This is a genomic window from Rhizobium sp. rho-13.1 (assembly GCF_007000305.1).
Classification (GTDB): domain Bacteria; phylum Pseudomonadota; class Alphaproteobacteria; order Rhizobiales; family Rhizobiaceae; genus Rhizobium; species Rhizobium rhododendri.
Map to the genome: position 1 here is coordinate 841,687 of NZ_SCFL01000001.1, position 114,293 is coordinate 955,979.

The 114,293-nt window shown below is 60.8% G+C and carries 104 protein-coding genes, 1 tRNA gene, 1 other RNA gene, 2 pseudogenes and 1 riboswitch (2 of these 109 only partly in view); of the genes and pseudogenes, 39 read left to right on the top strand and 69 right to left on the bottom strand.

Going from position 1 to position 114,293, the window contains the following annotated elements:
* On the bottom strand, positions 1–582 hold the 5' portion of the coding sequence (locus tag EQW76_RS04270) for a D-alanine--D-alanine ligase (RefSeq protein WP_111222854.1). The gene continues 345 nt to the left of window position 1, outside the view; 582 of the gene's 927 nt are visible here — the first part of the coding sequence; the start codon lies at positions 580–582; the stop codon falls past the left edge of the window.
* Positions 583–1,085: 503 nt separating this feature from the next.
* Between EQW76_RS04270 and EQW76_RS04275 the strand changes: the two genes are divergently transcribed.
* On the top strand, positions 1,086–2,390 hold the full coding sequence (locus EQW76_RS04275; RefSeq protein ID WP_142823191.1) for an MFS transporter: 1,305 nt from the start codon (positions 1,086–1,088) through the stop codon (positions 2,388–2,390).
* 95 nt (positions 2,391–2,485) lie between these two features.
* On the opposite strand, the gene murB is transcribed toward EQW76_RS04275, so the two are convergent.
* The 17 genes from murB to EQW76_RS04360 form a co-directional block, all read right to left on the bottom strand.
* The gene (gene murB / locus EQW76_RS04280) at positions 2,486–3,460 is read right to left on the bottom strand and encodes a UDP-N-acetylmuramate dehydrogenase (protein WP_142823192.1); all 975 of its coding nucleotides are present in this window, start codon (positions 3,458–3,460) and stop codon (positions 2,486–2,488) included.
* The gene (gene murC / locus EQW76_RS04285) at positions 3,457–4,872 is read right to left on the bottom strand and encodes a UDP-N-acetylmuramate--L-alanine ligase (protein WP_142823193.1); all 1,416 of its coding nucleotides are present in this window, start codon (positions 4,870–4,872) and stop codon (positions 3,457–3,459) included. The genes murB and murC overlap by 4 nt, the downstream gene beginning before the upstream one ends.
* Positions 4,869–5,993, bottom strand: a complete 1,125-nt coding sequence (gene murG, locus EQW76_RS04290) for an undecaprenyldiphospho-muramoylpentapeptide beta-N-acetylglucosaminyltransferase (protein WP_142823194.1) — start codon at positions 5,991–5,993, stop codon at positions 4,869–4,871. Before murG ends, murC begins: the two co-directional genes overlap by 4 nt.
* Before the next feature lie 4 nt (positions 5,994–5,997).
* Positions 5,998–7,152, bottom strand: a complete 1,155-nt coding sequence (ftsW, locus tag EQW76_RS04295) for a putative lipid II flippase FtsW (protein ID WP_142823195.1) — start codon at positions 7,150–7,152, stop codon at positions 5,998–6,000.
* A gap of 1 nt (position 7,153) precedes the next feature.
* Entirely contained in the window at positions 7,154–8,566 is a 1,413-nt protein-coding gene (gene murD, locus EQW76_RS04300; RefSeq protein WP_142823196.1) for a UDP-N-acetylmuramoyl-L-alanine--D-glutamate ligase, read from the bottom strand.
* A 5-nt stretch (positions 8,567–8,571) separates the two neighbouring features.
* Positions 8,572–9,672 (bottom strand): phospho-N-acetylmuramoyl-pentapeptide-transferase, encoded by a 1,101-nt coding sequence (gene mraY, locus EQW76_RS04305; protein WP_142823197.1) that lies wholly within the window; start codon positions 9,670–9,672, stop codon positions 8,572–8,574.
* 29 nt (positions 9,673–9,701) lie between these two features.
* Positions 9,702–11,135, bottom strand: coding sequence for a UDP-N-acetylmuramoylalanyl-D-glutamyl-2,6-diaminopimelate--D-alanyl-D-alanine ligase (locus EQW76_RS04310; protein ID WP_142823198.1), 1,434 nt, complete (start codon positions 11,133–11,135; stop codon positions 9,702–9,704).
* Positions 11,132–12,595: a UDP-N-acetylmuramoyl-L-alanyl-D-glutamate--2,6-diaminopimelate ligase gene (locus EQW76_RS04315; protein ID WP_142823199.1), complete on the bottom strand. Its 1,464-nt coding sequence runs from the start codon at positions 12,593–12,595 to the stop codon at positions 11,132–11,134. Before EQW76_RS04315 ends, EQW76_RS04310 begins: the two co-directional genes overlap by 4 nt.
* 65 nt (positions 12,596–12,660) lie before the next feature.
* Positions 12,661–14,412 carry a penicillin-binding protein 2 gene (locus EQW76_RS04320; protein WP_142823200.1) on the bottom strand — a complete coding sequence of 584 codons (1,752 nt, stop codon included), beginning with the start codon at positions 14,410–14,412 and terminating at the stop codon, positions 12,661–12,663.
* Positions 14,412–14,906 carry a hypothetical protein gene (locus tag EQW76_RS04325; RefSeq protein WP_142823201.1) on the bottom strand — a complete coding sequence of 165 codons (495 nt, stop codon included), beginning with the start codon at positions 14,904–14,906 and terminating at the stop codon, positions 14,412–14,414. The genes EQW76_RS04320 and EQW76_RS04325 overlap by 1 nt, the downstream gene beginning before the upstream one ends.
* A gap of 1 nt (position 14,907) precedes the next feature.
* A complete protein-coding gene (gene rsmH, locus EQW76_RS04330) occupies positions 14,908–15,933 on the bottom strand; it encodes a 16S rRNA (cytosine(1402)-N(4))-methyltransferase RsmH (RefSeq protein ID WP_142823202.1) in 1,026 nt (341 codons plus the stop codon).
* Between the two features lie 17 nt (positions 15,934–15,950).
* The gene (mraZ, locus tag EQW76_RS04335) at positions 15,951–16,388 is read right to left on the bottom strand and encodes a division/cell wall cluster transcriptional repressor MraZ (RefSeq protein WP_111222841.1); all 438 of its coding nucleotides are present in this window, start codon (positions 16,386–16,388) and stop codon (positions 15,951–15,953) included.
* Between the two features lie 405 nt (positions 16,389–16,793).
* Positions 16,794–17,190, bottom strand: an RNA gene (gene rnpB / locus EQW76_RS04340) — RNase P RNA component class A.
* 67 nt (positions 17,191–17,257) lie between these two features.
* Complete coding sequence (locus EQW76_RS04345; protein ID WP_142823203.1) at positions 17,258–18,451, bottom strand: FAD-dependent oxidoreductase; 1,194 nt, start codon at positions 18,449–18,451, stop codon at positions 17,258–17,260.
* 100 nt (positions 18,452–18,551) lie between these two features.
* Complete coding sequence (locus EQW76_RS04350) at positions 18,552–19,109, bottom strand: lytic transglycosylase domain-containing protein (RefSeq protein WP_142823204.1); 558 nt, start codon at positions 19,107–19,109, stop codon at positions 18,552–18,554.
* Between the two features lie 282 nt (positions 19,110–19,391).
* Positions 19,392–20,153 carry an N-acetylmuramoyl-L-alanine amidase gene (locus EQW76_RS04355; RefSeq protein WP_142823205.1) on the bottom strand — a complete coding sequence of 254 codons (762 nt, stop codon included), beginning with the start codon at positions 20,151–20,153 and terminating at the stop codon, positions 19,392–19,394.
* A complete protein-coding gene (locus EQW76_RS04360; protein WP_142823206.1) occupies positions 20,150–20,857 on the bottom strand; it encodes a DnaJ family molecular chaperone in 708 nt (235 codons plus the stop codon). Before EQW76_RS04360 ends, EQW76_RS04355 begins: the two co-directional genes overlap by 4 nt.
* A gap of 226 nt (positions 20,858–21,083) precedes the next feature.
* On the opposite strand from EQW76_RS04360, the gene EQW76_RS04365 reads away from it, so the two are divergent.
* The 4 genes from EQW76_RS04365 to EQW76_RS04380 all read left to right on the top strand — a co-directional run bounded on the left by EQW76_RS04365 (position 21,084) and on the right by EQW76_RS04380 (position 25,199).
* Entirely contained in the window at positions 21,084–21,959 is an 876-nt protein-coding gene (locus EQW76_RS04365; RefSeq protein ID WP_142823207.1) for a DMT family transporter, read from the top strand.
* Positions 21,960–22,042: 83 nt separating this feature from the next.
* Positions 22,043–23,254, top strand: a complete 1,212-nt coding sequence (locus tag EQW76_RS04370) for a pyrophosphate--fructose-6-phosphate 1-phosphotransferase (protein ID WP_142823208.1) — start codon at positions 22,043–22,045, stop codon at positions 23,252–23,254.
* Between the two features lie 57 nt (positions 23,255–23,311).
* Positions 23,312–23,947 carry a LysE family translocator gene (locus EQW76_RS04375; protein WP_142823209.1) on the top strand — a complete coding sequence of 212 codons (636 nt, stop codon included), beginning with the start codon at positions 23,312–23,314 and terminating at the stop codon, positions 23,945–23,947.
* Positions 23,948–24,059: 112 nt separating this feature from the next.
* The gene (locus EQW76_RS04380) at positions 24,060–25,199 is read left to right on the top strand and encodes a lytic transglycosylase domain-containing protein (RefSeq protein WP_142823210.1); all 1,140 of its coding nucleotides are present in this window, start codon (positions 24,060–24,062) and stop codon (positions 25,197–25,199) included.
* Positions 25,200–25,207: 8 nt separating this feature from the next.
* Here the strand turns inward: EQW76_RS04380 and EQW76_RS04385 are convergent, their stop codons facing one another.
* Complete coding sequence (locus EQW76_RS04385; RefSeq protein WP_224127802.1) at positions 25,208–26,542, bottom strand: serine hydrolase; 1,335 nt, start codon at positions 26,540–26,542, stop codon at positions 25,208–25,210.
* 219 nt (positions 26,543–26,761) lie between these two features.
* Here EQW76_RS04385 and EQW76_RS04390 point away from each other — a divergent pair, with 219 nt between their 5' ends.
* The 6 genes from EQW76_RS04390 to EQW76_RS04415 all read left to right on the top strand — a co-directional run bounded on the left by EQW76_RS04390 (position 26,762) and on the right by EQW76_RS04415 (position 32,816).
* The gene (locus EQW76_RS04390; protein WP_142823212.1) at positions 26,762–28,009 is read left to right on the top strand and encodes a DUF3419 family protein; all 1,248 of its coding nucleotides are present in this window, start codon (positions 26,762–26,764) and stop codon (positions 28,007–28,009) included.
* Positions 28,006–28,680 (top strand): class I SAM-dependent methyltransferase, encoded by a 675-nt coding sequence (locus tag EQW76_RS04395; RefSeq protein ID WP_142823213.1) that lies wholly within the window; start codon positions 28,006–28,008, stop codon positions 28,678–28,680. The genes EQW76_RS04390 and EQW76_RS04395 overlap by 4 nt, the downstream gene beginning before the upstream one ends.
* A 135-nt stretch (positions 28,681–28,815) precedes the next feature.
* Positions 28,816–29,607 carry a GH25 family lysozyme gene (locus EQW76_RS04400; protein ID WP_142823214.1) on the top strand — a complete coding sequence of 264 codons (792 nt, stop codon included), beginning with the start codon at positions 28,816–28,818 and terminating at the stop codon, positions 29,605–29,607.
* Between the two features lie 78 nt (positions 29,608–29,685).
* Complete coding sequence (locus tag EQW76_RS04405) at positions 29,686–30,915, top strand: lytic murein transglycosylase (protein ID WP_142823215.1); 1,230 nt, start codon at positions 29,686–29,688, stop codon at positions 30,913–30,915.
* 231 nt (positions 30,916–31,146) lie between these two features.
* Positions 31,147–31,737 carry an AAA family ATPase gene (locus tag EQW76_RS04410; protein ID WP_142823216.1) on the top strand — a complete coding sequence of 197 codons (591 nt, stop codon included), beginning with the start codon at positions 31,147–31,149 and terminating at the stop codon, positions 31,735–31,737.
* A 158-nt stretch (positions 31,738–31,895) separates the two neighbouring features.
* Positions 31,896–32,816 carry a DMT family transporter gene (locus tag EQW76_RS04415; RefSeq protein ID WP_142823217.1) on the top strand — a complete coding sequence of 307 codons (921 nt, stop codon included), beginning with the start codon at positions 31,896–31,898 and terminating at the stop codon, positions 32,814–32,816.
* A 373-nt stretch (positions 32,817–33,189) separates the two neighbouring features.
* Here the strand turns inward: EQW76_RS04415 and metF are convergent, their stop codons facing one another.
* The 4 genes from metF to EQW76_RS04435 form a co-directional block, all read right to left on the bottom strand.
* Positions 33,190–34,095: a methylenetetrahydrofolate reductase [NAD(P)H] gene (gene metF / locus EQW76_RS04420; protein ID WP_142823218.1), complete on the bottom strand. Its 906-nt coding sequence runs from the start codon at positions 34,093–34,095 to the stop codon at positions 33,190–33,192.
* A gap of 1 nt (position 34,096) precedes the next feature.
* Positions 34,097–35,122, bottom strand: a complete 1,026-nt coding sequence (locus EQW76_RS04425) for a metalloregulator ArsR/SmtB family transcription factor (RefSeq protein ID WP_142823219.1) — start codon at positions 35,120–35,122, stop codon at positions 34,097–34,099.
* A 178-nt stretch (positions 35,123–35,300) separates the two neighbouring features.
* Positions 35,301–36,950 carry an energy-dependent translational throttle protein EttA gene (ettA, locus tag EQW76_RS04430; protein ID WP_142823220.1) on the bottom strand — a complete coding sequence of 550 codons (1,650 nt, stop codon included), beginning with the start codon at positions 36,948–36,950 and terminating at the stop codon, positions 35,301–35,303.
* 200 nt (positions 36,951–37,150) lie between these two features.
* Positions 37,151–37,900, bottom strand: a complete 750-nt coding sequence (locus EQW76_RS04435) for a ribonuclease (protein WP_142823221.1) — start codon at positions 37,898–37,900, stop codon at positions 37,151–37,153.
* Positions 37,901–38,066: 166 nt separating this feature from the next.
* Here EQW76_RS04435 and EQW76_RS04440 point away from each other — a divergent pair, with 166 nt between their 5' ends.
* Genes EQW76_RS04440 through EQW76_RS04455 form a run of 4 tightly spaced genes read left to right on the top strand, consistent with a single transcriptional unit; the run spans position 38,067 to position 42,844 of the window.
* A complete protein-coding gene (locus EQW76_RS04440; RefSeq protein ID WP_142823222.1) occupies positions 38,067–38,999 on the top strand; it encodes an alpha/beta hydrolase in 933 nt (310 codons plus the stop codon).
* A 16-nt stretch (positions 39,000–39,015) separates the two neighbouring features.
* Complete coding sequence (locus tag EQW76_RS04445) at positions 39,016–39,975, top strand: DMT family transporter (RefSeq protein ID WP_142823223.1); 960 nt, start codon at positions 39,016–39,018, stop codon at positions 39,973–39,975.
* Positions 39,976–39,992: 17 nt separating this feature from the next.
* The gene (locus tag EQW76_RS04450) at positions 39,993–41,195 is read left to right on the top strand and encodes a CaiB/BaiF CoA-transferase family protein (protein ID WP_142823224.1); all 1,203 of its coding nucleotides are present in this window, start codon (positions 39,993–39,995) and stop codon (positions 41,193–41,195) included.
* The gene (locus EQW76_RS04455) at positions 41,192–42,844 is read left to right on the top strand and encodes a thiamine pyrophosphate-binding protein (protein WP_142823225.1); all 1,653 of its coding nucleotides are present in this window, start codon (positions 41,192–41,194) and stop codon (positions 42,842–42,844) included. Before EQW76_RS04450 ends, EQW76_RS04455 begins: the two co-directional genes overlap by 4 nt.
* A 47-nt stretch (positions 42,845–42,891) precedes the next feature.
* Here EQW76_RS04455 and EQW76_RS04460 read toward each other — a convergent pair whose 3' ends face one another.
* The 4 genes from EQW76_RS04460 to EQW76_RS04475 form a co-directional block, all read right to left on the bottom strand.
* Positions 42,892–44,616, bottom strand: coding sequence for a penicillin-binding protein 2 (locus EQW76_RS04460; RefSeq protein ID WP_142823226.1), 1,725 nt, complete (start codon positions 44,614–44,616; stop codon positions 42,892–42,894).
* 194 nt (positions 44,617–44,810) lie between these two features.
* Positions 44,811–45,155 (bottom strand): RidA family protein, encoded by a 345-nt coding sequence (locus EQW76_RS04465; RefSeq protein WP_111223016.1) that lies wholly within the window; start codon positions 45,153–45,155, stop codon positions 44,811–44,813.
* An 82-nt stretch (positions 45,156–45,237) separates the two neighbouring features.
* Positions 45,238–45,576: a sulfur transferase domain-containing protein gene (locus EQW76_RS04470; RefSeq protein ID WP_142823227.1), complete on the bottom strand. Its 339-nt coding sequence runs from the start codon at positions 45,574–45,576 to the stop codon at positions 45,238–45,240.
* Between the two features lie 91 nt (positions 45,577–45,667).
* Entirely contained in the window at positions 45,668–46,516 is an 849-nt protein-coding gene (locus EQW76_RS04475; RefSeq protein WP_142823228.1) for a DUF4432 family protein, read from the bottom strand.
* 249 nt (positions 46,517–46,765) lie between these two features.
* Between EQW76_RS04475 and EQW76_RS04480 the strand changes: the two genes are divergently transcribed.
* Together EQW76_RS04480 and EQW76_RS04485 are read left to right on the top strand one after the other, a co-directional pair.
* A complete protein-coding gene (locus tag EQW76_RS04480; RefSeq protein ID WP_142823229.1) occupies positions 46,766–48,187 on the top strand; it encodes a L,D-transpeptidase in 1,422 nt (473 codons plus the stop codon).
* Between the two features lie 645 nt (positions 48,188–48,832).
* The gene (locus EQW76_RS04485; RefSeq protein WP_244616922.1) at positions 48,833–51,262 is read left to right on the top strand and encodes an ATP-binding protein; all 2,430 of its coding nucleotides are present in this window, start codon (positions 48,833–48,835) and stop codon (positions 51,260–51,262) included.
* Positions 51,263–51,653: 391 nt separating this feature from the next.
* Here the strand turns inward: EQW76_RS04485 and EQW76_RS04495 are convergent, their stop codons facing one another.
* The 6 genes from EQW76_RS04495 to EQW76_RS04525 form a co-directional block, all read right to left on the bottom strand.
* The gene (locus EQW76_RS04495) at positions 51,654–52,370 is read right to left on the bottom strand and encodes a ParA family protein (protein ID WP_142823231.1); all 717 of its coding nucleotides are present in this window, start codon (positions 52,368–52,370) and stop codon (positions 51,654–51,656) included.
* Positions 52,371–52,590: 220 nt separating this feature from the next.
* On the bottom strand, positions 52,591–53,739 hold the full coding sequence (locus EQW76_RS04500; protein WP_142823232.1) for an iron-containing alcohol dehydrogenase: 1,149 nt from the start codon (positions 53,737–53,739) through the stop codon (positions 52,591–52,593).
* Positions 53,736–55,121, bottom strand: a complete 1,386-nt coding sequence (locus EQW76_RS04505) for an aldehyde dehydrogenase family protein (protein WP_142823233.1) — start codon at positions 55,119–55,121, stop codon at positions 53,736–53,738. Before EQW76_RS04505 ends, EQW76_RS04500 begins: the two co-directional genes overlap by 4 nt.
* Positions 55,122–55,384: 263 nt before the next feature.
* The gene (locus tag EQW76_RS04515; protein ID WP_142823234.1) at positions 55,385–56,755 is read right to left on the bottom strand and encodes a glutamine synthetase family protein; all 1,371 of its coding nucleotides are present in this window, start codon (positions 56,753–56,755) and stop codon (positions 55,385–55,387) included.
* Between the two features lie 115 nt (positions 56,756–56,870).
* Positions 56,871–58,442 carry an amino acid permease gene (locus EQW76_RS04520; RefSeq protein ID WP_142823235.1) on the bottom strand — a complete coding sequence of 524 codons (1,572 nt, stop codon included), beginning with the start codon at positions 58,440–58,442 and terminating at the stop codon, positions 56,871–56,873.
* A 116-nt stretch (positions 58,443–58,558) separates the two neighbouring features.
* Entirely contained in the window at positions 58,559–59,326 is a 768-nt protein-coding gene (locus EQW76_RS04525) for an N-formylglutamate amidohydrolase (protein ID WP_142823236.1), read from the bottom strand.
* Between the two features lie 178 nt (positions 59,327–59,504).
* Here EQW76_RS04525 and EQW76_RS04530 point away from each other — a divergent pair, with 178 nt between their 5' ends.
* The 8 genes from EQW76_RS04530 (at position 59,505) to EQW76_RS04565 (ending at position 67,213) form a co-directional block, all read left to right on the top strand.
* A complete protein-coding gene (locus tag EQW76_RS04530; protein WP_111222809.1) occupies positions 59,505–60,377 on the top strand; it encodes a MurR/RpiR family transcriptional regulator in 873 nt (290 codons plus the stop codon).
* A 187-nt stretch (positions 60,378–60,564) separates the two neighbouring features.
* Entirely contained in the window at positions 60,565–61,662 is a 1,098-nt protein-coding gene (locus tag EQW76_RS04535) for an ABC transporter substrate-binding protein (RefSeq protein WP_142823237.1), read from the top strand.
* Between the two features lie 75 nt (positions 61,663–61,737).
* Complete coding sequence (locus EQW76_RS04540) at positions 61,738–62,655, top strand: ABC transporter permease subunit (protein WP_142823238.1); 918 nt, start codon at positions 61,738–61,740, stop codon at positions 62,653–62,655.
* Positions 62,652–63,479 (top strand): ABC transporter permease subunit, encoded by an 828-nt coding sequence (locus EQW76_RS04545; protein ID WP_111222807.1) that lies wholly within the window; start codon positions 62,652–62,654, stop codon positions 63,477–63,479. The genes EQW76_RS04540 and EQW76_RS04545 overlap by 4 nt, the downstream gene beginning before the upstream one ends.
* Positions 63,476–64,537: an ABC transporter ATP-binding protein gene (locus EQW76_RS04550; protein WP_142823239.1), complete on the top strand. Its 1,062-nt coding sequence runs from the start codon at positions 63,476–63,478 to the stop codon at positions 64,535–64,537. Before EQW76_RS04545 ends, EQW76_RS04550 begins: the two co-directional genes overlap by 4 nt.
* An 87-nt stretch (positions 64,538–64,624) precedes the next feature.
* A riboswitch (FMN riboswitch) is annotated at positions 64,625–64,789 on the top strand.
* Between the two features lie 90 nt (positions 64,790–64,879).
* Positions 64,880–65,359, top strand: coding sequence for a 6,7-dimethyl-8-ribityllumazine synthase (locus EQW76_RS04555; RefSeq protein WP_111222805.1), 480 nt, complete (start codon positions 64,880–64,882; stop codon positions 65,357–65,359).
* A 174-nt stretch (positions 65,360–65,533) separates the two neighbouring features.
* Positions 65,534–66,877: an MFS transporter gene (locus EQW76_RS04560; RefSeq protein ID WP_142823240.1), complete on the top strand. Its 1,344-nt coding sequence runs from the start codon at positions 65,534–65,536 to the stop codon at positions 66,875–66,877.
* A 30-nt stretch (positions 66,878–66,907) separates the two neighbouring features.
* The gene (locus tag EQW76_RS04565; protein WP_142823241.1) at positions 66,908–67,213 is read left to right on the top strand and encodes an NIPSNAP family protein; all 306 of its coding nucleotides are present in this window, start codon (positions 66,908–66,910) and stop codon (positions 67,211–67,213) included.
* Positions 67,214–67,612: 399 nt separating this feature from the next.
* On the opposite strand, the gene ugpC is transcribed toward EQW76_RS04565, so the two are convergent.
* The 5 genes from ugpC to EQW76_RS04590 all read right to left on the bottom strand — a co-directional run bounded on the left by ugpC (position 67,613) and on the right by EQW76_RS04590 (position 72,918).
* On the bottom strand, positions 67,613–68,611 hold the full coding sequence (ugpC, locus tag EQW76_RS04570; protein ID WP_142823242.1) for a sn-glycerol-3-phosphate ABC transporter ATP-binding protein UgpC: 999 nt from the start codon (positions 68,609–68,611) through the stop codon (positions 67,613–67,615).
* A gap of 11 nt (positions 68,612–68,622) precedes the next feature.
* Positions 68,623–69,687 carry a Gfo/Idh/MocA family oxidoreductase gene (locus EQW76_RS04575; RefSeq protein WP_142823243.1) on the bottom strand — a complete coding sequence of 355 codons (1,065 nt, stop codon included), beginning with the start codon at positions 69,685–69,687 and terminating at the stop codon, positions 68,623–68,625.
* Positions 69,684–70,523, bottom strand: a complete 840-nt coding sequence (locus tag EQW76_RS04580) for a carbohydrate ABC transporter permease (protein WP_142823244.1) — start codon at positions 70,521–70,523, stop codon at positions 69,684–69,686. Before EQW76_RS04580 ends, EQW76_RS04575 begins: the two co-directional genes overlap by 4 nt.
* A 10-nt stretch (positions 70,524–70,533) precedes the next feature.
* Positions 70,534–71,487 (bottom strand): sugar ABC transporter permease, encoded by a 954-nt coding sequence (locus tag EQW76_RS04585; protein WP_142823245.1) that lies wholly within the window; start codon positions 71,485–71,487, stop codon positions 70,534–70,536.
* A 171-nt stretch (positions 71,488–71,658) separates the two neighbouring features.
* A complete protein-coding gene (locus EQW76_RS04590) occupies positions 71,659–72,918 on the bottom strand; it encodes an ABC transporter substrate-binding protein (protein WP_142823246.1) in 1,260 nt (419 codons plus the stop codon).
* Between the two features lie 470 nt (positions 72,919–73,388).
* Here EQW76_RS04590 and EQW76_RS04595 point away from each other — a divergent pair, with 470 nt between their 5' ends.
* A complete protein-coding gene (locus tag EQW76_RS04595) occupies positions 73,389–74,273 on the top strand; it encodes an N-acetylglucosamine kinase (protein WP_142823247.1) in 885 nt (294 codons plus the stop codon).
* Entirely contained in the window at positions 74,270–75,034 is a 765-nt protein-coding gene (locus EQW76_RS04600) for a GntR family transcriptional regulator (protein WP_142823248.1), read from the top strand. Before EQW76_RS04595 ends, EQW76_RS04600 begins: the two co-directional genes overlap by 4 nt.
* A gap of 3 nt (positions 75,035–75,037) precedes the next feature.
* Here EQW76_RS04600 and EQW76_RS29605 read toward each other — a convergent pair whose 3' ends face one another.
* From EQW76_RS29605 to metH, 4 genes are all read right to left on the bottom strand, one after another.
* Positions 75,038–75,178: a hypothetical protein gene (locus tag EQW76_RS29605; protein ID WP_224127735.1), complete on the bottom strand. Its 141-nt coding sequence runs from the start codon at positions 75,176–75,178 to the stop codon at positions 75,038–75,040.
* 76 nt (positions 75,179–75,254) lie between these two features.
* The gene (locus EQW76_RS29610) at positions 75,255–75,440 is read right to left on the bottom strand and encodes a hypothetical protein (protein WP_224127738.1); all 186 of its coding nucleotides are present in this window, start codon (positions 75,438–75,440) and stop codon (positions 75,255–75,257) included.
* Positions 75,441–75,451: 11 nt separating this feature from the next.
* Entirely contained in the window at positions 75,452–75,670 is a 219-nt protein-coding gene (locus EQW76_RS04610) for a type II toxin-antitoxin system prevent-host-death family antitoxin (protein ID WP_142823249.1), read from the bottom strand.
* Positions 75,671–75,855: 185 nt separating this feature from the next.
* Complete coding sequence (metH, locus tag EQW76_RS04615) at positions 75,856–79,632, bottom strand: methionine synthase (RefSeq protein ID WP_142823250.1); 3,777 nt, start codon at positions 79,630–79,632, stop codon at positions 75,856–75,858.
* 404 nt (positions 79,633–80,036) lie between these two features.
* On the opposite strand from metH, the gene EQW76_RS04620 reads away from it, so the two are divergent.
* Positions 80,037–81,284, top strand: a complete 1,248-nt coding sequence (locus EQW76_RS04620; protein ID WP_142823251.1) for an AGE family epimerase/isomerase — start codon at positions 80,037–80,039, stop codon at positions 81,282–81,284.
* 55 nt (positions 81,285–81,339) lie between these two features.
* Here EQW76_RS04620 and EQW76_RS04625 read toward each other — a convergent pair whose 3' ends face one another.
* Complete coding sequence (locus EQW76_RS04625; RefSeq protein WP_142823252.1) at positions 81,340–81,834, bottom strand: heme-degrading domain-containing protein; 495 nt, start codon at positions 81,832–81,834, stop codon at positions 81,340–81,342.
* Positions 81,835–81,989: 155 nt separating this feature from the next.
* Between EQW76_RS04625 and EQW76_RS04630 the strand changes: the two genes are divergently transcribed.
* The 4 genes from EQW76_RS04630 to EQW76_RS04645 all read left to right on the top strand — a co-directional run bounded on the left by EQW76_RS04630 (position 81,990) and on the right by EQW76_RS04645 (position 84,687).
* Positions 81,990–82,955: a polysaccharide lyase gene (locus tag EQW76_RS04630; protein ID WP_142823253.1), complete on the top strand. Its 966-nt coding sequence runs from the start codon at positions 81,990–81,992 to the stop codon at positions 82,953–82,955.
* A gap of 87 nt (positions 82,956–83,042) precedes the next feature.
* Positions 83,043–83,339, top strand: coding sequence for a hypothetical protein (locus tag EQW76_RS04635; protein ID WP_142823254.1), 297 nt, complete (start codon positions 83,043–83,045; stop codon positions 83,337–83,339).
* A gap of 289 nt (positions 83,340–83,628) precedes the next feature.
* Positions 83,629–83,826, top strand: a complete 198-nt coding sequence (locus tag EQW76_RS04640) for a hypothetical protein (RefSeq protein ID WP_142823255.1) — start codon at positions 83,629–83,631, stop codon at positions 83,824–83,826.
* Positions 83,827–83,976: 150 nt separating this feature from the next.
* On the top strand, positions 83,977–84,687 hold the full coding sequence (locus EQW76_RS04645; protein WP_142823256.1) for a LuxR C-terminal-related transcriptional regulator: 711 nt from the start codon (positions 83,977–83,979) through the stop codon (positions 84,685–84,687).
* 6 nt (positions 84,688–84,693) lie between these two features.
* Here EQW76_RS04645 and EQW76_RS04650 read toward each other — a convergent pair whose 3' ends face one another.
* The 6 genes from EQW76_RS04650 to EQW76_RS04670 all read right to left on the bottom strand — a co-directional run bounded on the left by EQW76_RS04650 (position 84,694) and on the right by EQW76_RS04670 (position 87,860).
* Positions 84,694–85,398, bottom strand: a complete 705-nt coding sequence (locus EQW76_RS04650; RefSeq protein ID WP_142823257.1) for a hypothetical protein — start codon at positions 85,396–85,398, stop codon at positions 84,694–84,696.
* A 257-nt stretch (positions 85,399–85,655) separates the two neighbouring features.
* On the bottom strand, positions 85,656–86,012 hold the full coding sequence (locus EQW76_RS04655) for a hypothetical protein (protein WP_142823258.1): 357 nt from the start codon (positions 86,010–86,012) through the stop codon (positions 85,656–85,658).
* Positions 86,013–86,146: 134 nt separating this feature from the next.
* Entirely contained in the window at positions 86,147–86,578 is a 432-nt protein-coding gene (locus tag EQW76_RS04660; protein ID WP_142823259.1) for a pyridoxamine 5'-phosphate oxidase family protein, read from the bottom strand.
* 95 nt (positions 86,579–86,673) lie between these two features.
* On the bottom strand, positions 86,674–87,024 hold the full coding sequence (locus tag EQW76_RS04665) for a CAP-Gly domain protein (protein ID WP_142823260.1): 351 nt from the start codon (positions 87,022–87,024) through the stop codon (positions 86,674–86,676).
* Between the two features lie 145 nt (positions 87,025–87,169).
* Complete coding sequence (locus tag EQW76_RS29310) at positions 87,170–87,331, bottom strand: hypothetical protein (RefSeq protein WP_162854782.1); 162 nt, start codon at positions 87,329–87,331, stop codon at positions 87,170–87,172.
* A 112-nt stretch (positions 87,332–87,443) separates the two neighbouring features.
* Positions 87,444–87,860, bottom strand: coding sequence for a hypothetical protein (locus EQW76_RS04670; RefSeq protein ID WP_142823261.1), 417 nt, complete (start codon positions 87,858–87,860; stop codon positions 87,444–87,446).
* Between the two features lie 342 nt (positions 87,861–88,202).
* On the opposite strand from EQW76_RS04670, the gene EQW76_RS29615 reads away from it, so the two are divergent.
* Together EQW76_RS29615 and EQW76_RS04680 are read left to right on the top strand one after the other, a co-directional pair.
* Positions 88,203–89,816 carry a tlde1 domain-containing protein gene (locus EQW76_RS29615; protein WP_224127740.1) on the top strand — a complete coding sequence of 538 codons (1,614 nt, stop codon included), beginning with the start codon at positions 88,203–88,205 and terminating at the stop codon, positions 89,814–89,816.
* 168 nt (positions 89,817–89,984) lie between these two features.
* A complete protein-coding gene (locus EQW76_RS04680) occupies positions 89,985–90,353 on the top strand; it encodes a response regulator (protein ID WP_142823262.1) in 369 nt (122 codons plus the stop codon).
* 187 nt (positions 90,354–90,540) lie between these two features.
* Here the strand turns inward: EQW76_RS04680 and EQW76_RS04685 are convergent, their stop codons facing one another.
* The 3 genes from EQW76_RS04685 to EQW76_RS04695 form a co-directional block, all read right to left on the bottom strand.
* Positions 90,541–92,391, bottom strand: a complete 1,851-nt coding sequence (locus tag EQW76_RS04685) for a HAMP domain-containing methyl-accepting chemotaxis protein (protein WP_142823263.1) — start codon at positions 92,389–92,391, stop codon at positions 90,541–90,543.
* Positions 92,392–92,732: 341 nt separating this feature from the next.
* Positions 92,733–94,661, bottom strand: a complete 1,929-nt coding sequence (locus tag EQW76_RS04690) for a HAMP domain-containing methyl-accepting chemotaxis protein (protein ID WP_142823264.1) — start codon at positions 94,659–94,661, stop codon at positions 92,733–92,735.
* 197 nt (positions 94,662–94,858) lie between these two features.
* Positions 94,859–95,965, bottom strand: a complete 1,107-nt coding sequence (locus EQW76_RS04695; RefSeq protein WP_142823265.1) for an aldo/keto reductase — start codon at positions 95,963–95,965, stop codon at positions 94,859–94,861.
* A gap of 106 nt (positions 95,966–96,071) precedes the next feature.
* On the opposite strand from EQW76_RS04695, the gene EQW76_RS04700 reads away from it, so the two are divergent.
* The gene (locus EQW76_RS04700; RefSeq protein ID WP_142823266.1) at positions 96,072–96,965 is read left to right on the top strand and encodes a LysR family transcriptional regulator; all 894 of its coding nucleotides are present in this window, start codon (positions 96,072–96,074) and stop codon (positions 96,963–96,965) included.
* A 93-nt stretch (positions 96,966–97,058) separates the two neighbouring features.
* On the opposite strand, the gene EQW76_RS04705 is transcribed toward EQW76_RS04700, so the two are convergent.
* The gene (locus EQW76_RS04705) at positions 97,059–97,709 is read right to left on the bottom strand and encodes an NAD(P)H-binding protein (protein WP_142823267.1); all 651 of its coding nucleotides are present in this window, start codon (positions 97,707–97,709) and stop codon (positions 97,059–97,061) included.
* Positions 97,710–97,900: 191 nt separating this feature from the next.
* Here EQW76_RS04705 and EQW76_RS04710 point away from each other — a divergent pair, with 191 nt between their 5' ends.
* The gene (locus tag EQW76_RS04710) at positions 97,901–98,857 is read left to right on the top strand and encodes an AraC family transcriptional regulator (RefSeq protein WP_142823268.1); all 957 of its coding nucleotides are present in this window, start codon (positions 97,901–97,903) and stop codon (positions 98,855–98,857) included.
* A gap of 83 nt (positions 98,858–98,940) precedes the next feature.
* Here EQW76_RS04710 and EQW76_RS04715 read toward each other — a convergent pair whose 3' ends face one another.
* From EQW76_RS04715 to EQW76_RS04730, 4 genes and pseudogenes are all read right to left on the bottom strand, one after another.
* Positions 98,941–99,177 (bottom strand): hypothetical protein, encoded by a 237-nt coding sequence (locus EQW76_RS04715; RefSeq protein ID WP_142823608.1) that lies wholly within the window; start codon positions 99,175–99,177, stop codon positions 98,941–98,943.
* An 859-nt stretch (positions 99,178–100,036) separates the two neighbouring features.
* Positions 100,037–100,412: pseudogene (locus tag EQW76_RS04720) on the bottom strand (transposase); the annotation flags it as partial.
* A 654-nt stretch (positions 100,413–101,066) separates the two neighbouring features.
* Positions 101,067–101,411 (bottom strand): hypothetical protein, encoded by a 345-nt coding sequence (locus EQW76_RS04725; RefSeq protein ID WP_224127743.1) that lies wholly within the window; start codon positions 101,409–101,411, stop codon positions 101,067–101,069.
* 233 nt (positions 101,412–101,644) lie between these two features.
* A tRNA-Ile gene (locus tag EQW76_RS04730) sits at positions 101,645–101,720 on the bottom strand.
* A gap of 149 nt (positions 101,721–101,869) precedes the next feature.
* Here EQW76_RS04730 and EQW76_RS04735 point away from each other — a divergent pair.
* Positions 101,870–102,613, top strand: coding sequence for an SIMPL domain-containing protein (locus EQW76_RS04735; RefSeq protein WP_142823269.1), 744 nt, complete (start codon positions 101,870–101,872; stop codon positions 102,611–102,613).
* 87 nt (positions 102,614–102,700) lie between these two features.
* On the opposite strand, the gene EQW76_RS04740 is transcribed toward EQW76_RS04735, so the two are convergent.
* The 7 genes and pseudogenes from EQW76_RS04740 to EQW76_RS04770 all read right to left on the bottom strand — a co-directional run bounded on the left by EQW76_RS04740 (position 102,701) and on the right by EQW76_RS04770 (position 108,253).
* Positions 102,701–103,051 carry a hypothetical protein gene (locus EQW76_RS04740; RefSeq protein WP_142823270.1) on the bottom strand — a complete coding sequence of 117 codons (351 nt, stop codon included), beginning with the start codon at positions 103,049–103,051 and terminating at the stop codon, positions 102,701–102,703.
* Between the two features lie 180 nt (positions 103,052–103,231).
* Positions 103,232–103,534, bottom strand: a complete 303-nt coding sequence (locus EQW76_RS04745; RefSeq protein WP_142823271.1) for a hypothetical protein — start codon at positions 103,532–103,534, stop codon at positions 103,232–103,234.
* Between the two features lie 125 nt (positions 103,535–103,659).
* The gene (locus EQW76_RS04750; protein ID WP_142823272.1) at positions 103,660–104,082 is read right to left on the bottom strand and encodes a secondary thiamine-phosphate synthase enzyme YjbQ; all 423 of its coding nucleotides are present in this window, start codon (positions 104,080–104,082) and stop codon (positions 103,660–103,662) included.
* 147 nt (positions 104,083–104,229) lie between these two features.
* Positions 104,230–105,042 (bottom strand): siderophore-interacting protein, encoded by an 813-nt coding sequence (locus EQW76_RS04755; protein ID WP_142823273.1) that lies wholly within the window; start codon positions 105,040–105,042, stop codon positions 104,230–104,232.
* Between the two features lie 25 nt (positions 105,043–105,067).
* Positions 105,068–105,658 carry a PadR family transcriptional regulator gene (locus tag EQW76_RS04760; RefSeq protein WP_142823274.1) on the bottom strand — a complete coding sequence of 197 codons (591 nt, stop codon included), beginning with the start codon at positions 105,656–105,658 and terminating at the stop codon, positions 105,068–105,070.
* Positions 105,659–105,907: 249 nt separating this feature from the next.
* Positions 105,908–106,879 (bottom strand): annotated as a pseudogene (ftsZ, locus tag EQW76_RS04765) (cell division protein FtsZ); the annotation flags it as partial.
* Positions 106,880–107,152: 273 nt separating this feature from the next.
* Positions 107,153–108,253, bottom strand: coding sequence for a branched-chain amino acid aminotransferase (locus EQW76_RS04770; RefSeq protein ID WP_142823276.1), 1,101 nt, complete (start codon positions 108,251–108,253; stop codon positions 107,153–107,155).
* A 212-nt stretch (positions 108,254–108,465) separates the two neighbouring features.
* Here EQW76_RS04770 and EQW76_RS04775 point away from each other — a divergent pair, with 212 nt between their 5' ends.
* Positions 108,466–109,236 carry a pyrroline-5-carboxylate reductase gene (locus tag EQW76_RS04775; RefSeq protein ID WP_142823277.1) on the top strand — a complete coding sequence of 257 codons (771 nt, stop codon included), beginning with the start codon at positions 108,466–108,468 and terminating at the stop codon, positions 109,234–109,236.
* A 22-nt stretch (positions 109,237–109,258) separates the two neighbouring features.
* On the opposite strand, the gene EQW76_RS04780 is transcribed toward EQW76_RS04775, so the two are convergent.
* The 3 genes from EQW76_RS04780 to EQW76_RS04790 all read right to left on the bottom strand — a co-directional run bounded on the left by EQW76_RS04780 (position 109,259) and on the right by EQW76_RS04790 (position 111,534).
* A complete protein-coding gene (locus tag EQW76_RS04780) occupies positions 109,259–109,798 on the bottom strand; it encodes a GNAT family protein (protein WP_142823278.1) in 540 nt (179 codons plus the stop codon).
* On the bottom strand, positions 109,791–111,017 hold the full coding sequence (locus tag EQW76_RS04785) for an MFS transporter (protein ID WP_142823279.1): 1,227 nt from the start codon (positions 111,015–111,017) through the stop codon (positions 109,791–109,793). Before EQW76_RS04785 ends, EQW76_RS04780 begins: the two co-directional genes overlap by 8 nt.
* 169 nt (positions 111,018–111,186) lie before the next feature.
* The gene (locus EQW76_RS04790; protein WP_142823280.1) at positions 111,187–111,534 is read right to left on the bottom strand and encodes a winged helix-turn-helix domain-containing protein; all 348 of its coding nucleotides are present in this window, start codon (positions 111,532–111,534) and stop codon (positions 111,187–111,189) included.
* A 298-nt stretch (positions 111,535–111,832) separates the two neighbouring features.
* Here EQW76_RS04790 and EQW76_RS04795 point away from each other — a divergent pair, with 298 nt between their 5' ends.
* A complete protein-coding gene (locus EQW76_RS04795) occupies positions 111,833–113,677 on the top strand; it encodes a methyl-accepting chemotaxis protein (protein WP_142823281.1) in 1,845 nt (614 codons plus the stop codon).
* A gap of 36 nt (positions 113,678–113,713) precedes the next feature.
* Here the strand turns inward: EQW76_RS04795 and EQW76_RS04800 are convergent, their stop codons facing one another.
* Both EQW76_RS04800 and EQW76_RS29235 read right to left on the bottom strand, forming a co-directional pair.
* Positions 113,714–114,229 (bottom strand): GNAT family N-acetyltransferase, encoded by a 516-nt coding sequence (locus EQW76_RS04800; protein WP_142823282.1) that lies wholly within the window; start codon positions 114,227–114,229, stop codon positions 113,714–113,716.
* 22 nt (positions 114,230–114,251) lie between these two features.
* Positions 114,252–114,293 carry the end of a DUF930 domain-containing protein gene (locus EQW76_RS29235; RefSeq protein WP_142823283.1) on the bottom strand. 1,287 nt of this gene lie beyond the right edge of the window, so only the last 42 of its 1,329 coding nucleotides appear in the window; its start codon lies off the right edge, out of view; the stop codon is at positions 114,252–114,254.

Here is a 114,293-nt window from a genome sequence, read left to right on the forward strand (position 1 = left end):
GACTGCCAAAGCCTTGTCGCCCATGACGCCACAGGTGAACTCGCGGCCGGCAATGTAGCGCTCGACCAGCACGTCGTCGCCGTAGCGCCATTCCGACGACGTGATAACCTGCGGCGGGTGCGCCTGGTCTTCCTTGACGATGACGACGCCGAAGCTCGAACCTTCCCGGACCGGCTTGACAACATAGGGTGCCGGCATCGGATGCTCGGACCCGAAGTCGAAACGGCTCATCAGCAATGATTCGGCAACCGGCACGCCGGCATCGGCAGCCACCAGCTTGGCGCGCGACTTGTCCATCGCCAGCGCAGACGCAGCCACGCCGGAATGGGTATAGGGGATCTGCAGGTATTCAAGCACGCCCTGGATCGTGCCGTCTTCACCGAAGGGGCCATGCAGGGCGTTGAAGACGACATCGGGCGCAAGATCGGCGAGCCGCGCCGAGATATCGCGATCGACATCGATCAGCGAGATCCGGTAGCCCTGCCCTTCGAGAGCGTCAGCGCATGCCTTCCCCGACGACAGGCTGACCGGCCGTTCCGAGGAAAAACCGCCAAACAGGACGGCTACATGCTTCTCACTCATCGATACCCCCAAAAATACAGCTCTTTGCGACAGCACGCTTGCGCGAAGCTTTTACCGGGCGATTCCACCGGCTTCTGAATGAGCCTATTAGAGCGTCATTATAGTTAACGAAGCGTTTACTTTGGTTAACCCGATGCATCTTTTGCCGCCACCGACCCAAAAGAATCAAAATCCCGATGGCAATTACCCTCTTGGAATCAGAGCTTTAGATCCGTGGCAAGAGGCGCCTTCGATTTTCTTAATCCTGGACATCACCCCGGCGGGAGCCTCCGATCCGAGATATGCAACCCCTGCGATACCGGAGTGATTGCGAGTAACGGCAGACGCGTCGCCGGTTCGACTTGAGATCCCTGCGGATCAGCCGGAGACACCCGACGATGCGGACATTATTGTGCGACGCATCAACGATTTCGTTCGGGAAATTGCTACTTTGGCGTTTGCGCCGGTCTTAAATTGCGTTAAGGCCCGTGAAGTTGAACTTAGCATTCCGGATTGGTAGGAAAATGAAACAAGCGATATCGCCATTATCGCCGGCTCCCTCGTCGCGAAACAGTGCCTCCCTGAATTCGCCGTCACGCGTTCTGCTGGCAAGCCTGATCGGCACCACCATCGAATTCTTCGACTTTTACGTTTACGCGACGGCTGCAGTCCTCGTTTTCCCGACGCTGTTCTTTCCGACCAGCGATCCGACCACCGGCGTCCTGCAATCATTCGCGACTTTTTCAATCGCCTTCTTCGCCCGTCCTATCGGCGCCATCGTGTTCGGCCATTTTGGTGACCGCATCGGCCGCAAGGTGACGCTCGTTGCAGCCCTCATGACCATGGGCATCTCGACGGTACTGATCGGCTTCCTGCCCTCCTACGCCTCGATCGGCGTGGCCGCGCCTCTGCTGCTGGCGATCTGCCGCTTTGGCCAGGGCTTCGGTCTCGGGGGCGAGTGGGGCGGCGCGGTGCTGCTGGCGACGGAGAATGCGCCGGAGGGCAAGCGCTCCTGGTACGGCATGTTCCCGCAACTCGGTGCACCCGTCGGCCTGTTCCTGTCGTCGGCCGTCTTCTGGCTGCTGCTGCACTTCATCTCCCAGGAAGACTTCATCACCTGGGGCTGGCGCGTGCCGTTCATCGCCTCGATCATCCTGATCGGCATCGGCCTCTGGGTCCGTCTGTCGATCACCGAGACCCCGGAGTTCAGCGAAGCCGTCGCCCGCAAGGAGCGTGTTGCCGTTCCCGTGGTCGAAATCCTGAAGAACCACAAGCGCAGCCTTGTCCTCGGCACCTTCGTGGCGCTGGCAACCTTCGTGCTCTTCTACATCGGCACGGCCTACCTGCTGTCCTACAACGTCAAGGTCCTGAAGATCAGCTTCCTCGACGCGCTTCTCGTGCAGATCGTCGCCTCGGTGTTCTTCGGCATCTTCTGCCCGATCGCCGGCAAGCTGTCGGACCGCTTTGGCCGCCGCACCGTGCTCGTCGCCACGACGGTCGCGATCGGTGTCTTCTCGTTCTTCCTGCAGACCCTGCTGACCGGTGGCCTCACCGAGATCTACATCTTCGCAGCTGTCAGCATGGCATTGATGGGGATGACCTACGGCCCGATCGGAACTGCGCTGGCAGCGCCGTTCCCGGTGGCAGTGCGCTACACCGGCGCCTCCATCACCTTCAACTTTGCCGGCATCTTCGGCGCCTCGCTGGCACCCTTTATCGCCACCTGGCTCGCCAGCAACTACGGCCTTGCCTATGTCGGCTACTATATGGCAATCGCCGCCTTCATCACGCTGATCTGCATCCTGCTCTCAGGCAACGAAGAGATCTGATCCACACAATCGCATCGAAAAAGGCCGCGAAACATCTGTTTCGCGGCCTTTTTTCTAACTAAGTATCGGTTCCCAGCAGGCGCTCTGCTATTTACCTACTCCGTCGTCACACCATGGAACGGACGAACCTCGCGGCCATCCATGAAGGTTCCGAGCCGTTTGATTTCCCATTCCAGCTTGACGCCGGATTTCTCGAACACCTCGCGGCGAACCTGCTCGCCGAGATATTCCAGATCGTAGCCAGTCGCCTGGCCCATGTTGATCATGAAATTGCAATGCAGCGACGACATCTGCGCGCCGCCGATGACGAGACCACGGCAGCCGGCCTCGTCGATGACTTCCCAGGCGGAAAGGCCCGGCGGGTTCTTGAACGTCGAGCCGCCGGTCTTTTCGCGGACCGGCTGAACGGTCTCGCGATGATTGCGCACGGCATCCATGTCGGCACGGATCTTGGCCTTGTCCTCGGTATAACCCTCGAACACCACATCGGTGAAGATCAGGTCGGCCGACGCTGACGAATGGCGGTAGGTGTAGCCCATGTCGGCATTGCTCAGCACATGCTTGTTGCCGCTGCGATCAACAGCATGGACCTCGACCAGCCGGTCGCAGGTCTCGACGCCATTGGCGCCGGCATTCATGCGCGCCGCACCGCCGATCGAGCCCGGGATGCCGTAGTAGAAATGGAAACCGCCGATGCTGTTATCCATGGCCATGGCGGCGACATGCTTGTCGGGGCAGATGGCCCCCGCCTTGATACGGTTTTCCCCGGCCAGTTCGAGCGAGCCAAACCCCTTGGCAGACAGCCGCAGCACGACGCCGGGAATACCGCCGTCACGCACGAGGATGTTCGAGCCGACACCGACGACCATCAGCGGCACTTCCGGAGGCAACAGCTTCAGGAAGGTGACGAGGTCATCCGTATCGTGGGGCTGGAACATAAGCTCCGCCAATCCGCCGGCACGAAACCAGGTGACGCGATCCATCGGTGCATCCGGCGTCAACCGTCCGCGAATATTCTTGACGCCGTCGCCCAAAGACGCGAGCAGCTTTTCTCCATTGACCTGCTTCATGCGGATTTACCCGAAAGGCCTTCCAGTTCCTGTGGCAACGCTGCGGCCCAATAGGTTATGCTGCCAGCCCCTAACAAAACCACAAAATCGCCCGGCTTTGCAATCTCCGCGACCATTCCGGCCAAACGATCCGGCGAAGGCAGGTAACGGGCGTCGCGATGGCCGCCGGCCTTGATGCGCGACACCAGGGCTTCCGAATCGACGCCCTCGATCGGTTCCTCGCCGGCCGAGTAGACCGGCGCGAGGAAGATGCTGTCGGCGTCGTTGAAGCAGGCGGCGAATTCCTCGAACAAGCTCGAAAGCCGCGTAAAACGGTGCGGCTGGTGAACGGCGATGATCCGGCCGGAGCACGATTCGCGCGCCGCCTTCAAAACCGCTTTGATCTCGACCGGATGATGCCCGTAATCGTCGAAGATCTTCACGCCATTCCACTCGCCGGTCAGCGTGAAGCGGCGCTTGACGCCGCCGAACGCCGCAAGGCCACGGGCTATGTCTTCGTTGGAAATGCCGAGCCGGTTGGCAACGGCAATGGCCGCGGTGGCATTGGCGATATTGTGACGGCCTGGCATCGGCAACACGAGATCCTTGATCTCGATAACCTTGCCGGTGCGGCGGCGACGGATTTCGATGTCGAACAGCGACCGCGTCCCGTCGATGCGGACATTCATGAAGCGCACGTCGGCCTGCGGGTTCTCCCCATAGGTGATGACCTTGCGGTCCTCGATACGGCCGACGAGCGTCTGGACTTCCGGATGATCGAGGCACAGCACCCCGAAACCATAGAACGGGACATTTTCGACAAACTGCCGGAAAGCAGCCCGTACGGCATCGAAGGTGCCGTAGTGATCGAGATGCTCGGGATCGATGTTGGTGATAACGGCGACGTCTGCCGGCAGCTTCAGGAAGGTGCCGTCCGATTCGTCGGCCTCGACCACCATCCACTCGCCCTCGCCCATGCGGGCATTGGTGCCGTAGGCGTTGATGATGCCGCCGTTGATGACGGTTGGATCGAGTCCACCTGCTTCGAGCAGCGTCGCCACCATAGAGGTCGTGGTTGTCTTGCCGTGCGTGCCGCCAATGGCAATCGCATTGCGGAAGCGCATCAGCTCGGCCAGCATTTCGGCGCGGCGAACCACTGGCAGCAGCTTTTCGCGCGCGGCGATCAGTTCCGGGTTATCCTTCCTGATGGCGGTCGAGACCACCACCACTTCGGCTTCACCCAAGTTCTCCGCCTTGTGGCCGATGAGAACCTCGATGCCCTTGGCGCGCAGGCGCTGGACATTGGCGCTGTCCGCCTGGTCCGACCCCTGCACCTTGTGGCCGAGATTGTGCAGCACCTCGGCGATGCCGCTCATGCCGATGCCGCCGATGCCGATGAAATGTACGAGGCCGATGGCCTTAGGCAGCTTCATGCGCCTGCCCCCTTGAATTCTGCAATTGAACGTTTGTCGGCAATAGCCTCTACAAGATCCGCGAGCAAGTTTGCTGCCTCCGGCTTCCCCGTCGATTTCGCAGCAGCGGCCATCTTGGCGAGCTTTTCGGGCGAATTCATCGAGCCTCGCAAGATCGCCGACAGTTTTTCCGACGAGAGCTCCGACTGTGCAATGACCTTGGCTCCGCCATTCGCGGCAAGCGCTGCGGCATTGGCCGCCTGGTCGTGGTCGAGAGCATAGGGATAAGGCACGAGGATCGCCGGTCGGCCGATGACCGCAAGCTCGGAGACCGTCGAGGCGCCGGAGCGGCAAATCACGAGGTGGGCAGCCGCAATCCGCTCGGCCATGTCGTTGAAGAACGGCGCGATGTCTGCTCCCATCTGCAGATGGACGACGCAGTTATTGACCGTCTCCATGTCCTCGACCCGCACCTGCTGGGTGATCCGCAGCCGGTTGCGGAGCGGCTCCTCCAGCAGGCTGACTGCGGTCGGAATAGCCTTGGAAAAGAACTGCGCGCCCTGGCTGCCGCCGAAGACGACGAGGTTGAACGGCTCATCCGGACCGGATGGATTATAGGGCGTCTTGGCTGCCTCGATGACGGCCGGCCGCACGGGATTGCCGGTGGTAACCGTCTTTTCCGGGTACGCACCGCCATTGTCCGGCAGGAAGCCGCCGGCAATCGCTTTCACGCGGCCGGCCAGCGCCTTGTTAGCACGGCCCATCACGGCATTCTGCTCGTGGATGACGGTTGGCACGCCCATGCGTGTCGCGGCGAGCAACGGGGGAATCGTTGGATAACCGCCGAAACCGACGACGCAAAGCGGGCCGATGTTGCGGATCAGCTTTCGGGCCGCGCGCATGCCGGTCCAGAGCGTCCAGAGCGAGCGGGCGAGATTGACCGGGTTCTTGGAGCCGATCGTTGCGGAAGGCACCACGTGGATCTCGTCGGCTGGAAAGGAGCCCGCATAGCGCTCGGCGCGGCTGTCGGTGACCAGATGCACGGAGTAACCCCGATCGCGCAGCTTGTAGGCCAGCGCTTCGGCTGGAAATACATGGCCGCCGGTGCCACCGGCGGCGAGAAGAATGATGCCCTTGCTCATCGCATCACTCCGCCGGAACGCCGTGGGTCACGCGAAACAGGCTGCGCTCCTGCATGCGCTTCTCCGGTCGGTGACGGGTCAGCGCCAGGATGAAGCCTGCGGTGACGCAGATCGCGATCATCGACGAACCACCGTAGGAGATCAGTGGCAGGGTCATGCCCTTGGCCGGCAGCAACTGCAGGTTCACGCCGACATTGATGATAGACTGGATGCCGATCTGCAGCACCAGGCCGGCAACGGCGAAGCGGTTGAAGTCGTTCTTCTCACGGTAGGCATGAGATAGTCCGCGCAGGACGAGGACCGCGAAGATGCAGACCAGGAACATGCAGAAGATGATGCCGAACTCTTCCGCAGCCACCGAGAAGATGAAGTCGGTGTGGGCGTCGGGAATGATGCGTTTGACGATACCCTCGCCCGGACCGACGCCGAACCAGTCGCCGCGCACAATTGCCTCGCGGGCTGTATCGACCTGAAAGGTATCGCCTTCGCCGGTCAGGAACTTGTCGATGCGCAGCGCCACGTGCGGGAAGACGTAATAGGCGCTGAAAAGACCACCCACGCCCATGCCGCCAAGCACGAAGATCCACAGCCAGGGCATGCCCGCCATGAAGAACATGCCGGCCCAGACGGCCGATGTCAGGATGGTCTGGCCGAGGTCGGGCTGGGCGACCAGCAACGAGGCCACGATACCGAAGAGGATGATGGCAAAGAGGTTGCCCGGAATTTCAGGCTGGCGCGCATGCTCGGCAAAAAGCCAGGCGCAGACGACGACGAAGGCCGGCTTCATGAATTCCGAAGGCTGGATCGACAGGCTGGCGAGATTGACCCAGCGGCGCGAACCCTTGACTTCGACGCCGAAGAACAACGCAAACAGCATCATAGCCAGCGAGACGACAAGAATGATCACAGCCGTCCGGCGCACCTGACGCGGCGTCAGGAACGAAATGCCGATCATCACGGCGATTGCCGGGATGAGGAAAGCGGCATGGCGCTTGACGAAGTGGAACGGTTCAAGCCCGATGCGGGTCGCCACTGCCGGCGACGCTGCAAAGGACAGCATGAAGCCAATGCCGAGAAGCAGGATGAAAATCCCGAGGAAAAAACGATCGATCGTCCAGAACCAGTCGGCCAGGGCCCCACGGTCTACGCGGCTTACCATCTCATGCGCCTCCTGTTGGCGAACCGATCAGCATGGTGATCCCTTCCAGCGCCGACACGTGTGCGACGAAGGAATCCCCTCTGACCTCGAAGTTCTTGTATTGGTCGAAACTTGCGCAAGCCGGTGATAGCATGACAGCAGCGCTGACGCCCTGATCCATCGCCGCATCGGCAGCCGCGTGCAGAACGGCGCGATCAAGCGTGCCGGAAATCTCGTATGGCACGGCCTCGCCCAGAGTGGCTGCAAACTGCGGTGCCGCCTCGCCAATCAGATATGCCTTGGCGATGCGGGGAAACAGCGGTGCAAGCGAAGCGATGCCTCCCTCTTTCGGCAAGCCGCCGGCAATCCAGTAGATCCGCTCGTAGCTCGACAAGGCCGGAGCCGCTGCCTCGGCGTTGGTCGCCTTCGAATCATTGACGAACACGACAGTGCCGCGACGCGCCACCGGCTGCATGCGATGCTTCAGGCCCGGGAACGACGCAAGGCCGGACTGGATATCCTCGACGGATACGCCCACCGCCAGGCAGGCGGCGATGGCCGCTGCGGCGTTCTGGGCATTGTGGCTGCCGCGCAATGTCTGGATGCCGTCGAGATCGGCGATGGCGGCCGTCTCTCCGGCCGATGCCCGGACAATCCGGCTCCCGTCGGCATATAGACCGTCTGACAACACCTGGCGGCGAGAGATGCGCATCACCGTGCCGCCGGCGCGTTCGATGCGGTCGGCAATGACCGTCGAGAAGCTGTCGTCGACGCCGACGATCGACGTACCGCTGCCGGCCACAAGGCGCTCCTTGATATCGGCGTAATGCTGCATGGTCCCATGCCGGTCGAGATGATCGGGGGTCAGGTTGAGGAGGATACCGGCCGAGGGGTTAAGCGTCGGGGCGAGATCGATCTGGTAGGACGAGCACTCGACGACATAATAGCGCTCGGCCCGCGGCGGATCGAGCGTCAGGATGGCGGTACCGATATTGCCGCCCATCTGTGTGTCGCGACCGCTCGATTTCAGGATATGGGCGATCAGCGCCGTCGTCGTCGATTTGCCGTTGGTGCCGGTAATCGCGATGAACGGGCAATCCGGTGCGTGCACGCGACGCTCGCGAACGAACAATTCGACATCGCCGATGATCTCGACGCCTGCCGACCGGGCGAGGTCAACGGTCCAGTGCGGCTTCGGATGGGTCAGCGGCACGCCGGGCGACAGCACGAAGCTCGACAGCCTTGGCCAGTCGATTGTTCTAAGGTCGGCCGTCGGAACGCCGGCGGCCGTCGCCTTGGCAACGCTGTCGGGATTGTCGTCCCAGGCGGTGACGTCAGCACCGCCAGCCACCAGCGCCAGGGCCGTGGCGAGGCCCGAGCCGCCAAGCCCGAACAGCGCAACCCTTTTCCCCTTGAGCGTGGTGACCGCTATCATCTCTTTTACCGCAGCTTCAGTGTAGACAGGCCGACCATCGCGAGCACGACGGCAATGATCCAGAACCGGACGACGACCTGGCTTTCCGTCCAGCCCTTCTTTTCGAAATGATGGTGGATAGGCGCCATCAGGAAAACGCGCCGCCCGGTCATCTTGAAGAAGCCGACCTGGATGATGACCGACAACGTTTCCATGACGAAAAGCCCACCGATGATTGCCATGACGATCTCATGCTTGGTGGCGACGGCAACCGTGCCGATCATGCCACCCAGCGCCAGCGAGCCTGTATCGCCCATGAAAATAGCGGCCGGCGGCGCGTTGAACCACAGGAAACCGAGCCCCGCCCCGATCATCGCCCCAAGCACGACGGAAAGTTCGCCGGTGCCGGGCACGAAATTGATCTGCAGGTAATTGGCAAACACGACGTTGCCGGCGAGATAGGCGATGACGCCGAACGACGCCGCTGCGATCATCACCGGAACGATGGCGAGACCGTCGAGTCCATCCGTCAGGTTGACCGAGTTGCCGGCCGCAACGATGACGAAGCCGCCGAACAGCACGAAAAACAGACCGAGATTGATCATGAAGTCCTTGAAGAAAGGAAAGGCGATCGACGAGCCGAAAGTCGATCCGGCCGGACCCGATGCCAACGCCGAGCGCATCATGAAATATACGGCGATGCACGCAATGACGAATTCGATCAACAGGCGCTTGCGGCCGGAGAAGCCCTTGTCGCTCTGCTTGGTGACCTTGAGATAGTCGTCGTAGAAGCCGATGGCGCCGAAGCCGAGCGTTACCAGGAGAACCGCAACCACATAGACGCTGGAAAGGTCGGCCCACAACAGGCAGGAGCCGACGACACCGGCGATAATCATCAGCCCGCCCATCGTCGGCGTGCCGGCTTTCTTGAAATGCGTCTGCGGTCCATCGGCACGGATCGGCTGCCCCTTGCCCTGGCGAAGGCGAAGAGATGCAATGATTCTCGGTCCGAACAGGAAGACGATCAGTGCCGAGGTGAACAGGGCGCCGCCGGTGCGAAACGTGATGTATCTGAACAGATTGAAGAATTTCACATGTTCAGAGAGGTCGACGAGCCAGATCAGCATCCAGGGCCCTTTCTAGGGTCAAAATTCAATTAGGTTTGCGGCTTCGTGTCGGAAACTGCAGGAAATTTGTCAAGCAAAGCCGCCACGATCTTGCCGAACCCGATGCCGAGCGACGACTTGATCATCAGCACATCGCCGGGCGCAACCGAGGAAAGAACGAAGGCGGTGAGCTCTTCCGTCGTCTCGCGATATTCGACCTGCACTGTTTCAGGCAGCGCCTCTTTCAGGGCTAGCATCTCCGGTCCGGAGAGCCAGGCGTGTTCGATCCCCGCAGCAATCAGCGGACCCGCCAGATCGGCATGCACCCTACGCGCATGTTCGCCCATCTCGAGCATGTCGCCAAGGACGGCGATGCGGCGTCCGCGATCATCACCGGCACCCGTTGCCAGCAGCGCCATTGCCGCGCGCATGGAGGCGGGGTTGGCATTGTAGCTTTCGTCGATGACGGTGAACGTGCCCGCCCTGATCGCAAGCCTGTGGCGTTTGCCGCGGCCCTTTTCCGGCTGCAGCGTCGCCAGCGCCTCGATAGCCCTGTCGAGGTCGCCGCCGACCAGCGTCACGGCGCCAAGCACGGCGAGAGCATTCTCGGCGATGTGGCGCCCGGGTGCACCGATTGCGATCTCGAACGTCTCGCTGCCGAGCGTCAGCCAAAGGGCAGATTTCTCGTCGGAACCGTTGAATTCTGCCAGCCGGAAGTCGGCCTTGGCATGCTGGCCGAAGCTGTAGATCCGCGTAATGCCGAGCGCCTGCGCCTGGCGCTCGAGGAACGAGAACTGGTCGCTGTCGCGGTTGAGGATGATGTCTCCGTCGGGCTCTAGGCCCTCGAAGATCTCCGACTTGGCGGCCGCAATTTCCTTGATGCTCTTGAAGTTGCCGAGATGGGCGGCGGCCACCGTCGTGATGATCGCCACATGCGGGCGGACCATCTTCACCAGCGGCCTGATTTCGTCCGGATGGTTCATCCCGATCTCGAAGACGCCGAAGTCGGTATCGATTGGCATCCGCGCCAGCGTCAGCGGCACACCCCAGTGATTGTTGTAGGATGCGACCGAGGCATGGACCTTGCCGGAGGGCGACAGCACGTGACGCAGCATCTCCTTGGTCGTGGTCTTGCCGACCGAGCCGGTAACGCCGATGATCTTTGCGCGCGACCGATGCCGGCCGGCGATGCCGAGCGTGGTCAATGCCGCCAGCACATCCTCGACGACGATCATCGGCACGGTAAGGCGCCCGAGTGCCGGCAGTCGCGCTTCGCTGACAACCAGCAACGACGCGCCATTGGCCATCGCCATGCTCGCAAAGTCATGCCCATCGACACGATCGCCCTTGATGGCGAAGAAGGCTTCGCCGGGTCCGATCGAACGGCTGTCGATGGAAATTCCCGTAATACCCGCAGGCAACGAGCCAACAGGCCGGCCATGCATGATGTCGATCAGGTCTTCGCTTGTCCAAAGCCAGCTCAAGATGTCGTCTCCCCTAGTGCCCGGCGCACTTCCGCATGATCCGAGAACGGCAAGGTGACACCGGCGACCGTCTGGCCTTCCTCGTGCCCCTTGCCGGCCACGATCAGCGTATCGCCGGCCTTCAGCATGTCGACTGCGGCGCGGATAGCCTCGGCACGGTCCGCGATTTCCGTGGCTGAGGTGGCCGCAGCCATGATTTCGGCGCGGATGGCAGCCGGTTGTTCAGAGCGCGGATTGTCGTCGGTGACGATGACGACGTCGGCCAGCCGGCAGGCGATCTCGCCCATGATCGGCCGCTTGCCACGATCCCGGTCGCCACCGCAGCCAAAGACGACGATGACACGACCGGTGGTAAAAGGCCGCACAGCCGCAAGCACGTTTTCCAGTGCATCCGGCTTGTGGGCGTAATCGACATAGGCAAGCGCGCCGTCGCGCGTCTGGCCGATCAGCTCAAGCCGTCCGGAAGCACCCTGGAGCTTTTCCAGCGCCTGCATTGCCACGGCCGCTGGAGCACCGGTCGAAATCGCAAGGCCGGCTGCAACCAGCGCATTGGCGATCTGGAAATCGCCGGCCAGCGGAATGTGAACCTCGAAGATCTCGGTGCCGAAATGCACCTCGGCGACCTGCTTGTGGCGCGAATGCTCGACCCGCTTCAACGTCAGGAAATTGCCCTTGCGGCCAACGGTGCGGATATCGTGACCAGCCTGCCGGGCAGCAGCTACGGCCTGATCCGACCAGGCGTCGTCGGCAAAGATGACGGCTGGCGATCCCTGCGGCAGCAGCGTATCGAAAAGCCGCATCTTAGCGGCCATATAGGCCTCTACGGTCGGGTGATAGTCCATGTGATCGCGGCCGAGATTGGTAAAGCCAGCAGCCTTGAGACGCACACCATCGAGACGGAACTGGTCAAGCCCATGGCTGGAGGCTTCCATCGCGGCATGGGTCACGCCCTCGTCGGCAAGTTCGGCCAGCAGTTTGTGCAGCGACACCGGATCCGGCGTCGTCAGCGAGCCATAGTCGTTGCGGCTGGGCGAGATGACGCCAGTCGTGCCGATCATTGCGGCGGTGCTTCCGGCATGCGCCCAGATCTGGCGGGTGAAGGAGGCAACGGAGGTCTTGCCGGCCGTACCCGTGACGGCGACCATCGTCTCCGGCTGGCGCCCGTAGAAGCGCGCGGCTGCCAGCGCCAACAGGCGGCGCGGCTCGGACACGGCTACAACCGGAACCGAACCGGCATCCGCCGCATGCCGGGCGAAAATCACAGCAGCGCCGCGCGCAGCGGCATCGGCCACGAAGGCGGCGCCATCGGCCTTGGTGCCGGCAACCGCGACAAAGGCCATTCCCGGCGTAATCTGCCGGCTGTCGGCGGAAAGACCCGTGATGTCGATGTCGCCCAGCGAGCCGCCGACCGGTCCGTTCAACTCGGGAAAATCAGTCCCGACGAGATCACGCAATTTCATGGCGTCTACTTCTTTGTTCTAGGCCTGCCCGCCCCACGCGAATCGACCGCGTTATCCATTCAATCTCAATAAGACACCAGCAAGGCGGAGCCGCCCTCCCCGAATTTCGGTTTTACACCGAGAATCGCTGCCGAACGGGCGATGATATCGCGCGCGATGGGGGCTGCCGTATAGGCTGAAATCGTGCCCCCGTGCTCGCCGGTCATCGGTTCGTCGCAAAAGCTCATGACCACATAGCGGGGATTGTCGATCGGGAAGGCTGCGAGGAAGGTGTTGAAGTTGGCCGTGTGGGAGTAGCGACCGTTGACGACCTTGTCCGCTGTGCCGGTCTTGCTGCCGACATCGTAGCCGGGAACGCGGGCGGCACGACCGGAACCCTTGGAGCCATTGAAGTCCAGCAGGAAGCGGACGTCGTCGCTGGTGCTCTTCTTGATGACGGTTTTCGCGACCAGGTCGGCCTGCTCTGCGGTGCGTGGCAGAAAGGTCGGCTCGATAAGCTTGCCGCCGTTGACGAGCGCCGCACCGGCCACCGCCGTCTGCAGCGCCGTCGTCGAGACGCCGTGGCCGAAGGAGATGGTGATCGAGTTGATCTTCTTCCAGACTTTCGGCTGGCTTGGCGTCTTCACCTCGGGTAGTTCTGTCGGCATCCGGGTCAGGAGACCGAGGCGCGTCAGGAACTCCTTGTGGGCATCAATGCCGACGAGATCGGCGATCTTCGCCGTCCCGATGTTGGACGAATACTGGAAGATTTCCGGAACGGTCAGCACGCGGCCCTGGCCATGGAAATCGTGGATCACGAAGCCACCGATGCGGATCGGCGCGCTGGCATCGAAAGCGTCCCGAAGCGTCACCTTGCCGCTGTCGAGCGCCATTGCCATCGTGAAGGTCTTGAAGGTCGATCCCATCTCGAAGGTGCCGTTCGACATACGGTTCAGCCAGCCTTCGGCGGCACTCGCGTTCGGCTCGTTCGGATCGAAATCAGGGGCTGACGCCATGGCGATGACTTCGCCGGTCTTAACGTCGAGCACGATGGCACCGCCGCCCTTGGCCTTGAAGTTGACGACCGCCTTGGTCACGACATCGCGGGCAATGGCCTGGACGCGGACGTCGATCGACAGCTTGACCGGCTCAAGCGGCTCATTGCTGGTCATGCCAACGGCGGCGAGATCGGCAAGGCCCTGATCGTCGATATATTTTTCCATACCCATGACGCCGCGGTTGTCGATGTTGACATAGCCGAGGATATGCGAGGCCGTCGGGCCGCCGGGATAGAAGCGGCGCTTTTCCGGCCGGAAACCGATTCCGGGAATACCGAGCGCCAGGATCTGGCTCTGCTGCTTCGGCGTCAACTGGCGCTTCAGCCAGGCGAAGTGCGACGTGTTGGTCGAAAGCTTTTTGTAAGTCCCCTTGAGATCGAGATCCGGCAGCACTGTCGAAAGTTTTTCGACGGCGTCGTCGACATCGACGATCTTGTTCGGCTCGGCAAACAGCGACACCGTACGGATGTCGGTCGCGAGCAGCGCCCCGTTGCGGTCGACGATGTCGGGCCGCGAGGCCATCAGCCTGTCGGCCGGCAGAATGCTCGATACGGTATCGGGCATGGCAGTGCCATACTCGACCAGTCGCGCGCCGATAATGCAGTAGACGACGCCGAAGCTCACGCTCAACAACAGGACGCGGCTCCGCGCCTGCCCCGTCTTGCGCTTTCGCGATCCCTCGACGACCGCGCTTGCAAGCGCGTCGACTGGCTTGCCGTTGGTACCGGCGGAAAAATGTGCCTTGCTCTTCAAGAGCATGATGCGGGATAGAAAAGACATCAGCGCTTCACCGATCCCGTTTTGATATCGTCGACACCGGACTTGCCATGCTTAGCCGGTGCCAGCCTTGCGACTGGCTTCGGCGCAGGCTTGGCTGCCACGTCGGCTATAACCTTGCGGATATCGGCATCGCTGTCGTCGCCCTTTGATGTGCCGGGCTTTGCGGTCGGCTTGCCGTCCATGATACCCGGAGGTGGCGGTAGCTGGCTGCGCAGCATTGGCAGCTCATTCGGCTGCACGAGGGATGTCGAGAGTGTCGGCTGCAGCTGCAGTTCGCTGTTATAGTTGGCGACCAACCGCTCGAGGCGGTTCGGCTGTACGACCAGCGCCCAGTCGGCCTTCAGCAGCTCGATGGTATCCTTCTCGAGCTTGATCTCGGCTTCGAGGTGATGCACCTCCTCGAGCTTGAGCTCGGCGCGGTGCTTGATGGTGTAGGTCACGGCCGCCGCAGTGGTCATGACGCCGATGAGCACGATATCGAAGGTCTTCAGCATCTCAACCTCCAAGCTTTGCAAGGGTGGCAAGGTTCGGCAGCTCGAAAATCGAGACGTCGGCTGCTTCTGCCGGCGCAGCGGTTCGCACAGCAGCACGCAGCTTGGCCGAACGGGCACGTGGATTGAGCTCGGCCTCGACCTCGCCGGCCGAGACGACCTGCTTGCCGATGGCATCGAAAGTCGCCGCCCGCTCGTGGACGACTGGCATATGGCGCGAGCCCGTCGAGCGGCCCGAACGGTCGGTGAGGAACTTCTTGACGATGCGGTCTTCCAGCGAATGGAAGGTGACGACGACCAGGCGGCCGCCGGGCTTCAACGCCCGCTCGGCGGCAAACAGCGCTTCGGCCAGTTCACCGAGCTCGTCGTTGACGAAGATACGCAGCGACTGGAAGACACGGGTCGCCGGATGGATCTTGTCCTTGGCCTTGCGGGGCGTTACCAGCTCGATCAGTCCTGCAAGATCACGCGTCGTCTCGAAAGGCTTTTCGGCACGGCGCTTCTCGATGGCATGGGCAATGCGCGGCGCCTGCTTTTCCTCGCCGAGAAAGACGAAGATTCGGATAAGGTCGGCGAGCTTGGCATTGTTGATGACGTCGGCAGCAGACACGCCCTTTGCCGACATGCGCATGTCGAGCGGACCGTTCCTCTGGAACGAGAAGCCGCGCTCGGCCTCGTCGATCTGCATCGAGGATACGCCGATATCGAGAACGATGCCGTCGAGACCGCCCTCAGGAGCATGCTCTGCCAGCTGCGAGAATTGCGAGTGAATGAGAGTAAGTTTGCCGGGATGAGCTTCGACCAGCGCCTGGCCTGCCGCAATCGCCGTCGGATCGCGGTCGAGCGCAATCACATCGGCACCCGACGCCAACAGCGCCGACGTATAGCCGCCAGCCCCGAACGTGCCGTCGAGAATGACCTTGCCAGGCGCAGGCTCCAGCGCCCTTACGACTTCGGCCAGGAGAACCGGAATATGACGAAGCGGCCCGCCACCGGCTTCAGCACAATCTCCGCCAGGTTGAGCTTCCATTCCGTCCCCTCGTTGTATCAGGAACGCATGCCCGCCAGCCTGCGCTCCTCTCTTGCGGTTGCCTGCAGGGCTTGAAACGCCTGCGGCTCCCAAAGCTGAAAGTAGTCCGCCCGACCCACGAAGGTCACCTCGTCGGTGATTCCGGTGAAATCGCGGATGAAATCCGTGACCATCAACCGTCCCTCGGCATCGAGCTTCATGAAGACCCCGCCCCCATGGATGAGGAGCGACATCTGATTCGCCTGCGACGAAAACGGATCTTCCGCCGCAATCTGTTGCTCGAACCGGTCGAGCAGATCCAGTCCGCCGATGCTGATCGCCGGGAACACGAAATCCTGGAAGCAGTACAGCTCCGGAATGGCGCGCTCCGACAGCACCGATCGAAATACCGAAGGCACGGAAACGCGGCCCTTGGCATCGATCTTGTTCGTCGCATTCGACAGGAAGCGTTTCATGACGCGAAACACCCGTTTCCATTGGTCGCGCGAAAATCCTTCGCCCACATTCACTGCCGCCATCGCACAAAGCTTCGCCCGCCGGAAAAACTATTGTCTTCCCGGTCTCCCCGAGAGGAGCACGACCTTTACTTTGCGATGATTGGGCCTTGATTTGCCCCTGTGCAGTGCGAATTTGGGATACCATGGGACCATATGGGCGTCAATGGGATACGGCCTGCGGAAGCCGGTTGCAGTCCCCCATATTCATAGGCCGTTAAGCTTAACGAAAGGTTAGGAAGTGCGGCATTTGCCCGCCGCGAGCGCCTGAGAGGCGATCGCATTGCTTGAAAAAATTGGACATTTGACTATCGATTAGCGACCGCAAATAAAGGGCGCGAGGCGCCACCGCAGTGCTCGAAAAAAATTACCAGTTGGCCTGTAAGCCGGGTTCTGTAAGGCCCCGACCGAAGTCGGAACGTGGCAGCCATTCATCTGGGACGACACTTGCGTGCCGCCTCGTGCAACCCACCCGGATGACAGGCCCGGAAACAGGCTGGTGCGCTTGCGCGCCCCGCGTCATCCCTATTCGGTTTTGCTCCCGGTGGGGTTTACCATGCCGTCGCTGTCACCAGAGACGCGGTGGGCTCTTACCCCACCCTTTCACCCTTACCCGGTCGGGACCGGGCGGTTTACTTTCTGTGGCACTTTCCCTGAGGTCACCCTCGCCGGACGTTATCCGGCACCGTGTTTCCGTGGAGCCCGGACTTTCCTCACCCCACCGCCTTTCGACATTGTGAAGCGCGGCTGCCCGGCCAACTGGTAGGCGCTCATTAGCCGAGGCCGCAGGCAATTGCCACCTTAAATCCAACGACCGCCGGCAAATCCGCTCACTGGCGAAAATATGGTGCAAAATCCGTGCTGTAGGCGTCGTCGTTGATTCGACCCTCGAGCAGCAATTCGGCACCAAGCCGGCCGATTTCATCCGAACTCTTCGCCGACGTGCCGCTGCAGCCGGTCAGGACGCCAATCCGCGGCGACGCCGTGTAGCCGATCATCGGATAGGTCGACGGTGAATAGGAGGTGACACAGGCGCCCGACGATATCGACAACGGCCGCAAATCGGGAACCAGCCGTCGAACGATCCGCGTCAGGTGATCGCGTACCGAGGCCCGGCCATCGGTGCGAAACCAGGCACGCATCTCGGCGTCGCTGGTGATGTCGTAGTCGTCGGGATCCCCGCCGATCTTGAGGTAATACTTGCCGTCGGGATATCGGATCGGCGGCAGCAAATAAATGCTGTCGACGTCATCAGGGCCCTTGGTGATCAGCGACGGCATGGTTCCGAGCGCCATTGCATCGGCTTCGCTGATCTCAAAATAGGCAATCGTCCGGCCACGGACAATCATCTCGACCGGAGCCGCCAACAGGCTGGCGGCAATGGAAAACCCGCCGGCAGCCAGCAGCGCCTTCTCCGCCCGGTAGACGTTACCCTCGCCCGTCGTCACCACGGCAATGCCGCCCTCGTCGCGGATCGATACTACGGTCTCTTTCAGCACCTTCGCCCCGACCTTTTCGGCAAGCAGCGATTGCGCCTTCACCAGCCGGCGCGGGCTGATATGGCCGGCACCCTGTGGCTCATAGATGCCCTCGCTGCCGCGGTCGAACGCAAAGAATGGAAACCGGGCACGCAGGCCATCGTCATCAAACCGCTCGGTACGCACTTTCAGAGCCTCGGCAGCTTTGGCGACGTGATCGATATAGGCATCTGCGCCACCCTGCCTCGGCCCGACCGCAAGGCAGCCAACCTGGGAGTAGAAGGCAATGCCGCTTTCCCGCTCCAGTTCGCGGTAGCGCGCAATCGACCGGTTTGCCAGCAAGGCCCAGTTCGGATCGGGATCTATCGTCCGGGTGATACGACCCTCGTCATAATGGCTGGCGAAGACGCCGCTGTGGACCTTCCGATCCGCAGGTTCGTCAGGCCCTATCACGGCGACGCCGTTCGTCTGGCGGGCGAGGTGGCGAGCAGCCGCCGCCCCCATCATGCCGCGACCGATGACGATGAACTTGAAATCCGCTGCCATGTCAGGTCTCCATCGATATCGGGAATCGATAGCATGACAATCGGCTGGATTTCCAGACGAAGTTCACCTGATAAACAATTCGTCTTCAAGCACTTGCCGCCTAGTCGAGAAGCGCCAGCACCTTGCCGCAGTACCGCTTGGACACCGGGTTCATGCGCGTCGCGCCATGGCCGGCATTGTATTTGAGGATAGTATTGCAAGTCTCGCCACCGCCGAGCGTCTGCGCCAGGGCCAGATATTTCATGCCGATGCGGATGTTGGTATCGGGATCGGCGAGCCCCTTGACCGAGCCGGAATAACCCATCATCCGTGCCGTTGCCGGCTTCACCTGCATCAGGCCGACCTCGCCATGGCTGCCGCGCATACGCGGGTTGAAGTTGCTTTCGATCTTGATGACTGCCGTTGCCAGCGCGACATCGACGCCGTTCTGCCTGGCATATTTGGTGATGATCTCGGAATAGCGATTGTCGCTCGGACCCGGAACAACGGTGTTGCCGGTGCTAGCCGTTGCATCCTGCCTGGCGTAACCGATGCTGCGGCCGAGTGTCTTGAACGATTTCGTCTCGACCCTGACCCGGTGCTGGCCTGCAAAAGCGCAATCGTATCCCATCAGCAACATGCTTGCGCATGCTGCCGTCGCAACAATCAAATTTTTCATTCAGTCTCTCGTCTCCGGGTGGGATCGCGGCAGCGGCGCATGGCGCTGCCCTGCCGTCGGGATAGCCATCTCGATGGCCAGTTCCCGCAAAAATCCACGTTGTCGTCTACGGCTGCTGTTCCGGATAAGTGAACGGTTCAGCGCCGCTGTTCATCGGCGCCGTTAGACCATCGCAATGCGCAGATAATAGGGAAATGCTGTGGCAGCGTCCGGATCTGCAGCCTTTTGCGATGCCGGAAGCCGTAAGCAGGCATTCAAAAGACAATTGGACAGGTGCAATCTTCAGGCGAAGTGCGGCAACGCCCGCAGCAGGCGATGCAGCGTATCGATGGTCGAGAAATCGGCGATCCCGTCGACCCGTTCCTGGCGGAAATGCCGCTGGAAAGCCTCGACATCGCCGGCCATGGCTGCGGAAAAATCGCCATTGATTTCCGTGCCGTAACCATAGAGTGACAGCATCGACTGCAGCGCCTCGACCGGCTGCCCGCTGTCGCCCATCTGGAAAAAGCGCCCCCCGGATATCGGCGATGGCTCCACCCAGTGACCGACCCCTGCGGCATGCAGCCTTGCCCACGGAAAGCGCTCGCCGGGATCGACCTTGCGAATGGGTGCTATATCGGAGTGACCGAGCACCCTTTCCGGCGCTATGGACCAGCGCTCGCCGCAATCGCGACACAATTCAATGACCGCATCGATCTGCGCATCGGGGAATTGTGGCAAGCCGCCCGGGTGGCCTGCATTGGCGATCTCGATGCCGATGGAGAGCGAGTTGATATCGTTTTCCTTGCGCCAGACACCCTTGCCCGCATGCCAGGCACGACGCGCTTCGGGCACGAGTTGCAGCACCCGGCCGTCTTCATGGATGAAATAGTGGCTGGAGACCTGGCTTTCCGTCCGACAGAGCCAGTCGAGGGCGCCATCGGCCGTGCCCATGCCGGTATAGTGCAACAGGATCATATCCGGCTTGCGCCCACCTGCCCGCTCGCCGTGGTTCGGAGACGGTTGCACCAGGGCACCGCTGTAGTCAGCCGCAAACGATGTCATGCGGCGCGGCGTTCCTTCTCGATTTCCTCGTAGGCAGCGTTCAGTGCCGCCATCCGCTCGTTGGCGATGACGTGGAACTCCTCGGGCACGCCACGCGATACGAGGCGGTCGGGATGGTGTTCGTAAACCAGGCCGTGGTAGCGCTTGCGGATGGTCGGGAAATCGTCGGAAGGCTTGACGCCCAGAACCTTGTAGGGATCGCGCCCGTTACCGGAGACATGCCGCGCCATGATCTGCTCGAAGCGTTCTTCGTCCATCTGGAAGATCTCGGCGATGTGGGCGAGGAACGAGATTTCCTTCTCGTGGATCAATCCGTCGGCCTTGGCAATGTGGAACAGGCCGTCCAGCACGTCCTCGAGCACGGGGCAGTTTTCGCTGCAAGTGACGCACAGCGTTGCCAGCCGTTCGGCATAGGCCTCGTAGCCGGCAACGTCCTGGCGCGCCAGATTGTAGAGGCGCGCGACATTCTTCGCCTGGTCATCCGGAAACTCAAAAATCTCGCGGAAGGCATTGACTTCATTCTCGGTGACGACACCGTCTGCCTTCGCCATCTTGGCAGAAAGCGCGATGATCGCGACCGAGAACGCCACCTTGCGGCGGGTTTCGGGATCGCCTTCGAACAACGTCCGGATGGCTTCGACCACGCCTGACAGGGCATTCCCCGCGGTGCCGACGGCATTCAGCAGCTTTTCCCAGATAGACATGACGATCCCGATTACTCCAAAGAATGAGCAACACGTTGATCAAAGAATGGTGGCGAATGCAAGCTGACCATTGGCCGCAGCGTTGAAAACACCTTTCACGAATAGGTAATGATCTAACCATAAATGCCGCTCCCATCGGTTTCGATGTTGCCCGCATAAGTCAAATGAATTGGACAGGGGCGCTCCGGCCTGTAAGCGCTGGCGTCACCCTTATCCCGGAGCCACCATGCCCTTTGCAGACCGACCGCAGCTTCTTGGCCTCGCCCTCGGGCTGATCGGCGTCCTCATTTTCAGTGCAACGCTGCCTTTCACCCATATTGCACTGGAAGGTTTCTCCCCGGCCTTCATTACCTTCGGCCGCGCGCTGGTCGCCTCCGCTGCCGCCATCGTGACGCTGCTCGTCCTGCGCCGACCGCTGCCGCGCGGTCACTTCGGTCAGTTGTTCGCTGCCGGCCTCTGCGTTGTCTTCGCCTTTCCCGGTTTTTCGTCAATCGCCATGCAGACCATCCCGGCAAGCCACGGCGCCGTCGTCCTCGGCCTGCTGCCGCTGTTGACGGCGATCTTTGCCGCCATCATCGACGGCGAGCGACCCGGGATCCTGTTCTGGATCTGCGGCGTCATCGGCGCCACCCTGGTCGTCAGCTTCTCGGTGACGCAAAACGGTTTCCAGATGCAGCCCGGCGACCTCTGGCTGTTTGCCGCCGCGGTCATCGTGGCGCTCGGCTATGTCCTGCTCGGCAGGCTTTCGCGCAGCCTGTCGGGCTGGGAGGCAATCTGCTGGGCGCTGGTCGTGACCCTGCCGATCTCGCTCATCGGTACCGCCATGACAGCCTCGAACGGTTTTCACGCGCCAACGGTGACAGCGTGGGGCGCCTTTGCCTATCTCGGGTTGATGTCGATGTTTGCCGGCTTTCTCTTCTGGAATGCGGGGCTTGCGATCGGCGGCATCGGCCGCGTGGCCCAGGTCCAGCTGATGCAGACCTTCTTCACGCTCGGCATTTCCGCCCTCCTCCTTGGCGAGCATGTCGGGCTGGAGACCGTGGGCTTCGCGATGCTGGTCGCCTTCGTCGTCTGGCTCGGCCGCAAAGCACGCCATTCGTAAATTCTTTACTTTACAGCCCTCCCCACCTGTCGCATCCATCAGGCAACACCGAGTTGATGCACTGACCTTGCAAGGAGGCAACCATGGCCAGACAGAAAGTCGCAATGCTCACCGCCGGAGGGCTCGCGCCCTGCTTGTCGTCCGCTGTTGGCGGGCTGATAGAGCGCTACACGGACATCGCGCCCGACATCGAGTTGATTGCCTATCGCTCCGGCTACCAAGGTGTCCTGACGGCCGACCGAATCGAAATCACCCCCGCCATGCGTGAAAAGGCGCACCTGCTGCATCGCTATGGCGGATCGCCGATTGGCAACAGCCGCGTCAAGCTCACCAACGCCGCCGACCTCGTCAAGCGTGGGATGGTGAAGGAAGGCGAGAACCCGTTGCGTGTCGCTGCAGAACGGCTGGCATCCGACGGCGTCACCATCCTCCACACCATCGGCGGAGACGATACAAACACGACGGCAGCCGATCTCGCTGCCTACCTCGGCGCCAACGGCTACAACCTCACCGTCGTCGGACTGCCGAAGACGGTCGATAACGACGTCGTGCCGATCCGGCAGTCGCTTGGCGCCTGGACGGCAGCCGAAGTCGGCGCCCACTTCTTCGATAATGTCAGCAACGAGCAAACGGCGGCACCGCGCTCGCTGGTCATCCATGAGGTCATGGGCCGCAGCTGCGGCTGGCTGACGGCAGCAACGGCGCGCGCCTACATCCAGAAGACCAGCGCCAACGAATATGTCGATGGCATGATGACCAACGCCGCGATGAAGAGTATCGACGGTCTCTACCTGCCGGAGATGGCTTTCGACATCCATTCCGAGGCCGCCAGGCTGAAAGAGATGATGGACAAGAACGGCCATGTGACGCTCTTCGTCTCCGAAGGTGCCTGTGTCGATGCCATCATCGCCGAGCGCGAAGCTGCCGGCGAAAACATCAAGCGCGATGCCTTCGGCCACGTGAAGCTCGACAGCATCAATGTCGGCAACTGGTTCCAGAAGCAGTTTGCAGCCCTGCTCGATGCCGATCGGTCCATGGTCCAGAAATCCGGCTATTTCGCCCGCTCGGCGCCGGCCAATATCGACGATCTCAGGCTGATCCAGGGCATGGTCGACCTCGCAGTCGAAAGCGCCCTCAACAAGGTCTCCGGCGTCACCGGCCATGACGAAGGCCAGGGCGGAAAGCTGCGTACAATCGAGTTCCCGCGCATCAAGGGCGGCAAGAAGTTCGACATGTCGGCAAAGTGGTTCGGCGAAGTGATGGACCACATTGGCCAGCAATACCGCGAAGGATGATTGACGAAGCGTGAAGACGGTGTCTTCGCTGGTGGCGGATGGGATGAGGATGATTCGATGTCCGTTGAAACCTGGCTTGCCTTCGCCGCCGCTTCTGCCGTCATGCTGGCTATCCCCGGCCCGACGATCCTGTTGGTGATATCGTATGCGCTTGGCCACGGCCGGCGCACGACGGTCGCAACCGTTGCCGGGGTGACGCTCGGCGACTTCACCGCGATGACCGCCTCGCTTGCCGGCCTCGGTGCCCTGCTGGCAACTTCGGCAGGCCTGTTCACGGTGCTCAAACTGATCGGCGCAGGCTACCTGATGTTTCTCGGCATCAAGCTCTGGCGCGCCCCTGTCGTGACCGGCCCGATGGGCGACAACGATAACCTTCCCGAGGAAAGATCGTCCAAGATTTTCCTGCACGCCTATGTTGTAACGGCACTCAATCCTAAAAGTATCATCTTCTTTATTGCCTTCGTTCCGCAGTTCCTCGACCTCGGCAAGCCGTTCTTGCCGCAAACCCTTATCCTGGAAGCAACTTTCCTCGTCCTCGCAGCCCTCAATGCGTTTCTCTATGGCCTGCTGGCCGACGTTGCGCGCGGCTACATCCGCAAGGCCAGCGTGCAGCGCGCGGTCAACAGGACAGGGGGAACGTTGCTGATTGCGGCCGGCGCCGTCACGGCCGGATACCGGCGAATGGCGGCTTAGTCGCCGTCCCACCTTGCGGGGCTGTCACGAATAGGTTAATTGGCGTTCATAATTTAATTCCCCTGTGACCGAATTGCATCGCAGGTGGAACGCAATTTTCGAAAGAGACAGCATGATAGCCAGCGGATTTACGAGCCTGAAGCGCAGCGTCGCCGTCTCGGCAATCCTTTGCGGTGGCCTCGCCGGTTGTGCCACCCAGCAGCAGACATCCCAGGCAGATCTCTCTCATACGACGACAAACGTCCCCCACCCGACATCGACGGCACAAGTTTCCACAACAGCAACGCCCGGTTCCACGACGGCGATTGTGTCGCAGGCCCAGCCACAGGCGACAGCGACCCTTTCGAAATCCGGCCGCCTGCCAGGGACCGAGACAGCTGCGGCGATAGGCCCACGCCTGCCGGCCGACCAGGCCTCGAATATGCAGGACCGCATGGGGCAACCTGCTGGAAAATCCGGCAAGGGCAGCGAGGCGCAGGTCGCCATTGCTTCGGTCACCGGCGCTCCTGCGGCAAATACCTCGGCGTCCGCCGCCTATGCCTCTTCAGACGATATGCTAATCCCGTCAGTGGTTGCCATTCCCACACCCAATCCTTCCCGCCCCGGGGATCTCACGCAGACCCCGGCCTTGAGCTCGGCGCTGGTTGAAAGCGGCAACGCTATCCCGATGACGCCGGAAATGGTAGCGATCCAGGCAGTCGTGCCGACACCACGCCCGGGCGAAGCCAGCCCCTTCACCGCGACGCAGGTTGCCTATGCCGCCCCCTCTCAGGCTGCAAACCTCAGCTACGCGGACAACCGTCTTCATTACGACTTCAACTTCGACACGACAGGCCCGAGCATCGTACCTGCCGTTCTGGAAGAGAGAAGCGATGACAATGTGTCCTCCGAGGAAAAGGGCCACATCACCACGCTGATCGAGAAATATGCGAAACTCTATCAGGTGCCGGCAGCACTAATCCACCGCGTCGTGCACCGAGAAAGCCGCTATGATCCAAAGGCTTTCAACAATCGCGGCTATTTCGGCCTGATGCAAATCAAGTACAACACGGCAAAATCCATGGGCTACGACGGCCCAGCCTCCGGCCTTTTCGATGCCGAGACCAACATCAAGTATGCCGCAAAGTATCTGCGCGGTGCATGGATGGTGGCCGACAACAAGCTCGACACCGCAGTCGCCCTTTACGCGCGTGGCTATTACTACGATGCCAAGAACAAGGGCATGACCAACGTCGCCAACGGAAACTACTGAGGTTCCCGTCAGGTTTTTACAATTTTGAGCGCATCGACGATCTTTTGCACAAGAATCTGAGGCCGATAGTTCAATTCGTCCGGAGTAAGTCCGAGGCGAACGACAACGATATTGGCCGACGGCACGATCGCAACGCTCTGCCCGTCATGACCAACCAGCCAGAACGTATCCAGCGGCAATCCGAAATGCCGGCTTCCACCGCCCGGGGCTGACAACCACGCCTGGCCTTGGGTGAATATTCCGTTGGATGCTTTCGTCGGCGTCCGCATCGCGCCCACGAAGCCCTCCGGTAGCAACCGCTGCCCGTGCCAGACGCCATCCTGAAGCAGGAATTGCCCAAACCGCGCCCAGTCCCTGGCCGTCGCGTAGAGATAGGATCCGCCGACAAGGGTGCCGTGCTCGTCGGCCTCCAGCACGGCGCTCGACATGCCGAGCGGGGCAAACAGGGCATCGTGGGGGTAGTCCCGGGCCGCGTGCTGATTGTCGAACCTGTTCATCCAGATCCGCGACAGCAGCACCGCTGTCCCCGTGGAATAATGAAATTCCTGCTTTGGAGGAGAGACCTGCGGCGCACTTGCAGCCATCGCCGCCATGTCCGGCTCCAGGAAGAGCATCCGCGTCACATCTGTGACCGAGCCATAGGATTCGTTGAAGGCAAGGCCGCTTTCCATCGCCAGGAGGTTTGCCACCGTGATCTTCGATCGACCGTCGCCGTGCCATTCCGGAAGCAGGTCGGCATCATCGAAGGACATCCGCCGCGCCTGCATGAGGCGCCCGATAATCGCTGAATTGACAGTCTTGGTCATCGACCAGCCGAGCAGCGGCATGCCGGCATCGAAGCCTTTGCCATAGCTTTCGGCTACCAGCCTGCCATCCTTGATGACCACGATCGCCCGCATCCCGGGCCCGCCAACGGCAGGATCCTTGATCACATCCGCAATAGCGGCATTGGGTTCGCCGGCTGCGTTATCGCCATCCGGCCAGTCGGCATCCCGTCCCGTCACGACCGGAACGCGAGGCATCGACAAATGTGCGGCCATCTTCATGTCCCCGTCGGGCACGCTGGCGCAACCGAGCGGCCCGCGATAGACGGCTAAATTGGGAGCGAACAGGCCGAGCATCCGGGCAGAGACGACGCCCTCGTCACGGGAAATGGAGAGGCGAACGAGCCTCAGCGCCGGATTGCCGGGCGCCTGCACATCTTCGGAGAGAATAACCTGGGGATCCCGGCCCGAAATGAAGACGCCGGAACAGACTATCTTGGCGGCATAGCCATCGGCAACCCTCAGCAGATCGGGGGGTGCGATGGCGAGCCAGGCGGCGGCACCCGCCACGCCCGCCATCACGAACCCCGCCAATCGCAGCCCGATCTTCGCTCTCAAACGCATCTCATGTCTCCGCCAGTTTGACGACGAAACAAGCAGCAAAGTCGGCAGCGATCAAGAGGTGACCTATCAATAGACCGAGAGGGCCATGCTGGCCGCTGCCCTGCCGCGCCGGCCTGTCACGCGGCTGTAGCACTGCCGCGTTACATGCGCCGAACCGCAACGGGGTGACGAATCATGACGGAATTCGCTTCGGACAGCAGCTTCCCGAAGAACAGGAAGATCAAGGACGCGCTCCTCCAGCACAAGGCGCTGTCAAAGGCCGGCTTTTCCGAGCGCCTGTTCGGCCTTCTGTTTTCCGGCCTCGTCTATCCGCAGATCTGGGAAGACCCGGATGTCGACATGGAAGCAATGGAACTCCGTCCACACCACCGCATCGTCACAATCGGCTCCGGCGGCTGCAACATGCTCGCCTACCTCTCGCAGAACCCGGCCTCCATCGACGTCGTCGATCTCAATCCGCACCATATCGCGCTGAACAGGCTGAAGCTCGCCGCCTTCCGGCTGCTGCCCGGCCACGGCGATGTCGTCCGCTTCTTCGGCACGCCGGATGTCGGCGTCAACAGCCAGGCATTCGATCGCTTCATCGCCCCCGGCCTCGATGAGGCGACCGGCGCCTACTGGAACGGCCGCGACATGCTCGGCCGTCGCCGCGTCACGGTGTTCAACCGCAACATCTACCGCACCGGCCTGCTTGGCCGCTTTATCGGCGCCGCCCATCTGCTCGGCCGCCTGCACGGCGTCAAGTTTGCAAAGCTTACGGAAGCCCGCACCCTGCAGGAGCAGCGCCAGTTCTTCGATACCGAGATCTCGCCGGTCTTCGAGCGGCGCATGGTGCGCTGGCTGCTTGGTCGCAAGAGCTCACTGTTCGGCCTCGGTATTCCCCCGCAGCAATACGACGAACTGGCAAGCCTTGCCGGCGACGGCTCCATCGCTGCGGTCCTGAAGTACCGGCTGGAAAAGCTCATCTGCCATTTCCCGATGAGCGAAAACTATTTCGCCTGGCAGGCCTTCGCCCGTCGCTATCCCGAAGCCGACAAGGGGCCCCTGCCGACCTACCTCAGACCGGAACACTTTGCAGCGATCCGGGCCAATGCAGAGCGCGTCACCGTCCATCATCTGAACTTCACCGAGTTGCTCGCCACCAAGCAGGCAGCGTCGATGGATCGCTATGTGCTTCTCGACGCGCAGGACTGGATGAACGATGCCCAGCTCAACGAGCTCTGGGCCGAGATCAGCCGCACAGCGGCACCGGGCGCCCGGGTCATTTTCCGCACGGCCGCCGAGAAAAGCATCATCGAGGGTCGCCTGTCGCCCGCCATCCGCGACCAGTGGGAATATGTCGAGGAGCGCTCGCACGCCCTCAACGCTCGAGACCGCTCGGCCATCTATGGCGGCTTCCACATCTACGGTAAAAAGCCATGAGCCGCGTCGAGGCCGGCCCGGAGCCTGAAGTCGGCGGCCATGCCGGCCTGATGGACGGCATGTACCGCTACCAGCGGCACATCTACGACCTGACGCGCAAATACTACCTGTTCGGCCGCGACCGCACGATCAACCACCTCAACATGCCCTTCGGCGGCTCGCTGCTGGAAGTCGGCTGCGGCACCGGCCGCAACCTGCTCTACGCCCACCGCCGTTTCCCGTCCGCCCGGCTCTTCGGCCTCGATATCTCGCAGGAGATGCTGATATCGGCCCGGGCGAGCTTTCGCGGGATATCGCCGATGCCGGATTTCAAGGTTGCCGATGCGACCAGCTTCAAGGCACAGGATTTCGGCACCGAGGGTTTCGACCGGATCATGATCTCCTACGCGCTGTCGATGATCCCCGACTGGAAAGCCGCGATCGACGCCGCAATCGATGCCCTGAAGCCCGGTGGTGAGCTGCATATCGTCGACTTCGGCCAGCAGCAGCGCCTGCCCGGCTGGTTCCGCAAGGGGTTGCAGTCGTGGCTGCGAAGCTTCCATGTGACACCCCGCGCAGACCTTCAGGCCGTGCTCGAAGAGCGCTGCAACAGGCTGGGCGCCAGGCTTTCGGTTGAAGATATCGGCCGCGGCTATGCGATACGGGCAGTTATTGTGACGGCGCGCGCATAATTAGCTTGAAGATAACGCATTTTTTACGTTGATATGATGAAAACGGCTTCAGTGCCTTTTCCGCCACGGCTGCGATTCGTCGGCCGAAAACTTGAACTTGGGCAGAATAACACCTCACCTGGATACGGGACGCCCATGCGCCGGCTTTTGTTATGTTTACTGCCGTTGGTCCTGCTGCTGAGCGGCTGCAATTCGAGCTATGACTTCATGGAGACGAAGTCGATACCGAAATCCCGCTTCCGCGATACCAAGCCGCAGGATTTCGGCGCCGACCATCCGCAACTGCACCCCATCCACGGCATCGATATTTCCAAATGGCAGGGCGACATCGACTGGCGGACGGTCAAGTCGTCCGGCGTAGCCTTCGCCTTCATCAAGGCGACCGAAGGCAAGGATATCGTCGACACCAAGTTCCAGGAATATTCGAGCGAGGCCCGCGCTGCCGGCATCCCGAGCGCGCCGTACCATTTCTACTATTTCTGCTCTTCCGCCGACGAGCAGGCCGACTGGTTTATCCGCAACGTGCCGAAATCGGCCATGGTGCTGCCGCCGGTGCTCGATGTTGAATGGAACGCGGAATCCAAAACCTGCCGCCTGCGCCCCGATGCGGTTACCGTACGGGCGCAACTGCAGCGCTTCATGGACCGCCTCGAGGCCTATTATCACATGCGGCCGATCATCTACACGTCCGTCGATTTTCACCGCGACAACCTCGTCGGCTACTTCAAGGACTACCACTTCTGGGTCCGCTCGGTCGCCAAGCATCCCGGCGTCACCTATGCCGATCGCCGCTGGGCCTTCTGGCAATATACCTCGACCGGCGTCATCCCGGGCATCAAGGGGCCGACGGACATCAACGTCTTTGCCGGCAACGAAAAGAACTGGCGGAACTGGGTCGAGGCGGTCACGAAGCTCAAGAATTCTTGAAGCCAGCGCCATTTCCTTCTTGCATCGAAGCTCATGTTCTGGGAAAGCGACCTCATCCGTAAGCAACGAGGACCGCCCATGGACCGCTTCAACGCTCGACGCACTGCACTCGCGATGATCTTCGCATCAACAATGGCAGGTGCTGCCGCGGCCCAGACGAGCGCCCCGGCCCCGCAGAACCCGACACCGGCAGCCGCCTGCGGCGGTGACCTCTCCACATTTCTCGAAGGCGTCAAGGCCGATGCGATCAATGCAGGCGTAACCCCGGAAGCCGCCGAAAAGACGGTCGCCGGCGCCCAGATCGACCCCAAGGTCCTCGCCCGCGACCGCGCCCAGGGCGTCTTCAAGCAGACCTTCCTCGAATTCTCGCAGCGCACCGTCAGCCAGGCGCGCCTCGATATCGGCCGCAAGAAGATGGCGCAGTACGCCGACGTCTTCGCGCGCGCCGAGAAGGAACATGGCGTGCCGGCCGGCGTCATCACCGCCTTCTGGGCCATGGAAACCGACTTCGGTGCCGTGCAGGGCGATTTCAACACCCGCAACGCTCTCGTCACGCTCGCCCATGACTGCCGCCGCCCGGACCGCTTCCGCGAACAGCTGATCGCGCTCAGTGAACTCGTCCAGCGCAACGATGTCGAACCTGCAACGACCCAGGGCGCCTGGGCTGGCGAGATCGGCCAGACGCAGCTGCTGCCAAAGACCATCATCGCTTATGGCGAGGACGGCGATGGCGACGGCCTGGTAAAATTGCGCGAGAGCGCCCCGGACGTCATCCTGACGACTGCCAACTTCCTGCAGTCGCTGGGCTTCCAGCGCGGCCAGCCCTGGCTCCAGGAGGTGACGCTTCCGGCGACGCTTCCATATGAAAAATCAGGCATCGGTGGCACCATGACCGCCGCCGACTGGTTCGCCCTCGGTGTCAAGCCACGCGACGGCAACACCTCCTTCGGCAATCTGGTCTCTGCGCTGATCCTGCCGCAGGGCCGCTTCGGCCCGGCCTTCCTCACCTACCCCAATTTCAACGTCTACCTCGCATGGAACCAGTCGTTCATCTACACGACGTCGGCCGCCTATCTCGCAACCCGCTTCGCAGGCGCTCCGACCTATAACAAGGGCACGCCCGAGAAGGGCCTGAGCGACACCGACATGCGTGCGCTCCAGACCAAGCTTAAGGCGCACGGCTACGACGTCGGCGAGATCGACGGTATCCTCGGCTCCGGCACCCGCATTGCCATCCAGAAAGAACAGTTCCGCCTCGGCCTCCCCGCCGACGGCTGGGCCACGGAAGCGCTGCTGAACGCGCTCTGAGGACGGAGACTGCCGAGGAATACGGGGGCGGCTCTGAAGGTCGCCCTTGGAATGACTGTCGGCATCAATGCGCGAGTACCTACACATCAAGTTTCAGCAGCCTTCGCCTTGGAGACGTCAGAGGGTTGGTAGGCAGACTTCATCCAAGACCGGCGACTTCACGGCATCGAAAAGATCAGGCACAAAGCTCGCGGCTTCACTGGAATTTTCCAACTGTCGAAACAGGAACGCATGGGCATTTTGATTTCCGGCAGTTCCAACGTAGGCAAGACGACATTGGCGACACGCCTTGCCCGCCAGCTTGGATGTGACATGATTTCAACGGATAGCCTCGCCCGTCATCCCGGGCGCCCTTGGCCGGAGGTACGGCCGCCTGTCGCTGAATATTATTCACGGCTTTCCGATGAGACCATCTATTGGTTTCTAAGGGTTCATCACGAAAACATCTGGCCGGCAATACGGCAGCAGATTGACGCCAGGGTCCATGCCAGAACACCTTTTATAATCGAAGGCTCTGCACTTCGCCCCGAGTTTATAGCTCCGCTTGTCTCTAACGAAATATCTCCTGTTTTCCTGTATGCTGACAACGACCTCCTTAGGGAAAGAATGCGATCCGAGGCCGAATATGCCCAGCGCGATCAAGCTGGACGCAGCATCATCGACAAATTCATAGACCGATCCTTGCGCGACAATTCGGAAATGCACCTCGCCGCTCGCAGCCATGACATCACCATCGTCGACACCTCAGACGCCGTCGCCGTATCCAATCTGTGTGACGAGCTCGTAAGGCGGGAGCTCAGTGCAAGCTCACGACAATCCTGAGTTTCCCAATAAAGCGGGGGATTGTTTAGGATCTCCTCACCGCCCCCCTTCACCACCACCCACGCCCCCAAACCAACACCCCTTGCACGGCAAGCGGGAATCGGGTGGATGCGGTGGCGGGAGCTGCGATTGTGTTGCTTTGGACTGGAGGAGCCGGGATGGAAGCTGACAATCGCATGAATGCGCTGACCTGGGGGCTGCTTGTGCTCCTCAGCCTGATCTGGGGCGGGTCTTTCTTCTTTGCGCGTATCGCTGTGCACGATGTACCGCCGTTCACGCTGGTCTTCCTGCGGCTGATTTTGGCCGCCGCGGCGCTGCATCTCTATATCGGTGGCCGATACGGTATCTACGGCCTGCTGCGCAGCCACTGGCGGCAATTCTTGCTGCTCGGGCTGATCAACAACGCCATCCCCCACGCCATGATCTTTCTCGGCGAGACCGAGATTGGCGCCGGCCTTGCCTCGGTGCTGAACGCCACGACGCCGATCTGGACGGTCATCGTCGCCCATTACGCGACGCAGGACGAGAAGCCCGGTCGGGCGAAAATCATCGGCTGCTTCGTCGGGCTGATAGGCACCGTCGTGCTGGTGGGGCCGGGAGCGCTGGATGCCGCAGGTGCGCCGCTCTGGGCGCTGCTGTTGCCCATCGTCGCCGCCATGTCCTATGGCCTTGCCGGCGTCTATTCCAAGCGCTTCAAGGGCATCCCCGCGCCGGTGACCGCCGCAGGCCAGCTGACCGGCTCGTCGCTCATCATGCTGCCGGTTTCGCTGCTGGTCGATCAACCCTGGACGCTCGCCATGCCGCCGATGCAGACGATTGCTGCCATTGTCGCCCTGGCCCTTCTGTCGACCGCCTTCGCCTACATTCTCTATTTCCGCATCATGACGCTTGCCGGCGCCACCAACACGTCGTTGGTCACCTTGCTGGTTCCACCGAGCGCTATCCTGTTAGGATTCGTCTTCCTGGGAGAGCGGCTCGGCGCCACCCAGGTGGCCGGCATGCTGCTGATCGGGCTCGGCCTTGTTATCCTCGACGGACGGCTTTTTTCGCGCAGCAGACCGTCGGCAGCAAAGACCTGAGCCACGCCATGGCGTTAATCTGGCGTTAGCATTCGTAAAGAAATACACAATTATTTTGACGTTTAGAATCAACGGCTAACGACAAAACATTAGCGAATCTCGCACAGCCCGCTGCGGTGCAGTATGGAAATCGCTTTCGGGCGACATATTTGTGACATAGGCTTTAAGGGTTAACGGAGGAGGCAGACCATGGGACTGACGCAATCCATCAACGTCCTTCTGATCAGTGCAGCATTTATGTTCGTCGTGACGATGCTATTCATCTGAGACGCCGCTCGCGGCTCGCCGCGACCGGAAATGCAGGCTTCTCTAAGCTTAACATGTGGGTTTGAAATGAGCGCCGGTCCTGAAAAGGCCGGCGCTTTTTCGTGGTTCAAGCAGCAGCGCCGGCCGCCTCTGCGATCTTCGTGCGCTTGAAACCCAGCCGCTCGAGCACGGCGCCGACCAGAGGAGCGCGGTTCATCGTGTAGAGATGAAATTCCCGGTGGCCGCGACGCACGAGGTCCTCGATCTGCTCTGCCGCGACATCGGCCGCCACCTTGGCCCGCTCTTCAGGCTTGTCGTCGAGCCCGGCAAAGCGTTCGTCCAGATAGGACGGGATACTAGTGCCGCACATGCCGGCAAAGCGCTTCAGCTGCGTCAGGTTCTGGATCGGCATGATGCCCGGCAGCACGGGAATGGCGATACCAGCCGCCCGCACCCGCTCCATGTAGGTCTCGAAGACGTCATTGTCGAAAAAGAACTGGGTCAGGGCACGGTCGGCGCCGTTGTCGGCCTTGCGCTTCAGCATGTCGATATCGGCAGCCGTGTCGCGGCTTTCCGGGTGCTTCTCCGGATAGGCAGACACCGAGATCTCGAAATCGCCGATATCGCGCAAGCCCGCCACCAGCGCTGCGGCATTCTCGTAGCCGCCGGGATGTGGCTGGTAAGCGGTGCCGATGCCGCCGGGCGGATCGCCGCGAAGGGCAACGAAGTGCCTGACGCCGGCCGCACGCAACTCATCGACGACCCGGTGTGTGTCTTCGCGCGTGGCACTGACGCAGGTGAGATGCGAGGCAGTCGGCAGTGGCGTCTCGGCGATCATCCTGCGCACGGTATTCAGCGTCGGCGCCTTGGTCGAACCGCCGGCCCCATAGGTGACGGAGACGAATTCGGGCTGCCATTCCGTCAGCTCCGTGATGGCGGCCCAAAGCTGGCCTTCCATGTCGGGTGTCTTTGGCGGAAAGAACTCGAAGGAGATGCTGACGTCGCTGCGCCCTGTGTCCGGTGTAGAAGTCATGTCAGGCCCTCTTTTCTGCGCGTAATGCTGGTTGACGGCTTTCACTGGTCGCGATCAGCAGGCGCGGATCGCGCGCCACCCAGATCGTTACCGTCAGATCCTCGCCACTCTGCTTTCCGGAATGAAGGTCCCTGACCTCCTCGAGCTCCAGTCCGGCCTTCTTCAACCACTCCTCCATCGTCGCGTGGCTGAAGCCGAGGCGGAGATGTGCATGGTCGTCGCGCAGGTATTCCAGCGCGTGCGGGGCGAGATCGACGATCACCAGCCGGCCGCCCGGCCGCAGCATGCGCGCCGCCTCGCCGATCGCAAGTTCCGGCTGGTAGAGAAAATGCAGTACCTGATGAATGGTGATCAGGTCGAAATCCTGCGCCTCGAGCGGCAGATTGAAGATATCCCCGTGCCGCACCGAGGCGGTTGTGATATTCGCCTTGTCGAGATTGGCCCGTGCGACTGCCAGCATGTCGCGGCTGGCATCGACGCCGATGGCGCGGCGGTAGACGCCGGACAGCAGCTGAAGCATGCGCCCCGTTCCCGTCCCGAGATCGAGAAACGTGTCGATCGGCCGGGTACCGATCAGCTGCTTCAGCGCAGCGTCGACATCCTCGTCGGCCACATGCAGACGGCGGAGCTCATCCCATTCGGCAGCGTTGTGGCTGAAATAGGCCTGGGCGCGCTCAGCGCGTACATGCTTCACCGAACCGAGACGTTCGCTGTCGCGCAGCAGGACAGGGTCACTCTCGTCGGCATGGCGCAGCAGCGTGCGGGCGAGATGCACGGCAGCACCATCCTGCTTCAGGCGGAAATAGGCCCAGGCGCCTTCCTGGTAGCGATCGATCAGGCCCGCCTCGCCCAGAAGCTTCAGATGCCGGGAAATACGCGGCTGGGATTGGCCGAGGATTTCGGTGAGGTCGGTGACCGTCAAATCGCCGGCGGCCAGCAGCGCCAGCAGCCGGAGCCGCGTCGGCTCGCCCGCTGCTTTCAGGACATCGACCAGCCCCTCGAGACCAAATTTAACAAGATCCGCCATACACTCACCCAATCAAGACATAAACATATCTTTATGTGATTGAGGGCAATGGCGCAAGTGGGAAATGGAAGGTCGCTACTGTCAGATGCGAGCCGGTGAACCGGCAGTTCAGGGCCGCAAATGAAACCCCCCGCGGCTGCGGGGGATCTCGAATTTGTGTAGCGCGCGCCGGTGGCGATCAGCGCGTCAGACGCTTGTAGGCCTGGCTGCTCGGGTTCAACGCATCGGCGCCGAGGCGGCGGATCTTGTCCTGCTCGTAGTCCTCGAAGTTGCCTTCGAACCATTCGACATGGCTGTCACCCTCGAAGGCGAGGATGTGGGTCGCCAGCCGGTCGAGGAACATGCGATCATGGCTGATGATGATGGCGCAGCCGGCAAAGGATTCCAGCGCGCTTTCCAGCGCACCGAGCGTTTCGGTATCGAGGTCGTTGGTCGGTTCGTCGAGAAGCAGCACGTTGCCGCCAGCCTTCAGCATCTTGGCAAGATGCACGCGGTTGCGCTGGCCGCCGGAAAGATTGCCGACCTTCTGCTGCTGGTCACCACCCTTGAAGTTGAACGCGCCACAATAAGCTCTTGAATTCATGTCGAACTTGCCGAGCTTGATGATTTCGGCGCCGCCCGAGATTTCTTCCCAGACGGTCTTCGAGCCATCCAGTGCATCGCGGCTCTGGTCGACATAGCCGAGTTGCACGGTGTCGCCGATGCGGATGGTGCCGGCATCGGGCTTTTCCTGGCCGGTGATCATCTTGAACAACGTCGTCTTGCCGGCGCCGTTCGGGCCGATGATGCCGACGATGCCACCGGGCGGCAGCTTGATCGACAAGTCCTTGATCAGCAGCTCGTCGCCGAACCCCTTGGAAACGTTCTCCATCTCGATGACAACCTGGCCGAGACGCTCGCTGACCGGGATGATGATCTGGGCGTCGCCGGGACGCTGCTTCTCGGCGGCATCGACCAGCTGTTCGTAGGACTTGATACGGGCTTTGGATTTAGCCTGGCGAGCCTTCGGGCTGGAGGCGATCCATTCCTGTTCGCGCGAGATCGCCTTCTGACGTCCTGCCTCTTCGCGGTTTTCCTGCTGCATGCGCTTTGCCTTGGCAAGCAGGTAGGCGGAGTAGTTGCCTTCATAAGGAATGCCGCGGCCACGGTCGAGCTCGAGGATCCAGCCGGTGACGTTGTCGAGGAAGTAGCGATCGTGGGTAATCATCATCACGGCGCCGGGATAGGCGCGCAGGTGCTTTTCGAGCCAGGCGATGGTCTCGGCATCCAGATGGTTGGTCGGTTCGTCGAGGAGCAGCAGGTCCGGCTGCGACAGTAGCAACCGGCAGAGCGCAACGCGACGGCGCTCACCGCCCGACAGGCTTGTGACTTCCGATTCAGGCGGCGGGCAACGGAGCGCATCCATCGCCATTTCGACCTGACTTTCGAGGTCCCATAGGTTCTGGCTGTCGATGATATCCTGGAGCTTCGAGCCTTCTTCGGCCGTCTCGTCGGAGTAGTTCATCATCAGTTCGTTGTAGCGCTCGAGCACGGCCGTCTTCTTGGCAACGCCTTCCATGACGTTTTCGCGCACCGTCTTGGTCTCGTCGAGATGCGGCTCCTGCTCGAGATAGCCAAGGGTCGCGCCTTCCGCGAGCCAGGCTTCCCCGGTGAATTCCTTGTCCAGGCCGGCGATGATCTTGAGAACGGTCGACTTACCCGCGCCGTTCGGGCCGAGGATGCCGATCTTGGCATCGGGGTAGAACGACAGGTTGACGTTCTCGAGGATTTTCTTGGCGCCGTAAGACTTGTTGAGTCCCGACATGTGATAGATGAATTGACGTGCCATTGCTGGGCTTCTCCTAGGCGCAAGAGATCTGGGTTTGAGCCGCTATGTAAGGGAAACCACGCCGCGCGGCAACGCCGAAACCGGCCTTTCGCCGCATTTGTCGACCATCGGGGTGACGCAATCAGCCAAACCGCCGACGTCCAAGCCTGACCCGCCGCTGACGATACCCATCGGACAACGCCACCGCGCAGTCAGAAATCCTAGCGGCCGACGGCCTGCACCAGACCTTCGCTGCAGCCGAACGCGGTACTACCGGCGCCCTGGATCAGCTTGCCCAGCCTCGGACCACTCTCGCCGGGCGATACCGCATCCTGCGACAAGCCGATGGTGAGCTCCGAAATCACCCGGGCGCTGCCGTTTCCGCGGCAGCTCATCTTGACGCGGTCACTGGCACCCTGGCCAAAACTTTTGTCGAATGCGGCCTTGATGCGTTCGGCATCCAGCGTCTTGCCGACGTTCGCCGCAAACAGCGCGCCGACGGCAGATGCGTTCAATTCATCGATCAGTGACACGGCAGTGCCGAAATAGGCGTCTGCCGAGAGTTTCGTGCAGGTTCCGTGCTTCAGCCACTCATGGCGCTCGAGGCCAGACTGCGTGCCCGGCATTGCCTTGCCGAGAGCGGCCTTGGTCGCCGCCGACAGTTCGACGGCAGGCAGGCTGTCCCAGCCATGACTGCGGTCGGCCTGTTGCAGCGCATCCGGCACACCGCAATAGTTCTGCCGCATCGGCCAGAGCCCGTGCAGCGAGAGGTGGGTGGCATCGAAGCCGTTGGCACTCTCGTCCCGGCACTCGGCTTTCTCAGCGTTGGTAGCGCAGAATGCCGGCTCCCAGCTGGTCGCAAGAATAAACCTAGTCTGTCCATCGCGCGCTTCGGCCGGAAGGGAGAGGCTGCCCAGCAAAACCGGCAGGCAGGAAAAAGCGGCCAGAAGCCTTAAAGAAACAACGCGCATGACAATCCACCCCAGGAACAATAAGAGAACAAGTAAGCAGATCGCATCTTCCGTCGCAAGCTGTAAATTCCCCACCGCCGGATTATCATTATCCTGTGCGCCTCCCCGAAGTTGCATTGCAAAGTTCCAGCCATTGCCGTCAGGTGCACCGATGCGAGGAGATCCCATGTTTCAAGAGATAAGACGGCACCAGAGCCCGACGGGCGCGGCACTTGCCTACCGTCATCAGCCCGCATCGGGCACGCCGCGCGGCATCCTTCTCGTGCTGCACGGGCTTGCCGAGCATTCCGGCCGCTACGGTCGCTTTGCCGAGGCGATGGCGGGCAACGGTTATCACGTCTACGCGCACGACCACCGTGGGCATGGCCGCACGAAAGCACCGGATGCGCCGCTTGGCCAGTTCGCCCGCAGCGATGGCGTGGTGTGCGTCATCGCGGACGTCATGGCGATGAGGTCGCTGGCCTCGGCTGACCACCCCGGCCTGCCTGTTGTCCTCTTCGGTCATTCCATGGGCGGACTGATCAGCCTTTCCGCCGCCATCGCCCATCCCGCAGACTTCGATGCCGTCGCAGTGTGGAACTCGAACTTTCATCCCGGCCTCGCCGGACGGGCTGGACAGCTGATCCTCGGCATCGAGCGCATGCTTAAAGGCTCGGATGTCCCGAGCGCCCTGCTACCGCGACTGACGTTCGGCGCCTGGGGGCAGTCCATCCCCGATCACCGGACGCCGTTCGATTGGTTGTCGACGGATGCGGCCGAGGTCGATGCATATATCGCCGACCCGCTCTCCGGCTTCGATGCCTGTGTATCGCTCTGGCGCGACTTGCTGGCCATGAGTTTTGCCGCACCTAGGCGACGCCACCTCGCCCGGCTACCTCCCACACTCCCAATCCACCTGGTTGCTGGCGCGCAGGATCCGGCGACGGATTACGGTAAAGCCATAACCTGGCTGGCAAACCGTTTGAAAGGATTCGACTTTTCGAATATCACAACGGAAATCTATAGCGAAATGCGGCACGAGACCCTGCATGAGGTCGATGCCAACAGGGCCACGGCGAACTTTGCCGCGTGGTGCGAACGCGTCTTGCCAAAGCCCTGACGCCGGAGGAATGTCGATGCAAAGCCCCAGCCATACGCTTGCCTCGCGGCATTCGTCGGAAATGACGATGGGCCTGACCCTGATGTTCGTGTCGGTCATGCTGTCGCCGATCGTCGACATCTTTTCCAAGCTGGCGGCTGTCACCATCCCGCCGGTCGAGGTCACAGCGGCACGCTTTCTTTTTCAATGCCTGTTCGCTCTGCCGATGATCGTCTGGAAACGCAGTTGGATGCCTGGCACGTGGCGGCAGAGAAGAATTCACGCCCTGCGTGGCAGCCTGCTGGTGCTGTCGATGATCACCTTCGTGACGACGTTACAGGTGATGGAGGTTGCCGATGCCATCGCCATCTTCTTCGTCCAGCCGATCATCCTCACCGTTCTCAGCAGCATCTTCCTGAAGGAAACAGTGGGTTGGCGGCGTTACGCGGCCTGCGTCGTCGGATTCAGTGGCGCCTTGCTGATCATCCAACCCAGCTTCCAGCAACTCGGCTTCGTTGCCTTGCTCCCCGTTGTTACCGCGATCTGCGGCTCGATCTTCGTGCTTTTGACGCGCGTCCTGTCCCATAGCGAACCGGCCTCCTCGATGCAGCTGAACACCGGCCTCTGGGGATTGCTGTTCTCCATGATCCTGCTGGCAATCGGCAGCCTCGCCGGCAATGCCATCCTGTCGCCTGTCATGCCGGACGCCACTGCCGCACTCCATCTCCTCGGCGTCGGCGTGACAGCAGCCGTCTGCGGGATGCTGACACTTTATGCATACCGCGCCGTCCGGGCATCGACGCTCGCACCGCTGCAGTATTTCGAGATCATTTCGGCGACGATCTTCGGCTGGCTGGTGTTCGACAATTTCCCGAACATGCTGAAATGGGTTGGCATTCTCATCATCATCTGCTCCGGTCTCTACATCCTGTGGCGCGAGCGGCGGCTTGCATCCAAGCCGGTATCCGATACATCTCAATCGCTCCGCGCACCCTGATCGAAGATCTGCAAAACATGACCAACCGACCGATAAAAAAGCCACCGCTCGCAGGCATCCGCGTCATCGAACTCGCGCGCGTGCTGGCAGGACCTTGGGCAGGCCAGATGCTGGCCGATCTCGGTGCCGATGTCATCAAGGTGGAAAACCCGGATGGCGGCGACGACACGCGCCAATGGGGACCTCCGTTTGTCGAGGATACCCACGGAGCCAACCTTTCCGCCGCCTATTACCACTCGGCCAATCGCGGCAAGCGTTCCATCGTCGCCGATCTGCGCACGGCCGAGGGCCAGGATCTGGTTCGCCGGCTGGCCATGACGGCGGACGTGCTGATCGAGAATTTCAAACTCGGCGGCCTCGTCAAATACGGCCTCGACTACGAGAGCCTCCACAAGCTCAATCCAAAACTGGTCTATTGCTCGATCACCGGCTTTGGCCAGACCGGTCCCTATGCCAATCTCGCCGGCTACGACTACATCGTCCAGGGCATGTCCGGCTTCATGTCGATCACCGGCGAGACAGACGGCCAGCCGATGAAGGCCGGCGTCGCCATCGCCGACATTTTCACCGGGATCTATGCTGTCTCGGCCATCGAGGCGGCCCTGATCCATGCCCTCAAATCCGGTGAAGGGCAACTGGTCGACATGGCGCTGCTCGACGTCCAGGCGGCAGTGCTGGCGAACCAGAACATGAACTACCTGATATCAGGCAAGGCGCCGGAGCGGCTGGGCAATGCTCATCCCAACATCTCTCCCTACGAGGTGGTGCCCGTCGCCGACGGCTTCCTGATCCTCGCCATTGGCAACGATGGCCAGTTCCGTCGTCTTTGCGGCCTGCTCGGTATCGAGGCTATCATCGGCGACGAGCGCTTCGCCACCAACAAGGCCCGCATCGCCAACCGCATGGAAGTTCGCCAACTCGTCTCGACCGAGACGCTGAAATGGACCAAGGCCGCCCTGCTGCAGCGCTGCGAGCAGAATGGCGTGCCGGCTGGTCCCATTAATACCATCGAGGAAATGTTCGCCGACCCCCAGGTGGTGGCGCGCGGCCTGCGCATCGATCTCGACGATGCAGCCGGCAATGCCATTCCGGGCGTCCGCACGCCGGTCATTCTCTCCGAAACACCCCTACGCTACGAACGGCCGAGCCCGAGGCTCGGCGAACATCAGGACGAGGTGCTGGCGGAACTCGCTGCCCTCGAAGGAAAGGCAAGATCATGAAACGCACAGGCGGCCAGCTCATCGTCGAGGCTTTGAAAGCCAATGGCGTCAAGCGCATCTCCTGCGTTCCCGGCGAAAGCTTCCTGGCCGTGCTCGACGCGCTGCATGACAGCGACATCGACGTTCTCGTCTGCCGCCAGGAAGGCGGTGCTGCGATGATGGCCGATGCCTGGGGCCGGCTGACCGGCGAACCCGGCATTTGCATGGTGACACGCGGCCCGGGCGCTACGAATGCTTCTGCCGGCCTCCATATCGCCCGCCAGGACTCCATCCCGATGATCCTCTTCATCGGCCAGGTGCAGCGCGATGCCCGCGAACGCGAGGCATTTCAGGAAGTCGAATATCGCCGCGCCTTCACCGAGTTCGCCAAGTGGGTCGGCGAGATCGACGATGCCACCCGCATTCCGGAGTTCGTCACCCGCGCCTTTGCCGTCGCCACATCCGGACGCCCCGGCCCCGTCGTGTTGAGCCTGCCCGAAGACATGCTGCGCGACCTCGTCGAGGCGCCTGAGGCAAAGCCCTACATGCCGGTGGCAAGCCATCCCGGTAAAAGCCAGATCGACGAACTCCAGCACCGGCTGATGGCTGCGGAGCGGCCGATGGTCATCGTCGGCGGCACGCGCTGGAACGACGAAGCGGTGGCATCGCTCCGCACGTTCGCCGAACGCTTCCAGCTGCCGGTCGGCTGCTCGTTCCGCCGGCAGATGCTGTTCGACAATCTGCATCCCTCCTATGCCGGCGACGTCGGCATAGGCATCAACCCGGCGCTCGGCAAGGAGATCAGGGAGGCCGACCTCCTCATCCTCATCGGCGGCCGCTTTTCCGAAATGCCGTCCTCCGGCTATACGCTGATGGACATCCCCTACCCGGCGCAGGCGCTGGTGCACATCCATCCCGATCCGTCGGAACTCGGGCGCGTCTACCGGCCGGATCTCGCCATCTGCGCCAGCCCTGCCGATTTCGTCTCCGCTCTGGCGGATCTTCCTGCGCCGGCAACGCCCATCTGGGCAGAGCGCACCGCCCGGATGCATGCCGCCTACCGCACATGGTCCAAAACCCCTGAAACCAGCCCAGGCGATGTCCACATGGGCCGGATCATGGACTGGATCGAGGCGAACACGGCAGCCGATACCATTTTCACCAATGGCGCCGGCAACTATGCGACGTGGCTGCACCGCTTCCATCGCTTCCGCCAGTTCAACACCCAGGCAGCCCCCGCCTCTGGCTCGATGGGCTACGGCCTGCCGGCGGCGGTGGCTGCGAAGGCATTGTTTCCAGAGCGTGAAGTCATCTGCTTTGCAGGCGACGGCTGCTTCATGATGCACGGACAGGAATTTGCGACGGCGGTGCAATACGGCCTGCCGATCATCACGCTGGTAATCAACAACGGCATGTACGGCACGATCCGCATGCACCAGGAACGCGACTATCCCGGCCGTGTCAGCGGCACGAAGCTCACCAACCCCGACTTCGCGGCCTTCGCCCGGGCCTATGGCGGCCATGGCGAGACGGTGAAGACAACCGCCGAGTTTGCACCCGCCATCGTGCGCGCACGGGCAAGCGGCAAGCCCGCGATCATCGAGATCGTACTCGACCCGCAGGCAATCACGCCAACGCGGACGCTCAACGAGATTGCCGGCCTGAAGTAGCTGCAGGGCGGCCTGCCATCAGGCCGCCTCGTCGGAACAGGTGTAGATCAGTAGGATGCCAGTACGGCGCTGCCAAAGTTCGGTTGCACACCCAAAAGCGGTGCAGCTCTGGTGATAATATCGCGAACCATCGGCGCGGCATTGTTGGTGGCGAAGGTCAGCCCCTTTTCACCCGTGCGCGGCTCGTCGCAGAAGCTGAAAACCACGTATCGCGGATTGTCGATCGGGAATGCCCCCAGAAAGTCGTTGAAGCTGAGCACATGCGAGTACTTGCCGTTGATGACCTTGTTAGCGGTACCTGTCTTTCCGCCGACATGGTAGCCCGGCACGTCGGCGCTCTTGCCCGAACCCTGCTCGCCATTGAGCTTGAAAAGCGCCCGCAGCGTGTCGCTGGTGCTTGGCTTAACGACAACCTTGGCAATTGCGTCCGCCTCCGCCTGCGTGCGCGGCAAGAAAGTCGGCTCGATCAGCCGACCGCCATCCATCAAGGCAGCGCCGGCAACGGCCGTCTGTAGCGGCGTCGTAGCCACGCCATGACCGAACGCGACGGTAATGGAGTTGATCTTCTTCCAGACTTTCGGCTGACTTGGCATCTTCACTTCAGGAAGCTCGGTCTGCATCTTCGACAACAGTCCTAGTCGTGCAAGATACGCCCTCTGTGCGTCCATTCCGACAATTTCGATCATGCGTGCAGTGCCGATATTCGAAGAATACCGAAAAATCTCGGGAACCGTAAGCCAGCGACGGGGCACGTCGCGGTCGTCGTGGATCGTGAAGCCGGCGACATGCAGAGACTGGGAGGCATCGAATGTATCGGTCAGCTTGACGCTGCCAGTGTCCATCGCCATGGCCATCGAGAAGGTCTTGAAGGTCGACCCCATTTCGTTGGTACCGTTCGTCATCCGATTGAGCCAACCATCGGCCCCATTTGCATTCGGCGCGTTCGGGTCGAAGTCCGGTGCAGACGCCATGGCCAGCACTTCGCCCGTTTTGATGTCGAGAATGACCGCGCCGGCTGATTTGCTCTGGTACTTCGTCAATGCATCCACGACGACATCGTGAACGATATTCTGAACTCGGATGTCGATCGACAGCTTCACCGGTTCAAGCGGTTCGCTGCTGGCAAGACCCGCCGACGTCAGGTCGGAAAGGCCCTGGTTGTCGAGATATTTCTCCATGCCGGCAACGCCATGATTGTCGATATCGACATAGCCAAGCACATGCGCAGCGGTGCTGCCGCCCGGATAGAAGCGGCGGACTTCCGGGCGGAAGCCGATGGCGGGAAGTCCGAGGGCGAGGATTTCGCCCTGCTGCTTCGGTGTCAGCTGACGCTCCAGCCAGACGAAATGAGATCGCTTGTCTGACAGCTTGCGATAGGTTGATTTCCTGTCGAGATTGGGAAATATCTTCGTCAGCTTTTCGATGGTGTCATCGACGTCGACCATCTTGATCGGCTCGGCATACATCGAGAAAGTCCGGATGTCGGTTGCCAGCAGCGCGCCGTTGCGATCCTCGATATCGGGACGCGAGGCCATGGCCGGACCTGCGGGAATGTTCGTCGTGTCGGCCTGCGGCTGCATGCCGAGGAAGATCAGCTTCCCGAACACCACGCAGTAGACGACGCAGAGAGTACCCGCCAAAATGCCGAGCCGCGACTTGCTCTGCCGTGATTTGCGGACATTGCCCTTCTTGGAACCCTTGCCGCGGGGGGCGCCAAGACTAAGCCTTATCAGGCGATCGCTGCGAAGCGTAAGGGCGTGGATAAGAGACATCGTCCAACTTTTTAACAGGCACGGATGCGGTTGAAGACGGCAACCTTATAATCAGATTAACTTAGCGTTAAGGATATTAAGAAACCGTAAAGCCGGAGGCACCGCTGCGCTCACGGTTCCGTTACGACCGCCTATCCACAAAAAAGCCGGCGAGGATAAGGCACCCGCCGGCTTTCTTTGTACAATACCAATGATCAGCCGATTGCGGCTGTGACCGTGAACTCGACCTTGTATTTCGGCGCGGCAAGCTTTGCCTCGCTGGTGGCGCGGGCCGGCGTGTTGGCCGGATCGACCCAGGCCTCCCAGGCAGCGTTCATCTCGGCGAAATACGACATGTCCGACAGATAAATCAGCGTCTGCAGGATCTTGGACTTGTCGGTGCCGGCAGCCGCCAGCAGGCGGTCGACTTCGGCCAGCGCGTATTTGCACTGTTCGGTAACGGTTTCGCCCTCGCCGACCTGGCCAGCGAGATATACGGTGTTACCGTGGACGACTGCGCCGCTCATGCGGGCGCCGGGGTCGATGCGCTTGATGCTCATGTGGTTCTCCTGATGGTGGTCGAATTCTATGGTCGTGATGCCGCAGGGCGCGGCACCGGCAGGCATGTCCGCAGGGTGCGGATTACATGCGCATATGCTTGGTCTTTTCGTAGATCGCCGTCGAGCGCGCGCCGGAGCGGCAGTAGCCGAGCATCGGGCGCGGAAACTCGTCCAGCGCATCCATCATGCTGCTGACCGCCTCCTCGGTGACGCCCATCGGGCCGACCGGCACATGCGCGACGATGAAGCCGAGTTCCTCGGCGCGCGTCGCGATATCGTCGAACAACGGCTGATCCGGGCTTTCATGGTCGGGACGATGGCAGACGATCGACTCGAAGCCCATCGCCTTGATCTCGTCGAGATCGTCGACCGATATCTGACCTGTGACCGAGTATTGGTCGTCGATCTTGCGGATATCCATAGCACATTCCTCCTTGAGACCGGTCTTTGGGATCGGCTTTCTCTGAAACGGTAACGCTGATCTACGACGCGAGGCCGCGAGCGTCAACCGCTCAGCCGGCCTCGACAAAAGCAAAGCTGAGGCCGAAATTCCGCCCCTCGCTCGGCTGCAGAATATTGAACTCGCCGGCCTCTTCGAGCTCTGCGCGTGGCAGCCACCGGTGCGACACCGGTTCGATCCCGAGCACATCGGCGGGTGCCTTCTGATTGCGCCAGACCTGTAAAAACGGCAGTGTCCCGGCTGCAATCCGCACCCGCAGCGTCTTGCCGCCAATCGCCGCAATCGGCCCGAGGGACACCTCGGAAAACGCGCCGTCCGTTGCCGGCGCCGGCACGCAGAATATGCCGCCGAGTTCCTCTCCGAAAGCCCAGGGGAAACCACCGCCTTCCAGCATTTGCCCGGTCAGGCGCACCGCGTCGTCGAACCATTTTCCACCGATGTTCATGTGATACATCAGGAACACAGGCATCGGCTCGCTGCCGGTGTTGATCACCCAGTCATCGAGGAAAACCTCGCCCGTCGCCCCGTCGATCCTCCACAAGCGCTCAAGCCGCGCTGTGCCTCCTTCGGCCGTCACCACGTCGACATCGGCCCGGCATTCCGCATCGCCCTTGTCGAAGCGGGTCCAGAGCACCCGGGCAGGCGTTGCCGAAAAGGACCCGTGCAGCGGATAGGTCCGGCCGGCATGGGGGCCGTGCATGGGCTCGCGATGGCGGATATGGTCCGGACCGCAGGTGAACAGAAAACCCTCGACCGAATGGGATATGCGCGCATCGCCATCGTCCGGAACGGCCTTGCCGGGCGCAAGGTCGATGCCATCTACGACACAGGCGCCGATATCCATCACCGACGCTTCGTCCAGGCTCAGCTTCGGCCCGTTAGTAGCTGAAAATTCGATCATCCGCAGTACCCTCCCTTGCGCCGGCGCTGCCTGCCCGCCACCGCGCGTTATAACACTGTTAACCATACCGAACGTGGCCTGCATCACGAAATCAGGAGCCGGCAACCAATCCCGCAGCGCGGCGTTACGTCGATAACCACAACGTGACGAATTTTTATCTTTTATTCAGCATGCTGCCGAAATATTCCACACTCGTGTCAAGATTGAAGTGTGTGTGGCAACCGACGACCGATCGAGGACAGACCTAACGTGAACCGATTCTTCCAGACAGGCTTATCGCTGGCCGCCGTGCTTGCTGCTTCCGTCGCGACGCTCTCGCCCGTCGAGGCGCAGCAATACTACGGAGGCCAGAACAGTGACACGGTGCTGGTCGCACCCGATGGACGCATCCTTGAGCAGATCCCGGAACAGGGCGACGTCGTGATGACGCGCGACCGCCGCGGCAACCGCGTCCTCGTCGACCGCTACGGCACCGTCATCGCAACCGAAATGCGCGCCAGCACCTATTACCCCAAGGCTCCGAGCCGCGATGGATATGGCGGCAGCGACACGAACCGTTATGGCGATACCGAACTCAGCAGCAACCGCGGCTACGGCAACGATTACGGCAACGGCCAGCCAGACGATTTCTACGGCCAGCGGGAACCCGGCGCCGTCACCGGCGGCATTCCGGGCAGCGGCTCCATAGAACGGATACCTTTGGACAACCAGGGCATTCCGGATGCCCAGGGCAATGGCGGCGGAAATGGCGACTACGCGTCGCTCAACCCCGATGACGCCCCCGCAAGACCGAGAACGGCAGAGCCCGTCATCACCCTCAAAAACAAGTCGAAGATGGAGATCACCGCGCTTGAGGTGTTCCTCGATCGCAAGGGCATTTCACCCGGTGCCATCGACGGCCGGATCGGCGGCAACGTCACCAAGGCTATCTACGCCTACCAGCAAATGACCGGCCAGCAACTCGACCCGAACAACACCGACGCGATCCTCGAGGACCTTCGCAACTCCGGCGGCATGCCGATCGTCAACTACACGATCACGCCGGCAGACGCAGCCGGACCTTACGTCGCCGAAATTCCGGAAGACTATGCCAAGAAGGCAAGCCTGACGTCGCTCGGATACACCTCCACGACCGAAATGCTCGCCGAGCGCTTCCATATGGATGAGGGTTATCTGAAAGAGATCAACCCGGGTGTGGATTTCACCGTGCCGGGTTCAACGGTTAAGGTCGTCAACATCGGCCCGCCGAAGACCGGCGAAGTCGCCCGCATCGTCGCCGACAAGGCGCGCAAGCAGGTGTTCGCCTATGACGCCAGCGGCGCACTGATATCCGCCTATCCGGCATCGATCGGCTCGACCGACACCCCCTCGCCTTCGGGGACGGTCACCGTCGAGCGCGTCGCCTTCAATCCGGGCTACACCTACAATCCGAAGATCAATTTCAAGCAGGGCGCCAACGACAAGGTGCTGGACATTCCTCCAGGCCCCAACGGTCCGGTCGGTACTGTCTGGATGGCCCTATCGAAGCCGACATATGGTATCCATGGAACGCCAGAGCCTTCCAAGATCGGCAAGTCGCAGAGCCACGGCTGCGTGCGTCTGACGAACTGGGACGCAACGGAACTGGCAAAGATGGTCAAGCCCGGCACCGTCGTCGAATTCGTCGACTAGAAAAAATCAGACACGATAAAAAGCTGCCGGACATCCCTCCGGCAGCTTTGTTATTTCAAGAGCTCTGGTTTCAGGAGTAAGCACTGCCTTCCTCGCATATTGACCAAGCGCGATAGGCAGTTCCGAAATGAAAGTTTGATGGCGGCATTGCGCCAAGAGCTGCCATACTCAATTCAACTTTTGAAAGTCGGAAAAGGGGCAGGGAGGGGACTGGCGGCTTTGAACCAATTGAGGGCAATAGCAGACATCAATCGGCATTCGGCATTGCGGTGAACGGGGCATCGTTCGGGGTGTGTCCCGGAGTCAAACATAAAAGGGAAAATCAGCACACCGCCGGCATTGGGCCTGCGTTTTGTTGATAGCTACGAGTTTCGACACCCCATCGATTGTATGTTACGTGTGCTAGTATAGGTTGCGGGCTGCTGCCATTGTCGCAAAACACCTCTAAGTAAAGCTTTGATTATGCACCAAGCTGGCCCGCCGAAAACTGTGCTTCAAACGATACTGGATTGGTCGCAAGGGCGTCCATTGTGGCAGCGAGATGCACTGCGGCGTATTGTAACGGGTGGTACACTTGATGCTGCGGCCATCGACCAAGTTTTGGACCTCTGTAAGAAAGAGCACGGCGCGCCCGATATCTCACTGATGGCCGCAGCGCTGGAAGCGGTGCATTTGCCTGCGAACCCCGGTAACGGCGCAACCATCGCATTAGTCTCCCTCGGCGATGTCGTCGGCGTGAACCAATTGGCTCCGAGGCAGACCCTTACGTTCGAACAACAGGGCCTGACAGTTGTTTACGGACCAAACGGAGCCGGCAAATCGGGATATGGGCGAGTGTTGAAGCGTGCCTGCAGGGCACGCAAAGCCGGTGAAATTATGCCCGACGCATTTTCCTTAACGATCGGCGGCAAGGCCACGGCCAGTTTTACAATCTCGCAAGACGGCGTGCAGCAGTCTGTGCTGCCATGGGAGGACAACAAGAATCCTGATCCGGTGCTTTCTGCCGTTAGCGTGTTCGACCGCGAATGCGGCGCAGTCCACATCCAGGACAAGACAGAGGTTGCCTTCCGGCCGTTCGGGCTCGACATTCCCGACGACCTCGCGGCGGTCTGCACGCAGATCAAAGTGCTGCTACAGGCCGAAGAGACCCAGTTCAAGGCGCTCCGCGATCCCGTGTTCGAGATGCCTACTTGGCGGGCGACCACAGCCGTCGGGCGTATCATGTCCAATCTCAAGCACAATACCAAGCTGGAGCCGCTGGCGACCCTCGCAGTCATGACCGATGCCGAACGGGCACGGCTCCAGCAACTCACCGAAGACCTCGCCAAAAATCCGGTTGAGGCCGCCGCCGAGCAGCACCAGTTTGCCGATGGTATCGCGAGGGTCCTGCGCTATCTCAGAAAGGTTGAGGAATACTATTCCGACGACGCTATCAACACGCTGAAATCGCTTGCAGACGATGCCAGAACCAAACGGTTTGCCGCGACGATCGCCGCGGAAAACGCCTTCAAGGACGCCACCTTCCCCGGCGTCGGCGCGGAAGTATGGCGGGAGCTATGGGAGGCGGCGCGGCACTATTCTAAGCATGTTGAGCGACAGTTCCCGGCGGCGGAAGGTGAACACTGCATATTGTGCCATCAGCCGCTCAACGCCGAGGCCGGTGCGCGGCTGGGCGGCTTCGAGGGTTTCATCCGCGATGATACGGAAAAGCAGGCTGACGCGGCCGAGAAGGTCTATATGAATACACTCAAAGAGTTCCGGATGCGTAAACCGGATATTCGGCTAGTGGCGGACATACGCAGGCGGATTTCCATCCAGCGCGCTGATGTCGCCGCCGAGGTGCTGCGCTTTATGGCCACCGCCGATCTGCGTAGACTACAGTGTCTGCGAGACATCGAGCACAGCGTTGTCATGACACTGTCGCCGATGTCGGTGATCCCGGAAGCAGAGCTGCTGGCACTTGAAAGTGACACCCGTACCTATGCCGGCCAGTTAGAGGCGGCAGCCGATGTCGTAGGCCGTCAGATCCTGCAGGCCGAGCATGACGAGCTCGAAGACCGAGCTGCAGCTACCGCCCTTCACGCGGTCGCCACGAAGGAGGTCAAGCGGCTGGCAAAGCTCGAGCGCATTGCCAAGTGCCTGGGGCAGACCGCGACGACAACTATCACGAAACTTGGCAACGCACTTGCCGATGATATCATTACTCCCCGGATGCGTGATCGCTTCCAGAGAGAGATCATCAGGCTTGCGGCGGAAAAGGTGCGTGTTGAAGTGGTGCGTTCCGGCGGCCAGTACGGCTCGCCAAACTACCAAATCCGTCTGTTCGCAAATCCCAAGACCAAGGTGCATCTGGTGCTGAGTGAAGGCGAGCAAACCTGCGTAGCACTGGCGGCTTTCCTGACCGAGCTCGCGACAGCCACACACAAGTCCGCACTCATCTTCGACGACCCTGTGACATCGCTCGACCACCGCTGGCGCAAGAAGGTCGCGCAAAGGCTCGTGGAGGAGGCGAAGGAACGTCAAATTATTGTTTTCACCCACGACCTGGTGTTCGTGAACGATCTGAATGACAACGCCCGCGGCCAAGGCATTCCCGCCAAGCTTGCAAACCTTTCACGCGGCCCGGAAGGTACTGGTATCGTGGGCGATGGATTGCCGTGGGATCATGCTGGCGTCAAGGCGCGCTTGGACCGGCTCGAGAAAGACCAACGGGCTGCCAAGGCTCTTTATGATGCCAACGACGAGGACGGCTACCGCAGCTCCGGCGTCAGACTTTACGGTTTTCTGCGGGCCACGTGGGAGCGCGCGCTCGAGGAGATCGTTTTCGCAGGTGTGCTGATGCGGCACCGGGATTACATTGATACCAAGCATTTGAAGAAGGTCACCGCGCTTTTGGAGACGGATACGGAAGCGTTCCGAGCAGCGTTTAAGAAATGCAGCGACATCATCGAGGCGCATGATCCGTCGCGCGTTCGTAATGAGGAGCCACCGCCACCTTCGGAGATCTCGGACGATATTAAGGCCCTAAAGGACTGGGCCGACGCTCTTCGTATTCGGCAGAATGCAGTAGCATAGTCATTCTGAGGCCCGCGTAGGAAACATGGCGCGGCAGCGAGGCTATGCCCGCTCTCGGGCGCGTGCCACTACAACATCTACGACTGCCATGAAGGCGCGAGGCCGACGTTGGCTTAGCGCCTCCTCGATGGCTGCTTCGGGCCGACAGCAGACTTCAGCCGTTTGTTCGTCCAGAATAATTCCACGGCATCGGCGGCGCTGACCGCTCAACCGTCTGGCAAAGCGAGCCTCCGGATCGAGCCCAGGCAGTTCAGCCTCGATCCAATACAGCTCTGCAAGCCACTTAACGACTGAGCCGTTGCGGGTCGTCTCGACCAGCTCGCGCCAGGCGTGCGCCCTGCAATACGCAAGCCGGATGTCCGGGCCACCGCGCTCTGGGACTGTCTGTTTTTCAGGCCGCGCGGGACATCAGTCTATGGGCTGCGATGCGGGCTGAGGAGGTGAGCCGGACGGGCAATTTCGCCAGCATCTCCTCGGCGAACTCGCTGGCATTGTGACGCGCCTTTTCAAGGTTGCTGACCCTGGCCGGATCGAGCGTCTGCAGCGTGCCGCCGACGTCGAAGATATCGCGGAAGGCCGAGCGTTCGACGATCGGCGTTTCCAGCACCGATACCTGACGCTGGTTGAGCAGCGTCTTGACGGTCTGCAGGGCACGGGTCGTCACCATTGAATTGACGCGAGTGAGCACCACGGAGTGATCGATGTGGATGCTTCCCTTCTGTGCCAGGTATTGCAAAAGTTCCAGCACCTGCGCGCCGCCGCGAGCATCCATGGCGCAGCCCTGGATCGGGATCAGCACGTGGTCCGACAGGCCGATAGCCGTTGCCAGCAGCGGAGTGCGCGTGCCCGGCAGGTCGATGATGAAATAATCGGTCGATGCCTGGTTCTCGCGGATATGCAGCGGCAGCGACGTGGCGGTGACGAAGTCGATAACGGAGATGTTGGCAACCGGCCCGGACATCTCGCTCCAATGCGAAATCCAGTGCTGCGGATCGGCATCGAGAATGGTGACGCGGTAGCCTCTGCGAGCCAGTTCGGTCGAAAGCAGCAGAACCGCAGTGGTTTTACCGGCGCCGCCCTTGGTATTGGCAAATGTGATGACTGGCATGGTATGTCCTAGGCAAAGGGAGCTTCACCATCGCTCCGGCTTGCACCGGGGGGTCATGGTGCGTTTAACCATCCTTTCGAATTATGGTTAACAAAGTACAAACGTCGCCACCCTCATTTCATGCGGACATTCTCATAATCACGTCGGAACAGCGATATAAAGCTGCGAGACCGGGAGCGCTTTCGCCTCCCCCGGCCGTCGTCTGTGTTCGCTGCAACGGCTAGAAGCAATCGCGAAACAGCGTCTTGGTGTTTTCCAGCGTCAGCGGAACAGGATTGCCCCCGGCACTCGGATCTTCGATCGCCATCGCTGCGAGATCGTCGATCCGGTCGCTTGCGATCCCCATTTTGGTGAGGTTATCCGGGACACCGAGATCGGCCCGCAGTTGCAGCACATAGTCGTAAAACCCGTCGAACCCGCCGGGAATTCCAAGATAGGCAGCAGCCCGGGCGATCTTCTCCTCGATCGGCTTCCTGTTGAAGCGCAGCACAGCCGGCATGACGACCGCGTTGGTCATGCCGTGGTGGGTATTGTAGACGGCGCCGATCGGGTGGGAAAGCGCGTGGATGGCGCCAAGCCCTTTCTGGAAGGCGACCGCACCCATGGCGGCAGCCGCCATCATGTTGGCGCGGGCCTCGAGATCGGTGCCCTCCCTGACTGCGCGCGGCAGGAACTCCTTCACCAGCCGCATGCCCTCGAGCGCGATACCGGCCGACATCGGATGATAGAAGGGCGAGGAGTAAGCCTCGAGGCAATGGGCAAAGGCATCCATGCCCGTGCCAACGGTGATGATCTTCGGCATCCCGACCGTCAGTTCCGGGTCGGAAATGACGACGCCGGGCAGGAACTTCGGGTGGAAGATGATCTTTTTGACATGCGTCACCGAATTGGTGATGACGCTGGCCCGGCCAACTTCCGAGCCCGTGCCCGCTGTGGTGGGCACCGCAACGATGGGCGCGATACCGTCGACGTTGGCGCGCGTCCACCAGTCGCCAATATCCTCGAAATCCCAGACCGGGCGCGTCTGCGCCACCATGAAGGCGACGCACTTGCCGAGATCGAGGCCAGAGCCACCACCGAAGGCGACGACACCATCATGGCCACCATCCTTGAAGGCCTTGACGCCGGCTTCCAGGTTTTTCTCGTTCGGGTTCGGGTCGACTTCGGCAAACATCGCCCGCCCGAGGCCCGCTTCTTCCAGAATGTCGAGAGCCGTCTTGGTGATCGCCATAGTCGCGAGACCACGGTCGGTAATGAACAGCGGCTTCTTCATTCCGAGGCTCTTGCAGGCCTCGGCCAGCTCCGAAATACGGCCACGGCCGAGCTTCAGGGAGGTCGGATAGCTCCAGTTGGCAGTAATCGCGCTCATGCTGTCACCTTCTTCAGATGGTAGGATTTGGGACGTGTCAGATTGTGGAAGCCAAGTACGGACAGCGAGCCGCCACGACCCGTTTGCTTGACGCCGGTCCAGCAAAGCGCAGGATCGAGATAGTCGGCGCGGTTCATGAACACGGTGCCGGTCTCGATCTCGCGGCCAAGCCGGGCTGCCCGATCCGAATCCTGCGTCCAGAGCGACACCGTCAGCCCGTACTGGCTGTCGTTCATCAGTTCGAGCGCTTCGGCGTCGCTTTTCACCTTCATGATACCGACCGCCGGACCGAAGGTTTCCTCGCGCATGAACGCCATGGAGTGATCGACATCGACGAGGATCTGCGGCGCGAGATAGGCACCTCCGTCATCGGCCGGAAACAGTTTCGGGTCGACCAGCGCCTTCGCACCCTTGCCGACGGCATCTGCAATCTGTTCGCGGACAACCTTGGCAAACCGCTTGTGCGCCATCGGCCCGAGCGTCGTTTCCGGGTCGAGCGGGTTGCCAAGCTTGTAGTTCGATACCCAGGCAACGGATTTTTCGACGAAGGCATCATAGAGGGTTTCGTTGACGTAGATGCGCTCGATCCCGCAGCAGCACTGGCCGGAATTGAAGGTGGCCCCGTCCATCAGCGTGTCGACAGCCGCGTCCAGATCGGCGTCCTCCATCACGTAGCCCGGATCCTTGCCGCCAAGCTCCAGGCCAAGCCCGGTGAAGGTGCCGGCCGCAGCCCGCTCGACGGCGCGACCGCCTGCGACCGAACCGGTGAAATTGATGAAATTGAAGCTGCCTTCGGAGATCAACGCGTCGGCGATATCGTGCTCGAGAAAGACATTCTGGAACACATCGGCAGGCACGCCAGCCTCGACAAAGGCCTGCACCATGCGCTCGCCGACCAACAGCGTCTGGGCCGCATGCTTCAGGATGATGACATTGCCGGCCATCAGTGCCGGGGCAATCGTGTTGATCGCCGTCATGTAGGGGTAGTTCCAGGGCGCGATGACGAAGACCACGCCGTGCGCCTCGCGCTCGATGCGGCGTTCGAAGGTTACACTGTCCTCGACCACCAGCGGCGCAAGCGCGTCGGCTGCAATCGCCGCGACATAGTTCGAGCGTTCGTTGAAGCCGCGGAACTCGCCGCCATACTTGATCGGCCGTCCCATCTGCCAGGCCAGTTCCGGCACCACGTCATCGACCATCTCGTTCAGCCGCGCCACGCCCTTCATCACCAGTTGCACGCGGTCTTCAAGCGGCCGCCGCGCCCAGTCCTTCTGCGCCTTGCGGGCGCGGGCGACAGCCTCCCTCGCCTCCTCCAGCGACAGGCCGGGTCGCTCGGCATAGACCTCGCCGTTAACCGGCGAAATGCATTGAATCATGCTCATTCTCTCTGCTCCAAAAGGCTCAACAAGCCAATGTCTTGACGTGACCGGCGGCACCATAGGCTAGGATCGCACGGTCGCGGGTGATGATTGTCAGGTCGTGTTCGCGGGCGGTCGTCTGGCATGGCCAAGTGCCGCAAGGGCAAGTGGCAACAGCGATTCATTCCGAGCGCCGTCGATGTGTCCCATGACGGCCTTCAAAGATCGAGGGCAAGCCTAGCATAGTGCCTCTAAGGCAACAACAACCCACAACCATTGCGATTATCTCACGCCCGCTCGAACCCCCTCGCCACCTCCCAGTCCGTGACGCGCCGGTCAAAATCCTCCTGCTCCCATTCACCTGCGCGGGTATAGTGGTCGATGACATCGTCGCCGAGGGCTGCGCGCAACATCTTCGATTGCGTCATGGCAACCGTGGCCTCCCGCAAGGTCCGGGGGACTTCGCGCACGTCGCGGGCTGCGTAGGCGTCGCCGACAAACGCCGGCTCCAGCGCCATCTTTTTCTCGATCCCGTCAATGCCTGCCGCAAGTAGGGCCGCGAAGGCGAGGTAGGGATTGAGGTCCGAGCCTCCGACGCGGCATTCGATGCGGATGGCCTTGCTGTCGGCGCCGCAAAGACGATAGCCGGCCGTCCGGTTATCTGTGCTCCAGACGGCTTTGGTCGGCGCAAAAGTGCCCGCCACGAAGCGCTTGTAGGAGTTGATGTAGGGCGCCAGGAAATAGGTGATCTCGCCGGCATGGGCGAGTTGGCCGGCAATGTAATGCTGCATCAGGGACGACATGCCGTGCTCGGCCTTTTCGTCGAAGAACAATGGCGTCTTGCCATCGGCGCTCCACAGCGACTGGTGGACGTGCGACGAACTGCCGGCAGATGCGGCGCTCCATTTTGCAAGGAAGGTGATGGACTTGCCCTGGGACCAGGCGATCTCCTTGCAGCCGTTCTTGATGATGACGTGGCGGTCCGCCATGGTCAGCGCGTCGGCATAACGGACATTGATCTCTTCCTGCCCGGCCGATGCTTCTCCCTTGGAATTTTCGACCGGGATGCCGGCGCCCTGCAGGCCCTTGCGGATAGCGCGCATGACGCCTTCTTCCTTGGTCGTCTGGAAGATGTGGTAGTCTTCGTTATAGGCGCTGGCGAGCGGCAGGTTGCGATATCCGGATGCCTGCGCCTGCTCGTAGCTCTGGTCGAACAGAAAGAATTCCAGCTCGGTCGCCATGAAGGCCTTCATGCCCATCGCTTCGAGCCGTGCCACCTGCTTCTTAAGAATAGCGCGTGGCGAATGCGGCACGTCGGCATGGGTGTGGTGGTCGAGAACGTCGCAAAGCACCAGCGCCGTGCCCTCCAGCCACGGAATGCGGCGAAGGGTCGAAAGATCCGGCTTCATGGTGTAGTCGCCATAGCCCTTTTCCCAGCTTGTCGACGCATAGCCGGAGACGGTTTCCATCTCCATGTCGGTCGCCAGCAGGTAATTGCAGCTGTGCGTTTCCTTCCAGGCACTCTCGAGAAAAAACTCGGCCTGGAACCGCTTGCCCATCAGCCTGCCCTGCATATCCACCTGGCATGCGAGAACCGTGTCGATGCGCCCTTCGGCCACATCCTTCTTCAAATCGTCAAACGTATAGATGCTGCTCATAAAATCCGCCCTGACCCTTTAAATTCTGCGATCTCGTCGGTCTTGCGCCCGACGCCCCTGCCGACCGCCCTGTCGAGGAGCCGCCCGAAGGCGACCCCTCATGGCTCTATATCGCTCAGATTTCCCCGACTGCCTTCTCGGCAGCAGCAATGCTTGCCGCGCGACGGGCGACTTCCTCGCCGATCGGTGGCCCCTTGAAGCGCCGGTTCTCGAAGACCAGCCAGACGAGGGCCGTCAGCACGAGAAAGCCGACGGTGATGTAGAGTGCCCAGTCGTTCGGCGGCTGTACACCGATAACGAACATCACCACCATCGAGATCAGCGCCAGCACCGCCACGACGCGGAACAAGGTCGGACCGATGCTCCATGGACCCATTTTCGGCCATTTCGGCGTGCCGTAGGCGAGAAGGCCGAGGCCGATCGGAACGGCGAAAGAGAGAAACAGGAAGATGACAGTGCAAGACACGACGATGGCATAGGCCGAGGATTCGCCGATGGTGATCACCGAGGTGAGCCATACAAACAGCACCGACAGGATCGATCCCGTCCAGATCGCCGCAACCGGCGTGCGGAACTTGGGGCTAACCTTGGCAAGCGTGCTGGAGCCCGGAAGGCCCTTGTCACGCGAGAACGCATAGATCATCCGCGACACGGATGTCACTGTCGCCAGACCGCAGAGGAACTGCGATACGAAGATGGCGATGTAGAGGAGGATCTTGACCGTCGGGTTGACCTGGCTGTCCATCGCCCAGAAAAACACGTTCCAGCCCTGCTTGGCAGCATCTTCCATGTTGGGCAGCACCAGAACGAAGGCGCACAGCATGATGTAGCCTATGACCGAGGCCCAGACTGCGGCAGAGACCATGCCCTTCGGCACCGAGACGGATGCCTTCACGGTTTCTTCCGACGTATGGGCCGAGGCGTCGTAGCCGGTGATGGTGTAGATCGGCAGCAGCAGACCGAGCGCAAAGACCCAGGCACCCGAAACGGCCGGCCAGACCGGCGGCCCGCTCTGTGTTCCGTCCGCAGCCATCGTCGCCAATCCGGAATAATTGGTGAAGGTGAACAACCGCGAGAACTCGTAGGATGGTGCGCAGATCAGGCACACCACTGTCAGCGCCAGAGCCGCGCCGAGGATGAGGTAGCCGGACATGTCCGTGAGCTTGGCGGTGAGCCCGATACCCATGTGGTTGACCAGCGCCATGATGGCGGTGATCACGGCGACGAAGGTGATACGAACCACCACCGTATCCTCCATGCCGAAATAGGTGCCAAACGCACCGAAGAAGAAGTAATAAGTGCCGACATTGATGGCACCCAGAACGGTGATCAGGCCGAGCAGGTTCAGCCAGGCGGACAGCCAGCCTGTGAAGCGGTTGCCGAGGATGGAGCCCCAGTGATAGAGGCCACCGGCTGTCGGATAGGCCGACGATATCTGTGCCAGAGCCAGCGCAAAGAAGATCGACATCAGGCAACCGACCGGCCAGCCGATGCCGATGGCGATGCCGCCTGCGCCGGACGTCGCCTGCGCCAGCGAATTGATACCCCCCGACATGATGCAGATAATGGAAAATGAAATCGCGAAATTCGAGAACGAACTCATCCGTCGCTCGAGCTCCTGGGCGTAGCCCATGGAGTGCAGGATGCCGACATCCTGCTTCTTATCCAATTCGGTATAATCCGACATGTGAAACGTCCCCTTCAACCGAAAGTCCGCGGAATTGCGGACCGTCCCCATTTATGGCGTGGCAAATATGTTGCCCCGCCTGCCGCAGTTTGACTGTTCCCCGGGGTCTTTATTGTTCAGGCGTCCAGGCTACGCTGGATCAGCCCTGTCAGATAATCGGCCATGACCCCTTGGCCGACATCATCCACGATCAGGTCGTTGCGGACCTCGATCATGACATTCTTCAAATGGTTCGATACGCCGTGTAGTTGCAACGTGTGGGTAACCCCGTGTTGCGGCCCGTAGGGCTGGTTTCGCTCCGTTCGATAGAGCGGCGCTTCGCCTGCCAGCGCCAGCATGCGGTTCGCCAGCCGGTCATCCGTATCGTGCAGGATGCCGAGTTCGACCTCGCGGTACCGGCCGTCATAAATCGGCGTGAAACTATGAATTGTGACAATGACGCTGGCCATCCCCAGCGCCGTCCGGCGCAAGAGTAAATCGCGGATACGTTGATGAAACGGCACATACAGTGCTTCGGTCCGCGCCCTGCGCTCCTCGCTATCCAGCTGGCGATTGCCCGGAATATCATAGATTTCGCTCACCTCCGGCATGGCTGCGGGAGACTCCGGCGGACGGTTGCAATCGTAAATCAGCCGCGAAAAGCGCTGGTAGACCAAAGACGCATCGAGATTGCGTGACAGTCCCCTCGCAACCGCCAAAGCACCCGGATCCCAAGCGATGTGGCTGTTCCGCGCTTCTTCGGACAGGCCGAGATCGCCAAACCGCTCCGGCAACCGGGAGGATGCGTGCTCGCAGATCACCACGACCGGGCTGCGACCATCTGGTCGCTCGACGGCAACACATTCCCCTTCTTGTTCGCTCAGCACAGCCTGATGCATCAGCATCCCGGCCCTCCACCCAAAGTTTAACAAAACCTTCACAGAAAAGAATTCTTCAGCTTATGGCGAGTGTCAACCGTAAACTGAAATTATCTCTTCAATTTAGACATTGACTCAATATGTGACAGCGTTGTTTAAAGTGTCATGGAGACAGGCAAAGACCGTCCCTGGGGGCTAAAACAGAGTGATCAACGCATCGAAAACCGTGGCTGACGTTATCCATGCCCATTTCGATGGGCTGACGCGGGCCGAGAAGCAACTGGCGGAAAGCCTGCTGGACAATTACCCTGTCTCGGGCTTGGGAAGCATCACCACGGTTGCAGAAAATGCACGCGTCTCGACGCCGACTGTTGCACGCATGGTGCAGAAACTCGGTTTCAAGGGCTATCCGGAATTCCAGTCCCATCTGCACCAGGAGGTCGAGGCAACGATCTCCAATCCGCTGACAAAACGTGGGCGCTGGGCAAGCAATGCGCCCGGCACGCATATTCTCAATCGCTTCGCCGATGCCATCAGCGCCAACCTGCGCCAGACGCTCACCGATCTCGATACCGCCACCTTCGACAGCGTTGTCTCCCTGCTTTGCGAGAGCCGCCGTGAGCTTTATTTCGTCGGTGGACGCATCACCGGCGCACTGGCAGAATACTTTTTCACGCACATGCAGGTGATCCGCGCCAACACGACGCTGCTATCCGCCAATTCGAGTTCATGGCCGCAATATGTGCTCAACATGAACCCCGGCGACCTGCTCATCATCTTCGACATCAGGCGCTATGAGCTTGAAATGGTGAGCCTGGCGGCCGCCGCCCGCCGACGAGGCGCCGAGATTATCGTCTTCACGGACCAGTGGGCCTCGCCCGCCTCCAAACACGCAAAACATACCTTCCGCGTCCAGATCGAGGCGCCGTCCGCCTGGGATTCCTCTGTGGTGACACTGTTCATCGTCGAGGCTCTCATCGAGGCTGTCCAGAACTCGACCTGGGACGAGACGAGCGAGCGCATGAAGACACTGGAAGGCCTGTTCGAACAGACCAAGCTCTTTCGTAAAATCGGCTAGAGGAGAAGAAAAAAGGTCGGCAACACGACCACGCCGAAAACCGCTGATGCTATCGATATTCGAGCGCAGGGAGACGCGCCGACATCCCGGCAATTTCCCGCTAATCGGGTGCAAAACAACCGTCACACAAGCTTCACGCAATGTCATTAACAGCTTCGCCAGACACTGAAGATCAAGGAGAACAACAGTGACCAGATCTATTCATCGCCTACTTTCGCTCTCGACCGCAATCGTCATGGCGTCCACCGCCATAGCCTCTGCCGCGCCGAGCGACGACCTCATTGCAGCCGCCAAAAAAGAAGGCTCGCTGACCACGATCGCCCTGCCGCACGACTGGTGCGGCTACGGCGACGTCATCGCAGGCTTCAAGGCCAAGTACGGCCTGACCGTCAACGAACTGAACCCGAACGCAGGTTCCGGCGACGAAATCGAAGCCATCAAGGCCAACAAGGGCAACAAGGGCCCACAGGCCCCTGATGTCATCGACGTAGGCCTGTCCTTTGGTCCATCCGCCAAGAAGGACGGCCTGCTGCAGCCTTACAAGGTTTCCACATGGGACTCGATCCCTGACAGCGCCAAGGATTCCGAAGGCTACTGGTACGGCGATTACTACGGCGTTCTGGCCATCGGCGTGAACAAGGACGTCGTCAAGGAAAGCCCGAAGAGCTTTGCCGATCTGACGGACTCCAAATATGCCAACGCAGTTGCCATGCCTGGCGACCCGCGCACCGGCAACAGCTCGATGATGACCGTTTACGCGGCCGGCACGGCCAAGGGCGGCAAGGGCGGCGCTGAAACAGCCAAGCTCGGCACTGCATTCATGAAGGACCTCAAGGCCAGCGGTAACCTGGTACCGGTCAACGGCAACGCCCAGAACATGGCGCAGGGCACCACGCCGGTCCTGTTCGACTGGGACTACAATGTCCTTGCCATGCGCGACAAGCTCGCCGGCAACCCGCCGATGGATGTCATCGTACCATCTGACGCCGTCATCGCCGGTGTCTACGTTCAGGCGATCTCCGCATTTGCGCCTCACCCGAACGCTGCCAAGCTCTGGATGGAATACCTTTATTCGGACGAAGGTCAGGTCGGCTGGCTGAAGGGCTATTGCCACCCGATCCGCTTCACCGACATGGCGACCCGCAAGGTCATCCCGCAGGCACTGCTCGACAAGATGCCAGCAGCTGAAGGCTATGCAAAGGCCATCTTCCCGACCCTCGAGGAACAGTCCGCAGCCAAGGCTGTCGTTGCTTCCGATTGGTCCAAGGAAATGGGCGCCAAGTAATTGGATCGATAATCTCGCGCGGATGCCGGCACCAGCCGGCATCCGTTTTCATTACTTGCTTCAAGGGTGTTGTGCATGAGTGTCGCGAATAACGCCTCCAGGTCACCGCCGGGATCGCCTGCGAAGGCGCCGACCGCCCGCCGGACTGGAGCCATCAACTGGGACTGGCTTGGCGTTGCGCCGTTCTTCCTGTTCGCTCTCTTCTTTCTGATCGCACCCGTTCTCTACCTGGTCACCGGCGCATTCGAGAATTCGGCCGGCGGATTTACATTCGACAATTTCATTGCGCTGACCTCCCCGACCATTCTTTCCGCGTATTCCCTCTCGCTGCGCCTCAGCCTCGTCGCCGCTGCGCTCGGTGCGGTTGCCGGCTTGCTTCTCGGATATGCCGTGGTGCTCGGCGGGCTGCCCCCCTGGGTACGCACCGCGTTCATGACGTTTTCCGGGGTGGCCTCCAATTTTGCGGGCATTCCGCTCGCCTTCGCCTTTATCGCGACGCTCGGCCGCCTTGGTCTGGTAACCGTGTTTCTGCGGAACGTCTTCGGTTTCAACCTCTATGGATCGGGCTTCAGTCTCTTCTCGTTCGCGGGCCTAGCGATCACCTATCTTTACTTCCAGCTGCCGCTGATGCTGCTGATTATCACACCTGCGCTCGATGGCCTTAAGTCGGAATGGCGGGAGGCTGCGGAAATTCTCGGAGCAGACCGCAGGCAATACTGGCAGATGATCGCGCTACCCGTGTTGATGCCGTCCATTCTGGGCTGCTTCCTGCTGCTGTTCGCCAATGCCTTCGGCACCCTCGTCACTGTCTACGCCCTCACCGGATCGAGCTTCGGGGTCGTTCCGATCGTCCTCTACCAGCAGATCCAGGGCAACGTGCTCTACAATCCCAACCTCGGCTACGCGCTGGCGGTCGGCATGGTTGTCATCATGGGGATCAGCAACACGCTGTATCTCGTGCTTCGCAACAAAGCCGAGAGGTGGCGCCAGTGACCAAGCGTTTCCCCATCGTCTCGACGTTCATCGTGATCGTTGCAGCATCCTATTTCCTGATACCGCTCTATGCGACCTTCCAGTTCTCGCTGCAGATGCTACGCGGACAATGGAGCTTTGCAGCCTACCGGTCGGTATTTTCGAGCGAGAAATTCCTGGCGACCCTCGGCTTCTCGGCCACCGCATCCCTGCTTGCCATCATAGCCGGCGCCCTCATCGTCGTTCCGACCGCCTACTGGGTACGCCTGAAACTGCCGAAAATCCGCCCGATGATCGAGTTCATCTCGCTGATGCCGTTGATCATTCCGCCTGTGGTTCTGGTGTTCGGATATATCCGGCTGTTCGGCTCCAATTCGTTCCTGCCCCTGACGATGTCGGAAACGGGAACGAACGTGCTGCTGGTCATCGGCTATGTCGTGCTGTCCCTGCCCTACATGTTCCGGGCCGTCGACAACGGCATGGCGGCCATCGACATTAAGACGCTGACGGAAGCCGCCGAAAGTCTCGGCGCATCCCGCTTGCGCACTGTCGCCCAGGTGATTTTCCCGAATATCCGGTCCGCCATCCTGTCCGGGGCCTTCCTGACATTTTCCATCTCGCTCGGCGAGTTCGTGCTCGCCAGCCTGCTGAACAGGCCGGCCTTCGGTCCGTACCTTGTGCAGACCGGGCAGGATCGCGCCTATGAACCAGCAGCACTCGCCATCATGTCTTTCGGGATCATCTGGTTCTGCATGGTGCTGATGCAGTTGTTTGCCACGAAAAGACCGGGACAGCGCTGGTTGCCGCGCCTGTCACAAAAAACTGCAAGGAGTGTAGAGCCATGAGCTTCCTCAGGATCGATTCGGTCAGCAAGAGTTTCGGCCCGAACACCGTTGTCAAAGATTTCAACATGGGCATCGAAAAGGGTGAGTTCGTCTCGTTCCTCGGCCCGTCCGGCTGCGGCAAGACGACGGTTCTGCGGATGATCGCCGGCTTCGAGACGCCGACTTCGGGCTCGATCCTGATCGGCGGCAAGGAACAGCGGGACCTGAAGCCGAACAAGCGCAACATCGGCATGGTCTTCCAGGCCTACGCCCTGTTCCCCAACATGTCGGTTTTCGACAATGTCGCCTTCGGCCTGAAAGTCGCCGGCGCGCCAAAAGCGGAAATCGAAAGCCGCGTCAAGGAAATGCTGTCGCTGATCAGGCTCGATCATCTGGCCGACCGCTTCCCCTACCAGATGTCCGGCGGCCAGCAGCAGCGCGTGGCGCTTGCCCGCGCGCTTGCCGTCAAGCCGCAGGTGCTGCTGCTCGACGAACCGCTGTCGGCGCTGGACGCCAAGATCCGCGTGTCGCTGCGCGAGGAAATCCGCCTCATCCAGCAGAAACTCGGCATCACCACCGTCTTCGTCACCCACGACCAGGAAGAGGCTCTCTCGATCTCCGACCGCATCGTCGTCATGAACGCCGGCCGCGCTGACCAGATCGGTACGCCCTTCGAGATCTACAATCACCCGGCAACGCGCTTCGTCGCCTCCTTCGTCGGGACGCTGAACCTGATCGAGGCGAAGGTCGTCGATCCCGCCACCAACCGTATCTCGATCGGCGACCAGGGCGTGACGCTGAAACAGTCGGTTACCGCCTTCAAGGCAGGCGACACGGTGTCGCTGGCGTTGCGGCCGGAGGCGGGATCGCTGTCCGAAGGTGCCAAGGGCGATACCTCGCTCACCGGCGATGTCACCTCGGCACATTTTCTGGGCTCGGTCATCCGCACCCGCATGAATGTCTGCGGCAACACGATTTCCTTCGACATGTTCAACGCTCCCGGCAAGATGCCGCCGGCCGTCGGCGAACGCGTCACCCTGCGCTTTGCCGCGGAAGACCTGCTGGTCATCAACGACTGATCTCCCTGTCAAGATACAGTGTTCACAAACGCCGGGTATTTCCCGGCGTTTTTGCTTTGATTTCTGTGTTGCAGCGCGGCATATTGACTATGTTCTCAGGGCGGGGTGCAATTCCCCACCGGCGGTATCAGGATCTGCGCGAATGCAGCGAATGGAGCCCGCGAGCGCCTTTCGCCGAAGAAAGCGGAAGGGTCAGCAGATCCGGTGCGATGCCGGAGCCGACGGTCATAGTCCGGATGGAAGAGAGCAGGCCTGATCGACGACCTTTCCGCGCGAAAGGTCTCGGGATCGGGCGTGTTCGCCCAAGGGATATTTGAAACCCTTGAAAGGCAAAACAGAACCATGACCATCTCCACACTACCGCAAAAAGGCAAGATCGCCCTCGTCCGCGCCCGCTGGCACGCCGAAATCGTCGATCAATGCATAGACAGCTTCATCGCCGAATGGAGCAAATACGACGATCGCGGCGCGGCCGCCGTCGAGGTCTTCGATGTGCCGGGCGCGCTCGAAATCCCGTTGCACGTCCAGACACTGGCCCGCACAGGCCGCTACTCCGCCGTGGTCGCCGCCGCCTTCGTCGTCGATGGTGGCATCTACCGCCACGATTTCGTGGCAGGCAGCGTGCTCGACGCGCTGATGCGGGTGCAGCTCGATACGGGCGTCCCCGTTCTCTCCGTCGTCCTGACGCCGCATCACTTCCAGGATACCGAGGCGCATCTCGGCTTCTTCAAGGAACACTTCGTGGTCAAGGGCCGGGAGGCAGCCAGCGCCTGCCAGCACATCCTCAGCGAACGCGCCCGCTTGATGACCTTTGCGGCCTGATGACAACAGGCGGCGTGCACTTCGCGCCGCCACGTCTGCCGGGATCATCGATCCGGATACAGCCTATCCCGGGGCTCGATGGCCGTGACACCAAATACCGCTTGAAATGCCCGCCGCGATCCCGCATGCAACCTGTGGAGTTGAGGCCCGAACATTTCAGCAGAGTGCATTGCCATGTCCCCCATGATGACGCCAGCAGCGGCGCCCCGCCGCCTGACCGCCCAGGATTTTCGAACGCTGGGCCTCGCAGCCCTCGGCGGTGCGCTGGAATTCTACGATTTCATCATCTTCGTCTTTTTCGCCACCGTCATCGGCAAGCTGTTCTTCCCGCCCGACCTGCCCGACTGGCTGGTGCTGATCCAGACATTCGGCATCTTCGCAGCCGGCTATCTGGTACGCCCCATTGGCGGCATCGTGCTCGCCCATTTCGGCGATCTATACGGTCGCAAGCGAGTGTTCGCCTTCTCGCTGCTGCTGATGGCGCTGTCGACGCTCGGCATGGCCGCCATGCCCACCTATGCATCCATCGGCATTGCCGCTCCCATCCTACTCGTCTGCCTGCGTATCCTGCAGGGGGCTGCCATCGGCGGCGAAGTGCCGGGCGCCTGGACTTTCGTCGCCGAGCACGTTCCCTTCCGTCGCGTCGGCTTTGCCTGCGGCTTCCTCTGCTCCGGCCTGACGCTGGGCATCCTGCTCGGCTCGTTCATCGCCGCTATCATCAACACGGTCTTTACTCCTGATGAAGTCGCCTCATATGCCTGGCGCATCCCCTTCCTGATCGGTGGCATCTTCGGCCTGATCGCCGTCTACCTGCGCCGCTGGCTGCACGAAACGCCAATCTTTGCCGATATGAAGAAAAGCCGGGCGCTGGTATCGGAACTGCCGCTGAAAGCGGTGCTGCGCGACTATCCGAGGGGCATTGTCATCTCGATGCTGCTGACCTGGATCCTGTCGGCCGGCATCATCGTCACCACGCTGATGACCGCCACCTTCCTGCAGAAGCTCTACCACTACACCGCCCAGCAATCGCTGGCCGCCACCAGCTTCGGCACGCTCTTCCTGATCGTCGGCACGGCAGCCGCCGGCGCCATTGTCGACCGTATCGGCTCCGGTAAATTCTTCACCGTCGCCAGCCTGTTCTTCGGCGCCGCCACCTTCGTCTTCTACAGCTACGCCGCCACCTCCCTGACAGTCATGTTCATCCTCTACGCGGTGATGGGACTGTCTGTCGGCCTCGTCGGCGCCGTTCCCTATGTCATGGTCCGCGCCTTCCCGGCCCGCGTCCGCTTCACCGGCCTGTCCTTCTCCTACAATGTCGCCTACGCGATCTTCGGCGGCCTCACGCCCATCGCGGTCAGCACGCTGCTGGCCATCAATCCGATGGCGCATGCCTATTACCTCCTCTTCATCGCCGCCCTCGCCTTCTGCCTCGGGCTCTACCTGATGGCCAAGGGCGATGAGATCGAAGCGCAAGCCGGCATCGAGGAACTGACGACGCGGCTGGCAGCAGGTTCCTAGACACCTTCAACGACCGTCCGGAGACAGCCAATGATCACCTGCCACCTCCGCTACATCATCGACGCCTACAAGATTGCGGAATTCGAGGACTATGCACGGCGGTGGATCCCCATCGTCAACCGCATGGGCGGCACCCATCACGGCTACTTCCTGCCCTCCGAAGGCGCCAGCAACGTCGCCGTGGCACTCTTCTCCTTCCCGAGCTTCACAGCCTACGAAGCCTACCGCAACAGCATGGCCGCAGACGCAGAATGCCAGGCGACGCTCGAACTTGAGGCGAAAAACCGCAGTATCATCAGCTACGAACGCAGCTTCATGCGGCCGGTGTTGGGGTAGCGACTGCGGGGCTGGCGATGAAGCTGATGCCGATAGCCACGAACTCCGGTCACCTAGCCAGGCTCGCGCCTTGCGAGGGTATGGAAGTGGGAACAAGTACCACCCTACTTCCCGCATTCGGGTGCTCGTCACAGGAATCCTGTACGCCAAGTCCTTAGACGCAATAGACTTTTTTACAAAACTGCGGAGAGTCCTCTCACCGCGCAGACGCGCGGTGGCTGGATTCCTGTGACGAGCACAGGAAAGAGGGAAACCGTGTGGCCTGAAAATGAAATTCATCGCCTAACGGGCTGCACGTTCATCCTTGCCGAAACGATGCATCTGCCCCCGGTTCCGCGTCGCGCACGGTATCGCGTCGGAGGGCGTAACAGCGAGGGAAACTGGTGTAATATCCGCCCCCTACCGCATCGCCTTGTCGTCCTCGCCGAACCGGTGCATGTGGGCCGGGTCTGGTGTGGCAAAAACCGTCTCGTCCGGCGCATAGGGATGCTCGCCGAAGAGGCGGACCGTCAGCAGGCCGGTCTGGTCGGTTTCGAGGTAGAGGATAGTGTCGGCGCCGAGGTGCTCGACGTGGACGACCTTGGCAGGCCAGGTGCCGCTCTCGCGCGACAGGGTGATGTGCTCGGGCCGGACGCCGATGGTTTTTGCGCTTTCGCCGAGCTTGGCGCCCGGGATCATGTTCATCTGGGGCGAGCCGATGAAGCTGCCGACGAAGACGTTGGCGGGGCGATTGTAGAGCTCCATCGGGGTGCCGACCTGCTCGATGGTTCCGGCATTCAGCACGACGATGCGGTCGGCAAGCGTCATGGCCTCGACCTGGTCGTGGGTAACATAGATCATCGTCGCCTTCAGGCTGCGGTGAAGACGGGCGATCTCGAGCCGCGTCTGGACGCGCAGCGCCGCATCGAGATTGGACAGCGGCTCGTCAAACAGGAAAAGCGCCGGTTCGCGGACGATGGCACGGCCGATGGCAACGCGCTGGCGCTGGCCGCCGGAGAGTTCCGCCGGACGACGGGCCAGATAGGGCTCGAGGGAGAGCATGCCGGATGCCTTGGCAACCCGCTCCTCTATCGCGGCCTTCGGGGTGCCCGCCTGTTTCAGCCCAAGGCCCATATTGTCCTTTACCGTCAGGTGCGGGTAAAGCGCGTAGGATTGAAACACCATGGCGATGCCACGCTTGGCCGGCGGGGTCGTGGTGACGTCGACTCCGTTGATGATCACCGTTCCATCAGTCACGTCCTCGAGGCCGGCGATGCTGCGCAGCAAGGTCGACTTGCCGCAGCCGGACGGGCCGACGAAGATGACGAATTCGCCGTCCTTGACCTCGAGGTCGATGCCCTTCAGCACCTCATGGGTGCCATAGGCCTTTCGGATGGATTTCAGTTGAAGCGATCCCAAAGCTTTTATCCTTACAAAGTGACGGTCTTGCCGGTCCGGACGCTCTCGTCCGCGGCAAGGCAGATGCGCAGCGACTGCACGGCATCGTGCATGTGCCGCGTCAGGTCGATATCCTCGATGATGGCTTTCAGCACATAGGCCTGCTCGAAATCGCAGAGTTCCTGATGCCCGGGCTCACCATCCATATGCAGGTCGCGATCAGGCAGGATGAACCGGCCATCCGGGCCGGTTTCGGCATTGTGCAGCCGGATGACCGATGTCTTGGTGTGCGTGTCGATATCGTCGGACTTGGCGTTCGGGTCCATGACGATCGAAACGGCGCCATTCGGCGACATCACGTCCTTCACGAAGAACGCCGTCTCCGAAATCATCGGCCCCCAGCCGGCCTCATACCAGCCGACCGAGCCGTCCTCGAACTTCACCTGAAGGTGGCCGTAGTTGTACATATCCGGCGCGATCTCATTGGACAGGCGCAGGCCCATGCCGCGCACTTCGACAGCCCTCGCATCGGTGATCTGGCACATGACATCGACATAGTGCACGCCGCAGTCGACGATCGGCGAAGTCGTCTGCATCAGAGCCTTGTGGGTTTCCCAGGTCGGGCCGCTCGATTGCTGGTTGAGGTTCATGCGAAAGACATAGGGACCGCCAAGATTGCGGGCCTCGGCAATCAGCCGCATCCAAGACGGATGATGGCGGAGGATATAGCCGATGACGAGCTTCTTGCCCGCCGCCTTTGCGGCTGCAACCACGCGCTCGGCATCGGCAACCGTCGTTGCCAGCGGCTTTTCAATGAAGACGTCGCAGCCGGCCTCGAACGCCATGACCGCATAGTCGGCATGGCTGTCGGAATAGGTACAGATCGAGCAGAGATCGGGCTTCAGTTCTGTCAGCGCGGTCTGGAAGTCGGCGTGAATCGTATAGCCGTGCAACGCTTCGTCCAGCACTGGCTTGGAGCGATTGACGAGGCCGACGATCTCGAAGCCTGCGTTATTGTGATAGGCGAGCGCATGGCTTCGGCCCATGTTGCCAAGCCCGGCGACAAGCACGCGGATGGGTTTTTCGGATAGGCTCATTTGACCGCTCCCGCAGTGATGCCGCGGATCAGCTGCCGCGAGAAGATGACGTAGAGGACCAGGATCGGAAGAATGGCCAGCGATAGCGCCGCCAGAACTGCATTCCAGTTGGTGACGAACTGGCCAATGAAGATCTGGCTGCCGAGGGTGACAGTCTTGGTCGCTTCGCTCGGCGCAAGGATCAGCGGGAACCACAGGTCGTTCCAGATCGGTATCATCGTGAACACGGCCACGGTCGCCATGGCCGGACGGATCAGCGGCAATACCAGCCGGATGAAAATCGCATACTCGTTCAGACCATCGATGCGGCCGGCGTTCTTAAGGTCATCAGAGACTGTCCGCATGAACTCGGACAGGATGAAGATCGCCAGCGGCAGACCTTGCGCCGTATAGACGAGGATCAGTGCCGTCAGCGTGTTGACCAGACCGGCGGCGACCATCCCCTGCAGGATGGCGACAGTGCCGAGCCGGATGGGGATCATGATGCCGATCGCCATGTAGAGCCCGACGACCATATTGCCGCGAAAGCGATATTCCGAGAGCGCAAACGCCGCCATCGCGCCGAACAAAAGTACCAGCACGATCGAGACGATGGTGACGACAAAGCTGTTCTGGAAATACATGGCGAAATTGCCCTGCCCCAGGACCGTCTGGTAGCCGATCAGGCTAAAGGTGGTCGGCGTCGGCACCATCATCGGCGCGCGAAAGATCGCGCCGCGATCCTTGAACGAATTGATGACGGTCAGGAAGACCGGAAACAAGGCGATCAGCGTGTAGCTGATCAGGGCCAGATGGACGAGACCGGTGCGGATGGTGGATGAGCGTGCCTTGGACATCGGTGCCGCCTCAGAACTGGTAGCGGCGGATGCGCCGCTGAACGATGAACAGGTAGAACGAGACGCCGGCAAGGATGATCAGGAACATGACGGTTGCGATCGTTGCGCCCATGGAGCGGTCGCCAAGCTGCAGCTGGAAGCCGAAGAAGGTGCGATAGAGCAGCGTGCCCAGAATATCGGTCGAGCCATCAGGCCCGGCGAGCGCACCCTGCACTGTATAAACCAGGTCGAAGGCGTTGAAATTGCCAACGAAAGTGAGAATCGAGATGATCCCGATAGCCGGCAACACCAGCGGCAGCTTGATCTTCCAGAACTGGCTCCAGCCGGTAATGCCGTCGCATTCCGCAGCTTCGATCACTTCTTCTGGGATGTTGAGCAGCGCCGCATAGATCAGCATCATCGGGATGCCGACATATTGCCAGACGGAGATCAGGGCGACCGCGATCAGCGCCGAACCCGGTTTGCCGAGCCACGGGCTGAACAATGCCTTGAGGCCAACGAGGTCCATCATCCACGGCGTGACGCCCCAGAGCGGCGACAGGATCAGCTTCCAGATGAAGCCGACAATGACGAAGGACAGCAGCGTCGGCAGGAAGATTGCCGTGCGGTAGAAGGTGACGAAGCGAAGCTTCGGCAACGACAGCATGGCGGCCAGCGCCACGCCGATCGGGTTCTGCACGCACATGTGGATGACGAAGAAGATGAAGTTGTTGCGAAGCGCATTCCAGAAATCATGCGCCCACCTGATATCGCCGAACAGCACCTTGAAGTTGGCAAGGCCGACGAAGGTAAGCTGCCCGTCGACCAGATTGTAAAAGGATTGCCGCAGGGTCTCGACCAGCGGCAGGATCATCACCACCGTGTAGACCAGGAACGCCGGAAAAAGGAAAACGAGAATATGCCAGCGCCGCTGGCGCTTGATCGAAACCGGCTGCAGGGCCGCTGAAGTGGTGATGTCGCTCATGGCTTTGCCTGTTTTCTTGGGGCTTGCGCGGGCACAGCATGATCACGGTACCTCCCCCTTGAGGGGGGAGGTCGCAGCGAGGCTGCGGGTGGGGGTGACGCCACACGCGCAAGGATCACCCCACCCCGGCCCGTCGGGCCGACCCTCCCCCTCAAGGGGAGGGTAAACTTCTTACTTGGCAGGCTTGAACCAGCTGTCGAGGCCGGTCTGTAGCTTCTTGGCAGCAACTTCCGGCGTATCCGTGCCGTTGATGACGTTGGCCGATTCCACCCAGGTTTCGTTCTCGAGGTTAGGCGTGCCACGCGACAGGATCTGGTAGGTCGAGCGAACCGTCGACTTGTACGGACCGCGCCAGGAGACGAATTCCTGCGCCAGCGGATCGCTCATCTTCACCGGTGTCGAGTTCAGGCTGAAGAATCCCGGCAGCGAGTTGGCGTAGATGTCGGCGAATTCCGACGAGGCAACCCAGGACAGGAACTTCTTGGCTTCTTCCGGATGCGCCGATTTGGCATTCAGGCCAACGCCGATATCCGGATGATCCGAGATGTAGCCCGTGTCGCCGGCCTTCGGAACCGGTGGCGGGAAAGCGCCCATCTTGAACTGGGCTTGGGCTGTGAACAGCGCGATTTCCCAAGAGCCGGCCGGATAGATAGCGGCGCGGCCGAGAGTGAAGAGGTTCTGGCTGTCGGCATAGGTCTGGGCTTCGAAACCGTCGCCGAGGTATGGCTTCCACTTGGCCAGCTGCTTGAAAGGCTCGACCCAGTCGGCGTCGGTCAGCTTCTGCTTGCCTTCCATCAGCGCAACTCGGCCTTCTTCGCCCTTCCAGTAGTTGGGACCGATGTTCTGGTAGCCCATCGTTGCGGCTTCCCAGAGGTCCTTCGTGCCCATGGCCATCGGGATATAGGTACCGTCAGCCTTAATCTTGTCGAGCGCGGCGTAGAACTCGTCGGTGGTCTTCGGAACGGAGATACCGAGCTTCGCGAAGGCATCCTTGTTGTAGATGAAGCCATGGATGACAGACGCCATCGGTACGCAGAAGGTCGACTTGCCGTCATCCGTCGACCAGGCAGCCTTGCCGACCGGCGAGAAATTGCTCATGCCCGGCAGCGTCGTCAGGTCGGCAAGGTGCTTCTTGTTGAACAGGTCCAGAGAAGCGTCGAACGGACGGCAGGTGATGATGTCGCCCGCAGAACCGGCATCGAGCTTGGCATTCAGCGAGGCGTTGTATTCGGTCGGTGCTGTCGGCGAGAAAGTGATCTTGATGCCCGGGTTCTTGGCTTCGAAAGCCGGGATGATCTTTGTCTGCCAGATCGACAGGTCGTCATTGCGCCAGCTCTCGACGTTCAAAGTGACGTCGGCCGCATGAACGAACCCGGCCGAGCTCAAAAGGCTGGATGCGAGCAGCAAGCCCTTCAGAATTTTCTGTGTCATTTTTTTCCCTCTCCTGTTCCTGGCGTCTCAAGACGCCGTTTTCGATCTGAAACGAGCACCGGCCGGCTCAAGCCAGCGGCGACCCATATCCCCGCATGAAACCGCAGCAGGAATACATATCAATCAGGAAAACGCTGCAACGTCACGCCGCACGGATCGAAATCGATCCGCCCTTTGCCGTGACATCTGCTGACGAATATTGTCGTCCGCCTGGCGCTCCGGCTATTTTTGTTTGCCGCTTCCGCCGATGTCCGTCGATGCTGTTCCCTTGGTCGGAATTAAGTCCAAAAAAATACCAATTGTCCAGTTGAATTTAACCTTTTCGTCGCAAAAAATCCTGGAAACGAAAAATTCACAACAAAAACAATCGAATAAAAACAAACGGCGCAGATCATCTTCGCACTTGGTAAATGGTATTTTTTTGGTATGGTAGTGAAAAACGCGGGAACGGACGGCATCCGGGGGCTCACATGACGAAGTATGCAATCGGCATAGACGGCGGCGGAACGAGTTGCCGTGCCGCCGTAGCAGATGCGACCGGCAGAATTCTCGGGCGCGGCAAGGCTGGCCCTGCCAACATCATGTCGGACCGCGTGATGGCCCTTGAGAACATCGTTGCCTCCAGCCGCAGCGCCCTTGAGAACGCCGGGATTGATCCATCCTGCCTCGTAAGCAGCACCGCCGTGCTTGGCGTTGCCGGCGCCAATGTCGGCCCTCACGGTAGCCTCATCCGCGAAGCACTGCCATTTGCCAAGGCCGAGGTCGTCACCGACCAGCTGATCGCCCTGCAGGGAGCACTCGGACCCTCGGACGGCGTTGTCGCTTCCTTCGGCACCGGTTCCGTCTACGGCGCAAGACGTCACGGCAAGGTAACCGAGATCGGCGGATGGGGGTTTGTCGTCGGAGACCAGGCCAGCGGCGCCAGGCTTGGCCGCGACCTCCTCGAACTGGCACTGCTTGCCCACGACGGCGTCTGCGCCGCAACGCCGCTGACGCGCATCGTCATGGCCGCATTCCGCAACAATCCGCAGGACGTCGTGGAATTCGCGCATAGTGCCACGCCGGGGGATTTTGCCCGGTATGCGCCTCAGGTTTTCGAGCACGCTGCTGCTGGCGACGCCATCGCAACCCGGATCGTCCGCAAGGCGGCGTCTGACATCGACAACAGCCTCGATGCCCTGCTCTGGCCAGATTGCAACACTGTCTGCCTGCTCGGTGGCCTCGCTCTCGCCTATCGCGCGTGGCTGAGCACTGCGCATCAGGCGCTGCTTGTCGATCCACTCGGTGACGCGCTGCAGGGAGCCGTGTCGTTTGCGGTCGCCCTTGCCGGGCAAGACGAAAGGCGCAGCGCATGACCGGCGACCTGACCCTGATCTTCTCTCCCGCCCGCATGCAGGAAGCAGGCACGGGGCCGCTCTACGTCAAGCTGCGCAGAACGCTGGAGGAGGCCCTCAAGGCTGGTACGTTGAAGCAGGGCGACGCTCTGCCGCCGGAGCGCGACATTGCCGAATATGCCGCCGTCAGTCGGGTCACCGTGCGCAAGGCCATCGACAACCTGGTGACCGACGGGCTGCTGGTGCGGCGCCATGGTTCCGGTACCTTCGTCAGCAAGCCGGTCTCCAAGGTCGAGCAGAAGCTGTCGCAGCTGACCTCGTTCACCGAGGATATGGCCCGGCGCGGCATGACGGCGCGATCGCAATGGCTGCACAAGGGCATCCACACGCCCTCGCCCGACGAGATGATGATCCTAGGCCTTGCCGCCGACACCAAGGTTTCCCGCCTGAGCCGCCTGCGCATCGCCGACGACCAGCCGCTGGCGATCGAACACGCCAGCGTCTCCGGCGAATTCCTGCCCGACCCGTCGACCGTTACCGCCTCGCTTTACGCCGAACTTGAGAAGCGTCAGGTGCGGCCGGTGCGCGCCGTGCAGCGCATATCTGCGACAAACATGAAGGAGACGGATGCGGAATTGCTCGGAGTATCGGCTGGAGCAGCCGGCCTGTCGATCGAGCGCATCTCCTATCTCGCCTCCGGCCGCGCAGTCGAATTCACCCGCTCGCTCTATCGCGGCGACGCCTACGATTTCGTCGCGGAACTGACCATCGGGCCGGGTTGATGTTTACCAGATGCGAGCGATCCAGTCTCCGAGATCGTCGAGAGCATCGAAAACAACGTCTGCCGAGATGATCGCGATGCGACTGTCCATGGCCGTTGCTGCAAGCAACCGGTCGAAGGGGTCGCGGTGGCCCCAGTTCATCATCGAAGCATTGACGCATATTGCAGGAGTAATATCAGCGATTTCACCGCCCTGCTGCTAGAGAAGCGCCGGAAGTTCCTCAAACAAACGGCTCCATCTCCGGCCATTTGCCGATACGGACCTTTTGGCAGATTTCAAACAGGCTGCTCGGGCTGACGAAAATATGCTCGGCCTTCTCCATCACTGCGACCGCTCTCGGTGAGAGCCGCTTGTCGCCCGTCAGCGACCATGCCCAAACATGGGTGTCGAGCAGGAATGAACTCACTGCGCGCCTTCTCAGAGCGCCAGTTCTTCCTCATCCATGTCGGTGAGAAAATCCGGAGCATCGCCTGTCAACTTGCCTTTGAGGATGCCTATCTTGAACGACCGCCGCTCGATGGGCACAAGCTTCACAACCGGCTTGCTGCCCTTGGCGATGACAACCTCTTCCCCGGAAAGCGCAGCATCAATGAGCTTGGACAGATTGGTCTTTGCGGCGTGGACGGTGACTTGCATCTTCTGGCCCTTAGCTAAGTTAGCCAAAATAACATCGGGGCAAACGCATCACCATCCATTTTCAATCGAGCGCTATGTGCTGCCTGATCAAACACTTACGGCCGAAAGGTGAATCACCTTCCGGCCGCATGAACGTGAATCAAATCGCCAGCGTCTAGCCCTAACCGCTTGCAAAGACACGCCGATCAGGCGGCAGCGTCGATCTTTTCCTCGCGCTTGTTCGGCACGTAGTTGAGCACCGGGCCGAGCCAGCGCTCGACTTCCTCGACCGGCATTCCCTTGCGGGCGGCATAATCCTGCACCTGGTCGCGCTCGACTTTGGCGACACCGAAATAGTAGGAGCCGGGGTGGCCGATATAGACGCCGGACACTGACGAGCCCGGCCACATGGCATAGCTCTCGGTCAGCTTGACGCCGGTGGCCGCTTCCGCATCGAGCAGCCGGAACAGCGTTTCCTTCTCGGTATGATCAGGTTGGGCCGGATATCCCGGCGCCGGCCGGATACCGGCATAGGTCTCGCTGATCATCTCCTCGGGCGACAGGGTCTCTTCGGTCGCATATCCCCAGAATTCGCGGCGCACCCGCTCGTGCATCCGCTCGGCAAAGGCTTCGGCGAAACGGTCGGCCAGCGCCTTGACGAGGATCGACGAGTAGTCGTCGTTGGCGCCGGCGAAGCGTTCCGAAATCGCCACTTCCTCGACACCAGCCGTGACCACGAAGCCACCGATGTAATCCCCGGCGCCGCTGTCGACGGGTGCCACGAAATCCGACAGCGCCACATTCGGCCGTCCATCGCGCTTCGAGAGCTGTTGGCGAAGCGTGTAGAAAGTCGCAAGCTCCGCAGTCCGCGTCTCGTCGGTAAACAGCCTGATGTCGTCGCCGACGGCACCTGCTGGCCAGAAACCAATGACGGCGCGCGGACGAAACCACTTTTCGTCGATGATTTTCTTCAGCATCGCTTGTGCGTCAGCAAACAGTGCGCGTGCCGCCTCGCCCTGCTTTTCGTCCTCGAGAATGGCCGGATAGCGGCCCTTCAGCTCCCAGGTCTGGAAGAACGGTGTCCAGTCGATGTATTGCGCCAGTTCGGCCAGATCATAGTCCTCGAAGATCTTGGTGCCGAAGAACGACGGCGTCTTTGGGGTATAGGCCGACCAGTCGAGCTTCTCAGGATTTTCGCGGGCACGGGAAAGCGGCAGGCGGACCTTTTCCAGTTCGTTGCGGGCATGCGCTGCCGCAACCTTGGCGTATTCCTCGCGGATGGTGTCGACATAATTTTTCTTGCCCTCAGGCGACAACAGCGCCGAGACGACGCCGACTGCGCGCGACGCATCGGTGACGTAGACCGCCTGGCCAGAGGAATAGCCCGGATGGATCTTCACCGCCGTATGAACGCGGCTTGTAGTCGCTCCGCCGATCAGCAGGGGAATATTGAAGCCTTGGCGCTCCATCTCTGCCGCGACATGCACCATTTCGTCGAGCGACGGGGTGATCAGGCCGGACAGGCCGATGATGTCGACCTTCTCGCGGATTGCTGTCTCAAGGATCTTCGCCGCCGGCACCATGACGCCGAGGTCGATGATGTCGTAGTTGTTGCAGGCAAGCACGACGCCGACGATGTTCTTGCCGATATCGTGAACGTCGCCCTTGACCGTCGCCATCAGCACCTTGCCGGCCGCCTCGCGCTCGCCGTTGCCGCCATTGGCCAGCTTTTCAGCCTCCATGTAGGGCAGCAATACGGCGACGGCCTGCTTCATGACGCGAGCGGATTTGACCACCTGCGGCAGGAACATCTTGCCCGAGCCGAACAGGTCGCCGACGACGTTCATGCCGGACATCAGGGGGCCTTCGATGACGTGCAGCGGTCGCTCGACACCCTGGCGCGCCTCCTCGGTGTCGGCCTCGATAAATTCGGTCACGCCGTTAACCAGCGCGTGCTCTATGCGCTTTTCAACCGGGAGCTCGCGCCAGGACATATCCTGTACACGGGCTTCGCGCACGCCGGTTCCGCGATAGCGCTCGGCGACCTCGAGCAGCCGCTCCGTGCCGTCAGGGCGGCGGTTGAGAACCACGTCCTCGCAGGCCTCGCGCAGAACAGGATCGATGGTGTCATAGACGACCAGTTGGCCGGCATTGACGATGCCCATGTCCATCCCCGCCTGGATGGCGTGATAGAGGAAGACAGAGTGCATCGCCTCGCGCACCGTATCGTTGCCGCGGAACGAGAATGACAGGTTCGAGACACCGCCGGAGATATGCACCAGTGGCATGGTCTGCCGGATGGTCCGCGTCGCCTCGATGAAATCGACGCCGTAATTGTTATGCTCCTCGATGCCCGTGGCGACGGCAAAGACATTCGGATCGAAGATGATATCCTCGGGTAAGATGCCCGCCTGTTCGGTCAGGATCTTGTAGGCGCGGGTGCAGATATCGACCTTGCGCTGGTAGGTGTCGGCCTGGCCGGTCTCGTCGAACGCCATGACGACGACCGCGGCACCATAGGCATGTACCAGCCGTGCCTGCTCGAGGAACTTCTCCTCGCCTTCCTTCAGCGAGATCGAGTTGACGATCGACTTGCCCTGGACGCATTTCAGGCCGGCCTCGATGATCGACCATTTCGACGAGTCGATCATGACAGGCACGCGAGCGATATCCGGCTCGGCTGCGATCAGGTTCAGGAACTCGACCATCGCCTTCTCGGAATCGATCAGGCCTTCATCCATGTTGATGTCGATCACCTGAGCGCCGGCTTCGACCTGGTCGCGAGCGACAGCCAGGGCCGCGTTGTAGTCGGCATTGGTGATAAGCTTGCGGAATTTCGCCGAACCGGTGACATTGGTGCGCTCGCCGACGTTGACGAACGGAATATCCTTGGTGAGTTGGAACGGCTCGAGACCCGACAGCGACATGAAGGGACGATGTTCGGGGATGGCGCGCGGCTTGTATTTCGACACGGCTTCGGCGATGGCGCGGATATGGTCCGGCGTCGAGCCGCAGCAGCCGCCAACGATGTTGACCAAACCCTCGGCTGCAAAGCCCTCGATCTGCGCCGCCATCATCTCGGGCGTCTCGTCGTACTGGCCGAATTCGTTTGGTAGGCCGGCATTCGGGTAGGCGCAGATCAGCGTGTCGGCAGCCCCTGACAGCTCCTGCAAATGCGGCCGCATGGCATTGGCACCGAGCGCGCAGTTAAGGCCGATGGTGAACGGATTGGAATGGCGAACCGCGTTCCAGAACGCCGATGGCGTCTGGCCCGAAAGGGTACGGCCGGAAAGGTCGGTTATCGTGCCGGAGATCATAACCGGCAGGCGGACGCCCTTGGCGATAAATCGCTCCTCGCAGGCGAAGATCGCGGCCTTGGCATTCAGCGTGTCGAAAATGGTTTCGATCAGGATGATGTCGGCGCCGCCATCGATCAACCCATCGATCTGCTCGCCATACGCAATGCGCAACTCGTCGAAGGAGACGGCGCGGAAACCGGGATTGTTGACGTCGGGCGAGATCGATGCCGTACGGTTTGTTGGGCCGATGGCGCCGGCGACAAAGCGGCGACGGCCGTCTTCCCGCTCGGCACGGATGGCAGCCCGGCGCACGACGCGTGCACCCTCCTTGTTGAGATCGTAGACAGCGCCTTCCATCTCGTAGTCGGCCTGGGCGATGCGCGTCGAGGAAAACGTGTTGGTTTCCAGGATGTCGGCGCCGGCCATGGCGTAGCGATAGTGGATTTCCTCGATGGCGTCGGGCTGGCTGAGGATCAGAAGGTCGTTATTGCCCTGCTGGTGACAGGCGCAGCCGATGAAGCGGTCGCCGCGGAACTGCTCCTCGTCGAAGCCAAGCCCCTGAATCTGCGTGCCCATGGCACCATCGAGCACCAGAATGCGCTCGCTGGCTGCCTGCTTAAGCGCCGCGAACACATCGCTGCCGTCCCGCTTCGCCGCTTCCGGACCAAAAAGATCGTCAAACACCAGCATACTCCCTCGACCCGACTGCGACTCCGCATTCAATCACATAAAGATATCTTTATGTCAATATATGCGGTCGATCATAGTGATTTGCAATATAGCCGCTCTTTTTGCCGAACGGCAAAAAACATGCAGGTGCGCCCGCGATTACCGGACTTCGGTCTTGGTTGCTGGCGCATCGGTCGTCGCAAAACATACTGCACCCGCAGAGGGCAAGAGTGGTGAGGTGCGGCTTGATATCTATGCAGCCTGCACCACGTTTTTCAGCGATCCACCGACAAGCACTCGAGTGCGCGCAACGCACTTGACGCCGCAGCTCTGTTCTTGTCGGATCACTGACACTAAGAATCCCGGCCAAGGGCGCGCACCGCGCTTGGCATTTATAAAGACTCCCGGAGGAAACACTTATGATCGCAGCTGAACCCGCCACGCTGGGAAACTGGAGCAACCGCGACTATCATCGCCGCTGGCTGCTCGATCAGGCCAACGGCTTGTTCGATTTCTTCCAGTATCGCGCCGTCAATCCGAAGGGCGGGTTTTACGACATGGACGATGCGGGCAAGCCGCTCGGTGCCGATAACTCGGTGCGCGGCATTCATTCGTCCGCCCGCATGGTCCACTGCTTTTCGATCGCCAGCCTGCTGGGGCGGCCCGGGGCCGACGAGATCATCGACCACGGCATGAGCTACCTCTGGCATCATCACCGCGACAAGACCCACGGCGGCTACTTCTGGACTGTCAACAATGACGGTCCCGTCGATGCCAGCAAGCAGGGTTACGGCCACGCCTTCGTGCTGCTCGCCGCATCATCGGCAAAGACCGTCGGCCATCCGCTGGCAGACGAGATGCTCGCCGACATAACGAAAATAATCGACGAGAAATTCTGGGAAGACAGCCACGGCGCCATCGCCGAAGAGTTCAATCAGGATTGGTCACCGATCGGTGACTACCATGGCCAGAACTCCAATATGCATCTGACCGAGGCGCTGATGGCAGCGTTCGAGGCGACGGGCGACAGGTCATACCTCGACAAGGCCGAACGTATCGCCGACCTCATCATCCGGCGGCAGGCAGGCGCTGTCGGCTTCCGCGTGCCCGAGCATTTCGATGCCCAGTGGCAGCTCGACAAGACCTATCGCGGCAACGAGATGTTCCGCCCGTCCGGCACGACGCCCGGCCACTGGCTGGAGTGGGCACGCCTCGTGCTGCAGCTCTGGACGCTGGGCGGCAAGCGCCACGACTGGATGCCGGAAGCGGCTCGCCACCTGTTTGCGCAGTCGATGTCGCTGGGCTGGGACAAGGAGATCGGTGGCTTTTTCTACACGCTCGATTGGGAGGATGTACCGGCCAAGCGCAACAAGCTGTGGTGGCCGGCCTGCGAAGGAGCCGGCGCTGCCCACTATCTCAACGCGCATCTGCCTGATGACTTCCACGAGCAGAGCTATCGCAAGATCTGGGGTATCATCGGCAAGGCGTTTATAGACCGTCAGAACGGCGGCTGGCATGAGGAACTGACGGAAGATCTGGCCCCTGCCCACACACTGTTTAGCGGCAAGGGAGATATCTACCACGCCCTGCAGGCCTGCCTGATCCCGCTATTTCCGGCGACCGGCAGCTTGACCAGGGTGATATCGGAAGCCAGCGGCAGGCTCTGATCGCTATCCGATGACGGCGCGGGGCGATGCCATCCCGCGCCGCATTCTCGTGTGGCTATTCCGTCGCCAGGCTGAGATTGTGCAATTCATGCCCGAGCGTCAGTGCCAGCGCCTCGACCACCAGATTGTGGTCGTCGCGCTGTGGCAGGCCGGAGACGGTGACGGCACCGATGCAGCCTGTGCCGATGACGTGGATCGGGAAGCTGCCGCCATGCGGCGCGTAGTCGGCCGCCGACAGTCCGTTGTTCTCGACAGTCTTGCCGGCTTTCTTCAATTCAAGACCGCTGGCATAGCTGCTGCGGAAATAGCGGAGAACCATCGCCCGCTTGCGGCGGATCCAGTTGGCGTTATCCGGCGTCGAGCCGGCAAGCGCCACGTAGAATACCGGCATCGAATGCAGGGTGATGTCGATGGCCACGCCGAGATTGCGCTCGCGCGCCAGATCGTGCAGCAGATTGCCGAGAACCCAGGCGGTGGAGAAATCGAAAGAGTCGAAGCGCAGCACTTCTTCCTGCACGGCAATGCGGCTGAGATCGTGGTCAATGGTCATTGTCGGAACTCCCTCGTCTTCTCTGAACGCAATCAAGCCCCAAGCGCGCTGTTTGTCCACCGGCTTGTCTTCGATTGTCCAATCACCGCCCCTTGCCGAGGCGCTGCGTTCACGTCAATGATGCGACAATCGAAATATGCCGGAACCCCGACTTAATGCGCGCCAAGATCATCTTTCTGGCCATCCTGACCGCGATCTCGCGGATTGCCAGCGCCCGGGCCGAAGACGGTGGCCAGCAAGTGCTGCGCGACGGCTTCGACGGGAAAGATTTCGCCCCGGCCGGTCACCTCTACTATCGCAATAACGCCGAGCAGAAGGCAGGCACCTACCAGTTCCAGTCCGCGGTGAGCCGAAGCGGCGGCGGCGCGTTGAAACTCACCATCAAGCCGAATTGCGCAGCCGGCAAAGAAAATTGCAGCGAACGCGCCGAGATCTGGGAGAAAACCAAATATCGCGTCCCCTATGATCAAGGCGTCTGGTACGGATTTGCGGTCAAGTTCGCCGATCCGATACCATCAGGAGACCATCGTTACCTGATTGCCCAGTGGAAGCGCGAGATCGGCCCGGAGGCCAAGGGCGACTTCAGCCCCTTCCTCGCCCTGCGCCTCAACAACGGCAAGCTGTTTGCGACTGTCGAGACGAACTACGTCGCGCCGCCGTCGGGTGCGCCAAGCGTGAAACCCGGATCCTGCGCTTCCGGCCAGACGCCTGTCTGGTACCGCCCCGACACCAACCAGATGCGTGCCCTCGTCGCGACAGACGCCACCTGGACCAAGAGCGACGGCGGTGAGTTCACCAGTTGCACGGATGCGATGACCATCACCGATCGTGGCAACAAACTGCCGACGCCCGGTTCAGGCTGGATCGATTTCGCCATCTACACGCAGCCTGGACCAGACGGCACCGGCCGCATCGAGATTTTTGCCAACGATAAATGGATTGTCACCGTAAAGGGACATATCGGCCACGCGGACAAGGGTCTCGGCAGGAACCAGTATTTCAAGTTCGGCCCTTACCGCGACGCGGACACTACTGAATGGACCATGTATTACGATGATTTCCGCCGTTCGCCCCGCTGCAGGGATGTTCTGGCCGACGCATCGCTGTGTCCCGCAGACTAAAGGCGAAATAGCGACGAAATTGTTTGGAGGAGCGAACCATTGCGCGCATGGTGCGTTTAGTAAAGTTGTCATCAGGAGGCGATAGCTATGCTTAACACAACCCGTGACTGTGCTCGCGATAGCGCGAAAAATGCAATCCCGTCGCTGGGAGAAATCGAAGGTCGCCTCGCGGTGCTTGAGATCTTGGCCCAATGCGCCCTCACCCATGCACTCAGTGAAGGCGACCAGAAGGTCGACAAAGCTCTTCTGGAGGAAATTCGCCGCGCCATGCATGCGAAATGCGGTGAACTGAAGCTCGGCAGCGAGGACGCAGAATCTGCCTTCGGCTTTGCCGAGGAACTGATCAGCGCATCAATAGAAGCATCGAGGCTTAATCGCCAGTGATCTCGCGTCGTGCACAAATCATCCTCGCAGCCATGGTCGGGCTGGCCGTCATCCTGACTGTGCTGCTTCTCGTCGTCCCAAAAGTCCCTGAAATTCCAGGGACCGATCTGCCCCAGTCCGGGGCAGCAGCGCCTTCCAAATAGCAGTAATGTACCGTTACGGAACGGTGGGGTGTCCCGTTTTCGGAGGATATTAACACCCCCGTGCGGTCTCGCTTGAATATTAGAAAAATCGCGGCTTTATGGGATCGTCACCTGATCGCGGGTGCTTTCATCAAGAGGGGGGCGATATGACCATGCTGATCCAGACGCCGATCTGCTCCGAAGAAGTCGATGTTCTCGCCGGTGCCCTCTACGCTTGGTGTGCGGAACGGGAAATTAAACTTTCAAGCCAGGCCGGCCTTGCGGCGGCCAACAGGGCAATCGACCTCCTTCATGCGGGACATCGTACGCAGGAAGATCTCCTCAGCGCTTTGCACAACGCATGAACCTAAGGGGCTGACCGACGTCGGACCACGGGGTCTCGGCCTGACGTGAGATATTCGCGCAACAGTCGCAAAAAACAACCCACGCGACAGATTGATAATTGTTAAATCAACCATGCGAATCTGCGGGCTTGCCGTTACGGTAAGCCTAGCATGACTTCAAAATCGACTTTCAATTCCATATCCCAGACCCTGATCGACAACTGGCTGGATGCAACCAGCCCGATAGAAGATCCGGAGACGTTCTGCGGCACGATAAGCGAGACCATGTCTCTGAAGATGTCGCTCAACTTCATCGACACCAGAAGCGATGATCCTCTCGACTGGTATTTCCGTCGCATCAAGCCCTACGGGATCAACAGTCGCATTCTCAATCTGAAAAAGATGTTTCCCGACGGTCCGTTGAGGAACCTGCCAGACAGGACCTACCTCCTCGACGCCGTCATCCCCCACTACAGCCGCGCGCTTTCGCTGCGAAAGCCCTTGATCGATCTGGTCCTGACGAAAATCGCCGGCATCAATGTCGGCTACGACCGTTTGCTGATCCCTCAAAAAACCAACGGCCGGGCGGAATGGTGCGTATCGTTCACCGAAGGCCGTTTCCTTTTCAAGGCACCTGTTGACGCCAAGCTGGACCCGGTTGACGAAGTCATCATCCAACTGCTGATGGAGGGCGAGACCGCCAGGGAAATCGCCGTGGAGCTTGGCTTGTCTCAGCGGACCATCGAGCACCGGATCGACAAGATGAAGATCCGCTATGAGGCGCGCAACGTCGTCCATCTCACCGCCAAGCTTTTCTCCATCCACATGGACCGCCGCATGGCGGAAGACCGGATTATCGATGCGGGCCAAAGGGAAGACTAGCGCGGCCTACCTCTTGCGCGCGGCCGCCTGCGCCCGTGCCTTCAGTTGCTCCATCGAAAGACCGGTGGCAGCGGCGGCAACATTGTAAAGCGCCTTGTTCAGATCCTTCGTCTTGAATGCGATACCGTCGACGCCGCGCTTGCGATCGAAACCCAGCGGATTACCGTCCCGATCAACCACGACATGCACGCCAAAAAACATCTGGTCGAACTCGCGACTATTCGGCTTGTAGAAGCTTGCACCGGCGGAGGTGTCGAATTCCCCGTCGAAATTGGCAATGAAAAGCTGCAGCACCGAATAGCTCGCGGACGACTGGCCGACCACCACTTCGCCGAACTTGCAGCTGCCGAGATAGGGGATGGAAGGCAGCACGCTGGAGCGGTTCGCTTTCCTCATCCGGTTGTTGGCCGGCAGTCGATCGGAAAAAAGATCATGTGCGTCGTTCCCAAGGATCGACAGGTTTTCGCGCGTCGCCGACGCGACCTCGATGGCGTCCATTGTCGGCAGGATCTTGCGGAAACGCGCTCGTGACGTCTCGGATGGCTCCGGTATTACCTCGCCGTTGCTGAACCATCGGGCGTATTTCGCAGCTGCGATTTCGGATTCGGAAGATTGGGAGGCAAGGCTGAGGGAGGCATTCGCTAACTTTACGATGTCGTTTCCGAAGCGATTTCCGTATTGTAGCTTTTCGGCGGCCTTCTTGTCAGACACTGCAATTCCCCTTTTTTCCCGAGCAGTCTCGTTGCGCTCTGTTGGGATGCTATGGACGAAATCTTAATGCGACGGCCGATTGGCACCGTAGATTTACCGTGCCAACGTCAAGTTGTGTCTCCCACGTCGGTTGATGGTTAGCAAACTGTGATGATCGGACAGGCGCCATTGAGAGGCAAGCAACGCCCAAATTCGGTAAAATTCACGAAAAAAGGCGACCCTGAGGCCGCCTTTATAATCGCTGAAGCTGATACCGATTACTGGATCCGGATGCGGAACGCACCCGATGGATACCAGAAGCCATCGCTGTGGCGGCGATAGCCGGGACGGCGTTGCTCATAGCCACGATAACCGTTCCAATTGCCGCGACGATCGCGCGGAGGGCCGCGGCGGAAGCCAGGGCGTTCATCGTTGCGGTAACCGGGTGGGCTGCGGCGATCGCGGTTCATGCGACGAGGCGGTGGCGCATCGGGATTGTACTGGACAGTCGTAACGTCAGAGCCACCAGCCATTGTCATGGCAGGCAGCGGCGCAGCAGACGCCGGCGCAACCCCGGAAAGGCCAACCATCGCAGCAAGCGCTGCTGCAGCAAAACCTGTAAAAATTTTCTTCATCGGTACTCCAATTCGGCGTTATCGCCGCTCATTTCTCAAGGAGCGCGATGGGAATGACATAGGGTGCAGGCAACATCCGACAAGACGTAAGGTTGTATAATCTGCAGGTTTGCGCCCGATTGTCCCTCACGAGGCTACTGATCGTCCTCCGGAACCTGAACCTCGCCTTGATCCTCCCCGTCCCAGTAATGGACGCGTTCGGCATGGACGTGGATCATCACAACGCCCGGGGTATCCACACCGTCCTGGAACCAGACGTCCAGCTCGCTCGTCCAGTGCTCGGCAAATCGTGCCTTGTCGCGGATCAGCGCTGCTTCGCCTTCGACAGCGACCGCGAAAGACTTCTCGCCTTGAAATGTCAGCGACACCTTTGGATTGGCCTCGATGTCGGCGACCATCTTGGCCTCTTCCCAGGTGAAGTAGTAACTGTCGCCATCGTAGTCGACATCGCCGTTGTTGCTCATCGGCCGCCCGGCAATCGTACCGTTTTCGGCATGCGTCAGCAGCATGGCGATATCGATATCGCGCATCTTTTCGGCCAGGTCTTTCAAGGTCATTTCGCTCATCCCGACAGTCCTCCAGGTTGCATGAACACGTCTAACGTGTTCATGCGATGAAGGTTCAGGCAGTCGGAGGCTCTAAATACCGATCTACCGTCGGTTCAGACTTTTTCGGTCTTTTTGACGGGCGCCTTCTTCTGGGGCTCGACCGGGGCATCGGGTGTCGGTGCCAGCAGCTTGCGCAGCGAGCTGATCTTGTCTTCCACCAGTGGCCGGAAACGGGAGGCGCGATAAGGCATGTCGGCAGCGCCATAGCCTTCCGGACCGTCATCGTCCCCACGGAAGATCTCGGCTACCTTGATGCCGAGAAATTCGCCGTCGATGTAGTGCGAATACATGCCAACCCAGCGGATCGTATAGATCTCGTCCTTGCGGATCAGCTGGTCGATCGACACGTTCTTGAACTTATCGTCGATACAGACGACTTTCTGGCCGACGTAAAAATCGTTCATCTCATCCTCATGCAAGAAAACTATCGTCGCCTTGTGCTGCCGGTGAAGAAAACCGCAGCTGCAAGTTGACAGCCTTATCGCATAATTTATGGCATTTTGCCGACCGGCGCAAACGTTGCGCTTAAAAATTGGCCTCTGTCGGCGATCAGTGAATGCTGTCGGAGGGGACGTCCTCGCCAAGAATACGAAAGGCTTCGCTGAGAGCAGCGACCAGAATGTCCGTCAGTTTGTCTGCATCATTGTCCATCAGGAAAAGAGCGACAGTGGAATCCTTGGGGTCGCGGTAAGTCTCTGTTTCGTTCGACATATCATTGTCCTTTTTCCCGCCGCGTCACATCCCGGCGTCTTCGAAGAGTCATAGGCGGCATGGCTTGTGCAAAGCTTGTTAAGGTCTGGCGCGCGGCGACATCAGCGAGAGGTCAGTGGCGACTTCCCGTCCAGCCCGTCAGCACCGTGTCGTTGACGTCGAGGTCGATCCAGCAGTGATAGTCTTCGTCCCTCGAGCTTCCGGAAGCACTGACTTTCCGCTGGCAACGCGAGGCTCCGGGCCCTCCCTCGCTTCCGAAACGGCGCGTAATCAGCGTAACGCCAGCGGCGGACGTATCGCTGGTCTCGGCACCAAGGGTTTCGAGCGCGTCGTAGAAATACCTGGCGCCGTCGTCATCGCAGGCAATCTGCGCCACGGGCTTATCCTTGCCGAGAACCACGGGCCTGTTTTCTTCGGCAGCCTGCACGATGCATGCCGTCAGCGCCTTGCCGATGCTGTGCGGCTGGGCAGAAGCCGTCATGGGAACGGCCACAAGCGCGCAGAACGCCAGGAAAAGCCGTCTTTCCATTTCTTTTCTCCCATATTTCGGCCGCACGGATTGCCTATGCAGCGCGTCGTCATCGTACCGTCATATTAACCACCCGGTCCGGAATGGCGCAACGGTCAAGACGGCCGAACTGTTCCAAAAACGAACGCCGAGGTGCCGCTCTTGAGCCGCGACGGACAGAAATTTGCGGCAGAGGCTTCTAATATTCACCGCGTAAAGGGTTTAGTTACCAAGATTCTTCATTCTTTGAGACGAGCGGCGGGAAGCAGCGGAGACAAACATCGTCTAGCTGACCACCAGCATGGGCTCCGGCACTCCGGATCGCCTGGCCGCCCGAGTGTGTATCAGTGTGGAACGAGTATCATGGCGTTTGCGATCGAGACGTTTAGGGACGTCAGTCCCAGGGCAGGAAAGGCCGGCAAGAAAGGCTCGTCCCGCGTCATGACGGTCGGCACCGTGATGATCGGCACCGGCGTGGTCGCCTTTTCCTGGGTAGTAGCCACCGCCTTCGCTCTCCAGGGCGTCGTCGGTCCCTACGCATCAGGATCTCCCATCCTGCAGAAAACCGGCCCATCGCTGGTGGCACGAGCAGCGTCGCAGCCTGTCGGCCATCCAAGCCTGCGGCTTGCGACCCTCGACCCCGCCGGCATCAACGCTCTCGCGCTCGCCAACGCCCATCGCTCGGCAATCGCTGCCGAAATGGCCGCCCTCGCCCCGAGCTACTCCGTCATTGCCAAGAGCGACCGCGTCGTACATGCACCGACCGAGATCGCCGATGCAGGCCAGTCTTCCCATGCGCTCGCAAAGTCGGGACGCCCGCTGCCTGCCGACGTCATGGCAGCCTTGAAAGTGGCGTTGGCCGCCGTGCCGGCCGGAACAGCCGATGCCGCCGCCGTCCGCACGGCAAGCGTCGATCTCGACCGCGCCGCAGCGACCAGCGAACGCGCATTGACAGCCTCGGCTCCTGCCCTCCCCGTGACCTCACGCGACGACAGGCTGGCGCTTGCCAGCGCCGCGCCGACAGGCCCTGGCTCGCAAATTCCGACACCTATGCCCAACCCGACGACGGCGGCGACAGCGTCAGCCGCAGACCGGCCTGTCCAGATGGCCATGATCGACCCGACGCCTGCTCCCGCGCGCGACGCGACGGCCCTCGTGCCAGCACAACGCCCGCAGGCCGCCGCAAAGCCTGCCCGTCCGGCAGCCGTCTCCACCCGTGAGATCGTGCCGCAGCAGCGCCCCGCTGAAAACGACGACGGTCTTCCGTCCAGCGCCGCTGCCATGGTCGAGCCCGATGCACGGCGCGCCAACGTCGCTGTAGAACAGACCTTCGGACTGGTCATGCCGACCGCTTCCGGCGATTCGTCTGGCACGTCTTCCGCTGATGACATGCTAATGTCGAGCATTCCGCTGCCAACCATGCGCCCGGCCCCTTCGCCGGATGCGGCAACGACGCCGGCCGCAAAGCTGACCCGCCCCTCCAAGGCGCTGCTCGCCTACGCCCGTCCTGACGATGCAGGGATGGACAACGAGCCGGCCTTCAAGGCGCCGACCTCGCTGCCGAACGCCCGCACCCGCGTTGCGATCTACGATATCTCGGCGGCCCGCGTGTACCTGCCCAATGGAGAGCAGCTTGAGGCCCATTCCGGGCTTGGCCAGATGATCGACAACCCGCGCTACGTCAACCAGAAGAACCGTGGCCCGACGCCACCGCACACCTACGACCTGACGATGCGCGAATCGCTGTTCCACGGCGTCGAGGCGATCCGCCTCAACCCCGTCGATCCGCGCGCCATCTACGGTCGCGACGGGCTGCTGGCCCACACCTACATGCTCGGCCGTCGCGGCGATTCCAACGGCTGCGTCTCCTTCAAGGACTACCGCCGCTTCCTCGCAGCCTTCAAGCGCGGCGAAGTCAACCGTCTCCTCGTGGTTCCCCACCTCTCGGTCGCCCCCGGCCGTATCGCCTCGCGCTAAGCGCTCCGTCCCAGCCGATCCACGCGACGGCAGGGACGACTACGTTAAGACCCGCCGGCACTTCTTTCGCATTTAATTAAACATGTCCTGATATATCTGCGATGCGCCTGTATCGAAATCCAAGTACCTGCGTTTAGATCGAGACAGAGCAACGGACAGGAGCCAGGAATGGCAAGCGACAAAATGACGGTTTTGGTCGTCGAGGACGAAGCGCTGATCCGCCTCGACATCGTTTGCGCACTCGAGGATGCTGGTTTCGAGGTTCTCGAAGCCCCGAATGTCGCAAATGCCGTGGCTGTCTTGACGGCACATCCCGAAATCTGCGCTGTTTTTACGGATGTCGATATGCCGGGATCGATGGATGGACTGAAGCTTGCAGCCGTGGTGTCGATGCAATGGCCGGACACCAAGATCATCGTCACCTCCGGTCGCTGCAACGTCCAGCCATCCGACCTGCCCGCGGCCAGCCGTTTCGTCGGCAAGCCCTACCATCCGGAAACGATCATCAACAATCTCAGCCAGATGCTGGCCGCTTAGCAAGCACGCACCAGCGCACTGTTGGAAAGTCGAACCGACTTAATGTTGGGGCGCACACTCGCGCAGTTTGCTGCCGGGGCCTAACACACTCACATCGTGATTTGTGCCATCCTGTACGGGAGAACAGCGACCTGCGCGCGGAGGTCTTATCCACGCGCAGGCGATTGAACCCTCGTACTGTGCTTCCTCAGGCGCGCCGCAGCTGGCGCCTGGCGACAGGGGCAAGGTCATCCATCTCGGCATCCGCGTGGCGGAGGGTGGATGTGCGGCTGAGCTTGAAGCGGCCGACGAGTTCCGTCAGCACGCTTGATCCGGAGAAAAGTTCGTTGCTGAGAGCTGTCGTCTCTTCGGCCATGGCGGCGTTTCTCTGTGTCATCTGGTCCAGCGCGTTGACGGCCGAACTGATTTCCTGGAGGCCCGTCGCCTGCTCGACGCTGGAGGTGGCGATGGCTTCCACCTTGGCGTCAATCTCGGAGACAAAGCCTTCGATCTTGCGCAGGGCGATGCCGGTCTCTCCCACCAGACGGACGCCGGTCGAGACCTCGTTGGACGAGTTGACGATGAGCGCCTTGATCTCTTTTGCAGCCTTGGCCGAGCGCTGCGCCAATTCGCGCACCTCATGGGCAACGACAGCGAAGCCCTTGCCCTGATCTCCCGCCCGCGCCGCCTCTACGCCCGCGTTCAAAGCCAGCAGGTTCGTCTGGAAAGCGATTTCGTCGATGACGCCGATGATCTGCGTAATTTCTCCCGACGCCGCCTGGATGCGGTTCATGGCAGCAACCGATTCCTGCACGGTCATGATCGAGGCATGCGCGCACTGCTTGGCATCGGCAACGAGGTAACGCGTCTCGAGGCTCCGCTCCGACGAGGACCGTACGGTAGCGGTTACTTCTTCCAATGCTGCGGAGGTCTCTTCCAGCGCCGAAGCCTGCTCTTCGGTACGCTTGGAAAGGCTGTGCGCAGCCTCCTGCATCTCGGTTCCGTTGCCGTGCACCAGCCGGGTCTTCTGCAATACTTCTTCCAGCGTCGTCTGGAAGTTTGCCAGCGAATTGTTGAAGTCGGCACGCAGGGGTTCGAACTGCTCGCTGAAGCTTGAATCGATCGTCGTCTGCATGTTGCATTGGGCAAGCCGGCCAAGCCCGGCGCCAAGGGCGTCGATCACCATCTTGACTTGCCTGGATTCTTCCAGCCGCTCGGCCTCGCGACCGCGCCGCTCGGTTTCGGTCTGGGCTCTCGAGGCCTCCGCCTGATCGTGCAGGCTTCGATTTTCGAGGCCCGCCGTCCGGAAGACATTGAGCGCCGCAGACATCGCGCCGATCTCGTCGGTCCGGTCGGCGTAAGGGGCAGCCTCGTCGAGATTGCCGCCCGCCATCCTCGACATGGCTGTCGTCATTTTCGTGATCGGCCGGATCGCTCTCTGCCGGATGGTGACGAGGCCAGCCAGGAACACCACGACCGACAGGCCACCTGCACCGAGCGCCAGCGACATCAGGCTGGACGACATGCGGGCGGTTTCCGCCTCCTGCGCTGCCGACAGCGCGTCCGACATCTTCACCAGCTTGAGGACTGCCGCCTCATGTGCGTGGAACGTGTCTTTCAGCTCCATCAGAGCCGCATGCCTGTCAACCGAGCTGTCGGTAGACAGAAAGCGCTCGTCCATGACCTTCCAGAATACGTCTCCCTTGGCGAGAACATCGTTCTCCAGCTCGTTCTTGATTCCATCAGGGAGCCCGGACGCACGCCAGTAGGCACGACGCTCGTCGTAATCCTTCCTCAGCGACCGTATCTTTCCGGCATTGACCGCATAGAGATCGGGGTTGCTGCCGATCTCGTTTGCCAGCATGTAAGATTCTATCAGGTAAAGAGGCGGCGGCAGGATGTCGGCAACCAGATCCTTGCCCTCGACGATCGACTTGTAGATCGGTCCGTTCACCTTGAGCTTCTCGATCGCATAGGTCTGAAGACCGATGGACACGAGCAGGCCGGCGCCGACGACCAGCCCGAACAGCAGCAAGGTGCGGGATAGATTGATTTTCATTTAGGGAGTCCTCATTTAATCGAAGACTGGCATTCAAATCTCAATAAATTATGCACTTAGCGGCGTCCCTGGCCCCGGATCCTTAACGATTCCAGTAAATTCGCCGGCCGACGGACGGCAATGCAGCCACGCATTGAGGATCGTCCGAAAGGACTGCACGCTCCGATATGTGAGCGTCAATACGCTGTAAACACGTGCATTTTAGCAAGAGGCAATCTTCGCGAGCGCGCCGGCCTTGATCACAGAAAGAACAACTCCGAGGCTAAAAGGGTGCTGGACGGTGGAGCAGATCGCTGCTCCACCGTCCGGTTCCGAAATCCCTTCATAAAAATGCGATGCGCTTAGAACTCTTCCCAGCTAGCGCCTGAACTGCCGCCGCCTGCTGCCATCTTGCGTGGTGCGGAGAACTGCGCCGCCGGGCGGGACTGACGCGCCGGAGCAGCCATGGCCTGCGCCGTCTGCCTGAGCGCCGATGACTGCGTGTTCCTGACCCCTTCGAGCTTGAACTGGCTGACGAGTTCGAGAAGCGTATTGGCCTCGTTGGCGAGCGTATTCGACGCGGCGGTCGACTGCTCCACCATCGCGGCATTCTGCTGTGTCGTCTGGTCCATCGAGTTCACGGCCTGATTGACTTCATGGAGCCCGGTGGCCTGCTCCTTTGCAGACGTGGCGATCGAGTCCATGTGGCCGTTAATCTCGACGATGAACTGCCCGATGGTCTTCAGGGCATCGCCGGCATCGCGCACCAGCTTCACGCCGTTTGCGACTTCGGACGAAGAGCTGTGGATGAGACCCTTGATTTCCTTGGCTGCCTGCGCCGAACGCTGGGCAAGCTCGCGAACCTCCTGCGCTACGACGGCGAACCCCTTGCCTGCCTCGCCGGCACGGGCTGCCTCGACGCCGGCATTCAATGCCAGCAGGTTGGTCTGGAAGGCGATTTCGTCGATGACGCCGATGATGTTGGAAATCTGCTGCGACGAGGTCTCGATCTTCTCCATTGCCTCTTCGGCCCGCGAAACGACTTCAGCAGACTTTCCAGCGGACTCGTTGGCGCGAGATGCCACGTCGCGTGCATCTTCGGTGCGCTTGGCGGAGTTAGCCACGTTGACGGTGATTTCCTCGACGGCCGCAGCGGTCTCCTCGATCGCGGCAGCCTGTTGCTCCGTCCGCTTCGACAGATCGTTGGCGCCGGCTGCAATCTCGCGAGTGCCGTTGCCCATGCTGGATACGCTGGTGGTGATCGACGACAGGGCGCCGCCGAGCTGCTCGACCGACCGGTTGAAGTCGTGGCGCAAGGCATCGAAATCCGGAGAAAATGCTTCCGTCAGCTGGAAGGACAGGTCACCTGCTGCGAGGCGCTTCAGACCATCGGCAAGACCCGAGGTTGCGATGCGCAGACGTTCGGCCGCTTCTTCTTCAGCCCGGCGCTGACCCTCGATCCGGTCGATTTCAGCTTGCCGCCTGTTGTCTTCCGCCTCGCGTTCCAGGCGATTGTTGGAAATCGCTGCCTGACGGAAGATTTCGACCGCGCCGGCCATCTGGCCGATTTCATCGGCCCGGCGGGCAAAGGGAATTTCCGAATCCGTGTCGCCTTCCGAAAGCTTGCGCATCGAGGTGTTGATGCCGGCAAGGGGACGCGAGACGTTCATTATGGCAAAGAGCGCGGAGGCAATACCAAGAAGGAGAGCAAGCCCGAGGCACGCGTATGTGACATCCGACGCAAAGGAGATGGTGTGCAACGTAGCGGCGCCTTCGTCCTTGGTGTTCATGGCGATGTCATCGACAGCTGCCTGAACGGCGTCGCCGGCCGAACTGTAGTCGGTGAGTGCCTTGCCGTAGAACAGCGCTCTCGCCTCATCCGCTTTGGCATTCTTTGCGAGATTGCCCACTTCACCCCAAGACTGCAGGCCTGCGCTCCAGTTGCGCTTCAGCGTGGCAAACAGCTCGATGTCTTCCTTGTCTACCAGAAGCGGCTCATAGGTGCGGATGTCATTCTCGACCTTATCGATTGCAGTCTTCAGTATATCTGAGAACTTCTGGCGCTGCTCCGCTGGAGCGTTCAGTACGGCGCTTTGATAAATGCGAACATCGCCGATGTCAGCATTCATCTGCCCAAGAAGAATGAAACCCGGAATGCGCTTTTCAATAATGACATGGTTTTTCGTTTGAATAGAATCGAGAGAATAAACCGCAAAAAAACCTAATCCGGCGGTCATGGCCACAGACACCGAAAATATGCCTAAAAGCTTCGTTGCGACAGAAAGATTCATACTCTTGACCCCGATTCGCTGATGCTGGAAATACCAACCGTCAAGAAAATATCGGACAATCGTTAATTATAATATAAACTACTTGTAAAGTATAAAGACGTTTCTGCAACGCATCGCGCATAGACCATTCGATACTGCATCTATGCTGCTTGGGGCACAGGCGTTGATCGGGGCCGGTTGCCGGCCCCGGTTCCGGCTCAGGCGGGCCTCACCCAGGAACGCACGGTCGTGCCGCCGAAAATCACCTCTTTCGGCAGATCGAAGATGAAATACGGGTTGAACGCCGGCGTCGCACCGATCGCATCGAGGCGATGAAGGTGATCGCCCGTCAGTACGATCTCGAGCGAGGCTATGTTCTCGGCGAGTTGCCCGGTGCGGCTCGCCCCGACAAGTACGGAGCCAACGCCCGGACGCTGCATGAGCCAGGCGAGAGCGACCGCCGCCATCGGCCGGCCCAGTTCGGCCGCAACCTCCCTCAGCACATCGACCACCGCGAAGTTCTGCTCGGTAAACAGGAGCCCCCCGAACGGATTGTCACCGTTGAGGCGGCCATCGCTTTCGCCCTCGCCGCCATCGCCGGCGGTGTCCGGAATTGCCCCGGCCGGCCCGGCACGGCTCAGCATGTCGCGGCCGTATTTGCCGGTCAGCAGACCCGCGGCAAGCGGGCTCCACGGCACGAGGTCCATTCCGAGTTCGGCAGCAGCGGGAAGAATGTCGAGTTCGACGCCACGATCAACGAGCGAATAGGCATATTGCAGGCCGATTGGCGCCGGCAGGCCATGCGCAGCGGCCAACGTCGCGAGCTTGGCGACATACCAGGCCGGCGTGTTCGAGAAACCGTAGTGCAGGATCTTTCCGCTTCGGACCGCATCTGTCAGCGACTGCAGCACCTCTTCTGCCGGGGTCGTGCGATCCCAGACATGGATCCAGTACATATCGATATAGTCGGTCTGCAGCCGTCTCAGCGATCCCTCGATGCCGAGCCGGATGTTCTTGGCACCATTGCCGCCATGGAGCGGCGTGCCCTGGCTCCGGGAAAAGCCCGACTTCGTTGCGATCACCACCCGGTCGCGCAATCCCGCCTCCGCGATGAAGTCCCTCAGCATCTCCTCGCTACGCCCGCCGGAATAGACATCCGCCGTATCGAAGAAGTTGCCGCCGGCAGCGATGTAGGTATCGAAAAGCTCGCGCGATGCCTTGCTGCCCGAACCCCAGCGCCCGGCGCCGAATGTCATGGTGCCGAGCGCAAGCGGGCTGACGATGAGGCCCGAACGTCCGAGCGTGCGATAGCTGGTGAGATCCATGCGAATATCCTTCCGGTTTCGATGTGTTGCTGCGCTCATCCTACAGCACGCCGGAAACCTCGATTATCCATTGCATGGCGCATGAACTTATGAGCACACTGCATCAATGGAACGCGGCGAACTGAATGATCTGATGGCATTTGCCGCCGTGGCGCGTGAGCGCAGTTTCACGCGGGCAGCAGCAGCGCTGGGTATTTCGCCGTCGGCACTCAGCCATGCGATCAGGGGCCTCGAAGAGCGGCTTGGGGTCAGGCTGCTGGCGCGCACGACCCGCAGCGTTGCGCCGACCGATGCCGGCCTGCGGCTGTTGCAGCATATCCAGCCGGCTTTTACCCAGATCGAAGCCGGGCTGGAAGCGCTTGGCGAATGGCGCGACAGTCCCTCGGGCAAGGTCAGGCTGACGACCTTTTCCTACCCGGCCCGGACCATTCTCCGCCAGAAGCTCCCGACCTTTCTTCTGGAAAACCCCGATGTCGAGGTGGAAGTCGACATCAACGACCGGCTGGTGGATATCGTCACCGACGGTTTCGATGCCGGCATTCGGTTCGGGGAAACGGTGGCGAAGGACATGATCGCGGTGCGCGTCGGCCCAGATCTCAGGACCGTCGTCGTCGGCACGCCGTCCTATTTCGAAAACCGCAAGAAGCCCGAGGTGCCGGCCGATCTCGAAGGACACAATTGCATAGGCTATCGGCTCGCCAGTGCCGGTGGTCTCCTGCCGTGGGAATTCCAGTCGGGGGCACGCGAGATCAAGATCAGGACATCCGGATCCTTCGTCGTCAACGATGGTGACCTCGCCGCCGCAGCCGTTCGCGCCGGTGCCGGCCTCGGCTACATCATGGAAGACGACGTCGCAGACGACATCGCCGCAGGCAGGCTGATCCGCGTCCTCGATGCATGGTGCCCGCCGTTCCAGGGCTGCTATCTCTACCACCCCAGCCGCCGCCAGACCCCACCAGCCCTGCGCGCCCTCATAGCCGCGCTGAAGGAGGAGGCGTGATCTTATCCGAGGTCATGTAGAAATGCATCGCCGACCGTCCGGCGCGAACATTGCCGTAATGGCATCCGGACGCTCTTGCAGAGGCCACTGAGCCTAGCTGCGGGCGTAACAGCTGAGATCAGACGTATGAATCGCCGCAGGCGTCATGATTATCCTATAATTGTAAACCGCGCAGTCACAGTGTGTTGCTACGCTGAAGTTGGATGCCGACCGCTCGAGCACGCCTTTCGACGGACCGTCCGAACCTATTCCCGCTCTATGAACGATCCACTCCATGTCATTGGCCTCTGTCGCAAGATATTGCATCACCGCTTCGTTGTCTTCATGCTGACCGATATAGGCGCGGGCCAAGGTGTTGCGTATCGTCCAGAAGAGTGGAGAAAGTCTCCCGTTATAGGGTCTGCTCAGTCCTCCCGCCTGGTAGAGAAGACGCTTTACGCCGTGCCGCCGCATCGAGGGGACAAGCCTTTTCACGAAGGCGGCATTGATCCTGTCGGTCCTCTGGAGCTTGACATCGCCGAGCATCGAAATGACGAAATCGACCCCGCTCACCAAGGCATCCGTGTCGATCGGATCCGTGATCGACCCCTGACGCACCTCGAGGTTCGCCGTTGCGCCGCCCAGCTTTTCCGGAGACCTCGCCAGTGCCCTCACCCTGTGGCCGCCCGCAAGAGCCAGGGAAACGAAATGCTTGCCCGTACCGCCAGTGGCGCCGAGTACCAGAAAAGTCGATTGTTGGGTCATTCGTGATATCCGTTCGTTAGTGCAACCACGCCCCGGCGCCATAGGAGTGAGGCCCTTGCCGCTTGGCTCCGAGTCCAAAGCCTGCCACACCCGTTCACGCACAGCCGGCTGCTCCCGTCAGAAAAACTCGCGTCTTTCGCTCCCGTTTCCGTGAGTTGAAATTAGACCGGGATCTCCGTAGGTTCTATGGCATGGAATCCACATTAGTATCGCGATCGTCCATTCTGGCCAGCGATCCGCTATCGGACGTGCTGTCACTGGTGAAAACGCGCGGCTATATGTCGGGCGGGTTGGATTTTGGCGGCAACTGGTCCTACAGCTTCGCGGCGGATTCAGCCTTTCGCTGTTTCGCGATCGTATCCGGCCAGTGCTGGCTCTCCGTTGCGGATGGACCGGACCCTATCCTGCTTAGGGAAGGCGAGTTCTTTGCCCTGCCCCATGGCCACCGTTTTTCCCTGGCAAGCGACCCGGCAATCGACCCGGGCAACATCTATGACGAGGTGGACGGTCCCCTCAACGGGCGCGTGCTTCAAATCGGTGGCGGCGGTAACTGTTGCCTGTTCGGTACCATTTTCACGTTCAGGCAGGAGCTGTCGAGCCATCTGCTCAACGCCCTTCCCGAGATACTGCATATCGACGATGGCGCGGATCGCTACGCCCTCAAAGCCTATCTGGATCGGATGATGGCGTTGCTGAGGCATCCGCAACCGGGAAGCGTTCTAGTTGCCGAATACCTTGCCGAGACGATGTTGGTCGAGGTTTTGCGGCTGCACCTCGCGCAACAGGCAGAGATCGGCATAGGCTGGCTGTTCGCCCTGTCGGATAAGCGCCTTAACCGAGCCGTTACCGCCATTCACGAACAGCCCGGCCACAGATGGAGCGTTCGGCAACTCGCAGAGCGCGCCGGCATGTCCCGCTCGGCCTTCGCTTTCCGGTTCAAGGAGAAAGTTGGAGTATCGGTAATGGAGTATGTCGTGCAGTGGCGAATGATGCTCGCAGCGGACCGCCTCCTGACCACCCCGGACACTATAGCCAACATAGCCAGCAACCTCGGATACGATTCCGAAAGCGCATTCGTATTCGCATTCCGCAGGGAAATGGGCTGCACACCGCGCCAGTACAGCCGCCGAGCCGCGCGCGGGGCGTAGCCTGTGCCCATGCGGCCGTGATGGCTGGCAGGGGTCAGCGAGCGTGAAATCTCAGCCCGCCCGTCTGGCAGCACCACATAGCTTTACGACGCCGAGAATTTTACGGTTACGCCGCGCTGGCGAAAGTAGGCCTGCATCAGCTTCCTGCCTGAGCGATTGTTCTGCACGAGCCGTGAAGGGTCGAATACGGCCTCTTTCAGGCCGGCTCGCGTCAACGCTGCCTTCAGATCCGCGATATATAAGTCGATATCGGCATTGTTCGCCTGAAGCGATTCATAAACCCGGTTTGTTGCGTCTGCTACGGTTGGTTCGCTCACGATCACTCCGGTCGCCGTCTGTCAGGCGATTACTATGTTTTTCCGCCCCGATCCTATTGTGGTGAAAATCGCTGGCGTCAATAGGGGAACATGGATTGAAACATTACGACCGGGTCGGAGAGGCGCGATACAGACCATATATTGTGAAACCGGTCAGAGCCCCTGCCTGGCGGGCGATCCGCCAGACCGCCCCGCGAGATGTGTCCGATCCGAATTCTAAAGTGAATGGCGGCCACGGTCTTTTGCTGTCGGCCAGGCTTCAGACCGACACCGACCTGTCCGCGACAGTGGGACCAACATTCCTGACGGCGGTGACCAGTCTCGGAAAGTCTAATCTGGCAACAAGCATGTAGCAAACCATCGATAACCCGTTCGGCACGACGTTGTCACCTATGTCTCCGGGTCGGACATGACGAGACAAGAGTCCGCCGCAACACCTAAGTGATTGAAAAGATTCGACGTCACTGTGATTCACGCAACAAACCTGCAATGATTCACGCATCAGCCCGACTATTATGTAATAAAATCAGCAATTTAAGTTTTTACGAAAATTGGCGATTTGTCGCCAAAAATGCCCAAATGAAGCTTCGGGCGCTGTATCGCGATTGTTCGACAACACCCAAATCGACGGAAGCGCTCACCCGAGAGTCGTGCATAGGGATACCCTTTAGTGTGTTGTGAGCGTGGGACAACATGTAGATCTGTTCCCCATAGACCCAGACCCTCGCCACATCAAGGTCGTCATTTAGACTGCCTGGTACGCTCGAAACACTGGCCATAAGATCCACGAGACTGGTACCCATCTTTCCGCGTCGATCGACAAGCGACGTTCTATTTTGAAGTTGCGCACGCACTTCCATTTGCGATAGCGGATCGTCTTGCGTTCGGCGGATATGATGTTGCAGGCCCGTCGTTCCGAAAGACCCATGACGGTCTTCAGATGCGTAACGGCGTCACGCTGGGCGGCGGGCCCTACCATTTTTTGCAAGAAGCTCGCGGAGTGCGGCCGCATCCAGCATCTGCTCGGCCAGCAACTTCTTTAGCCTGGCATTCTCGTCCTCAAGCGCCTTCAGCCGCTTCGCCTCGGAGACTTCCATGCCGCCGTATTTGGCCTTCCAGTTATAAAATGTTGCTTCTGAAATCCCGTGCTTGCGGCAGAGATCGGCAGCCTTCGCGCCAGCCTCCTGCTCCTTCAGCACACCGATAATCTGCTCTTCCGTAAATCTCTGCTTCTTCATTCGTCCGTCCCTTAATAGGCCGGACCCTTACCCATTATGGAGGAAATTCTCAGTGGCAGGTCAGCCGATTATCAAGGAAACTCCCGAATGGTAGCCTATCAACCAACTTGAAGAAAGCGTGTTGGCAAGTCCCGCCTATGGGTCTGGATTTTCAAATCATTTCCAAAAGGAAATATATTTTTGTCCATGTTTACTTACTTTCGTCGAATGGAATATATTGCTTAAAGGGCCTTTTGGAGTCGGGAGCTTCTCCGCTTGGATAGAGCAGACAATACATTTTGCTGTGATACACGACGGCTAGAGGATAACATGAGTCAGCCGCGCTCATGCCACGAGCAGAACATATACTGAATCCCTTCCCAATATCCTGAGATGTACATTTCTCGCCAGGACAAAAGTACTGTGTTATCCCGGTGTATCCTTTGGAAAAAAACACAACTGGCTTCGAATACATGTCCAGAGACCCAACGGTCTCGGCTAGCTTTTTGTAGGCTTTGTCGACATCACTCTTATCGCCAAAACTGAAAGTCGATGGTGTGTCGTTCGTATAGTCGAACTTAGAAACATCTGTTTCACAGTTCAGAGCGAAAGCCGGTGAGAAAGAAATGATCGCGCCGATCAGTCCGATAAAGATGATATATTGGTGTGATTTCATCAATTTAGGTCAATCCTCCCACTATCAATAACGACACGCTTCTCGCCGTTTACTTCAATCTCGTCAAAATCCAGGAAAAGTTTAGTGTCTGAGATGGCGATTGAACCGTCTTCGTGCATCAAGACATTTGAATTGCCACAGGTTAGGTGAAGTTCACCGTTACTCTGCAATGCGGTGCTGTTTTGGGTCGTTAAAGAGAGTGTGTCATTGCTCATAAGGTTAATACGTGAACCTGCGTTGACGCTGTAGGACAAACCGACATTCGTCGTCATTCCTGCACCAACATTCACTGCATTAAAAACACCCACGCTCTCGGTCTTGTTCTTCTCGACAATGACCGACATGTTACCTTCGCCCGGATTCAGTATTCCGGGAAAGCCGAGTTTTTTGCCACCTCACCTATTCCGCCGGCCAAAGATGTCAACAAGGAAGTCACTATCCTACCAATGCCGCTTGGCCCCACCGTAAGCATCATGTTTCCGCCAATGACCTCCGTGGTGATTGTTTTCCGCCTCAGTTGCACCAATCGTTGCATTTGTTGCAGCGACCATTGGTTTCGTCAGGACATAGAAAAATGTGGTGGGCCCGGAGAGACTCGAACTCCCAACCAAGCGGTTATGAGCCGCCGGCTCTAACCATTGAGCTACAGGCCCTACCTTGCGCTCTGCGCAATATATCGGAGCAATGGTCCTCCGGTATGTCTTGCCTCTAGCCCAAAACTTGTGTCACGACAAGGGATTGCCGCATTGGCTACACAATCAATCGACACAAGGGTATTCCAGAAGAACAACGGAGGAAACCGATGACCCTGCCCCAGCCAGCCAGACTTGCCTGCAGCGCCTTTGCCGGCCTTGCCCTGCTGACGCTCACCAGCGCGACGGCCTTTGCAGCGGGCGAGCCGCGCCAGGCGCTGATCAGCGTTTCCGGCGAAGGCCAGGCGGCTGTCGCGCCCGACATGGCGGTCGTCACGCTGTCGGTCGTCAAGCAATCAAAGACTGCCCAGGATGCACTCGATCAGGATAACAAGGCGATGGGCGCGGTTCTGGCGACCCTGAAGAATGCCGGCATCGCCGAGCGCGACCTGCAGACCTCCGGCTTTGCCATCCAGCCGCAGTATAATTATCCACCTGCAAAGGACGGCCAGCAGCAACAGCCGGAACTGGTCGGCTACCAGGTGACGAACGGCCTGACCGTGCGCGTGCGCGACCTCGGCAAGCTCGGCGGCCTCATCGACCAGGCGGTCGGCCTCGGCATCAACCAGGGCGGCGACATCCAGTTCGTCAACGACAAGCCGGATGCGGCAATCGAGGCGGCTCGCAAGGATGCCATGGCCAATGCCGCCGCCAAGGCAAAGACGCTCGCCGAAGCCGCCGGCGTCAAGGTCGGCCGCGTCATCGAGATCACGGAAAATGCCGTGCGCGCAGCACCGCAGCCGATGATGCGTCCGCTTATGCTCAAAGGGGCTTCGGACACGGCCGTGCCTGTCGCCGGCGGTGAGAACAGCTATAACGTCACTGTCAACGTGACCTATGCGCTCGAGCCATAGGCCGCAGCGCTCACGGCAACGCCTCAAACGAAAGCCGCCCCGGGTTCGAAGACCCGGGGCGGCTTTTTCGTTCGATGTTCACAGACCTCAGCGGCCCATCATCGGGCAGCCGCGGACGTTGGCAAACATGATGGTATCAGGACCACGGCGGCTGAAACCGTTGACGACGACACGGCGCGGCGTGACATCGACGACGCGGGCGCGGCGCAGGCCGTAATCGCGGGCGATACCTTCTGCCTGGCGCGGATCGCAGCCGCGACCACGGAAGCCGGGTGGCGGCATCGGCGGACGGCCGTAATAATCCGGCGGTGGCGGACGGTGATGTCCGGGACCGACGTAGATATCGAGGTTCTGTGCAGAGGCCGAGGTCACCGTGCCGGAAAAGGCACCGGCAATCAGCGCCGCCGTCAGGGCGGCTTTGGCCAGAATAAGTTTCATGTCATCCTCCATGGAGTGTAAATACGATCAGCGCCCACCGCGCCTCCCGCGCAATCGGCGCTGGTGCAACGGCTGGAACCGAAAACGGTTCAGAATCAGCCAAAGGCATCTTCCAGTTAAAAGCAAGTCCCGCGAGACGCCAGATCAAATATCGCTAAGCGGTGCGGAAAGCCTGCCCCCCTATCGGCGCAGCACCGGGCAATCGGACTGGTTGGCAAACACCATCCGTTCCATGCCATGGTGGCTGCGGCCGACGACCACGACGCGGCGCGGCGTGATCTTGGCAATCTCGGCGCGCCTTATGCCGGCGGCCCGTGCCTTGCGCACGGCCATCAGCGGCGAGCAGATGTCGCGACCACGATGTTCGTAACGGACCTTCTCCACCGGAGACGAAAGACCGGCAGCAGAGACCGAGGGCACCATGACCGACACTGCGCTCAACGCAATCAGGCCGGCGGTTCCGAGTTTCGCAAACAGGTTCATCGCATTCACTCCGTTTCCTCAATTTCATTGCCCGACGGATCGGGCATGCGGTGAAACCTAGAGGAGCGAGCTTGAACGACAAGCCAACGGCCCGTTCACTTCATATTCAGCGTTCTCTCCGGAACTTATGCGCCGAGATGCAGTATTACCTCGCGCTGGTGCGGCCGATCCCTGTGTTCGAAAAGGTAGATCCCCTGCCAGGTGCCGAGCAGCAGGCGACCGTTGTTGACGGGAATGCCGATGGACGTCTGCGTCAGCGCCGCCTTGATATGGGCCGGCATGTCGTCGGCGCCCTCGGCAGTGTGGATCACCCAGCGCATGGACGGATCGGAGGACGGTGGCACCAGCCGCCGGAAGAAGGCATCGAGATCGGTCCTGACGTCGTCGTCGGCGTTTTCCTGGATGATCAGCGAGGCCGAGGTATGGCGCACGAAGACGGTGAGCAACCCTTCCTCCGCACCGCTGCGGCGCACGAACGCCGCCGCCGCATCCGTGAATTCGTACAGCCCCTGGCCATGGGTCGACAGCTTGAGAACGGTCTGCGGCATGAAAACTCCTTCGCGCACGGTTTCCCGTGAGGTCGGTCGCGGCGGCGACAAAGTCAAGGGCAGCGAGACCGCCGGCCGGCTATCGACCAGCCGGCGTTCTTTTCAGGCCGGCAAACCCCGGCATGTGCCTTGGCGTACCCGCCCCGTTCAGTCGCTGTGGCTTTCGTGAAAGCCCGCGCTGCCATGGCGCCAGTAGCCGGCCGACTTTATCCAGCCGCGCGGCACGCCGCGTTGCTCCACCAGCACCTTGCGCAAGGCCTTGGCGACATCCGTCTCGCCGGCAATCCACACATAGCCGTCGCCATCAGGCAGGGTCAGGTCGGAAAGCGCGGCGAGCCACGCGGCTGTGTCGCTTGCAGCCGACAGCGGTCGGTGAAGCCATCTGATGTCGAGGTCCGCGCTACTGCTAAAGGCCTGCTCTTCGGCTGGGCCCGTCACGGCGGCGATAACGATGGCGCGCACGCCAGTGCGCAGTTCCTCCAGCCGTCGGCCGATGGCTGGCAGCGCCGTCTCGTCGCCGACCAGAAGGTACCAGTCGAAATCGTCGGTGACGAGGAAGGAACCGCGCGGACCGCCGACCCCCAGCCGGCTTCCCGGCACCGCGTTGACGGCCCAGTCGCTGGCCGGACCGGCCTCGTGCACGGCAAAATCGATCGTCAGTTCCTGCCTGTCGGCATCGTATCGACGCGGCGTGAAGTCACGCACCGGAGACGCGACGACGCCCTCTGCCAGTGGCGTCGCATCCGGTCCGATGGCCGGCCATACCGGTAGCTCCTCGCCGGGTTTGGGAAAGCAAAGTTTGACATGGTCGTCGTATCCGGCGCTGACGAAGCCGGCGAGATCCTCGCCTCCCAGCGTGATGCGCAGCATGTTGGGCGTCAGGCGTTCGGTTGCCGTGACGGTCAGAAGCCGGCGACGCAGTTCGTGCCGAACCCGGCCGATGGCGTGTTTTTCTGTCATGAAATCTCCTTGGTGGAGGCGGCCTCTAGCCGCGATTGATTTCGGCGACGGCGCGGCGGAGGATGTCTGCCAGCCGGCTCGCCTCGTCGGTGGAACAGCCGCGCTTGTGGAACAGCGCCGTCTTGATCGCCAGCCGCGCCACTTCAAGCGCCTCGTGGCCATGAGCCTCCGGGTCCTGCCCCGCTTGTGGACCGCGCCCCTCCATCACGTCGCGCACCGCATCCATCTTGGAACCGATATGGGCGAGATCGTCGAGAATGCGGTCGGCGCCGGCCCTGTCCGCCGACAGCGCGGAAAGACCGGTCTCGGTGATGCGAAACAGCTTCTTGTTACCCTCGGCCTCGCAAACCGCATGACCGATCTCGTCGAGATAGGTGAGCGCCGGGTAGATCATCCCAGGGCTCGGTGTATAGAAGCCGCCGGAAATATCCTCGATCGTCTTGATCAGCTCGTATCCATGGGCAGGCTGTCGGGCCAGCAGCGCCAAAATCAGCAGCTGCAGATCGCCCGAGCTGAGCTTGCGGCCGGCCCGAAAGGCGCCGCTGGCGGCAAACCCGCCCTCGAAACGGCCATGCCCGCCCCTGCCACGTCCGTCTCGTCCATGATGATCGCGCATCACAATTTCCTTACGTAAGATACAACAGAAAACATATCTTAAGATATATCGGCACGGAGCTATTCGCAAGCGAAGATCGATCCAGCGGTCCGATGCGAAAGAAGAACGAAATCCGCCTCCCGGATACAGTTGCGCCGGCCGACGCGATCCTGGGTGAACCGCATTGGCCGGCGCTTGTCAGGTAAAAAGCTTGGACTATTGAAGCGTGGGTCGCTGTGCCTCGGCGACGGCACTGGCTGCCATTTCGCTGTTGGTCTGGCTGCGGTCGAGGCCGGTGGCAACCACGGAGACACGGAATGCGCCATCGAGATTGCGGTCGAAAATCGCGCCGACGACGATATCGGCATCTTCGTAGACTTCATCGCGAATGCGGGTAGCGGCTTCGTCGACTTCGAACAATGTCATGTCCATGCCGCCGGAGATCGACACCAGCACGCCCTTGGCGCCCTTCAGCGATACGTCGTCGAGCAGCGGATTGGCAATTGCCGCTTCGGCCGCCTTCATTGCACGGCCCTCGCCTGAGGCCTCGCCAGTACCCATCATAGCCCGGCCCATGCCCTGCATGACGGATTTTACGTCGGCGAAATCGAGGTTGATCAGGCCTTCCTTGACGATCAGGTCGGTGATGCAGCCAACGCCGGAATAGAGCACGCGGTCGGCGATGACGAAGGCATCGGCGAAGGTGGTCTTGGCATCGGCAATGCGAAAGAGGTTCTGGTTGGGAATGACGATGACGGTATCGGCCGCCTCGCGTAGCCGCTCGATCCCCTCTTCGGCAGCTTCCATCCGGCGCTTGCCTTCGAAGGTGAAGGGCTTCGTTACGACCGCAACGGTCAGGATACCGGCAGCACGTGCTGCAGCGGCGATCACCGGAGCTGCTCCCGTGCCGGTGCCACCGCCCATGCCGGCGGTGACGAAGCACATGTGCGTGCCCTGCAGGTGGTCCATGATCTCGTCGATCGATTCTTCCGCAGCCGCGCGGCCGATTTCCGGCAGCGAACCGGCGCCGAGACCTTCTGTGACCTGCGCACCGAGTTGGATGAGGCGGGTTGCCTTCGACATGGTCAAGGCCTGCGCGTCGGTGTTTGCCACGACGAATTCAGCGCCGCTCAGGCCTTCCGCTATCATGTTGTTGATCGCGTTACCGCCGCCGCCGCCGACGCCGATGACGGTGATTTTAGGCCGCATCTCGGCAATGTCGGGCTTTGTGATGATGGCCATGTGTCGTCTCCCGTGCCCACGGCGCGGTGGGCTTTGCTATCCTGGTGCGCGTCGGAATGGTCGCCCGCGACGACCGCTCCGAATCAATTGGCCCAATGTAGCGGGTTAAAAAGGCTAAGAGCAGGCATATATGCAAAAACAGGTGAAAGCCGTGCAGGATTTTTAAAGCCGCCGAAAGCATCGCGCCAGAGCGGTTGCCGCCTGCCGGCGCGGACCATGTCCGGTCGGACAGGCAGCACGGGCCGGCCTTTTCGCGCCGGCCAGGCTAGAGGGTCAGACCTCGACGGCGTGCGTCCAGCCATGCGGGTCGTTGGTGGCACCCTGCTGCATGCCGACCAGCGCAGTGCGCAATTCCGCCGTCAGCGGCCCGGTTTCGCCATCGCCGATGGTGAACTGGCCGTCCGAATGCTTGATCAGGCCGATACCGGCAAGCACAGCCGCAGTGCCACAGGCAAAGGCTTCGCGGAGCTTTCCGCTCGCCGCATCTGCCTGGAACTCCTCGAACGAGTAGCGCTTCTCCTCGACGCGCAGACCCTTGGCCTCAGCCAGCGCGATCACCGATTTGCGGGTGATGCCGGGCAGGATCGTGCCGCCGAGCGGCGGGGTCACCATGCTGCCGTCCTTCATGACGAAGAACACGTTCATGCCGCCGAGTTCCTCGATCCAGCGATGCTCGGCGGCATCGAGAAACACCACCTGGTCGCAGCCCTGCTTGGCTGCCTCGGATTGCGCAACGAGGCTGGCCGCATAGTTGCCGCCGCACTTGGCAGCGCCGGTGCCGCCATTGGCAGCGCGCGTATAATGCTTTTCGACCCAGACCGACACAGCCTTGCTGCCGCCCTTGAAATAGGATCCGACCGGCGAGGCGATAATGCAGAAGATATAGTCATGCGCCGGACGGACGCCGAGAAAGGCTTCATTGGCGAACATGAAGGGGCGAAGATAGAGGCTCGCGTCGCCCGACGGGATCCACGCCTTGTCGACCCGCACCAGCGTTTCGACCGCCTTGATGAACAGGTCCTCCGGCACCGGCGGCATTGCCATGCGGATGGCGCTGTCGGAGAAGCGTCGTGCATTTTCTTCCGGGCGAAACAGCAGGATACGGCCATCGGCAGTCTTGTAGGCCTTCATCCCCTCGAAGATTTCCTGCGCATAATGCAGCACGGCGCTGGCCGGATCGATCGACAACGGCTGGCGGGCGGTCACCTTGGCGTCGTGCCAGCCCTTCTCTGTGGTCCAGCGGGCAAGCACCATATGGTCGGTGAACACCTTGCCGAAACCCGGTGTCGCCAGCGCCAGCGCACGGTCGGCGTCGGAGACCGGCGACGGGTGAAAATCGATCTTGATATCGGCAATCTTTGAAGTCGTGTCCATTCCATCCACCTTGTAACGCAGCGATCGACCCTGCCGCCCGCCAATGATTCACGGGACAATAACGGGGAATTCCGCAAATGGGCAGTGCTGCCTTGGCCAAAAACGTCGTGAAATCGCGTTATCCGCGTGGGCAGAGCACCAATCGCGCTCCTGCAACATTGCCCTCAGAGAAGAACCGGCGATAGATGACGAAAAGGGCAAGGGAGACGTGCATGCGATTGGGATTTATCGGGACCGGCGCAATTACCGAAGCGATCGTCACCGGCGCGCTCGGTGCAGATCTCGCCATCGCATCTATCCTCGTGTCGCCGCGCAACGCCGACGTCGCAGCCAGGCTCTCTGCCGCCTCGCCCCTCGTCCACATCGCCAAAGACAACCAGGCCGTCGTCGATGGCGCCGACATGGTGTTTCTCGCCATCCGGCCGCAGATCGCCGAGACTGTGGTGCGGGCATTGACATTCCGCGCCGACCAGCACGTCGTCAGCCTGATCGCTGCGACTGACGGGACCGCCCTTTCCGACTGGATCGGAACAGACCTGCGGCTGACCCGGGCGATCCCTCTGCCCTTCGTCGCCGAGCGGCAGGGCGTGACAGCCATCTTTCCGCCGGACGAAGACGTCGCCGCCTTTTTCAACGCGCTGGGATCGACCGTCGAAGCAAGGACCGAGGAGGAATACCAGCTTCTCGGCTCAGCCAGCTCCCTGATGGGAACCTTCTTCGGCATTCTCGAGATCGGCAGCCGCTGGCTGGAAGCGCAGGGGATGCCTTACGACCAGGCGAAGAGCTACCTTGCGCCGCTGTTTGCCAGCCTCGCCGATACCGCCGCCCGGCCGCAAGCACCGGATTTCGACGTGCTGCGCGGTGAATTCTCGACCAAGGGCGGCCTCAACGAGCAGGTCTTTTCCGATTTTACAGCCGCGGGCGGTGCGAAGGCGCTGACCGAAGCGCTCGACGACGTCCTCGCCCGCATCAGGGGCAAGTAGACATCGGGAGAAGCCATCCCGTTCAGCGCTGGCTGGATATCGCGCGGTATTCGGACTTCAAAAGCCCCATCATCGCCATATCCCATCTTTCATCGCCGACACGGGCGCAGGAGCGACGCACGCCTTCATGCACGAAACCGAGCTTTTCATAGGTGCGGATCGCGGCGCTGTTGAAAGTGTAGACGTTCAGTTCCAGCCGCTCCATGCCCTCGATGGCAAAGGCATGTGTAACGACTGCCGAAAGCATGGACAGGCCAAAACCACGACCGCGTTCTTCAGGCGCTATGGCGACGCGCGCCGGGCGGCCCACACCATTTCGGCGATCCAGCGCCAGTTGCACGTGGCCGACGATGCGGCCATCCAGCGCCCGCGCCGTCCAGATCAGCCGCTCGGGCGCTTCCCCTTGCGTCTCGGCCAGCATCGCCTCGCACTGGGTGATATCGAGCGGAAACGCCAGCGTCGGACCCGCCCACTGGATCAATTCGACCTCGGTACCAAACCAGCCAATCAGTGCCTCGAAATGCCGCGGCGAAAACGCCTCGAGGGTTACTGCCTCAGCCATTCAAAGTCTCCACCTTGGCGAGCGCCGGGAACAACCTCATCCACGCCAGCACCACCACGATTGTTCCAATACCGCCGATGACGCCTGTCGCCACCGGCCCGAGGGCCCCGGCCAGCATACCCGATTCGAATTCACCGAGCTGGTTCGACGTACCTATGAACAGCGAATTCACCGCATTGACCCTGCCGCGCATCGAATCCGGCGTCAGCAGCTGGACAAGCGAACTGCGTACGACGACGCTGACGGTATCCGACGCACCGACCACCAGCAGCGCCAACACGGAAAGCGCGATGTTGCTCGACAGCGAGAAGACGATGGTGGCAAGTCCGAAAATGGCGACGGCGAGCAGCATCGTCTTGCCGACCCCGCTTTGCATCGGCCGGCGCGCCAGCACGATCGACATGGCAAGCGCGCCAACGGCCGGTGCCGCCCGGAGGAGGCCAAGCCCCCAGGGACCGGCCTTGAGGATGTCATGGGCGAAGATCGGCAGCAGCGCCGTTGCTCCGCCGAGCAGCACCGCAAACAGGTCCAGCGAGATAGTGCCGAGCATGATCGGCCGGCTGCGGATGAAGGCGACGCCGGCAAACACCGAGCTTAGGGTGACCGGCGCACGCGCCACCGGCACCCGGCGCGCCATGCGGATGGAGATGACGTTGAAGCTGGCGACGGCAAACAGCACCGACGCCATGACGAAAGGCGCCACCGCATCGAGGCCGTAGAGCAGTCCGCCGACCGACGGGCCGATGATCAGCGCCGTCTGCATCATCGATGTCGAGGTGGCGATGGCTTTCTGCAACAGCGGCGCGGGCACGATATTCGGCAAAAGCGCTGCCATCGTCGGCCGCTCGAAGGCCTGCACGGCCCCGAGCACAGCAACGGCGGCTAGGATCCCGGCGGGCCCGAGCCAGTCGCGCCACACGGCGATGGCAAGTACCACCGCCGTGACCGCCTCGACGATCTGGCAGGCAAGGCCGATGCGACGTCGGTCGAAGCGGTCCGCGACATGGCCGACGACGAAGGTGAGGATGACCATCGGCAGGAACTGGCAGAAGCCGACGAGGCCAAGGGCATAGGCACTGTGGGTCTGGTCGTAGATCATCCAGCCGAGTGCGACGGTCACCGCCTGGAAGGAAAGTTGCGAACAGACCCTGGAGGCAACAAAGGAGAGATAGGCGGGGTTGCGCAGCACGCTACCCCCGGCAGGTTGATCGCTGTCCATCGGATGTCCTCGGGAACACCGGCCGCCTGATACAGGTCGACGCGGAGACTGCCATGGGAGACTTACTTCTCCTGCTCCGCTCGAAACACCGATTTGTCAATTCACGAAATCCGGCGTCTCTCCGAAAGACACGACGGCGACGTCGTGGAGCGCAGCTGTCGACAGCCTCTCAAGGCGCGCCCGAACCGCCGCGTTCCGGCGGACGCTCGAGAGAAGAGCCGGGCAGGATGTCGTCGAGCGTTTCGAGCACTTTCTTCACCTGATCCGAGCGGCACGAAAAATAATCCGTATCAACCCGCCTGGTACAGACCACCAGTCCCGCACCACGAAGCGCACCGAGATGCTTGGAACATGCCCCGCTGCCGATACCCGTTATTAGCGCCAGCGCGTTGAGCGGCAATTCACGCTTCAGCAAGATCCTCAGGATCAGCAGCCGGTCGCGATCTGCAAGTGCCGCCAGCAATGCCGCGCCGTGCTCGAAAAAAGCACTGTCTCTCAAGGGTTCATCTGAAGGCATCAAGGCTCCGCGATCATAAACGACGCCGTACTCGTACGACCGATGTGAATGCCGGCTAAGGAAACTGCATCGTGCCGACCGGGTTGATACGCAGGCAGCGGACGCAAAGTTTCAGGAAATTGCGCGCAATGTCGTCGGCGCATAGCAAATAACCGGACGCAACATCCGATTGAACTCACCGCCAGGCCGCCCACCATCGGGGCTTCGAGCGTGCAACCTCAAGATTAAATTGCCGGCGTTTTCGCTTCCTTAATCACATTTGCCAATATTGCCGAAAAAGCCCGCAGGAGTTGCGCTGATGAACCGGTTGCTTCCTTCAACCATTGTCTCACAGATTGTTTTTGTCACAATAGGGCTGATTTTTCTCGGAATTTCGGCTGTCGCTGGAGCAACGTACTACCAGTTGCGGGAGCGCGTCCTGACGACGGCGGCTGACGATGTCAGGGATGCAAGCCGCGCGATGGCGGTCATCTACAGCGTGAAACTCGCCGGCACGACAGTCGATATACGCGACGGCGAACTTCGCGGCATCGTGCATGATGGCGCCCAACAGGTTTCAGATCATGATCTCGTCGACAAGGTGGCCACGTCGATCGGTGGCGTCGCTACCATCTTCCAGGTCCAGGACGGCGACTACCTGCGCATTTCGACCAATGTGAAGAAGGAAAACGGCGAGCGAGCCGTCGGTACCAAACTAGCCGCCGACCATCCAGCCCGACCGATGCTTGCCGCCGGCAAGCCCTACTACGGCGAGGCCGTTCTGTTCGGAAAGCCGTATATAACCGGCTATTTCCCCATCCGCTCAACCGCCGGCGCGACGACCGGGGTTCTGTTTACCGGCATCCCGATGCAGGTCTATTCGGACCAGATCGATGCGCTGAGAACGCTGATTTTGATTGTCGGCGCTGCCGCCATGATCGCCATCGGACTGCTCGCCTATGTAACAACGGGGCGTTTGATTCGCCCGCTGACGGTCCTCAGAGGCTCAGTACAGGCGATTTCCTCCGGCACGCTGGACGCCGCCATACCTTACCTGTCCCGCCGCAATGAATTCGGCGACATCGCCCGGGCACTGGAAGGGTTTCGCGACAACGCCCGTGCAAAGCAATTGATGGAAGGCGAAAACGCCAGGCAGCGCGCATCCGTCGAGGAAGAGCGGGCTCGCAACGAAAGCGACAAGCGCAGTCTCGACAGCCAGATCGATTTTGCTGTCGAACGGCTCGCCGGCGGCCTCGCCCGGCTTGCACAGGGCGACCTGTCGCATGACATCGACACACCGTTCGCCGGGCGGCTGGAGCAGTTGCGCATCGACTTCAACGGCTCGCTGGTGCGCCTGAAGCAGACGATGGTGCAGATCCGCGAAAATACACTCTCGATCCAGGGCAGCGGCTCAGACATGCGTCAGTCCGCACTCGACCTTGCCAAGCGGACCGAAGATCAGGCAGCATCGCTGGAGGAGACAGCCGCCGCTGTCGAGGAAATCACCGTCACCGTGCGCTCTTCGGCTGACCGAGCCCGCGATGTTCAGCAGGTTGTCGGCAAGACGCGCCAGACCGCCAGCAGTTCTGAATCTGTCGTCAACAATGCCATCGAGGCAATGGGCCGCATTGAAAGCGGCGCGCGGCAAATCGAGCAGATCATCGAGGTGATCGACAGCATCGCCTTCCAGACCAACCTTCTGGCCCTCAATGCCGGCATCGAGGCTGCACGGGCCGGAGATGCAGGCAAGGGATTTGCCGTCGTCGCCCACGAGGTACGCGAACTTGCACAGCGCTCGGCCGACGCGGCAAAGCAGATAAAGGGGCTGATCGACCAGTCGACCGCCGAGGTCAAGACCGGATCGGCGCTGGTGCGCGAGGCCGGCCAGGTGCTGACCAGCATCAGCACGCAGATTGTCGAGATCAGCAAGCACATCGATACCATCGCCACCGCCGCCCAGGACCAGGCCTCGGCCCTGCAGGAGGTGAACAGCTCCGTCAATGCCATGGACCAGATGACCCAGAAGAACGCCGCCATGGTCGCCGACACGACAGCTGCCAGCAACGAACTGGCCGACGAGGCCGACGCCCTGCTGACCATCGTCCAGCAATTCCGTACGGACGACGTAACGCAGGCGACGCCACGGATGGCCCGCGCGGCGTGAGACTTAGGCCTCTGGCAGCAGACCGTGCTGACAGGGTTAAGCACGGACTGACGTATCAAGCATGATGGCCATGCTGATTGTATCGATGAAGCGGCCGTCGATGCGGACGGCTCGCCTGAGAACCCCCTCGGTTGCGAAACCGACCTTCTCGTAGAGCGCGATGGCGGCGACATTGTCCGCATGGACGGAGAGCTCGACGCGGAGAAAATCCCGCTCTCGGGCTTGCTCCAGAGCCGCCTCGATCAATCTCCTGCCGATCCCCCGTCCGCGAAATTCCGGGATCAGCCCCATCGCCAGGCTACCGCGATGGGCGTGGGCAGGGAAAAAATGACGGGTGATGTTACACCATCCCACTGCGCGGTTGTCGGCGATCGCCACCACGTGCGGGTTTTTCCGCCCGATCATATCGAGTACATGCGCACGCGTTTCCGCCAGCGAGAAGGCTTCGAGCATCGTCAGATATTTTCGCTCCCGGGCAACCGTGTCGAGGGCAGCGTGGAAGCTTTCGACATGCTCGTCTGAGGTCGCGACAATCTCGATTTCCTGTTCCACGCTCCTGCCTCTTTACCAAAAACTACGCCCCGGGAACACGACGTGTCTTCCATTGGCTACGCGG

What these genes read in the sequence shown, in the direction of transcription:
- EQW76_RS04275 (WP_142823191.1), top strand. Translation starts at nt 1,086, where the DNA reads ATGAAACAAGCGATATCGCCATTATCGCCGGCTCCCTCGTCGCGAAAC.
- murB (WP_142823192.1), bottom strand. Translation starts at nt 3,460, where the DNA reads ATGAAGCAGGTCAATGGAGAAAAGCTGCTCGCGTCTTTGGGCGACGGC.
- murC (WP_142823193.1), bottom strand. Translation starts at nt 4,872, where the DNA reads ATGAAGCTGCCTAAGGCCATCGGCCTCGTACATTTCATCGGCATCGGC.
- murG (WP_142823194.1), bottom strand. Translation starts at nt 5,993, where the DNA reads ATGAGCAAGGGCATCATTCTTCTCGCCGCCGGTGGCACCGGCGGCCAT.
- ftsW (WP_142823195.1), bottom strand. Translation starts at nt 7,152, where the DNA reads ATGGTAAGCCGCGTAGACCGTGGGGCCCTGGCCGACTGGTTCTGGACG.
- murD (WP_142823196.1), bottom strand. Translation starts at nt 8,566, where the DNA reads ATGATAGCGGTCACCACGCTCAAGGGGAAAAGGGTTGCGCTGTTCGGG.
- mraY (WP_142823197.1), bottom strand. Translation starts at nt 9,672, where the DNA reads ATGCTGATCTGGCTCGTCGACCTCTCTGAACATGTGAAATTCTTCAAT.
- EQW76_RS04315 (WP_142823199.1), bottom strand. Translation starts at nt 12,595, where the DNA reads ATGAAATTGCGTGATCTCGTCGGGACTGATTTTCCCGAGTTGAACGGA.
- EQW76_RS04320 (WP_142823200.1), bottom strand. Translation starts at nt 14,412, where the DNA reads ATGTCTTTTCTATCCCGCATCATGCTCTTGAAGAGCAAGGCACATTTT.
- EQW76_RS04325 (WP_142823201.1), bottom strand. Translation starts at nt 14,906, where the DNA reads ATGCTGAAGACCTTCGATATCGTGCTCATCGGCGTCATGACCACTGCG.
- rsmH (WP_142823202.1), bottom strand. Translation starts at nt 15,933, where the DNA reads ATGGAAGCTCAACCTGGCGGAGATTGTGCTGAAGCCGGTGGCGGGCCG.
- mraZ (WP_111222841.1), bottom strand. Translation starts at nt 16,388, where the DNA reads ATGAAACGCTTCCTGTCGAATGCGACGAACAAGATCGATGCCAAGGGC.
- EQW76_RS04345 (WP_142823203.1), bottom strand. Translation starts at nt 18,451, where the DNA reads ATGGCAGCGGATTTCAAGTTCATCGTCATCGGTCGCGGCATGATGGGG.
- EQW76_RS04350 (WP_142823204.1), bottom strand. Translation starts at nt 19,109, where the DNA reads ATGAAAAATTTGATTGTTGCGACGGCAGCATGCGCAAGCATGTTGCTG.
- EQW76_RS04355 (WP_142823205.1), bottom strand. Translation starts at nt 20,153, where the DNA reads ATGACATCGTTTGCGGCTGACTACAGCGGTGCCCTGGTGCAACCGTCT.
- EQW76_RS04360 (WP_142823206.1), bottom strand. Translation starts at nt 20,857, where the DNA reads ATGTCTATCTGGGAAAAGCTGCTGAATGCCGTCGGCACCGCGGGGAAT.
- EQW76_RS04365 (WP_142823207.1), top strand. Translation starts at nt 21,084, where the DNA reads ATGCCCTTTGCAGACCGACCGCAGCTTCTTGGCCTCGCCCTCGGGCTG.
- EQW76_RS04370 (WP_142823208.1), top strand. Translation starts at nt 22,043, where the DNA reads ATGGCCAGACAGAAAGTCGCAATGCTCACCGCCGGAGGGCTCGCGCCC.
- EQW76_RS04375 (WP_142823209.1), top strand. Translation starts at nt 23,312, where the DNA reads ATGTCCGTTGAAACCTGGCTTGCCTTCGCCGCCGCTTCTGCCGTCATG.
- EQW76_RS04380 (WP_142823210.1), top strand. Translation starts at nt 24,060, where the DNA reads ATGATAGCCAGCGGATTTACGAGCCTGAAGCGCAGCGTCGCCGTCTCG.
- EQW76_RS04385 (WP_224127802.1), bottom strand. Translation starts at nt 26,542, where the DNA reads ATGGCGGGCGTGGCGGGTGCCGCCGCCTGGCTCGCCATCGCACCCCCC.
- EQW76_RS04390 (WP_142823212.1), top strand. Translation starts at nt 26,762, where the DNA reads ATGACGGAATTCGCTTCGGACAGCAGCTTCCCGAAGAACAGGAAGATC.
- EQW76_RS04395 (WP_142823213.1), top strand. Translation starts at nt 28,006, where the DNA reads ATGAGCCGCGTCGAGGCCGGCCCGGAGCCTGAAGTCGGCGGCCATGCC.
- EQW76_RS04400 (WP_142823214.1), top strand. Translation starts at nt 28,816, where the DNA reads ATGCGCCGGCTTTTGTTATGTTTACTGCCGTTGGTCCTGCTGCTGAGC.
- EQW76_RS04405 (WP_142823215.1), top strand. Translation starts at nt 29,686, where the DNA reads ATGGACCGCTTCAACGCTCGACGCACTGCACTCGCGATGATCTTCGCA.
- EQW76_RS04410 (WP_142823216.1), top strand. Translation starts at nt 31,147, where the DNA reads ATGGGCATTTTGATTTCCGGCAGTTCCAACGTAGGCAAGACGACATTG.
- EQW76_RS04415 (WP_142823217.1), top strand. Translation starts at nt 31,896, where the DNA reads ATGGAAGCTGACAATCGCATGAATGCGCTGACCTGGGGGCTGCTTGTG.
- metF (WP_142823218.1), bottom strand. Translation starts at nt 34,095, where the DNA reads ATGACTTCTACACCGGACACAGGGCGCAGCGACGTCAGCATCTCCTTC.
- EQW76_RS04425 (WP_142823219.1), bottom strand. Translation starts at nt 35,122, where the DNA reads ATGGCGGATCTTGTTAAATTTGGTCTCGAGGGGCTGGTCGATGTCCTG.
- ettA (WP_142823220.1), bottom strand. Translation starts at nt 36,950, where the DNA reads ATGGCACGTCAATTCATCTATCACATGTCGGGACTCAACAAGTCTTAC.
- EQW76_RS04435 (WP_142823221.1), bottom strand. Translation starts at nt 37,900, where the DNA reads ATGCGCGTTGTTTCTTTAAGGCTTCTGGCCGCTTTTTCCTGCCTGCCG.
- EQW76_RS04440 (WP_142823222.1), top strand. Translation starts at nt 38,067, where the DNA reads ATGTTTCAAGAGATAAGACGGCACCAGAGCCCGACGGGCGCGGCACTT.
- EQW76_RS04445 (WP_142823223.1), top strand. Translation starts at nt 39,016, where the DNA reads ATGCAAAGCCCCAGCCATACGCTTGCCTCGCGGCATTCGTCGGAAATG.
- EQW76_RS04450 (WP_142823224.1), top strand. Translation starts at nt 39,993, where the DNA reads ATGACCAACCGACCGATAAAAAAGCCACCGCTCGCAGGCATCCGCGTC.
- EQW76_RS04455 (WP_142823225.1), top strand. Translation starts at nt 41,192, where the DNA reads ATGAAACGCACAGGCGGCCAGCTCATCGTCGAGGCTTTGAAAGCCAAT.
- EQW76_RS04460 (WP_142823226.1), bottom strand. Translation starts at nt 44,616, where the DNA reads ATGTCTCTTATCCACGCCCTTACGCTTCGCAGCGATCGCCTGATAAGG.
- EQW76_RS04465 (WP_111223016.1), bottom strand. Translation starts at nt 45,155, where the DNA reads ATGAGCATCAAGCGCATCGACCCCGGCGCCCGCATGAGCGGCGCAGTC.
- EQW76_RS04470 (WP_142823227.1), bottom strand. Translation starts at nt 45,576, where the DNA reads ATGGATATCCGCAAGATCGACGACCAATACTCGGTCACAGGTCAGATA.
- EQW76_RS04475 (WP_142823228.1), bottom strand. Translation starts at nt 46,516, where the DNA reads ATGATCGAATTTTCAGCTACTAACGGGCCGAAGCTGAGCCTGGACGAA.
- EQW76_RS04485 (WP_244616922.1), top strand. Translation starts at nt 48,833, where the DNA reads ATGGCCGCAGCGCTGGAAGCGGTGCATTTGCCTGCGAACCCCGGTAAC.
- EQW76_RS04495 (WP_142823231.1), bottom strand. Translation starts at nt 52,370, where the DNA reads ATGCCAGTCATCACATTTGCCAATACCAAGGGCGGCGCCGGTAAAACC.
- EQW76_RS04500 (WP_142823232.1), bottom strand. Translation starts at nt 53,739, where the DNA reads ATGAGCGCGATTACTGCCAACTGGAGCTATCCGACCTCCCTGAAGCTC.
- EQW76_RS04505 (WP_142823233.1), bottom strand. Translation starts at nt 55,121, where the DNA reads ATGAGCATGATTCAATGCATTTCGCCGGTTAACGGCGAGGTCTATGCC.
- EQW76_RS04515 (WP_142823234.1), bottom strand. Translation starts at nt 56,755, where the DNA reads ATGAGCAGCATCTATACGTTTGACGATTTGAAGAAGGATGTGGCCGAA.
- EQW76_RS04520 (WP_142823235.1), bottom strand. Translation starts at nt 58,442, where the DNA reads ATGTCGGATTATACCGAATTGGATAAGAAGCAGGATGTCGGCATCCTG.
- EQW76_RS04525 (WP_142823236.1), bottom strand. Translation starts at nt 59,326, where the DNA reads ATGCTGATGCATCAGGCTGTGCTGAGCGAACAAGAAGGGGAATGTGTT.
- EQW76_RS04540 (WP_142823238.1), top strand. Translation starts at nt 61,738, where the DNA reads ATGAGTGTCGCGAATAACGCCTCCAGGTCACCGCCGGGATCGCCTGCG.
- EQW76_RS04550 (WP_142823239.1), top strand. Translation starts at nt 63,476, where the DNA reads ATGAGCTTCCTCAGGATCGATTCGGTCAGCAAGAGTTTCGGCCCGAAC.
- EQW76_RS04555 (WP_111222805.1), top strand. Translation starts at nt 64,880, where the DNA reads ATGACCATCTCCACACTACCGCAAAAAGGCAAGATCGCCCTCGTCCGC.
- EQW76_RS04560 (WP_142823240.1), top strand. Translation starts at nt 65,534, where the DNA reads ATGTCCCCCATGATGACGCCAGCAGCGGCGCCCCGCCGCCTGACCGCC.
- EQW76_RS04565 (WP_142823241.1), top strand. Translation starts at nt 66,908, where the DNA reads ATGATCACCTGCCACCTCCGCTACATCATCGACGCCTACAAGATTGCG.
- EQW76_RS04575 (WP_142823243.1), bottom strand. Translation starts at nt 69,687, where the DNA reads ATGAGCCTATCCGAAAAACCCATCCGCGTGCTTGTCGCCGGGCTTGGC.
- EQW76_RS04580 (WP_142823244.1), bottom strand. Translation starts at nt 70,523, where the DNA reads ATGTCCAAGGCACGCTCATCCACCATCCGCACCGGTCTCGTCCATCTG.
- EQW76_RS04585 (WP_142823245.1), bottom strand. Translation starts at nt 71,487, where the DNA reads ATGAGCGACATCACCACTTCAGCGGCCCTGCAGCCGGTTTCGATCAAG.
- EQW76_RS04590 (WP_142823246.1), bottom strand. Translation starts at nt 72,918, where the DNA reads ATGACACAGAAAATTCTGAAGGGCTTGCTGCTCGCATCCAGCCTTTTG.
- EQW76_RS04595 (WP_142823247.1), top strand. Translation starts at nt 73,389, where the DNA reads ATGACGAAGTATGCAATCGGCATAGACGGCGGCGGAACGAGTTGCCGT.
- EQW76_RS04600 (WP_142823248.1), top strand. Translation starts at nt 74,270, where the DNA reads ATGACCGGCGACCTGACCCTGATCTTCTCTCCCGCCCGCATGCAGGAA.
- EQW76_RS29605 (WP_224127735.1), bottom strand. Translation starts at nt 75,178, where the DNA reads ATGATGAACTGGGGCCACCGCGACCCCTTCGACCGGTTGCTTGCAGCA.
- EQW76_RS04610 (WP_142823249.1), bottom strand. Translation starts at nt 75,670, where the DNA reads ATGCAAGTCACCGTCCACGCCGCAAAGACCAATCTGTCCAAGCTCATT.
- EQW76_RS04620 (WP_142823251.1), top strand. Translation starts at nt 80,037, where the DNA reads ATGATCGCAGCTGAACCCGCCACGCTGGGAAACTGGAGCAACCGCGAC.
- EQW76_RS04625 (WP_142823252.1), bottom strand. Translation starts at nt 81,834, where the DNA reads ATGACCATTGACCACGATCTCAGCCGCATTGCCGTGCAGGAAGAAGTG.
- EQW76_RS04630 (WP_142823253.1), top strand. Translation starts at nt 81,990, where the DNA reads ATGCGCGCCAAGATCATCTTTCTGGCCATCCTGACCGCGATCTCGCGG.
- EQW76_RS04635 (WP_142823254.1), top strand. Translation starts at nt 83,043, where the DNA reads ATGCTTAACACAACCCGTGACTGTGCTCGCGATAGCGCGAAAAATGCA.
- EQW76_RS04640 (WP_142823255.1), top strand. Translation starts at nt 83,629, where the DNA reads ATGACCATGCTGATCCAGACGCCGATCTGCTCCGAAGAAGTCGATGTT.
- EQW76_RS04645 (WP_142823256.1), top strand. Translation starts at nt 83,977, where the DNA reads ATGACTTCAAAATCGACTTTCAATTCCATATCCCAGACCCTGATCGAC.
- EQW76_RS04655 (WP_142823258.1), bottom strand. Translation starts at nt 86,012, where the DNA reads ATGAAGAAAATTTTTACAGGTTTTGCTGCAGCAGCGCTTGCTGCGATG.
- EQW76_RS04660 (WP_142823259.1), bottom strand. Translation starts at nt 86,578, where the DNA reads ATGAGCGAAATGACCTTGAAAGACCTGGCCGAAAAGATGCGCGATATC.
- EQW76_RS04665 (WP_142823260.1), bottom strand. Translation starts at nt 87,024, where the DNA reads ATGAACGATTTTTACGTCGGCCAGAAAGTCGTCTGTATCGACGATAAG.
- EQW76_RS29310 (WP_162854782.1), bottom strand. Translation starts at nt 87,331, where the DNA reads ATGTCGAACGAAACAGAGACTTACCGCGACCCCAAGGATTCCACTGTC.
- EQW76_RS04670 (WP_142823261.1), bottom strand. Translation starts at nt 87,860, where the DNA reads ATGGAAAGACGGCTTTTCCTGGCGTTCTGCGCGCTTGTGGCCGTTCCC.
- EQW76_RS29615 (WP_224127740.1), top strand. Translation starts at nt 88,203, where the DNA reads ATGGCGTTTGCGATCGAGACGTTTAGGGACGTCAGTCCCAGGGCAGGA.
- EQW76_RS04680 (WP_142823262.1), top strand. Translation starts at nt 89,985, where the DNA reads ATGGCAAGCGACAAAATGACGGTTTTGGTCGTCGAGGACGAAGCGCTG.
- EQW76_RS04685 (WP_142823263.1), bottom strand. Translation starts at nt 92,391, where the DNA reads ATGAAAATCAATCTATCCCGCACCTTGCTGCTGTTCGGGCTGGTCGTC.
- EQW76_RS04690 (WP_142823264.1), bottom strand. Translation starts at nt 94,661, where the DNA reads ATGAATCTTTCTGTCGCAACGAAGCTTTTAGGCATATTTTCGGTGTCT.
- EQW76_RS04695 (WP_142823265.1), bottom strand. Translation starts at nt 95,965, where the DNA reads ATGGATCTCACCAGCTATCGCACGCTCGGACGTTCGGGCCTCATCGTC.
- EQW76_RS04700 (WP_142823266.1), top strand. Translation starts at nt 96,072, where the DNA reads ATGGAACGCGGCGAACTGAATGATCTGATGGCATTTGCCGCCGTGGCG.
- EQW76_RS04705 (WP_142823267.1), bottom strand. Translation starts at nt 97,709, where the DNA reads ATGACCCAACAATCGACTTTTCTGGTACTCGGCGCCACTGGCGGTACG.
- EQW76_RS04710 (WP_142823268.1), top strand. Translation starts at nt 97,901, where the DNA reads ATGGAATCCACATTAGTATCGCGATCGTCCATTCTGGCCAGCGATCCG.
- EQW76_RS04725 (WP_224127743.1), bottom strand. Translation starts at nt 101,411, where the DNA reads ATGTCGGTCATTGTCGAGAAGAACAAGACCGAGAGCGTGGGTGTTTTT.
- EQW76_RS04735 (WP_142823269.1), top strand. Translation starts at nt 101,870, where the DNA reads ATGACCCTGCCCCAGCCAGCCAGACTTGCCTGCAGCGCCTTTGCCGGC.
- EQW76_RS04740 (WP_142823270.1), bottom strand. Translation starts at nt 103,051, where the DNA reads ATGAAACTTATTCTGGCCAAAGCCGCCCTGACGGCGGCGCTGATTGCC.
- EQW76_RS04745 (WP_142823271.1), bottom strand. Translation starts at nt 103,534, where the DNA reads ATGAACCTGTTTGCGAAACTCGGAACCGCCGGCCTGATTGCGTTGAGC.
- EQW76_RS04750 (WP_142823272.1), bottom strand. Translation starts at nt 104,082, where the DNA reads ATGCCGCAGACCGTTCTCAAGCTGTCGACCCATGGCCAGGGGCTGTAC.
- EQW76_RS04755 (WP_142823273.1), bottom strand. Translation starts at nt 105,042, where the DNA reads ATGACAGAAAAACACGCCATCGGCCGGGTTCGGCACGAACTGCGTCGC.
- EQW76_RS04760 (WP_142823274.1), bottom strand. Translation starts at nt 105,658, where the DNA reads ATGCGCGATCATCATGGACGAGACGGACGTGGCAGGGGCGGGCATGGC.
- EQW76_RS04770 (WP_142823276.1), bottom strand. Translation starts at nt 108,253, where the DNA reads ATGGACACGACTTCAAAGATTGCCGATATCAAGATCGATTTTCACCCG.
- EQW76_RS04775 (WP_142823277.1), top strand. Translation starts at nt 108,466, where the DNA reads ATGCGATTGGGATTTATCGGGACCGGCGCAATTACCGAAGCGATCGTC.
- EQW76_RS04780 (WP_142823278.1), bottom strand. Translation starts at nt 109,798, where the DNA reads ATGGCTGAGGCAGTAACCCTCGAGGCGTTTTCGCCGCGGCATTTCGAG.
- EQW76_RS04785 (WP_142823279.1), bottom strand. Translation starts at nt 111,017, where the DNA reads ATGGACAGCGATCAACCTGCCGGGGGTAGCGTGCTGCGCAACCCCGCC.
- EQW76_RS04790 (WP_142823280.1), bottom strand. Translation starts at nt 111,534, where the DNA reads ATGCCTTCAGATGAACCCTTGAGAGACAGTGCTTTTTTCGAGCACGGC.
- EQW76_RS04795 (WP_142823281.1), top strand. Translation starts at nt 111,833, where the DNA reads ATGAACCGGTTGCTTCCTTCAACCATTGTCTCACAGATTGTTTTTGTC.